Below are 112498 nucleotides of genomic sequence, written 5' to 3' on the forward strand. Positions count from 1 at the left end.
CAACGAGCGGGAGTTCTGGACGAAGAAGGCATACCATTAGTCTGGCATTGGATTTTTCTCTTCGATAGAGGACCGCGGCAAGAAGAACCATATTGATCCACACTCAAGTCAACTTTCCGAACGCTTAAGTGCCGAGCATTTCATGGACGAGTCTGCATGAATCGAAAATATGCATCCATACCAGTTCTAATAGCTCTCTTTCTCATGACCTTCAGCTCTGTACCGGTCGTTGCGAACCAGAGCAATGATCTCAGCACCTTGGCAGGGAAAGTAGCCGCGATCAACAACACTCCGGGCCTCTATCTGAGGGCCTCTGCTTTTGTAGAGCAAGAGGCAAACATGACAGACGCGCCCAACCCTGGCCCCTTCACGCCCATCACGCCGACGTACGTTCTTTCGAGTCCCTTGGATGGGTCAAGCATACTAGCCCCTGAGGTAACAGTCAACCAGGACACGGCCGCTGCCACACAGAATGAACCCACCGTTGCAGTCGACCCCAACGACCCAAACAGGATTGTGGTCGGCATGAACGACTACGTCACGCGAACCTGGACATGCACAGTCGACGATACGCCATGCAGTGCCCTCGGTGACGGCTATTCTGGCACCTACTACTCTAACAACGGCGGAGCAACCTGGTGCTGTGCCAGCACGGACCCAACTCACCTAGGCACACTCATTCCGGGCGTCGAGAGGCTCACGGGTGGCATCTACGATGCTGGTGGAGACCCCGCAGTGGCCTTCGATAGCCAAGGAAACGTCTTCTATGCAGGTCTTGGGTTTGACAGAACGGCCCCACCAAACACGGTCACCGCAAGCAAGGGCACCTTCGCCTCTGACGGAACATTGACCTGGGGTGCTCCGACGTTCATCAATCCTACAACATCTCCCGCCACGTTCAACGACAAGGAATGGATCGGTGCCGATTCTAATCCCTCAAGCCCATTCCGCGACAGGGTCTACGTGAGTTGGACCCGATTCATATTCAATCCGGCTCTGGGCACTTACGTTCAGAGTCCGATTGCATTAGTTTACTCCAAGGACAGCGGCGCCACGTTCAGCTCCCCACAGCTCATAGTTGGCAACGTCCTCTATGACCAGGGTTCGCGCGTCGTTGTCGGGTCAGACGGGACGGTCTACGTCTTCTGGGAAGGTTCCACCCGTCTTGCCACACTGAACAGCATCTGGATGGTGAAGTCCACTGACGGAGGAGTCACCTTCAGCGAACCGCTCCAAATTTCTCCTGTCGTCGACATCCTGACACCCCGCGACACAGTCTTCCGCGTCAACAGCTTCCCAGCCGCGGCAATCACTCCGACTGGTCAACTTTACATTGCCTGGTCTGCTGAGGTCCAGAACGGCGATCCTTCATACGACGCTGTCACCGGATGCGCGTACTTCATTGTCGGAGCAAGCACAGTGTACTCCGGTTGCCACGCAGCTGCAGTCTGGAGCACCTCGGCGGATGGAGGGGCGACGTGGAGCGCACCTCAGTACGTCTTCCCGGCAATGAACGCTGTCACGAGGACACCAATAGGCTATCCAGTCACCCAACCCTCAGAAACCACGCTAAACGCCCCCGCTGCCAGACCCATTGACAGCTTCTGGCCAGGCGTGGCCATCTCCTCCTCGGGCAGAGTCTACTTGTCGGCTTACTTGGCTGATGTCGAGTCGCCTTGGCAGAAATGCGCAACCCCTGCATCACCAACTGCGGTGGGCAGGATAAACTGCCTTACGCTCGGCAACTACATCAACAACGGCAGGCTAGACTACGCTGTCAACGACCTGACTACGGGCACAACAAACACGGTGACAACTCAGCCCATCAACTCGCGGTACCAGTTCGGCGGCGGATTCATCGGCGATTACACGAACATAGCTGTCGGGTCTGACAACGTCTTCCACGCCGTGTGGACAGACACGAACAACGTGCAGACTGTCGTCTGGTGGTACGGGTTCAAGTTTGTCCCCACACCGGTGCACCAACAGGACATAGCAACTGCTGCAGGGAGCTTCTAGAGTAAGCGAGGAGCTGTGCGTGCACAGCTCCGACTCCCCTTTTGTGTGTTGCCAGAGCCTGAGCAAGACTTGGCCGGAGCAGAAGCTTACTTTCAATCCCCATGGCAGCGGCGGCGGAACACCGCAGATGGTTGGTTGGAGACTGTCGCTCGATGCGGAAACCGGGTAGAACTGTTTAGACGCGGTTGAATTGTAGCTCTGATTATAAGGAGACGGTGCCGGGCTCCCAGGGGTCGAAGACGGGTCGGCGGTGTAGGGTGACGAGTGAGCGGGTGCGACCGTATTAGGCACTGATTGACTGACAGATGCCCAGCTGGGATGATATCGCATTGCGAAAGAGGGCACTGAAACGGCGAGGCCCACGCTGACTGCCACTAAGGTCCGCGACCAATACCGTTAAGACGCTCATTTTGGTCTTCATGATTTGCATACTCTAGTATAGAATGCCAAGCTTAAGGTTCACAGATTAGAACGCCTTCACTGGAGCGGCTCATTCTTCGACTTCTTGTGAAACATGTTCAAATTCTTTCATAAGAACCGTAAGGTCCTCCATTGCTGAGTTGCGTATGAAATTCCCGCTGGCGTAGATGAAGGAAAGGTCGGCCAGAGATGGCGGCTGAAATCCCGGCGACCGCAGGTTATTAGTTTCGAATCAGATGCTTTGAAAAGAATTCAGCGGCTGCTTTGTATGCCACAAACTCGTTCTTCCGCTTTGTAAACCTATGTCCTTCGTCTGGGAACACGATATACTCCACCTGCTGACCCCCAGCGCGGAGCCTTTCAACTAACTGGTCCGACTCGGCCTTTACGACTCTCGGATCGTGCGCTCCCTGTATGACCAGCAAGGGGCACTTGACGTTCTTGACAAACGTAATGGGTGAACGACCGAGGAGGAAGTCCCCCTCCTTGTCTGGATTTCCAATCCAGTCGTCCATGAAGCGTTTCCAGAACTCGGGGACCGATTTAATGAAGGTAATCAGGTTGCTGGGCCCGAAGGCCTCAACTGCGGCACTCCAGTACTCCGGCAACCTCGTAACCGCGGAAAGTGCAGCGAATCCACCGAAGCTTCCTCCGAAGACACCAATCTTGTCGGGGTCGACCCAGTCCAGATTCCTGAGATACCTCGCTGCATGCTCGATATCCTTCAGCTCACCTCCGCCCCAATCATGGTGGATAAGTCGCTGGTAGCTCCTCCCGTATCCTGTGCTTCCCCGAATGTTCGTAGCTAGAACCCCTATGCCCACGCTCACAAGGTACTGATAGAGCCCACCGCTGCGGTACATTGGACGTTCCTGAGCTTCCGGTCCGCCATGGATAGAAACCACGACAGGAGCACCCCGACCCTTCTTGACCATGGGTTTGTACAGAAAGGCAGGGATTTTTCTATCGAAGGAGGGGTACTTCACTAGTTTCGGTTGACACATTATCCTCTCTGGAACGTTTCCTATGAAACCGTTCGTGTATTTCTCAAATTTGGCTCCAGGAACATGGAGAACTTGAATTTCCATTGGTCTGATGGGCGTAGTCAGAAGGCAGACCAACCGCTTGCTGTCTGACGAAAACTTAATCAGCTTTCTGTTCTCAAACCACCCCTGCCAGAGAACTCCTCGAGTATCGACCGGCCGTCCGAGCCTCCTGCCCTCCCTGATATCTCTAAAGTGAATTTGCGAGAATCCGTCTAGGTTGCTTACCCACGCAAGAATCCTGCCATCAGGAGACAGAGAAACATCTTCGACATCGTAGTCTGGAGTCTCCAGCCATTTTATTTCACTTCCGTTCTTGAGAGTCAGATACCCCAAGCCAGAGAACTCGCGCCCCAAGTTGCTCAAGAGATAGAAACCCTTTCCGTCTGGACTCCACGGTCCTGGAAAATAGACGACTCTGTCTTTGTGCGGCGTCAGGTTTCTTTTCTGTCCTGTTTTCATGTCAAGCAGATGGACGTTGTAGTCGTCCGTGCTCAGGTCTTCGAGGATCGTCGCGAACCTTCCGTCTGGCGGCCACCGACCGAACTCGTACCCCTCGTCGGCGGCGACTACCAGAACTCGTTCCTGCGGAGCGACAATCTCAGAAGGGGTTCGGTGACAATAACGCCAAATACGGTGGCCATCTCCTATTCACGATGTGTTGAGATTTCTCAACCCCGCATGGCCACGGCTTATGACACAAACGTGAAGAGTCTGGTGGGATTCGCGTCGGATGGGAGGGTTGAACGACACGACCTCTCCGTCATCGCTAGGATCAGGACCGAGGGCGCGGAGAGAAGAGCGAGGTTCAACGCAACGCACTCGAACGACCGACGTGTTGTAGGTAGGGTATGTCGCAGAATAGGGAAGAGGGAGAGGGAACGTGTCAAGCGGATGCTCCATGAAGTGTCGAAGGCGGTGGTTCAAAGCGCGAAGAAGGAAGGGGGAGCCATCATTCTCGAGCGGCTGACCCACATACTCTCTCCCCGAAATGGGCGCGAAAGAGGCAGGACTACGAGAGTGATGCTTCACAGATGGAGTTTCGGAGAGCTGCACAGACAAATCAAGTACAAGGCAGCCTGGGATGGCGTGCCTGTGGAGTGCGTCAACCCTTGTAACACTTCGAAGAAGTGCTCTCAGTGTGGAAGGCTGAACCGAGCCCTTCGAAACGAGAGGACGTGGCGATGCCCAAGCTGTGGTGCCACCCATGACAGGGACGTGAATGCAGCGAAGAACGTACTCGCCCTGTCCAAACTAGGATGTCAGCTGTTGGTTCCAGCTGGAGCGCTTGGCAGGTGAAGAGTGGCTTTGAACAGACAAGCCGCCAGATGCCAGGAAGGTATCGTTACCAGAACCTTAGTTTGCACAATTGTACCCGCCCCAGCCGACAGATTAGACGCTAACCTGTCGTTGGGTTCATTGCGCCTCTGCCGGGAATCAGTTATCTTACCGGTATTCTCGAAGGAACTCGGCCCGCATCCGTACACCCTCCAATCCAAACAGGTCGCTGTCTGCCGTCACAATCAATCCTTCTCCTAGTGCTTCTCTCGTCTCGAAGAGATACCTGTCAGCCGCGGGGACTTTTGTAGACAAGTCTACTCCTATGTCTCTTCCACTTGGTAATACTACGCATTTCTTGGAGTTTTGGATAAACTGGAGTCTGAAGTACCTGGCTAGCCGACGGACCTTGACTCCCTCATCCTTCATCATGAGGGCAAGTATCTTATCAGCGAATGGACTCCCCCGCAGAATGGCAATCCTGTCGCATTTTCGAACCACGCGTCCGAGAAAATCCACCGCAACCCTTTGCGACTCTTCACCATTGTCGCCTCTCAAATCGTGGATGAGCCATTCATCAGGGATAATTACATCGCTCATCGATTGTCTTTTGGCGAAAGAAACGCGGTCACATCCTCAAGTTCTGCCTCAACGAAAGACCTCAACCCACCCTCCACCTGACCATCAGCCTCTATTTTCTGACGTTCTAATCTCGTCTCAACCTCATCCTTGCTCGTAAGATAGCATGAGATATCCTCTGGTCGAAGTCTATTTTGTGATACCATCCCTAGAATGGCAGTAAGTAGAACCTCGCTATGCGTGGTGATGATGAACCTCTTCGTGCCTTTCTTTGCGAGTTCGGCAATTCCTTGAGCGAGCTTCCTCACCGCCGAAGGATGAAGATGTATCTCTGGTTCTTCCAAACAGACTAGGTCAACGTCATCGCGTAGGGATTTTGCCAAGAGCCAAATCACCTGGTTCACCCCGAACCCGTCGTTTATGACGTCGACGGTGGTCCCTCCGGGTTTTTCGATGGTGAACATAGAAAACGACGCCGTTCCTGGAATTACGTGGACCCGGAATTCCCTGTCCAAGATTTTCTCCAAGAATGTGCTAACCTTTCCTTGCAAGAACATGTTATTCGCCAGATACGTTGCAACCTCGTCCTCGCCCAACAGTAACGGTGTCAATGGTACAGGGTTGTAATTCGGTTTTGAGAACCCGCGCTTAAGTGGGACGAATTCAGTTCTTCTAAGTTCTTCGATGGGCCTATTGAGCAATTCGTTAACAGTCGTCGCTGTTTGCACAGATTCCGGAGATTGGTCCTTTGGGGTGACGGTGGCAGTCACGCCGTTCCAAGAAACATTGAGTGTCTTTCCGTCATATTCGATGTCCTTTTGGTCTCGCCCGTTCAATGGATAAGGGAATGTGCAAGGCACTTCCAAAGCAAGCTTAAGCGCCCCATCGGCTGTTAGTCTGAATTTCCCTTCAGTGCCGCGAATTGACGCTTCATACCTGAGCTTCACCTCAGATTGTTCACTTTCGATTTCAAATGAGATGAAGTTACGCTGCTTATGGTCGTGAACTACTCGTTCGAAGTCCCCGAGGTTGGCAAACCCTACATTGAAGAATCCCAGCGGTTGTTGGTTGGGGTTAAGCGCGATATTTCGGAAGACGGCCATGGCATAGAGAAAGCTAGACTTGCCTGTCGAGTTGGGGCCATAGAATACAGTGATAGGAGCCACGCTGACAGTTTGACTCTTTACAGACCTGAAGTTTGATATCTTCACTGTACTAATCATCTTGACCCCACATTTAGGCAGGAGTTCTGTTGTCAGTTAAACCTTCGCCAAACAATCGTGTGATTCCCGAGAAAATCTGGGAAACTAGAACAACCAAGCAAAGTCAAAGTATTCACCACAACTTTTTCAAATGGTTCAGTCTTTTGGCATGGAATTGCACATGTTTCATCTCTAGCGACCGACTGCGCCTGACAACCGCGAACCTATGCCTTTGGTCAACACCTGAGCTCTGGTTCGATACAACTTGTAACTCGCTGTGCGTTCTTGATGTTTAGAGAGAGGCTGATCGTCGCCGTACATAGTTCAGGTTGCGCTTCAGGCAGCGTCAGGAGACTGGCTGCAAAACTGTTCAACAGCTCCTAGCCCGAGCCGGAATGCGAGAAACTTTCCAGCTTACTCCAAGAAAACGGTGGATAAACAGTTATCAAGCCAATCAAAGCGGTCCACGCGGTTACCCGTGAGCAGGCCGGTCGACCTCGGCAGCGTGAAGGAAGGAAGCTACATCATCATAGACGGCGAACCGTGCAGGGTCGTGAGCCGCGAGCACTTCAAGCCTGGGAAGCACGGGAGCGCGAAGGTGCGCCTGGTGGCCATTGCGATATTCACCGGGTCCAAGAAGAATTACATCTCTCCAGCAGAGTCGAGGGTGGACATCCCGATGATAGACAAGCGCTCTGGCCAAGTGACCTCGGTGATGGACAACTCGGTCCAGGTGATGGACCTGCAGACTTTCGAGGTCTTCGAGATGCCGAAGCCCACACCCGAGGAGATGGCAGAGCTGAGCGGCACTCTAGGCCCGGGCGCAGAAGTCGAGTACTGGTCAGTGATGGGCCGGAACAAGATAATGCGGATCAAAGGCGGCTCATAGCGCTCTATCTTTGGTTTGGCTCTTCATCGCGGCCCTCAGACGGCTCTTCCGAATCCCTTCATCTAGAGCGAGTAACAGCGGCTGTTTCGAAATATAGGCATGTCGGTTGGGATGCGGCGAATCGCTAGTGGATGTATGTCGCGCGCTGCGGTTTTGCGGTTCCGGCGGGCTTCTCAATCAGCTCACCAGAGCGCTTCAGCCTGAAGCAGACGGCATACGTCCTTTCAGCACGTAATTCTTTTCTGCAAGTGCCGCTTGGGGAGAAGACGAGGCGCAGCATGAAGCTCAGGAGCGGGGTCGCGAGGAACTACTGGGGGTTTCTGGTCATAGCCGTGGTGTTGAGTTCTCTGGTCACCTACTCCACGGTGTCCATAATGGCCGCGCCCGCTTCGACTGCCGGCACTCAGCAGCTTCAGAGCCTCGTCAACGCCCTCCAAGCACAGAACTCGCAACTGCAGAGCCAACTGGCTTCGTTCAGGCTGGAGAAGAACATCACGACGTTCGGCATAAATCCAATCGCAATCTACGCCCAAGACTCGGCTAGCGTCGTCACGGTCGAGGGCGTCCAGGTCGGGGTGTTCGGGAACTCGTCGATCCTTGGGTCTGGCTTCGTCACCGACTTCCGGGGGACCCACTACGTCGTGACCAACTTTCATGTTGTGCAGAACGTCTCTGACTTGACGGTCGCCTTCTCCAACGGTGACGCGTACCTTGCGAAGGTCATAGGCACAGACCCCTACAGCGACCTCGCCGTGCTAAGCGTGACCGCCCCCTCGTCCGAGTTCCGCCCTCTTCAGATTGTGAGGTCCTCGACCCTGAGCGTCGGCCAGGCCGTCGTCGCCATAGGCAACCCGTTCGGCCTCTCCGGTTCCATGACGTTCGGTATCATCAGCCAGCTCGGTCGGACGATCTCAGAGTCGCTTGCAGGCAACTTCCCGATCGCCAACGTCATCCAGTTCAGCGCGCCGATAAACCCCGGGAATTCTGGTGGCCCTCTGCTGAGCGCCAACGGCACTGTGGTCGGGATGACCACTGCTACGGTGCAGAGCTCTCAGGGACTGGGGTTCGCGATACCATCCGACACGATACTCAAGGAGCTTCCGTCCTTGGTTCTCACGGGCTCTTACCAGATGCACGCCTACCTGGGGGTTTCGACGGCAGACATGAGCTATCAACTCGCGCAGCTGCAAGGGACTAATGTGACGTATGGGGCCCTGGTGGAGAGCGTGGTGCCAGGGAGCCCAGCCGACAAGGCTGGCTTGAAGGCAGGTTCGAACACGGTTTCCGTCAATGGGAACCAGTACGTCATAGGAGGCGACATCATAATCGCTGTCAACGGGACCAAGATTGTCAACACCGACGCGCTGTCCTCATACCTCCAGGAGTTCGCGTTGCCAGGTCAGACAGGGGTCTTCCAGATCATACGGAGCGGACAGGTCATCACGCTGAATCTCGTCTATGGGGCCAGGCCGCCGGCTAGCGGCTGACCTTGGGAACCGCCCTCGCTTCCCCGATTTCGAGGAAACCTGAATCCCCTTTCCAGTGCTTGGTGCTGGAGACGATTTCGATTCTCTTGGAGAAGAGCGGGCAGTCGAGGACGAATGTCTCTCCCTCTCCTCCCTCAAGGCCCACGTGAAACCTGTACTTGGCCCCGAGCTCAACCAGCTCGTCGACCGCGTGAGAGTCGAGCACCCTGCCGAGCCACCTCTCATCCAGCCCGAGGGCCGAGACGCTTACCACTTCCACGAGGAAGCCTTCGCGGAGCAGCGTCCGGAGGTGTGTCTCCGGGTCGACGTGCCATAGAGGGGAGACGCACTTGAGGCCAAGTTCCCGACAGATCCTATCCACGCGACTCTTCTGGTAGACGCTGGCGAGTGCGCCTGTGTATATGCCATCCAATCCGAACTTCTCTTTGGCTGAGAGGATTACGGCCGTCAGGTCGGCGAGCTCCTTTTCCTTGACGCCCGCAGTCTCGCCGACGACCTGAGGGACGCCGGCAGCCTCTGCTTGGAGCTTCGTCCACTTCACGTTGGGGTAGTGGAACATGTACGACTCATCGGTACTTGGAAAGACAGTCACAAGGCAGGCTAGTTCCTCTCGCTTGGAGGCAAGGTAAGCTGCGTATGTCGAGTCCTTGCCGCCACTAAATAATACTCCGACCTTCGTCTGCTATCACCCGATTGCGGGAGCGCCGTCGAGCCTTCTATAATGGTTCGTCATGCCTCGGCCGAAGGTGTCCCTGTGGGTTACGGGGAGTTCGGACCGCTCCTAATCTTTTAAGCAACCGATTGAGGTCGGTCCTCTTCGGGTTCGCGCTATGCTAGATTCACTGAGGGAAGGCCTCCAGAATGCTGTAAAGAAACTGGTCGGAGTGAGCGTCGTGGATGAGAAGGCTGTCAAGGAGTTCGTCCGCGACCTCCAGAGGACTCTCATTCAGGGCGATGTCAACGTGAAGATTGCTCTGGAGGTGACCGACAGGGTCCAGAGGAGAGCCCTTGAAGAGAAACCCACTGGAGGGGTGACAAGGAAAGACCAGGTCGTCTCCATCCTGTACGAGGAGTTGGCGCGCCTGCTCGGGGGAGAGGGCGGGCTGCAGCTCGACAAGACGAAGACAAGCGTCCTAGTCATGCTGGGCGTCCAGGGCTCCGGCAAGACCACTACCACCGCGAAGCTGGGGAGGCTCTTCACGAAGCGCGGGTTCAAGGTTGGTGTGGTCGCTGCGGACACGTTCAGGCCCGGCGCGGTGACGCAGCTCCGGACGCTCTGCGAGGCCTCGGGGGTGGACGTCTTCAGCAATGACAAGGAGAAGGACTCGGTCAAGATTGCGAAGGAGGGGAGGAAGCACTTCGAGGGGTCGAAGAACCTAATCATCGTTGACACAGCGGGAAGGCACAAGGAGGAGTCTGGGCTCCTCAAGGAGATGAAAGAGATCGTTGACGGAGTGAAGCCAGACTACAGCGTCCTCGTTATCGATGGGACGATCGGGCAGCAGTGCTACAACCAGGCGCTGGCATTTCACCAAGCTTCGCCCGTCGGTGGAATAATCGTAACGAAGCTCGACGGCGCGGCCAAGGGAGGCGGCGCTCTCGCTGCGTCTGCAGCCACTGGCTCGAAGATATTCTACGTCGGCACTGGGGAAAGGATAGACGACCTCGAGGAGTTCGTGCCGACGCGGTTCGTGGGAAGGCTGCTCGGCATGGGCGACCTGAAGGCGCTCGTCGAGATGGTGAAGTCGGCCGAGATAGAAGTCGACGAGAAGAGGGTCCAGAGGATGATGTCAGGGAAGCTGACGATGGACGACCTGCTCTACCAGTTCGAGCAGGTGAAGAAGTTCGGCTCCTTCAAGAAGGTGATGGAACACATCCCAGGGTTGTCCGGCGCGGTGAACGTCGATGAGCTGGACAAGGCGGAGAGCAGGGTGAAGGTGTACAAGGCGATTATTCAGTCGATGACAGGCGACGAGCGGGCCGACCCAGAACGGATCAACGCGTCCAGGGTCAAGAGGATAGCGAGGGGATCAGGAAGGACGGAGAAAGACGTCAGGGAGCTGCTCTCCAGGTACAAGCAGATGAAGTCGCTGACGAAGAGTAGCAAGGGCCGCGAATTCAGACAGATGGTACGCCGAATGGGTGGTCAGTAGGTTGACCGAGGCGCTCGAGAGGTATCGCCTCTGCGAGGCTTGCTTCGAGCGTCAGGCTGGCAACGCCAAGGATTTCGAGGTTGTGCGCGGAAGCGACTGCTTCATTTGCGCCGGGCTGATGGACCGGGTCGAACCTGTGTCGGAGAGCGCGCGTCGCCAGGCTGCGCGCTACGAGTTCGGGACGTTCGGCGTGGGCGTGATGATGCCCGAGGGCGTCCAAGAGAGGGAGGACGAAATCAGGTCGACGCTCCGACTGAAAGGGAAGCAGACCGTCAAGACACAGCTGTCGGCGCTCGTGGCCGCAAGGCTCGCGCAGGAGCTAAGGAAAAAGCAGAACAAGACGAACCCAGACCTGACGATCCTCGTGGACTTTGGAGGCTCTCAGATCAAGCTGCAATCGAGGCCCCTCTTCTTCTACGGAAGGTACGCCAAGCCCCGAGGCGTCGCTCAGAGACGGGAGCTGTGCAGGGTCTGCATGGGCAAGGGATGCGAGTCTTGCGGGCAAACTGGCTTCGACACCTCGCCGAGTGTGGAGGAGAAGGTGGGGAGGAAGTTGGTAGCGGCCACTGGCGCAAGCGGAGCCAAGTTCACCTGGATTGGAAGCGAAGACATGGAGAGCGCCGTGGGGGGAACCGGCCGGCCCTTCGTCGTCGAGCTGAAGAACCCGAGGGCTCGGAAGGTGCCGAAGCGATTCGTTGCGGGAGGCCGGGGGGGACGCGTTGCAGTCTCCCGTGGACGTATTCTTCCCTCCAAGCCGACCAAGCTGCCCACCTTCAGATTCCACACCCGAATCACCGCGATAGCCATCGCCAAAATCAACGACGAGGAGCTTGGAGAGCTGGCGAAGGCTTTCCGAAACGCGACCGTGGTCTTCGACAGGCCAAACGAGAGGCCCGTTTCGAAGACTGTGTACAGCGTCAGGGCCAAAGCTCGCGGGAGGACCCTGATGATAGACGCCGAGCTCGACGGTGGCCTCCCAGTCAAGAGGTTCGTAAGCGGCGAGCTGGTTTCGCCTTCGGTTTCGGAAGTTCTAGGAATCCAAGTTAGATGCCTGCGATTTGACATTATGAAAGTGGTAGAGAAGGGGGGGCTTATGTTTGCGTAAGATAGTGTCACTACTGGAGATGTATGGCGTGAGAACCTTGCCTGTTTGGTCTAACGAGGAAACGACCGCGATGGGGTGGTTCATGATTACCGAAGGGACAGTCGGTGTTCATAGGATCACTACCTCTGGAGTCGAAGTACCGATAATCAGAATGTGCAGTTTGGATTGTGGCCTTGTTGATTATGCATCGGCTAGGTTCGGTACTAAACCCGATGTCGTGACCAGGCAATCCAGAGGAGGAGGATTCTGTCTCACTGTTTATTGTGCGAGAGCTACGGGCACCCGAGCAACAGTATCTCTATTGAGGATGGGGCCCAAGATGCCCGAAGGAGCAAGGAAGCGAAGGTTCAGAGATTTCGTACTGAAAGAAGCTGTTCCGAGAACTTCGAGGGCGATTTCGTTGCCATATGTGGCACCAAGGCTTCCGAGTCTGGTAGGTATGAGCGCAGAAGAAATCAGGCGTGGCCTCGATGCGTGGGTCGTTGCCGAAAGCCACAAGCCCACGGAACCATGGCGGCAGAAGGAACGCGAGGCGTGGTTGCGTTCAATACAGAGAAGTTAAGAACCTTTGAACGGTGGGGTTGCACTTAATGGCCAAATCTCACGGCTATAGGCGAGGAACAAGGGCGCTTCTCAGCACGAACGAGAAGAAGGGTCTGAGCAGCCTACTCAGAGAGTACTCTCCGAACGACAGGGTTGTCATAAAGATAGACCCCTCACAGGTGAAGGGCATGCCCCACAGGAGGTTCAACGGCCTTGTTGGCGTTGTGACCGAGACTGGAAGGCGTACGATTACGCTCGAAGTACCTGTTGGTGACAAGATGAAGAAGGTCATAGCCAGGAAGGAACATGTGGCGCCGCTGGGTGGAAGCTGATGTCAGAGAAACTGGTGAAGAAGGTGTTGACCATCCCGGAGGCCAACCAGATTCTCCAGAAACTGAACGTGGAAAAAGCAGACCAGATTCAGAAGAGGACCCTGGACTACACAACCAAGTTCGCGAAGGCGACCCCTGAGGCTGCCAAGAAGATGAAGAAGGAGCTGGAAACAGAGTGCGGCCTCACGGAAGAGGAGGCGGTCGAGGTAATCAACGTCATGCCAAAGTCCATGGAGGAGCTGAGGACGTTCACGTCCGGCTGGAGGAAGCTCCTGCCCACAGAGACGCTCGAGAAGACCCTGAAGATACTGCGCCCGAAGTCCTGAGCGGCTAAGAACGCGCGGCTGCTGAACCATTTATGAGGTCGGCGGTTAAATCGCGCTCGACTGGCGGTGCGACTCCCTCTCCTTCCTGAGTAGCCAGTGAATTACTTCGCAGAAGCTGACGACCCCCTTCTCGTTCCTCCTCAGCGTGTCCGATTCTGCATCTTTCACTTCTGGACCGAGGTGCACGCGTGGAGCTTAAAGAACTAACGCGAGTGACGAGGAGGTTGGCGGCCGGGATTGCGCGAGCCGAACCCAAGGGAGTGGGACTTGCAAGATGTGGAAAACTGGTACGAGGCTGAGGGGACCATCGGCAAGACAGAGGGAAGGGTATTGATCTCCCAGAAGGACAGGGAGGTGCTGAAGAAGCTCTGTCAGGCGCTGAGGAGGGGGCTGGGGATAGAGAGGTGCCCCATATACGCAGCCGGGCTTGATGGGTACGAACTCCAGCTACCGATAGACGAGGCGGCGAAGTTTGTCAGATACTTCAAGGATAGGGTCAAGACGAAGAAGGCGAGGTGGGATATGGAGGAACTTGAAAAGGCCATCCTGAGACCGGTCAGGCAGGTGAGGCAGGTTAGGAGAAGGGCGCGGGAGACTCTTCTCTTCGGCTGACGCTTTTTTATATACGAATAGCATTACGATGCCGCATAGGCAAGGCGAGACTTCGTGCACCAACCGACACTACCACATCCGAAGGAGCTGCGCTCCCGCTAGATTGGCTAGTTGAGGAAACGGTGCTGAAAGATGCTCCCTGCCGACAAGAAATACGAAGAGTTCGCATACGTGCTTGACTTCCTCCCTAGGGGCAAGTCCGCAGTAATCAAGGGCAGGGAGGGGGCCATCGTGCAGGCCATCGGGGAGGAGAGGTTGACGCTGCTGGAGTTGCTGGCCATGGACAACCAAGACTTCGAGGTCGGGGAGAAGGTCAAGATTGGGAAGGAAGGGAGGGAGAAGATCGCGAGCGTGCTCGGGAAGCTTACCTTTGGCGAGCTCTCGCCCGAGTCGGTGAGCGCCCTGCAGCAGGTTGTCGAGACACTCGTGAAGGCGAGCGAGGCGAAGTACGTCGCCTACTTCAACGAGCTGCAGCCGCTGACGCCGAGGCTCCACGGTCTGGAGCTTATTCCCGGAATAGGCAAGACGTTCATGAAGGAGATCGTCGCTATGCGAGAGAAGCAACCGTTCTCGAGCTTCGACGACCTGCAAAAGAGGGTCGGGCTCAGGGAACCGGCCAAGCTCATAGCCAAGCGCATAGTTCAAGAGCTGTCAGGCGACGAAAGGATCAACCTGTTCATAAGAAAATGAAAAGGCGGAGGCTGGGACAGCACTACCTCGTCGACGCCGCTGTGGTTGCGCGGCTCACTTCGCTCGCAAACATCCGGAGCGGCGAGAGGGTGCTGGAGATTGGAACGGGCAAGGGCGCTCTGACTAAGGAGCTCTGTCGTACGTCGTCGCAGCTCGACGGCTACGAGGTGGACGAAGAGAACTATCGTCAGACACTCGACGTCGTTGGCAACAGCAGTGCGCGGATTCACCTCGCAGACGCCTTCGAGGAAAAACCGGAGTTCGACGTCCTGGTCTCGAGCCTTCCTTACTCCCGCTCCGCTTCGTTCGTTGAATGGATCAGCCAGCTCCGCTACGACAGAGCCGTGGTCCTCCTTCAGGAGGATTTCGTGAAGAAGGTTGTCTCGCCTCCGGGCAGCAGAGACTACAGGGCCATTTCGGTGGTCGCCCAGGCTTCGTCGGAGATCTCGGCCCTCGACAGAGTCCCCAGGTCGGCGTTCTCCCCAGAGCCCAAGGTCAACTCGGTCATCGTCGGGATGAAACCTAAGATAGTTCTCTCTGCCATTCAGGTGGCCGGAATCAAACGCCTCTTCGCACTGAGGCGGAGGGAGGTTGCCGCGGTCGTTGCGAAGATTGGAGGCCGTCGGGTAGGAGGGTGGAGCCATCGGAGAGTGTATTCGCTGTCACCGAACGAAGTTCTAGCTCTCGTGGCGCAGCTGCAGAGCTGACACGAGGGATTTATGGTTCTGGCAACTTGTCGTCGGACAAGTTACCTTGGAGGCATCAGCTCTGAGGATTGGAGCCGTCGTCTGCTCGTTCCCCATCACAGCTTCACTCACCTCCCGCTCCTGAGCGAACCACACTCAGACATCCCATTGATTGACGCGAGATGGCACCCAGAGGGCATAGCCGCTCGCGTTCGATTGCCTTTCGACGGATAAGGCATAACCACCATAGCATGGCCAATGTTCGTATTTAGTCACCACTCGACGATAGGTTACCAGAACAGGATTTATCCAGCCGCATGCTGGCCTAGCCGTGATTCCAAAAGGCTTCTCCGTCGCGCTGGTGGAGCCCAGGTACCCTGTCAACTTGGGCCAAGTGGCGAGGGTCGTGAAGAACTTCGGAGTGGCGAGACTCTATCTTGTCAATCCGAAGGTGGACATGTCTGTGGCCACCGTGTATGCCGCGCACGCCGCGGATGTCCTCGAAGACGCGAAGGTCGTCACGTTTGGCAGGCTCAGGAGGAGCAACGAGCTGCTCGTGGCAACAACCGCGATCAGGGCTAGCAGGGGGTCGAACGTGATCAGGCGAATGGTCAGGCCCGAGTGGTTGTCGACGATCGTGCGCGCTGCGAGGACAGCGTGCCTTGTGTTTGGAAGGGACACGACCGGCCTCACAAACGAGGAGATAGCGTCGTGCGATGTCACGACAGTCATAAGCACGGGAACCGGCTACAGGACGCTGAACGTCGGCCATGCGGTGGCCATACTGCTCTACCTGACGCTGAGGGGCGGAAGTCGGAAGGTCGACCTTCAGAGCAAGAGAACCCGCGACGTGTTCGCCCAGAGCCTCCACGACCTGGCAGCCTCTGCGGGAATACCGGATTACAAAGTGAAGAACCTCCGCGAAGTAGGGAAACGGATTGCTGCCTCGTCGGAGCTCGCAGACCCCCAACTCAACCTCATGACAGGCGTGTTCAGGAAAGCGGTGCTGGCGCTGAAGGAAGGTCAGCGGCGCGACTCGAAGACGTAGACCGCCCTCCGTATCCACCTCGTGCTCTCGAAGGAGAGCCGGACAGGATATTGAAAGGAGACGAGGCCGGGCTGGAACTGCCTCAGTCCGAGCGGAGCGCCGTCGAGGCTGATTGACACTTCGCTGCCTTCGGCCGTGCGGACTACGGGCACCACGATGACAATCCTTCCGCCCGGCCTCAGCGCGTCCGCCATGGAAGCCAGGGCGTGCGCATAGGTTTCCCCGGCTGGCTCGACAAGCTCGGTTGCGGTTGCAGTTCCCAGCCTTGACTCGATGCGAGGCAATAGGACCGGCTCGGTGACCACCGCGTCGACCTTCTCGCTTCCCAAGGCCGACCCGAGGTTCGTGGCGTCTCCGAGCTTCAGTGCGAAGGTACCCCGTGCGCCCGAGTTCTTCGCCCACATGAGGTTCCTCTTCGCGTCGCGGAGGCGGCGCGGATTCGAATCCATCCCTATGCACGTGAACGACTTGAAGAGGCCTTCTGTGAGTATTGTCCCGGAACCGCAGAAGGGGTCGAGCAGCTTCTGCCCTGCTGAGAGACCGGAGAGGTTGAGCAACAACTGGGCCAGTCTCGGAGACAAAGAGATCTCTGGATGCGGCGATGGCTTGGCGAGATCCCTCTCCCTCATTTGCGCAGGGTCTGGAACCCACGCGGTCGGCCCCAGCCCGTAGCCGCCTTTGTACGGGAAAGCGATGATGTCGAGGGCGTCTCGTGAGACGACCTGCTCGGCCAGTAGCTCGCCGTCTCTCGGTCTGAGGAGCTTGACCTTCTTCGAGCCCGCGGCCCTGAAGGCGTCCAGCATGAACCTCGTGAGCGCCTCGTGGTCTCCCTCCGGCACCTCGTAGGCGCTGACAGCGAACCTCTCTACGTCGGTTTCCTTGAGAATCGTTCTGATCAGCTGGTCGATTACACCCTCGTCTCCTGTGAAGTGGGCCAGCAAGGGAGAGAGCTTGTGGACCCCCGCCAGCTTGGTCACCGAACGCTGGGACTGAGGGTCGAGTTCGGCCACGCAGACGCGCTCGCATGGCATCTCGACCTTCCTTATTCCATCGACCTTGGAGCACGCTTCTAGCACTGAAAGCGCTCCGAAGACGAGGACCAGTGCCAGCCTGTCGGCGCTACTGATTGCGCGGGGGAGGACATACGGCAATTAGATTCTCTTGTAGGCTCGACGTCAGGCCTTCTTTAGTTTGACCTCAACGACGACAGCCTTGTGGTCATGTCGAAGAGATTTGATGAACCACTAAGGCAACAGAACTTGGGGACGTAGAATGTAATAGCCTCGTCGACACCGAAGCCGCGTTGAGGTACCGCCCTTCTCGAACATGACGGACTGGTCGGTGATGTGCAGGACTGCCTCTTCCCCATCCACTCTGACCCTGCTAGCCGTCTTCCCTTCTTCTGACCCTCCCAACCTACCTTACGCTTCCCGAATCGTTGTGTGACTGTGCAACATATAACCACCCCGCCCCGCCTTGAGTCGAGCTTCCCATGCGATTCCTTGAGAGCTGCGAATTCAGCGGAGACCCAGGTCCGGTCTGGGGCAAGGTCTCCAACCTTGACGGAATCCCCGCCTATTGGCACGGGACCAAGGAATTCAGAGTGACTGGAAGAGGGGAGAAGACCACGGCCGATGTAGTCTTCGCGTTCGGAGGAAAGGGAAAGGCGGAGGTCATTGTTGACGAGAAGAGCAGGATGCTCACAATCAAATACGTAGACGGACCGTTCAGGGGCAAGCAGACGGTGGCCGTCAAGGACGACGCAGTCGAAGCCGAATGGGACGTGACGTTCAAAGGCGCATTCAAAATACTGGGGCCTTGGAATGCCTCTCACTTCAGGTCCGGGACCCGCAACGCGCTGAAGAGGCTCTGCGCAGGCTCAGCGGCTGCGTCTTCATGAACCTCCGCCACCGAAAACAGCTATGCGTCGGGCAGTCCCGCGCGCCAGCGGTGCCCAAGACGACGGGCCCGTCGAATGATGTTGCTACCTCCGAATCAATAGCCTTCTAATCGCCTCGCCGATGCTCCAAACCTCGATTATCCCCGAATCCCTGATTCTGTCGAAATCCCTGTCGTTGGTGATCAGGACAGCGCCCGACTGGAGGCATGTCGCCGCGTGTAAAATGTCTGCGGCTTCCCGTTCTGGGAGGTACGGCCTGCAGCGTGCCACAGCTTCCTCCCCGATTTCCATAACTCCGCGCATCTTCCCTGTGAGTTGCCCGAGAATCAATTCGCTTGTCTCGGAATTCAACTCCTCGGCTAGTCGCTTGTACTCGTCGAACAGCCAGAGGTTGCCGAATAGCTCCAGCTCGGTATCGGTGACCAATCTCATCAAGAGGGTCAGAGAACCGGTGTCAGTACGGGCTGTTCGGCTGAGCCTTGAGAAGGGCTTTATCGCTGAAACGAAGACGTTTGTATCAACCACGAAGCGTCTTGGGGCGCTCTCCCTTTCTGACTCGCTCATTCGACTCCTCTTCGACTCTTCTGGCTATCGCACCCACATCTTTCCCCTTAAGCTCCACTCTGAGTCGATCTGCGATTTCCTTCATGTCGAGTTTCTTCAGGATTAGGACTCCCCTGCCTGTCTCTGCCACGAGAAGCGCGCTATCCTCCCTCAGATTCATCCTCTCCCTGATCTCCTTGGGAATCACCACCCTCCCCGCCTTGTCTATCGTCGTTATGGATTCTGCCATTCTACCACTAATACCATAATGGCACTAGATAAGCGTACCTGTCGCGCGGGTCTTCCATGGCAAAGTGGGCGATTAAGTGCAGCAGGCAAATGGAAGTGAGCCTTGTGCGCGATCGTCTTCTACATGAAACTGATCAAGGGCAAGCTATACCCTAGGGCAGCTAGGACCGGCCCCTACGCCTTCGCCCAGGAGGTCAGCAGGGTGCACGGCAAGGTGGTCACGAGGTACATCGGCATCGCGAAGTTGCCAAAGAACGCGGCTGTAACAGAAAGCGGCAGCGAATTGGACGAGACGAATGCAATAGAAAAGGGCGAGGAGCACAACAACCACAGCCGCGAACCCGAACAGGTTTAGCAGGAACCGGTCCGAATTCAGGATCAGTCAAACAGAGGCAGAAGCCTCCTTCCTCGCCTCGCTCAACTGGTACGGCATAGCGGCGGAGCGCGACTGCAGGGTAGTCGATTGGTCTTCGTTAAGATGCGTGCGCTGCAAGGCGGAGTTCACTGTTGACGGCGGCGATGCCTTGATCATAGGTCCTCACGACCCGCTTCCCACTACCAAGTGTTTTGAGTGCGGCGGCGAGGCGGTTCCTAGGGCGTTCCTGCCGGACCTTGTCCTGAGCCGCAAGAGGAGGGTTGTAGTAGAAATCTCAGGCAAGAAAAGCTCCATCCACGACCGCGCCAAGGTCGATTTCTACAACAGGGCGGGTGTCTGCTGGGTCGAGGTCACCAACGAAACAGCAAGGTCGCCCGATGCTGTGAAGGCAATCTGCCAAGCTCTGGCGCTATCAGTCGGGTCGTCACATCCAGAGAGGGTTTGGGCGTGCGAGGGGTTTTCGTGAAGAGAAGAGACGATCACGACGAGTGGGGACATCGACCCTCCAAAGAGAACCGGGGGGAGCAGGTAACCCGGGTTCAAATCCCGGCGACCGCACACTAACTTTGGTCAGATACATTATAGGCTCAAAGCAAGAGAGGAAGGGTCAATCTCGACCTACTCCTTCAAGGAACTGTCTGGTCCTCAAAGGCTTCCAACCCAGTGTTTTCTCGATTTTTCTGGTTGATATGTAAGGCGCAGCACAAGCAATGTTGAAAACTTGGCCGTAGGCTTTCTGGTTCAAAGTAGCAAGCAAGAATGCTCGAACGACGTCGTCGACGTGAATATTCGCACCGTCATCGACCTGCTTTTGATCTACGAAAACGTACTCTATTCTGAAGACCGTGACCGGTAACCCGTACTGATGGTGATACATCAAGCAAAGCTTCTCAAGCGCCAGTTTCACAACTGCGTATGCAGGTCCAGGGTCTCCATCCCAAAGCTCGGGTCTGCACACCGCATCTTCGTCAGCGGCGTTCTCCGATAGAGGACGACCCCGGAGGGAAATCGTGCGTTGGGTATCCCCATAGACCGCAGAACTGCTCGAAAAGAGCAAGTGCTTCACTCTGTGGGACCGCGCTGCTTCGAGCAGATTGAGGGTGCCTCTGATGTTGGCCCCGAACAAGTCTGGAAGTGGGAGTCTGTGTCTCCAAGTAAAGCCGTCCCAGTTGATTGCAAGATGGTAAATGATATTCACCCCGCGTGTGGCTTCCTCAACGGTGCGCCTGTCCACCATTCCTCCATGCAACTCGTCTTTACCAATACCAAAGAATTCCATACCATCGTGTGACTTCAATTCACTGAGCTCTCCATACCTTGTGTCGAGAACCCTCACTTTCTGACCGTCGTCCAGCAATCTGCGCACAAGCCTAGATCCGAGGAGCCCAGATCCGCCTGTCACAAGAGAGACATTTCTTGTTCTGCTTGGCATGCCTTAGCTTGCGCCGCATCGAAATCCATTAACCTTTACCCCTCTTACAAGCCGTCGTTAGGGTATCGCCTCGAATGGATTTCCACCCATCTTGTTGGGTGGTATTCCCGGCGACCGTACCCATGCCTAGAGAGCAAATGATTCTCCGTTCGTTTCGTTAAATTCTTACAGGCTATTCCCCCACGTGGTCCGAATTCTCTGGTTCAAGGAGACGAGCCGCTGGGCGAGGAGGGGAATACCTCTCAGGGTGGTCTGGGTCAGCCCGAGGCAGCTGGTGATCCTTCTCTCGTCCTTCTTGGTCGGCATGGTCTTCTCTTCCCCACTTCCGACGGCCACGCTGAAGCTAATCCCTGCCAGCTCGTTCCTTCTCGCCGGCCTGGTGCTGGCCTTCTGGAGGGTGAAAATGCTGACGCCGGAGCAGCTCATTCTGGTTAGGCTCCGCGGGCTCACGACGATTGCGCCTCGGGCGAAGGTGAAGGGGAGCGGCAGAGAGGAGGCTCTTGGGATGAAGCCTGAGGCGGAGGAAGAAATGGCCTTCCAGATGGAGGCCGACAGCGCGGAGTCGTTCACCCCGCTGTCCATAAGCGGAAGGTGGAAGAGGACGAAGCTCCCTAGGAAGGTCTCCCTCTGCGTGGACGGAGTGCCCAGGCCTGGGGCCGAGGCCCTGGCCACGCCCATCAGCGAGACTGAGAGCGGCTACACGATAATCTTCCCGCTGACCATCGCGGACATCGGCGTACACGAGCTAGAGGTGAGGGTCGAGGGCGAGGAGAAGCCCGTCTACAGGAGGAAGGTGGACGTGAAGGTGAAGGGGACGAGGTCGCTGGAGATGAAGTGGGTCTCTTGATCATCCTGCCAAGTCACTTGCACTGACGGCTAGGTTTCTCTCAGAATTCCGGCGATGTCCCTCCTAAGCTGCAGGACGGAACGAAATTGAAATGACCGCTTAATCCCAACTCGCACGGCCCCGACGACATTGGCCTCATTGTCGTCGATAAACACTGCCTGGTTAGGTGGTGCACCCACCTGCTTGAGAACGTGTTGGTAAGCCCGTCTGCTAGGCTTTACTGCTCCTATCTCGCATGAAGCAAATAACCCATCAAACAGCGTGTCCCACCCAAGTCTCCTTCCCATCTCGACATGAGGAGGAGAAGTGTTCGAGAGTGCGTATACCCTGTATCCCCTGTGCCGCAGCAGTCTGATGATTTCCACTGTTCCTCTCCTCAGTCTGGCGAGCCTCTGGATCGGGAATGTTAGGAGCCAATCCGCGTCATCTCCCTTCTTCATCTTCTTTCCCACTCTTCTGAGACAGGTAGCGATGTAATCATGAGAGGAGAGTCCGCCGGATTCAAATTCCACAAGGCCTTCTTCCATCACCTGTTTCATTCTGCCAAACGGAACCTCGTACCTATCGGCAACGAACTTGACGAGTGGATCGTTGTTCTTCCACTTGGTGACTACGCCTCCCATGTCAAAGATGAAGAGAGGTTGCGTTGATTTAGACTCGGTGAGTGCACCCAATCTTTTCTCAAGCTCCACCGTTAAATCGATTCAATCCTCCTTTTTCAAGATGTCCTATATCTATGAGGTCGGTCCCATCAACTACTTCAACCTCAGCGAGACCGAAAGGAACGCCGTTCTCTCAGGGTTCCATACAGGGTGCACGAGGTCTTCCCATACAAGGGCAGGTCGATCGTAGCAGACTACTTTCTTCCCAGGATGAACCTCGTGGTGGAGTGCTGGATGAGCGAGAGCAGGCGGGGGTCGCGCTGGGCTGGATGGAGAGGAACGGCATCTACGTCGACTACATGTTCAGGAGGCTGAAAGAGGTGTACCCTGGGATCAAGTGCGGCGCCCTCGTGGAGGCCACTCAGATTGACCTTCCGTCGCTGAGGGAGTGGGTGGGTGCTGTTATGCCCCACGCGGATTGGATTGCGTTCACCATGGAGGAGTTCGCGTCGGTCATCGGAGGCGTTCTGGGTGCCGAGTGAAGGGACCAGGCCGCCTGTTCACAGCCCCGAGTTCAAGCCGTACTTCGAAGGCGTGATCAAATCGAGCAAAGGGCTGCTGGAAGCTGTGGAGAGGATGGGATACGGAGGTCCTTCGTCAGTACGGTATCATATGAAGAAGCTTGGTATCGAGGACCCTGACCATTGGTATGTTAGACCGCCTGCTTGGAGCCACAAGTTCGCGAGCTATTTCGAGGATATCGTGAAGACGAGCAAGAACGCCAGAGAGGCCGCGAACAGACTGGGCTACGCGGCACCGTGTATGATCTATCATCACGTGAAAAGGCTGGGAATCGAGACGCCGGAAGGATGGCTGTTGAAGCCGGGAGTGCGCAGGCAACGCCAGGGAATGGTGCCGGAGGTCATAATGCACGATGCAATCGATAGGGCATGGTCGGGTGGTCTGGTTCAGGGAGAATCGGGCATCGTCGCTCACTATTCCAAGAGAACAGATGTCACGTCCCTCGAGCTTAGGACAGGAATGACGGAAGAGGCTCCGATTTTCAAACTTTGCGACTGCTTCGGAGTCGCCCGGCCGCAAAAACCGAGGCCTAGACATGGCAAGCTGAAGCCCATTTGGGAATGTGTGGCTGGAGGGTTGAGAGCTTACCGTGTCTTACAAGAGCTACTTCCTTTTCTTCTTGGTGGCAAGCTGAAAGAAGCCGAAAGAGCTTTGGAGTTCTTCGCCCCGGATGGGTACCACAAGGGTCATTTTGGAGGATATGATGTCTGGCCCCGGGACCAATTTCCGTCAAGATCAAAGGGGCGTCCAGCTCTAACTCGCGAACAGCCTCGTCTACAGGAGGCGAAGCGGAATGAAGGTTAATTAGGAGTCCCCAGGGGCGGATTCTCGAAGGTGAGGGATAATCCACGGAAGGAACTATCGGGAGTGGAAAGGCCAGTTCTACAGCAAGAAGTTCGCGCCGGGAGCGCCAAACCCGAAGGTAGCACGCTTTACCACTGGGAAGTCTAGGCCCGACTACGACGTGATGCTGAAGCTCATCTCGGAAGGGAGGGTCCAGATAAGGCACAACTCCCTGGAAGCCGCGCGGGTGGCTGCCAGCAAGAAGGTCGCGCTTTTGGGGGAGGAGAACTTCTACCTGAAAGTGGTCACATTTCCACACCTCGTGCTTCGCGAAAACAAGATGATTGCGACCGCGGGCGCGGACAGGCTCCAGGAAGGCATGAGGAAGGCCTTCGGCAAGCCGATTGGTCTGGCGGCCAGGGTGGAAGCCGGGAGCGTGATCTTGGAGATGAGCGTGATGGCGGAGAACCTTGAGAAGGCGAAGGAGGGCATGAAAGCCGCGTCGACCAAGCTCCCGATGAAGACGCACACCGAAGTGGTCAAGCTAGAGAAGCCGGTCACGCAATGACCGTCAGGATAGACGAGGCCAAAGTCTTCAGGCTCATAGAGGAGAAGAGGCCCCGGACCATCCTCGTCAACGCTCCAGGCGGGCTGCTCAGGCAGACGAAGGAGCTGATGGGAAGGGTTCGCGAGAAGTACGGCGTCACGTGCATACTCGCAGGCGACACCTGTTTCGGGATCTGCGACACGGTTGACGACGACGTGCCGAAGTTGCAGGCCGACATGGCGCTGCACATAGGGCATAACGCGACGGTCCAGACCGTCGGAGACTTCACGTACCTGATCGACGCTGTAGACGACGTGAAGTTCGACGGTGTGGCGGAGAAGGCGGCAAAGATGCTCTGTGGTTACCACAGGCTCGGCCTTGTGACGTTCAGCCAGCACATGCAAGAGCTTGATAGGGTCAAGGCCATCTTTGAGGACGGTGGTTTCGAGGTGTCGCTGGGGAAGAAGAACAACCTCCTGATGGACAGCCAAGTTTTCGGCTGCGACTTCTCGACGATCTACCCACTCCGCGACTCGGTCGACGCCTTCTGCTTCCTGGGCGAGAGCGAGTTCCATGCGGTGGGAGTGGCGCTGGCTACCGGCAAGCCCACTTTCATGCTCGACCCGTACCTCGACGAGGTGGTGAGCATGGAAGAGGCTGCCGGAGAGAGGAGGAAACGCGCTGTTCTTGCCGTTTACAAGGCCCTGGACGCGAGGGTTTTCGGCGTGATAACGGGGATGAAGGAGGGTCAGAGGATGCTCGGGAGGAGCAGGTGGATCTCCCAGAGGCTAGAGATGCACGGACGAAAGGTCGTACAGCTGGCCCTGAGGGACATAACTCCGGAGCGGCTCGCACCCCACAGGGAGATTGAGGCGTTCGTCCAGACGGCGTGCCCGAGGATATCGGTCGACGGGTTCACGTTCGACAGGCCGGTGTTGTCGATTCCCCAGGCAGACGCGCTCGTCGCCCTCCTCGAAGGAAGGGAGATAGGCGAGTTCTTGCAGAGACCGAAATGGATAGAGCTGACCGTAGGCCTAGTAAAGAGAGTGAAGTAACATGGAGAAGAAACCCGTAGCTCTGCCTGGAGACAAGCTGGCCGTGTCCGAGGAATACCTCCCTGGGCCGCACGTCTACGACGATTCTGGTCTTCTGAGAGCCCTCGCCGTCGGCACTGTGCAGAAGGACCTTCGCAAGATGGAGATTTCGATAAAGCCGTCGGTGGACGCGGGAGTCCTGAAGACCGGCGACTACGTGACCGGCCAAGTGGAGAACGCCGCGACAAGCACTGCCGGAGTCAAGATCTATTACGTCAACGGCAAGCCCACGGACAAGGGGTTCACGGGCACGGTCATGCTCCGCTCAAGGGAGGCGGGCAGGGGAGTGCGGGGGCCACCGCCGGTCAAGCTGGGTGACATAGTCAGGTGCGGAATCCATAGCACGATGAACGGCATCATCCACCTCTCGGTCGATGACGACAGGATGGGGGTCGTTTACGCCCTGTGCGGCAACTGCGGCAGGCCGATGCAGAAGGGAGGCAACAGGGCCAAGTGCGACGAGTGCGGGAACGTGGAAGAAAGGAAGCTCGCCAACGACTTCGGGCAGACGCCTATTCGGCCGTGACATCCTCCCACAACTGAAGGTCGTGAGTTTCCAGCGACGAGCTTCTTGCTGGGTGGCATGATTCCCGTCGCGTATAGTTCCTGCTTCACCGGCCGGGTTTGCGCGTCCCGTTGCCGGGGCGGGTAGAGGCGCCGTCTCCACAGGCTTGAGTTCGGGCATGTCCTGCCCTACCTGAGCGAGTCCTCGCTTCAGCACAATCCAGGCCGCATTGAAGTCGCGGTCCACTGTCCTCTTGCAACCCCGGCAGTCAAAGACGCGGACCCTGAGAGGGGTCTGGTTCAGCGCCCCGCAGAAGCAGCACTCCTGCGTCGAGTAGGCCGGAGGCACCCTGACTACGAGCTTCGCGGAGCGGGCCGCCTTGTACTCTGAGAAACTTCGAAGCTGGCCCCACCCGGCATCGGCGATGGACTTCGCCAAGGCGTGGTTGCTGACCATGTTCCTGACCTTCAGGTCCTCGAAGGCGACCAAATCGTGCTTCCGCACCAGCTCAGCGCTCAGCTTGTGGTTGAAGTCCGCTCGCTGTCGGGCGACCTTGGACGACTGGATGGCTAGCCGCCTGCGCGCCTTCTTCCTGTTCTTCGAGCCTTTCCGCGTCCTGGAGAGTTTCCGCTGGAGGCTCTTCAGCCGCCTCTCGGCCTTCCTGAGGAACTGCGGGTGAGGGATCTTCACCCCGTCCGTCGTGGCCATGAGCGACTTCAGGCCCAAGTCTATACCGAGAGGCGAGGTGAATGCCTTCACAGGTTCCGGTATCTGCACGTCGTCTTCGTACATCAGCGAGGCGTACCATTCACCGTTCGGTTCCCTGACCATCGTGCAGGTCTTCAACCTCTCAGAGGGCGGCATCTCCCTGTGGAATACGACCTTGATATTCCCTACCTTCGAGAGGAAGAGCCTCTTCCGAGCCACGTCGGGTTTCACCGACCCGTTGTACGCCTGGGGATAGGTGAACGAGCCTGATGCGGAGAACTTCTTGAATCTCGGGTACCTGGCGCGGCCCTCGAAGAATGCCTTGAAGGCCTTGTCCAAGCGCTTGAGTATCTCCTGTCCTGCCTGCGAGTAGAGCCCTCCCAACAATGGGTCTGCGTGCCTCTCTGCAGTGAAGATCCAGCATTGCTGGCTGTATGAGGTGGAGAGCCGTTTCTCCTCCCAGCGCCGCTTTCGGTGAACCAATGCGTCGTTCCAGAGTCGCCGCGCGGCCACGACCATCCTCAGCAGCTTCCGCTCCTGCCTGCGGTTCGGATACAGACGGAACCGGAACGCTGACTTCATGCCACCCAGAAGATAGTACACGTCATTTCACTTAAGCCCCAATGCGATTCATCCCATGGCTGAAGGAGGTGGGCTTTCTCGACTAATTTGGTAAGACGAGAGAATCCTTATCAACTTGACAAGAAGGGGCGGTTATGCAAAATATGCAGATTCAGACTACCAGCGATGACGAAAAGGGCCTCACGGTTGAGATAACAGGGGAGGACTACTCTCTGGCGGAGATTGTCCATCACGAACTCCTGGAGGAGAAGAGCGTCACGTTCGCAGGAGTGCTCCCCCCACACCCGCTGATCAAGAAGCTTGTACTGAAGGTACGGTCCCAGCGAATAAAACCAGAGAAGGCGTTCGTCAACAGCGTCCAGCGCGGGGCGGAGACGACTCGGGAGCTCTACGAAAGCGCGCGGAAAGCCCTCGGCAGTGGTGGGTCGGGCTGAAGTTCTGTCCAAAGTGTGGAACAAGGCTCAAGCTGAAGCAGGTAAAGACAGGGAAGGAGGTCGCGATTACCAACATATGCGACAACTGCGGATACCAGAACAAGGCTGGCAAGACCGTCACGAAGGCCACGGAGGAGGACCTCGCGACTGCCGCTCCGATAAAGGTCGTCGGGGACAAGGAGAACAAGCTCAACACGCTTCCGACCACTAAGATCGAGTGCCCGAAATGCGGCCACAACGAAGCGATGTGGTGGTTCCTTCAGACCAGGAGTGGCGACGAACCGCCAACCCAGTTCTACAGGTGTGTGAAGTGCAACCACACCTGGAGAAGCTACTCTTAGGGCGCCTCGCGCGGCCTGACTTCGACGGCCTCTCCGCTCGCCACAAGCACGTCGGCGTTGGCTGCGGGAAGAGACGCCAGGTCTTCAGGCTCGAACGGCCCGTACCTGCGCATGTCCAGCCCGACGAGTTCGTTGACGTGTTTGACGAAGCGGACTGTCGTGCTCCTTTCAAGCTCGCTCTTGCGTGCGAGCTCGACTGCAGAGGGCTGGCCTGACGACACCGCGTCAACGAAGGCCCGCATCTTCAGGCCGTAGGTCTCACCGACCGAGGCGAGGTGCCTCTCCTCGGGGAGGAGTTGGGCGACCGCTTTGAGTGCCAGCGCCTTCTGCGCCCTGACTTCTAGCAACTTCCTGACCATTGACTCGAGGAACTCAGACTGCCTGAGTATCAGGCGGTTCGCGACCTCCGAGTTGGCTGAACCAGCGGTCCTCCTGAGGAGTTGGGCGTAGGAGGCGACGTTGGTGTAGAGGTCGGCAGGGATCTGGGTGAGCTTCTCCGACTGTTCTTCGGCGTCGAGGTGCCTCTTCAGGTACTCCAGCGTGGTCTCGGCCAACTAGGCGACCTCCCCGAAGCCACGCGTTAATATGGAAATTGCCGCCCAAGTCGGCAAAGAGACTGTCTCCGACTTGAACGGGCCGAACACCTGCCCGTGGATTGAGAACCTTGGGCAGAAGGACGTCCTGACGCTTGCTGGTTCGGCGCTCAGCACGACGGGATCAGTCTGGGGGTCGAAGCTCTCGAACGAGTTCATCCTCATCTTCGCCATCCCGGTGTTGCCGTGTAACGTCCCGGCCAGCCTGAAGACCCTGTGTATGTCTGTGGTCACGGAGGCGTCTATCAGTGCCCTCTGCGAGGACGTGGCCTCGGAGACGAGCTTCTGCAGCGTTCCGGTGTAGCCAGACTTCGCTTGGGTGTACGTGGTGATTCTCCTCATCCAGCCGTACGCCGCGGTCGCCTGTGCAGCCGACCTCCGCCTGAGCAGCGAAGCGATGCTCTGGCTCGCGGGCAGAGACAGCCCCAGCATGTAATCTGCGACCTCGGCCCGGCCCGTTTGGTCGAGCGGCTCGAACCTCTTGTCGTAGACTTGGATGTGATACCCCCTGTTCCCCGAGAAGTATACTCTGACGTCGTCCTTGGAGACAGCGAAGTCGTCCGTCAGGAAGTCGAGCACGCGGAGTGCGTGGTCCTTGGCTGCGCTCAGGCACGTCCCGCACGTCCCGTGGAACTCGAGGGTCGGCCCCTTGCACTTCGGGCAGGTTGCTGGCTTGGGGAGCTTCCCGGTCGCGTGGCAATTTTCGCAGTACCAGACGTCGTGGGTCTTCTTGCAGGGAGTCGGGATGTCCGTGGCATCTATGTCGAAGATCAGTTCGGCCCCCATCCAGCCCTTCTCCTCCATGGGGAGGGTCGGAGATGCGTACCTCGCGTTCGAGCAGTAGACCGACGACGGGGATTGCCTCAGGATCTCGGCTGCGGCTTCGCCAGCGCTCTTGAACGACATGTGACGGACCATGCCGCCGCCGAAGGGGATGTAGCCGAACTCCCGGGAGTGAATCTGGTCAGGAAACTCGATCGCATTGCTACGGTTGAAATAATATTCTCTGAATGTTTTCCGTAGGAAATTGATGGTGGCGTCGTTCAACGTGTCCTTTCACCGGGCCCATCAGATAAGTAATCCTATGTCTCTGGATTCATCCGGTGGTTGGGAGAATCCAGCCAAACCATTCATCCTCGTTTGATTATCGATTAAGAAGCGGCCTCTGATGAGCCAACCTGCGCGTTCCAAAGAGAACTGGCGTACTTGTCATTCTGATCAAAGTTGTGTAGAATCGAATTGGGTGTTGTTTTTGGTTCGTTCAGCTTACCTGACGCGCATCCTCTTGTGGAACACACACAAGCATCAATCATTCTTTCTCCCTCGATTGCTCTTCCCGCCTACTTCAAGTGAATTATGGCGGTCGTGGCATCAAGAACTCCAAGTAGACCGAGGTATCGCTTGAGCGAGATTGCTGAATTGCTGTCCATCGCCATTCCTGCGTTTGCTAATGTGCTTGCGTATCCCTAGCAAGTGTTCTCAGGCGAGTTTCTCAAGTAGTTCCTCCTGACACCTTCGCCGCAGCCCATGTCGACTAGTCTACAATCGATTGAGTAGTAGACAATCCGCTCACAGAGGTCCGAGAGAATAGTGGCCGATGAAATTCCGTGTCGGGGATGCATCGCTCTGGTGGAGGTGGTGCGTGCTGAGCCAGATGTTGTGGGGAGATACGTAGGGGCGGTTATGGAGCGTACGGACGTACTGACGTGCAGCATAGAGGGGTTGGCAAGCATGGCTTGGGCGTGGTGCGAGATTCCGGAAAAATGGGTGCGACGTGTATGACCGTTGAACAGATTCCATGTCAATGTTGCGGACAGTCGTACCTGCGGAAGAACAAGAGGCAAAGATACTGTCCGCGGTGTCAGGCAATTGAGAAACAGGAGTACAGGCGCCTGTACGCGGCCACCTACAGGCGAAAACACCCCATCAAAGCGAGGCAAGCCGTCAAGCGAGCATGGAAGAAGAACCACGATTATTACCTAAAAGCCAATAGAAAATATGGGTACAGATACAGGAAAGATGTGATTCAGAAAGTGATGGGGCATTACTCGCGGGGAACTTTCGCATGCGCATGTTGTGGCGAATCGGAACGTGATTTCCTTACAATCGATCATATCGAAGGAAAGGGCATTAAGCATCGAACGTCGCTGTTCGGAAGGCCGAATTCGGGAGGTCACATGTTCTACCGATGGTTGATTAAGAATGGTTTCCCGTCTGGTTACGCCGTGCTTTGCATGAACTGTAATTTCTCGAAGGGGAAACATAAGGTCTGCATTCATCAAACCCGTGCAACGCGTCGTCTGGCTGGAAACTCTACCTTGGAGCGGAGGGTCGGGTCAATCGATAATGTCGGTTCTGCGAATGCCCTGGTCCAAGACCACCGACGCTTTTCAACAGCACATGAACCGCCACTTGGTTTGGTGAGTCGATATTACTTCTCAGGTGGCTAGGAGATAAGGAATCGGCTATTTGGCTGGGTCACACGAGGGTTCGCTGTGCCTTCGCTTGGGAGCCCATTTCGCTTTGGGTGGGGCTGATTGACGCTCAAGATTATTAGTTGAGCTCTATCACTAGCCAGCTCTCTGTCGCCCTGAAAGTGCGGCGGCCCAGTGCCTGAAAGAACGCCATGATGTTGAGCCCGGGCCCAGGCATTTCGCTGACGGGACACCCCGATTGTACCTCGTACGTCGGGCCCATGCGTTGTCGAGGGTCGTGAGGGGTCGACCCCGAGTCCGCAACGGATGCTGGTGGTCTAAGCTTATACAACAACACAACGTGGCCGGTCTTATGGATGCTGTCAGCCTCTACAACTATTCCGCGAAAGTGAGGAGAAAGTTCGGGGACAAGCTGGCGGAGCTCCCGTGGGAAGGTGTACAGAAGAACAGAGAAGCCAGCTACTACAGCATGAAGAACATCTTGGTGCACATGATAGACAATGAGGACTGGATAGTCAGTTGGGTAATCAAGGGCAGACCGAGGGACTACAAGAGGGAGAGGAAGTCTGAGGAGTATACTGACATGAAGATGGTCTTGGACCACCTGAATCAGGTGGAGTCGGGGACGCGCTCCTACCTGTCCGGCGTCGGCAAAGCTGAGCTCTCGAGGCGCGTGGATTTCGTTCTCCAATCAGGAGAGAAGTTCGACATGACGGTGGAGGAATGCCTCTTTCAGACCTTCACCGAGCAGCTGTATCACGTTGGGGAGTTGATCGCGCTGCTCTGGCAGGAGAACATCGAACCGCCTAGAATGCAGTGGTTCTACAACAGGTGACCGAAGGGCGGACAGTGAGGCCTGCCAGGTTCTGCCAGCGCTATCTGGTTGTCAGCCGAATCGAATTGTCGTCCCGACGTTTATTCCATTCATTCTGGCGAACCCAGCCTTCGCTTCGATGACGTAGTTCGCAAGGGCGGTGGGGTAGTAGTTCGGGCACCCGACTGGGAGGTAGCAGCTCTGGGCCCCTGTCACTAGGTAGACGACGACCCCGGAGGTCCCGGTGGCGTTGATCCAGATTATGTCTAGGCTGGAGTTCGTGTCGTACATCCAGAACGGATAGTTACTAGGCTCTGGGAAGATGAAGAGCATCGTTGTCGTGTCTGTTATCTTCCTGTTCATCAGGCCGGCCTGCCTTTCGCTCTGGGTTGTGGCCAAGTATGTGATCTGGAATGTCTTGCCGTTCGCAGTGAAGCTTGACGGCAGCGGTGAGACGCGGGCGTTCCCGGGGGCGCTGAAGAGATAGTATCCGATGGCCAGCGACAGCGACACCACAATAGCGAGTGAGATGAGTGCCTTGGGGCTCATCCGAGATGGCAGGCGGAGGGTGTTATGAGAATCTGCTTGGAACCATCGTCCCTTGGTCATAACGGCTGGTCGCTCGTTCCCCCCGGCTCTTCTAAGGTTCCCTCCACCTGGCCTTGAATAGGGCGAGTGATAGGAAAGCAACGGTGAGCGCTGGCAGTGCGAGCCAGCTGAGGGTCAGCTGCGAAGCGTTGACCTGTATCCCAATCGCGTTCTGCAGCAGAATCGAAGCGTGGGTCGTGGGTACGAGTTCAGCCAACCACCTGAACTGGCTTGGGATGACCTGGATAGGATAGAACACAGGAGGAAGAACAGACACGAGAATAGAAAGGAAAGAGATCGTGATGAAAGCCGTGCGTGTATTGAGAACATAGGTTGATAGGAAGAAGCCGATGGAGCTGGTCGTGATCCATGTTAGGAGTATCACTCCCAGTATCTCCAACAACGAGACTGCGGTAATTCCAGCCACGGTGTACCCAATTATGATTAGGAGTATGATTAGCGGAGGTGAAGCGAAGGCGAGCTCGGAGAGAGCCACGGCGACCATGTACGTCATCGCTGAAACGGGAGAGGCGACGACCATGGCCTGGAACTTGTGTTCGATCTTGAAGCTGGTAAGGTCCGCTCCAAGGATCAATCCCTGTTGAGCCACGGTCATGGCCATGGCGCCCGCCAGTCCGTATATGATGGCGTCGCCCCTTCCGGTGACGAACAGGATGAAGAGTATTGTGAAAGGTGTAGCGAAGACGAACGGCAGGAGGGTGGGTATCCTGATTATCGGTAGTATGCCCGCGTAGTACGTCAGAGCCCCGATTGTCCTGAGCTTACGCCAGGCTCTCTGGAAAAACGGATCGCTCATTTCTGCATCACCCCGCCACCAGGCATCTCCTGGACTGTCTCCTCCTCGATGTCACTCCCTACCAGTTCCACGAATATGTCATCCAAGGTGATTGGTGAGATGGCTACAGCAGCCTTCCTTCGGAGCGCCTCCCTGCTGAGTTCTTCTGCCACTTTTTCCTCCACGAAAAGCCTCGAGAGGTAGCCTGCCTTCGTCACCTTGCCGTAGGCCTCCAGCTCGTCACTGGAGAACCCGTCGGAGACATCGACGCGAATCTTCGAGCTGAGGTGCTTGGAACGGATGTCCGCCATGCTCCCGTTTGTGAGTACTTTTCCTCGGTCGACAATCGCCAGCTCGTCAGAGATGGCCTCGGCCTCGTCCATGTAGTGGGTCGTGAGAACGATGGTCTTGCCCTCCTCTTTCGTCAGTCGTATCAACTCCTTCCAGACTCGGCGCCTTCCCAGCGGGTCGAGACCTATCGTCGGCTCGTCCAGGAACAGAAGGTCGGCGTCACAGGCGATGCACATCGCTATGAGAATCCGTTGACGCAATCCGCCGGAGAGGTCTTGCGAGGGCATCTTCGCGAACTCGCTGAGCTCCAGCGTGTTGAGGACCTTCTTCGCCTTCGTCATTGCCTCGGAATGGCTGTCCCCTCTCATCATCAGCGTCAGCATCACGTGATCGAGCGGGTTGAGCATCCAGAGAGGCCTGGCCTCCTGGGGAGTGATTGCTATTCGCCGCCTTACCTCGCGGGCCTCCTTGACCACGTCTTTGCCGAAGATGGTGACTCTCCCGGACGTCGGCAGCAGCTCCGTTGACGCTATTCTCAGGAAGGTGGTCTTGCCGGCGCCGTTCCGGCCGAGCAGGGTGAAGATCTGGCCTGGCTTAACTTTGAGCTGCAGGTTGTCGAGAGCTGGCTCCCGCTTGCCCTTGTAGTACTTGACTAGTCCGTCCGCTTGTAGAATAGGGTTCGCCAAGCAGGGTCGACCTCATCGAGCGCTGCATATCTGTTCACCAGTATATTAGCGGTCTCACAAGTGGCGGAAGGATTCCCGAGGGACTTCGCGGCGTATCGGGTTCATTGCGCATCTGAAGTGATGAATGCGAATGGGTTAGGAGTAGCCGATGGTACTGCACCTCCAGTCAAGAACCCCAATAGGCTCGTGGCTGACTCCCTGTACGCTTCTACTAGGGTTAGCAGGCGATTCGCGTAGACCACCAGCGTCTCGTCCGCGTCCCTTCCTGCCCTGTCAAGAACCGTCCTGCCGCTGTCGGCCGGGTAGTAGAAGGTCGAACCGCGCCTATCCTTCTCCAGCCTGAAGTCCCTCCACGTGATGCCCCCGTTTAGAATGACCGTCAGGAGCACCTCCCTGTCTGCGAACTTGAAGGGGTCGATCATGTCGAGTAGCAGGCCCATCCCACGCGAATTGTAGTGCTCCCGGTGGAGGAAGCCGTCGCACGTCCCTTCGAATCCCACTTCCGCGTTTACGCGCTCGGCCTGCCGGAGCCTTCTCTGGTGGAGGTAGTTTATCGCAGCGTCCACTGCCGAGTACCCTCTCGCTCTCCCCGCCGGGTCCCCGACGTACTCCCGCACGAACCTTGACCTCTTCCTGGGGCCGAACCACTGGAGGGTCTTCTTCACTGCTAGATCATAACAGCGCCAATACTGTTTCATGATCAAGGCCTCGTAAGTGAGGAGGCTTGTCGGAGCGGCGTCCTTGATGATCGTTAGGTACTTCTCCTGCAGGGCGACGGCCTGACCCGCTTCGTGTGCGTCCAACTTCGCGAACGTCGCAATCCTTCGTGTAGCGTTCAATGCGTTCTGTGCCATTGCGATTGAGAAGTGTCTGGCGATGTCCGTCGACAGGGCGAGCCTGTCTACTTTCTCCTGCAGGGCCTGATTGAACCGAGGCCATACGCGAGGTGGTTCTTCCGCCTGTTCTTCTGCTCCTACGGCCATCATGTCTAGGTCTTCGGCTTCCGTCCCCCTTTCGAGCATGCGGGGGAGCCTCCCAGCCATCTCCTGCTTCCAAGCTTCCAAATCCGCGTCGGCATCGCCCCCCGTCACCTCGCGGTACAGCCTGTCGTACTCATGGTTGTAGGCTGTCATGACCTTGACCCTGTCCCTGAACCTCACGTATCTCGTCCCGCAGTTCCTGCACGTTGTCGCGAACCCACCCTGAGCAAGCCCTTCGCCACAGATTCCGCACTTCTCGGGGACCGCCTTCCTTGTGTGATCTCTCTTCTTGTCGATAAAGCGCACGCACGCAGACGAGTGCGGTCCTATCCTCGAGGCATATCTCATCTTGTGAATCTCGAACAGCGTGACTGGAGATCCCGCCTGCTTCCACCTTTCGTCGAAGAACACCCGCTTCTTGTTGACCAGCCACCACAGCCTGCACCTCCCCCTCACAGGCACATAGAAGGCGCACTGGCCGCAGCGCTCCTCCAGGAAAGGTGCCTTGCCCGGTTGGAAGTAGGCAGCGGCGGGCCTGCCCACCTCCCTGAACCACGTGCGCGTTTCCAGCTTCCCCTCCGCAGCCAGGCCGTCCATCACCCTGCGGAGATGTCTCGTCGGCGGGTTGAGCAGCCCCAGCCACTGCCGGTCGCTGACGGAGTCCTGGCTCCTGTAGACCTTCTCGAGCCTCGGGTCACCGGCCTTGTTCAGCTCGCCAAGCCACTTCGCTGCCTCCTCCGCCTCGTCCGGGACGGTCTCCCACCCCCTCCTTGCGACGTCCTGTAGCACCCTCTCCGCGAGCATTCCGTCGGGAACCTCCAGCTCCCGTCTGAACCTCCTCTCCCGCCCGAACCGCTGCTCGATTTGCCCAGGCTTGCCGTCGACGTAGTCTCCTGGGATAGCTGGCACCATGCCCTGCACTAGCTCCTCGTCTAGCTCGTCGAGGCGGAGACGCGGGTGGTCCTTCGAGATGCGCCAGTGGTACCTGTACCGCTCCATCGTCTTGTCCAGTAGCTCTCTGGGGATTGAGACGAACGTGTGTGACGCCAGCCCCGTCAGCTCCGGCCGCGACAACCTCGTGCCGTAGAGAAGCGCCCTCAGGACCTCCATGGCCCTGGTCTCGTCAGGCGCCGAGAGTTCGCCGCGGGCTGGCTTCGCGACAACTACTACCCGGCGCACCTTCGCCATCAGCCTCACAAGCAGGCCGTCGATGTACCCTCCACGCTCCTTGTCTGAGACGGCGGAGAGCGGTTCGATGAGGATGATTGTGTGGAATGCCCTGAACCGCTGGGTGCGCATGTACCATCGGAACCACTCCTCGTAGCTGCCGACGAGGACACGTCGGTGAGGATAGCCGAACCTCTTCTGCGCAAGCACGCCCGACCAGTGGTAGTCCTTCTCCGGCTCGAGGTGCTCAGAGCCCAATCTCGGAAGTGCCTCCAGGACAGCCTCGTCGACCATTAGCGCCACCCTGCTCAGTTTTCTAATCTGCAAACTCTCGAAGACGGTCCTCGCCAACTCCTCGGCGGGGAAGCTCCCGTCGGCCTTGAAGCGGATGAGACGCACGGAAGCGCCCCGTTTAGGCTCAAATGGCAAGATTCTAGCTCTGTTTAGCTAGATGCGGAAGATAAAACCTTTGTGGTGCTTATTAAGAGCGTTTCTATTCTCTTTCATGTCTTCAAGCTGGATGTCGAAGATGCACGCGCTGGTGCCTCTAACCGAGCAAGAGGAGTCGGTCCAGGACTTCCTGAATCTGAAAGCCATCCCGTACGCCGCACACAGGGTCTTCCCCGTCGCGCAGCGTGTCTATGTGGTCGACTTCTACTTGCCGTTGCAGAAGCTCGCCGTTGAATGCTGGAGGAGCAACAGCCGGAGAGGGGTCGCTCTCACCTGGGTCGAGAAGAATGCCTGCTACGTCGACTGGAAATTCGAACGAATCAAGGGGACCGACCCCACCATCAGCTGCCTGGCCTTCGTGCAAGTCGTGAGCGCGGGAGCGGAGGTGGTCAGACAATACATTGGACCAGTGCTGGATCACGCCGACGCCGTCTGCTGCTCCATGGAGGAGTTCGCCGAGACGTTGAGGGCCTGGTGCGGGGTCGAGTGACGGAGCCGGGAGCGTTCGACGGTCTGCGCTGCGTGGATGATGGACGTGACGTGGGTGCGGCGCCCGTTGTGAACACCGCTACGCTGACCGAGCAGGAGGAGCAGGTTGATGACATCCTCCTCCAGTATGGGGTGACCCACCTGACACACGCGGTCTTCCCTGTCAAGAACAGGATGTACGTGGTCGACTTCTTCCTAAGCGGCAGCAGAACGATTCTGGAGTGTTGGAGAAGCATCAACAGGAGGGGCGTCGCCCTGACATGGGTCGAGAAAAACGCAGCCTATGTCGATTTGAAGTTCAAGAGGATCAAAGCCGCTTATCCAGACATTCGATCTATCGCGCTTGTGGAAGTGGCACAGGCGAAGGTCGACTTGGTGAGGGAGTACGTGGAGCCGGTGATGGAGCACGCGGATACTCTCTGTTGTTCGATGGACGAGCTAGCCGAAACCATCAGGCGTTTGTGTGGAGTCGAATAAGAATGCCAGGACCGCTGAAGTGTCTGAGAAGCTGTGTTACCTGTGGTCAACAGTTCCGACCTAACAACTGGAAACAACGGTACTGCGTGTCATGCGGCCGAATCCACGAGACAGAGCACGTAAGAGAATATGAAAGAACCTACCGCGAAGCACATGAAGAAACCATCAGGACGCAGGCAAGAGCGCGGTGGGCAGAACGAAAGGCAGGGCGACCACTGAAAATGAAAGGGCACCGCCGCAGTGTACCGAAGTTGCTCAAGACTTGCTTGCGCTGCGGCGTGGACTATTTGCCAGGCAACGGCAATCAGAAGTTCTGCGGACCCTGTCGACCACTAGCTTTCAAGGAGTTGCGCCGTGCAGACCATCAGGAATGGCTCAAGAGGAACCGGGAGAAGGCCAGGCAGTCGAATTTGAAATACTGCGCGAGGGAATCCGTTCGTGCCAAGATGAAGGCGTACCGCGTCGAGTACGAAGACAAGATTAGGCGGGCGGTGCTGGGTCACTACTCCAACGGAACGTTGGCTTGCGTGTGTTGTGGAGAGTCGGAGATTGATTTCCTGACCTTGGATCATGTGAACAACGACGGCGGAAAGGTGAGGAGGCAGCTTTTCGGGAGACCCAATACGGGCGGAGTTCCGTATTATCGCTGGGTTCTCAAGAATGGCTTCCCGAGTAACCTTCAGACACTGTGCTACAACTGCAATTGCAGCAAAGGAAAACACGGGGAGTGCGTCCATAAGCACAAGGGGCCTCTGGCGGATGAGGGAGCGATGACTCTTGATAGGTGGGCGGAACTCAGCCAGGAACCAGGACGCGCCCGGGAGCCGGCCCCGTCGATTTGAATCGAGTACGAGACACTTTCAGCCAGATGATCTCTCGGATGAAGACTGACGACGAATCCTTATTATCTGTTGCAAACGAGCCTGTTTGAAATCGGGTTAGAGTTTGTTCCTGGCCAAGTCCGCGTCTGCCTCTGAATGGAAAGCTGTCGCCGCAGCTATCAAAACCCTTGTGGAGGAAGCCACTTTCGAGGCGACCACTGAAGGAATCACATTTAGGGCAATGGACCCCTCCCATGTCGCCCTCATCGACCTCCTGATGCCTGGACCGAGCCTCGAGAAGTTCGAGGTCGATAAGCCGTTCAAGTTTTCTGTTCGGGTAGAAGACCTTGTCAAGCTGATTGGAAGGGCTGACGCCAAGGATAGCGTAGAGATTTCTGCTGGCGAGAATGATAGCATCATGATCCGCTTCGTCAACGGCTACAAGCGCGAGTTCACCATACATCTGATAGAGAGCAGCAGCGGCGCAGCCCCCCTGCCGAAGCTGGAATTTGATGTGAAGGCAACACTCACCAAATCGATATTCGAGCGCGTCCTCGGCGACATCTCTGCAGTATCCGACCAAGTGACCATAGAGGCGCAGAAGGACAAGCTTTCGTTTTCGGGCAAGTCTGACATAGGCAAGGCAGCCATCGCTCTAGAGAAGAACGACGCCGATCTCCTAGACCTGCAGGTGAAGGCAGACAGCAAGGCGACGTACTCGGTTGATTATCTCGCGAATGTGGTTAAGAGCGCAGGCAGCGCCTCTGACACGTTAGTCTTCAGCTTTAGCACGAAGAAACCGATTTTGGCCGAGTTTAAGCTCAACGACTTGGGGACAAGAATACACTTCTTTCTCGCCCCGCGCGTATCGGACTAGGCCGCGTACCTCTACAAGGAACCCGCGCAAAGGTATAAACACGCCCAAGAGGAATTGAAAGGTGGATAGTAGTGGATAAGCTCACCGAAAGGAAGAAGGCCGAGTTGCGGCTCATAGCGGAGTTGACGCTAGACGCCACGCTGGCAGCGGAGGGTAAGCTGTCGAAGCTAGCGGGAAGGACCGAGCCGGCGTCGCGTTCCTGATGCGTCGGGACAATGTTCGAGTCTGAACGCCTGAGGAAGAGCCGAGGCTGACAGCTTCGTAACCTAGCTTTCTGGATGGATGGCGGTCAAGATAGTCCCTGAATGAACCTCAGGACAGGGAAGAGGGTCCTGATTGAGCGATGGCGCACTCCCCTTTGTGTACAGAGTTGGTCGAGCTCCGAACCTTCGATTGCGAAGACCTCGTCGGCACTGGCGGCTGCGTGGAGATCCCCGGCGCCGTCTCCGACGAAGATCACGGCGTCGTTCATCTTCTTGCGGGAAACCACGACAGTCTCCTTGAAATCCGTGGCTGACAGAGGGCCTAGACTCGGGAACGCCAACTTGAATCCCTTCTTCCGTACAAAGGTGGTCTTGGGACACACGAGCTCAGGCAAGCGCGCGTTGTTTGCCCTGAATGCGGCTTCGATACAGAAGTCCAGACCGGCACTCACGATGGTAAGTGCCGTCTTGCCGCGTTCGCACCCTGAAACCAGTTCTTTGGCTCCTGGCCTGAAAGCCCAGAACTCGTTCACATAGTCTAGTATCTCCTTCCTACCACGGGCTGAAATCATCGCATATTGCTTTCGAACGCATTCTTCAGTCGTTATTTCGCCGGCCTTGAGCAGATCGTCATATTGCTGCCACCCTTTTGTGCCGAACCTCTTCAGCACTAATTCCGGAAGGTCCCATCTCGTCAAGGTCCCGTCGAAATCAGAGACAACGGCCAGATTTTCGTGTCCCACTGGCATTAGGCTTCGTAGAAGTGTGTTTCCTCCGTTCCTGAAAAAAGTTCTGGGGGCAGAGAGATGGTCGGCTGCCTCATGTAGGGGTCCATCGTGCTTCACCCGGAGAGTCGTCTGAGAGGGTTCCATGAGGATACTGCGAACTCGCATAGAGATGGAACAGACTGCTTTGTGCGTATACCTAAGTTTAAATCAATACGCTTCGTACCTCTGACCTAATGACCCTAGACGAAAAGATCCGATACGGCATGTTGGCCCTGACCGGAGCCAGCATTGTATTCGCCTCTCTCGGTCTGCACCTGGGTCCGCTCGATATAGCGGGCGGAATGGGACGTTAAGTCAGAAGGGGCGCTTCTTAGCCCCTACTCTCCTTTATTTTTAAAATCAGTTCGGCGAATCTGCTTTGCAAAGCAGGGGCGTCGAAGGTCCATCTCTGCGATTTCTGATTGTACCGTTTGTACGAAATCGTAAAAGCCAAAGCGCTCGTCTGGTCCGGCATATGCAATTCCGCTCTGTCCCTCACGGGTCCAAGAATCGATTCGAGGTGTTGCATTGCCTCTGTAAGAAAATCGACTGGGAACGCAAACTGAGCAAAGTAATCCCTCCCGCCGGCTTCGGCCCAAACAAAAGGCAGCCTGTTGACTTTTGACACCAGCTCCATCCTCTCTACTTCGCTCAGGTTTCTGACAAGCAAGTCTATCCAGAAATATCTGTGCTGCCTATGCAGCGCCCTCTCGACTTTGAAGTTGTACTTGGTTCCTGGCCAGCGTAAGGTGTAACCTTTGATCAACCCGGACTTGACATGTTTGTTATAGTGCCATGCTAGCTTCTTGTAGTTCTCACCGAGTTTCCTCGATATCTCTATCAGAGGCCTTGAGGCGTCTATGTAGAGCTCCTTCAGAATGAGCAGATCAAGGAGGTCGAATCTTCCTCTTTCGGATGGAGTGTAGGCCGTAGTGTCAAAGCCCCCGGCAGTCCGGGTGGACCAGTCAAAGTCCCATCTTCCAGCGCTGAAATCGTAGAACTGCGTCCGCATTGGAATCCTTCTGAACCAGTCGAACGTGTGAACATTTACATGGGAGAATAGTCCCTTCTGTCGGAGTCCCAATATGAAGTCCATGTACTCGTCGACGAATTCCTCCGGGACGTCCGCACCAACCATGTAATCACCCGTGGGGAAAATCTTCTCGAAACCGCTGACGTAGCAGAGTTCGCTCATTGCTATCAGTATCGTCTGGGCGTGTTCTCTGAATTCTTCCGAAAAACCAACAAACATCTCCAGGTGTCTCAGCCCCAACCTAGAGTAATCCACTATTGCTTGGATGGCGAATCCTTTGTTCAGAATTTTTTCCTTGTATCTGTACCGGACCGATTCCTTGAACTGGCCGAGTCGCCTCGCAATCTCCGGTATGTCTGGGCCTATCTCGGAAATGAGCTGAACCATCTGCGCCGTTTTGAGGTTGATGTCCTTTGATTCCCCAGCCTCAAAAGCGCGATTCAAGCCCTTCCCGACCATCCATTAGGAAAACTCTATAAAACTATGCGTATTCCAAATCTATGGCCTGATTTTCACGGGATTGGCAAATGTGTCGTGAGGGCGCCTACTCACCGAACAGAGCCGAGTCCCAGCCTGACGATTGTGTCCTGCCACGGCTCAACGCAAGAGTGTTCGAGCCAATCTCGATGGACAGGAAGGCAGTCGAGTCGAGGTGGATTGAGGTTGCCTGGGGCAGGCGCGTCTTGGGACTAGCTGAAGTACAATTCCAAAGTTGAGGTGTGTCCTTAAATATCGGAATATTACTGATATTACTGGTATGTCGAAACGAAGGGAGAAGCTTGTCAGGACCACCATATCCCTGCCTGCGTCGTTGAAGGAGAAGATGTCGCGTGCCGACAGCAACTGGAGCGAGATCATCAGAGAGATGATCAGTCAGAGGCTCGAAGAGGAGGGCCAGCCGAGCATGGCGGAAGCGATTGTGTTGAACGAGAGGGTCAGGCGGCCTGCGCCAGAGAACTGGAGCAGCTTGGAAGTGATCAAGCGGTGGAGAAGAAGAACGAGTGGGTAGTAGACTCGTCCATAGTGGCCAAGTGGTTCCTCAATGAGCCAGGGTCCGAACTGGCAATCTGGGTGAGGGACGAATTCGCCACGGGGAGGATGAAGTTGGCTGTGCCAACTCTTCTGTTCTACGAGGTAGTCAACGCCCTGAGGTTCAGCGGTCAGTTCGGTGAGACGGACCTCACCCTGGCGTCGAGGTCGCTGAGCAAGTACCAATTCGAAGTGTGGAGGCCGAGGGGAAGGCTGCTGGAGCTGTCGGCCCAGATAAGCTTGAGCAGGGATGTGACGGTTTACGACGCCTGCTATGTGGCGCTGACTCGGCGCTTGGGCTCCAAGCTGATAACAGAGGACAAGGAGCTACTCGGCAAGTTCCCCACGCTAACCATACCGGTAGGTCGTTTCAAAGTTCCAAGCTGAGGAGTCGTGGTTCCGCCACCGTGCGATTGGACTCTGGAACGAGTGCTATCTGGTTCCTTTCGCCTTTGAGTAGTGCTCGAATGCCAAAATCGTGTCTGGAGTGAAGCTGAATGGGTCTTCTGACACCCTCCTTTTGAATTCTGGGAACGGTAGAAACATCCCCTCCTTCGTTTCGTCACTGAGTGTGATGGGGTCTGATACCACACTCTCGAAGATGCAGAGATACTCCCACTCGACGATGCCCCTGTACTTCCATTTGGGAGAAAGAACTTTGCCCAGGCTCGTCAGTTCGCAGTCGAGGCCTAGCTCCTCCTTGACCTCTCTTCTGGCGGCTTTTGTGTATGTCTCCCCAGATGAGACGTGGCCGGTGCACGAGATGGTCCATGACCCAGGATACCAAAGCATCGAGTCGGCCCTCCGCTGCAGGTACACTTCGCCTTTGGAATCGAAGAGGAATGCCGCGATTGCCCTGTGGAGTAACCCCTCCTTCACGCACTCCCTTCCTGGCCTCCTGTCGATTACGTTGTCTTCCTCATCCACCACGTCGAAGTACTCGGGCAACCGGGTCTCGGTCAAAGGCGCGACGCATATTAAGTAAAGTAGCGCAGGTGGTCTTGTCTCCCGTCGTCGCTTCGGTTCGTCCGACCGCCGAGGAATTCTATTAAGTGTCTTGGAGCGACGAGACGCGCGGTTGATTCAAGGGAAACGTGTCTTCCTCAGGGGACTGGAGCGCGGCGACCTGAAGCTGCTCCACAAGATGATGAACGATGAAGAGGTGATGGAATGGGCGCGGTTCCGCCCCGACCACACAATAAGCATGGAGGCGCTGGAGAAGATGTACGAAGAAGAGTTGAAGGGAGAGAGCGCCACGCGAAGGACCTTCGCCATAGTCGACAAGAAGTCAGGACATGTGATAGGCTGGTCGTCGATCAGGTGGTACAGGCCCTTCCACACGTCCGCAGACATCGGGCTTGCGATAGGGGACAAGAAGCACCGCGGCAAGGGCGTGGGGACGGAAGTGACGGCGCTCCTGACTGCCCTAGCGTTTGAGCAGTACAACATGCACAAGGTGGAGCTGTTCACCAAGGGAGACAACTTGGCGATGATCCGCTCCGCGGAGAAGAACGGGTTCAAGGTCGAAGGAAGGATTCGGGAGACGCTCTACTTCAACGGGAAGTTCCACGACGGGGTGCAGATGGGCGTCCTCAGGGAGGAGTTCGAAGCGGCGAGGAGCGCCTGACGCCACTTTAGCGCTCGGGTCCTTGGTTCCCAAATCTGGTAATCGTCCATCTTCCCTTTATCCCCAATAGCTTGGCTTCGGGCCGAGTCGCAGATGGAGAAGAGGAGGCCTTTGGCGTTGGTGCTGGGAGAGGCGGCAAGAGCGTACCCACTCCCATTCGTGGCGCTCGTCGGCCTCCTTGGCGGCGGAGTGCTGGAGGTTGCGCCGGGTTTGACGGGCTACGCCAATTGGATATGGTATGGGGCGCTGCTAGTAGGAGGTGCCCCGGTCGTCTACGCCACGTTGCGAGGGATGCTGCGCGGAAAGTTCGCGGCCGACATCGTTGCCATGCTTGCAATCGTCACAGCCGTCCTGACGGATGAGGCGTTCGCCGGCGTCATTATTGTCTTGATGCAGACGGGCGGGGAGGCGCTGGACGATTACGGTTTCAGGCGGGCTTCGTCCTCTCTAGACGCGCTGATTGCGCGCGCCCCCAAGGTGGCGCACAGGAAGAAGGCCGACGGCTCAATCGAGGAGATGAGCGCGGGCGACGTCAAAGTCGGCGATGCCTTGGTGGTCCGCCCCGGCGACCTCGTCCCGGTCGATGGTAACGTGTTGCGCGGGCCTGCAGAAATCGACGAGTCGGCCCTGACAGGGGAACCACTCCCGAGGACCAAAGGTGAGGAGGAGGGGCTGCTCAGCGGAAGCGTCAACGTGGGCCATGCGTTCGAAATGACAGCGACCAAGGTGGGGGGCGAGAGCCAGTACGCGAAGATCGTCGAGCTAGTGAAGCGCGCGCAGCTCGAGAAGCCTCCCATCCAGCGGCTCGCCGACAGGTACGCCGTCGTCTTCACGCCGCTCACCCTCGCTGTCGCCGCGTTCGGGTGGTTCCTGACGTACAACGTCGCGACCGTGCTCGCCGTCCTCGTCGTCGCGACACCATGTCCCCTGATACTCGCGACACCACTGGCGGTGATAAGTGGGATAAACAGGGCTGCCAAGGAGAGCATCATAGTCAAGAGCGGCGCGGCGATAGAGCAAATCGGGAAGGGGCGCGTCGTTGTCTTCGACAAGACGGGCACGGTGACATACGGCAACCCGGTCGTCGAGGAGGTGGTCGCCCTCGACGGAGACAGGGACGAGATCCTGCGAAAGACGGCGAGCGTCGAGCAGCTATCGTCCCACCCTGTCGCGAAGTCGCTCGCAAGCGAAGGGCGGGAGGCTTTCGGCGCGCTGGCGTCGCCGTCGAACTTCAGGGAGACTCCTGGGCAGGGTGTCGAGGCAGACTTCGAGGGGGAGCACGTAGTAATCGGCTCCCAGGGGTTCTGCGAGACCAAGATCGGGAGGCAATTCGACGGAAGCGCGGCCGACCTGCTGCGCAGGGCACAGTCGCAGAGCAAGCTCGTCTCGTTCGTCGCGATCGACGGTCACCCAGCCGGGGCAGTCGTCTTCAGCGACCAGCTGCGGCCCGGGGTGCCTGCGATGATGCTCCGCCTCCGCGAACTCGGCGTGGAGCAGACTGTGATGCTGACGGGAGACAACAAGGCGAACGCGGTGACGATTGCTCTTGAGGCGGGAATCGGCAGGGTCGAAGCCAACCTCCTGCCCGCCCAGAAGGTCGCTGAAGTGAAGAAGCTGATCACGGAGTACGGGGTAGCGTTGATGGTCGGCGACGGAATCAACGACGCCCCGGCGCTTGCAAGCGCCACTGTGGGGATTGCGATGGGCGCCCACGGGACGGGGATATCTTCCGAGGCAGCCGACGTGGTCCTGCTAGTCGACGACGTGACGAAGGTGGCGGACGGGATTGCGATTGGTCAGAGGATGCTCCGGGTAGCGAAGCAGAGCATATTCTTCGGCATTGGTGCGAGCGTCGTCCTTATGATTATCGCTAGTTTTGGATATGTCCAACCAGCGATGGGTGCGGTAATGCAAGAGATACTGGACGTTATTGTGATTCTCAACGCGCTGCGGGCGAGATAGCAGGTCAGTCTGTTTGCCAACAAGCGACGCTTGAAAGCAGGACGATGGGCGGGGCGGAAAGCTTCGGTCGAGGCTGCCATGAGATTGTCAGGGTGCCCTAATGGACAGGGTCGAACCCCCGTACTCGATTCCCTTGAGCCCGAGCAACAGCCTGTCGAAAGTGAGCAACTCCTTGACTCCGCCAGTCAGGAAGCCTGCCAAGATCAGCGCGTCCCTTCCTCCGAGTTTGTGCGTCGCTGCCAAGTTCAACCCTACCTTCGTGGTTCTAAGTGTCTGGTTGAAGAAGGTGGTGCGGGGGTCTGAGCACGCCTCCAAGAGAGCGGCGCCCGCATCCTGCTCCCTCCACTTCATCTTGAAGACGAGAGTGTGATAAGCTTCATGTATGATCGTGGGGTTCAGCGCGACCCCCCTGTTAGCCAACCATGCGACCTTCCTGTGGGAGGGATGGCCTCCGTCTAAGCCACCAAAACGTTGGTGTCTATTCCCAGATGCCCTTGATTTCTTCTGGGGTTGGCCATTCTGGCTTCGCTGTCCTGGTCGGCTTGAGGCCGTTCAGCTCCTTCCAAGGGCGGCGTCCCTGTCCGGCTCTGGCGATCAGAATCTCATCCCTCTCCCTCTTGAGATTCACGACCACGCCCTCGTCCAGCCCCAGCTCACGCCTGAGCTCGAGGGGTATCAGCACCCTTCCCCTTTCGTCCACTGTGGTCTCCATTTCCCACATGTACGATGGGAATCATGGTTTTAAGTGTTGTCCGCGCCCGCGCTCATTTCTTCAGACGATTCGCCCCGAGCGGCCTCCCACCAACTGTCGAGATGGCGCTTCAGCTCGGTCAGTGCGTCGGGGGAGAGCTGGAACTTCGCACCCACGGGTGCACCGCTTTCCCCTTCCCCAGTCCTAGTCGTCGAATAGACGTTGGCCGCGAACCGCATGACCGCTCCGGGGTCGGTCCTCCATTTTCGTTCGATTAGCCGCACGTCTGTTCTCCTGTGAAAGATTGGAGGGCAATCCAGAATCACGCTCAAGACAGATCTCGCCCTGACGTCGTCGTTGCTCAGTATTCCGACAGTGAAACTCGGTTGGCCCTCTCTTTCCTCGCTGGTCAGCTCCAAGTCAGGCACGATGTGCATGTAAACGAGGACTTCGGATTGCTGGTCAAGCTTGCGTATGGTTGCGTAGAAGAGAGTTCTGTCGTCCTGCCCCTTAATCTTGGGAAGGTACCAAAGGCGAAATCTGTCTCTCGATGCGTCCCACTCGCCTCTGGCAAGTAGACCCAGGTCTATGTCGAGCGGGGAGAAAGGGGCGGAGGCGACCAAGGAATAGACCTTGGTTCCTGCACCTTCGAGATAGTCGGCCAAGGGGATTCGCAAACATCATCATACTCCCGAGCGTCTGGACTCCATCCCTTTCAAAGGGAGGAGGCAATTAACCACCCCTATCGGGCGACGACTGTCGATTCCTCAGGCGTGACCAATGCAATTGGAACTTTCTTGTGGACACACTCTCCATGTTTTCCCTTTGACACATTGCAATTGGAACAGAGGACTTGGAAGCCAGGAGGTAATCCGTTATGCGAAAGCCATTGGTAGAAGTTTCCTCCAGCCCTTCTAGGGTCTCCGAAAATCTCCCGCCTGTGTTTCGAACCTTTGCCATTGATATGATCGATTGTAAGGAAATCGACCTCTCCTTCGCCGCAACAAGCACACTTGAAAGTGTCGTTTGAATAGTGACTGAGTATCCTCGATCTGATTCTTTCTCGCCTCTTTGACTGATTTTTCCTACTTTGCTCGCGGTAGTAATCCATTCGCTTAGCCCGTGTTCTCTTGACAGACTCTGCCACTTTCTTGGGGTTTCTGCGATAGTACTCCATGTTCTGCTTTCTCGCGTATTCCCGATATGCGATTGGCTTGCATTTGAGGCAGTATTTCTGGCGCGGACCCCTACGTTCAAACGACGACCCGCACCTTTCACAAACTGCCCACTGATCTTCTTTAGACACGCCCCGCGTCATGATATATCATCTCCCACGCTCCAAGCCCCTGTCTCCCAATCACTTCGAATTAGCCAAGGCGACTGATTGTACAAAAACTCAACCTCAATTCCTTACGATTGGAATGGGGGGTGGATTGAATGTGTTAATCCTGAACTCTGCGGTGGTTGAAGAACTTCGAGGCAGGGCTGATTGAAAGCTAATTGCAAGAGCTGAGCCAAGCTTAAAAAGCGTGTGTAAGGGCGGGGCATATCGCTTTCGGGTAGAGGAAGAAATGAAGTTTCCAAAGGAAATGAATACGTTTTGCCCACATTGCAAGCGTCACACCCTGCATACGGTTTCGCTTTACAAGCGTGGCAAGGAACGCGCTGGGTCGTGGGGGGCGCGAAGGCAAGCTGGCAGGAAGAGAGGGTATGGCGGGCAAAAGTTCCCAGAATTGATACGAACAGCCAAGACCACGAAAAAAGCGACTCTAAGATTGAAATGCAAGGACTGCAACAAGGAGCTGATGAGGAAGGGGATTAGGCTGAGAAAGGCGGAGATCACAGAATGAAGCGTGGCAGAGAGCCGATTCCGAGGCAGAAGAGCACGTTCCTCCTGGTCAAGTGCCCAGACTGCGGCGAGGAGAGGATTCTGTTCTCTGCATCAACCAAGGACGTTGGCTGCAGGGGCTGCGGCAGGAAGCTCGCCGAGAGCAAGGGCGGGAAGGCCGTCGTCCTAGCCACGCTCGTGAAGAAGCTCGGCTGAACCGCGCTCGAAACCTCCAGAAACGCGTTTTCAGTTAGATGAAGGGGCTATGGCGAGAGAGCTCAGGCTCGAAGTTGTCTTGAGACTATCCGTGAAACATAGCTCTGTGAAACTCCATAGACTTCGGCTAGATTGCGCTGTGATAAGCCAGATTCCTTGTAATCCTTCGTAATTCTCTCAGCAACGTCTGGCGTAATTAGTGCGTGTTTTTTCCTAGTCAACGCTGCCCGCTCCCTCCCAAGTAGCGCTCCTTCAGACTTGAAGAAGCGAAGGTCTTCAGGGAGTAGTCTTTTCCCCACCCTCTCTCCTATCTTCACTTGCTCGTTTATCCTCTTAGCGAACTCTGCACCGTCCATCTTGTCGTCAGATAATCGACAGCAGCCCGCGCTTCCTCGTGCTTCTTGTCCAGGTAAGGCAACATCGAGTTCAAGATATTTACTGTGTCTTCTCTCCTTCTCACCCTCAGACGCCAAAACTTCTTTCCCTTCGTTCTTTGCAGGGAGAGGGTGGAGAAGAAACCTCTTTCTTGCAAGAATGAGGCCATGTGCTCGAGCAGCGGCTCGTAGTTATCGGCGAAGGCTAGTCCTATTGCGAAACCAAATCGCGTGACTGAGATGCTTATCGAACCATCCCCGTCAAAGTATCCAGCGACTTGCTCCCAGGTAGAATAGGCATTATGGCGCCCATTTGGGGCAGACTTACAGGAGTAGGAATCCTTGTGTTCGTTCTCTTTCCTGATTAGGACGTGCACGTCACGCTTCGCTGGCTAAATCGAAAAACTCACTTAAACACCGCGCACTCGAATCCTGCCAAGCTGGGTCTCGGCTTCGGTCCAGTTCAAGCAGCCGAAAATCCAATCGCCAAGCTGATTGACGTCAAGAGGCAGTTGCCCACCTCGGTTTGCACTTGAACGAGCTTGCCCCATCACTAAACTATATACACCCACCTTGGTTTCGCAATGTTTGCATGGAACGTTCGTTACCCGAGCCTGGAGAAATAGTAATCTGCACTGTGAGGGAGCTCACTTCGCACGGCATCTACGTCAACCTCGACCAGTACGGCGGGATGAACGGGTTCCTCCATGTCTCAGAGATATCGACGGGCTGGGTGAGGAACATCGAACGGGTCGCCAAGCCCCAGCAGAGGCTGGTGCTGAAGGTGATACGCGCGAACAGGCAGAGGCAGGAGATCGACCTCTCTCTCAGGCAGGTAACCAACGAGGAGAGGAGGGCCAAGGTCATTCAGTGGAAGAGGGAGGAGAGGGCGTTGGCGATAATGAACGTCGTGAAGAAGAAGCTCGCCCTGGACGACGCGACCCTGGCGTCTTACACGAGCAAGCTCGAGGAGGGGTTCGGGACGCTCTATGCGGCTCTCGAGGAGGCATCGAAGAAGGGCGAGAAGGCGCTGGCCTCGCTGGACCTGCCTCCGACGGTCGTGAAGGCAACCTCAGAGGCGGCCGGGGAGAAGATCATTCCGCCGAGGTACGAGGTGGGAGCTCTGGTCGAGGTGTCGTCGCGGAGTCCTGAAGGGATAGAGCACATCAAGAAGACCCTCGAGGGCGCGATGGGTTCTGCGTCCGCCGAGGTCAAGATCACATACGCCGGTGCTCCGAAGTACAGGGTGAGGATAACTGCGGACGACTACAAGCAGGCCGAGAAGGCGATGGACGCGGTGCTCGAGAAGATCAAGGACGGAGTGGGGAAGCACGAGGTGTTCAACTTCAAGCGCGAGATATCGCGGAAGTACGGCGGTCCGTCTTGAGGTCGATGATGCTGAAGTGCGCCGAGTGCGGCAGGTACACGCTGAGCGAGAAGTGCCCCCATTGCGGAGGCCCGACTGTCACAGTGCACCCGGCTCGCTATTCTCCTGATGACAGGTACGCGAGGTACAGGAGCCCGCTCGCCTACGAGGAGGCTAGTGGGTCACCTGGTAAACAAGAATCGCGTTGAAGCAGTTTATTCCCGAGTTGCCTGGGCACGCCGAAGGCGTCGACATGCTCGGCGAAGCGTAGGCAAGCCTGAAGGGCCCTGTGCTGTTGGTCCCGAAGAGGTACTGGGCAGGGTATGAGAACGCCTCCACGGTCCCGCCGGCGTAGGACGGGGAGAGCACTATCTGGGTCTGGCCCGTCGAGCTGGAGCTCTGGCTCTGCAGATAGCCCGAGAACCTGAACGGCAGGAGATTGGAGAAGAGCGAGTTCTGCAGGGCGAACGGGGTCAGGTTGTAATCATCGATGCCGGTGCACGTCGCCGAGAGCGACGGGCACTCCAAGTACTGCGACTCGTTAAGCCCCCCGATTCTTATGAACCACTGCTTCTTGCTCTCGTCGCCTCCGCCCGCCGTGAAGCCGCCCCCGGCCGGCACCTGGAGTATGTAATACTGACTGCCCGCGCTTGTCGGGAGAATGCTTCCAGTGATGAAGAGAAGGACGTAGACCGGCCTGTCGCCTGCAATCTTCCTCGCCGTGGCTGCGGCAGCCGTGGCGTTGGACATGAACATGCGACCGATCTGGGCTATGCGGGTGCCGTTGATCGTCGAGTTGTCTGCGGCGCTCGTCCTGTTGCCCATCACAGTGATCCAGTATCCGTAGTCCCACCACGAGATGACGACCGCGTTCGTCGGCGTGTCCTGCCTTATCCAGTTGAGCGTCTGGATCCAGTCGTTGAACGGCGACCTGGAGTAGGCGGTGGCGCCGTTGGCCAGGCTGACGCCCGAGTCGGCGGGGCTCTGGTCGCAGAAGTAGGAGTTGGTGCTGCTGCACTGAATCGGGTTTGGAATCCAGTAGGTGCCCGCAGGGATGGCGATCAGCGCTATCATGGCGACGGAGAAGACGACCTTCATCTCGTTCCTGGTCGTGTAGACCGGCTTCTTCTTCACCAGGGGAGTCGTGCTCGGCTTGACGAGGGCGAACGCAAGCTCGGCGAACCCGATTCCCCCGAGCAGGCCGAGGGCGACGGAGGAGTAGACGAGGAGGCGGGAGAAGGCGGCCGAGAAGTAGAGGCCGGTCAGGCCTATGATCAAGGCGTAGACCATCGGTATGCTCCTCCTCCTGAAGGCGACGAGCGCCCCGGCGACACCGAAGGAAAGCAGCATCAGGTAGGATGTGAAGTAGTCCTGGCCGGTGGGGTAGCTCTGCTCTGCCACTGACTGAACCAGCGCGTTGCCGCTGCGGGCCCACGGCGCGATGACCGACAGGTACCTGACAGATATGCCGCCGACGAACCCGAAGCTGATGACGGCGAGGCCCGCGAGTACGAAGGCAAGGACGAACTTGACGAGCGTCCGCCTGTACTCCGCTGGCTTCACCCAAGTCTTCGACCATTGCGCCAGCAGGACGAAGACGGTGCCGCCTATGAGGGCCAACCCGACAGGGTTGGTCACTATGCCAACCCCCGGCCTCGGGAAGATCGCGCTAGCGAAGAGGTCGGCAGCGGTGAATGAGATAATCGCAGGCGACAGGCTGGAGAGGTCCAAGTTCATGAATGGTAGGAGCAGGAACATCAGGCCGAAAGCCGCGCTGAAGTAGTCGCCTCCACCCCAGGCAGTGCTGGCGTAGCCGGCCAGGAAGCCCGCGGAGAGGCCCCGGAGGACGCGGCTGCGCAAGCTGCGCTCCTTGTCGAAGACTGTGAGCACCACGTAACTCGCAGCCACGAAGAGCAGTATCGCGAGTGGCTCGGACTTGAACCAGCCGAGGTTGCCCCTCTGTATCAGGGGAGGGGAGACGGCCACCATCATGGCGGAGAAGAGCCCGGCTGCGTCCCCCGCTATCCTCCTGACCAGGAAGAAGAACAGCACGGAGGTGATGGCGCCGAAGAGGACCGGCAGCAGTATGAGAAAGTCATAGAGCGAGATTTGGGCGCCGAAGATGTTGTGCGCCAAGAGGTAGAGGAGAGCCCCGCCGACTTGGAGGCCGTCCTGCGAACTAGCCGCCACGTTGCGGCCGTACGGGAACCACGTGGTGACGTCGTGCCAGTTGAAGTACCCCTGCAGCGAGTGGCACGAAGTCAGTACGGCCGTGCCGCAGTCTTGCGGGTTGTTGAAGAGGGCGTAGAAGAGACCGTGCTGCTGCGCGAGCGTCACTATGTGGTTTGCAGCGTAGTAGTCGTAGTATGGGTCAAACTCGTTGAGGTAGAAGCCGTACTTCGCTGCGTAAGCCCTGATCGTCACTGCCACGGAGAACACTATCGCCAGCACCAGAGCGGTCATCGTCGCCCTCCTGGACACTGCCGGCCTTCGCAAGTTCAGGTGGAGCGGCCCCAACCCCAAGTCCAATTACGAATCGCGAACTTCCAGAAGGGCTATTTTAACGGTGCTGTTCGTCTTTGATGAGAGTGCCCAAGAATGAATGGTATCCCTGGGCGTCGAGGAGGTTCCTGAGCTCTCTTGCCGCGTCGGCGGGCTTGACCTCGACGAGCCACCCCTCGGAGTACGGAGACTTGTTCACGAGTTCGGGCTGGGTGTTCAGTTTCTCGTTGACCCTGGTGACTGTCCCCGTGATTGGGGAGTAGAGCTCGGACACTGCTTTGATTGATTCGACAGTGCCAAGTGTCTTGAACTGCGTCACTTTGTCGCCGACCTTGGGGAGCGTCACGTAGACGACGTCGTTGAGCGTCTTGGCCGCATAGTCTGTGATGCCAATTAGCACGGAGGCGTCGGATGCCTTCGCCCATTCGTGCTCTTTCGTGTATTTTAGGTCGTCCGGCACGTCGTATTCGCCGAGTCTCATCGGGGTCGTGTGTCTCCTTCTTGACCTATTTACTCTTGCTTCCCCTCTTCCAGCCGTAGAGGCTTTCGTCATAGAATGGCGGTTTCACGTAGCGGCCAGGGAAGCTCGTCTCCCTTATCCTCACCCGTGCGCCAGAAGATTCGGGGATGTCCCTCCTAATCATCGCCAGCGCGATTCCTTTGCGGAGGACTGGGGAGAAAGTCCCGCTCGTCACCTGGCCTGCGACGCCTCCTTGGGCGTCGAGCACCTCGAAGCCGTGGCGCGGGATGCCCTCGTCAAGCACTATGCCCCTCCTAACCCGGGCTGGGGGAGACGCCCTCAGCCTTGAGACTGCGTCATAGCCGACGTATCCCGTCTTGTCTGCCGAGACGACCCACGAGAGGCCTGCCTCGAACGGGTTGGTCTTGTCATCGATGTCCGACCCGTGAAGAGGAAAACCAGCCTCCAGCCTCAACGAATCCCTGGCCCCAAGCCCGCATGGCTTCGCGGGTTTCGCCAGCGCGTCCCAAACAGCTGCCGCCGCAGCTGGGTCGTCGACCGTGGTGTCGTAGACAATGACTTCGAAACCGTCTTCGCCTGTGTAGCCAGTCCTCGAAATTGTGCACCTCCTGCCAAGCGCTTCGCCATCGATGCTCCTGAACCTCTTCAACGCCATCAGGTCGACGGCGGTGAGGCGCTGCAGCGCTGCAGCAGCCTCTGGACCCTGCACAGCGATCATGGCCGTCCTCCCTGTCACGTCGTCTATCTGGACGTCGTATCCCCCAGAGCGCCTCCTGATGTGGTCGAGGTCGCGGGAAGCGTTGGCTGCGTTGACCACGACTAGGAAGTCCGTCCCCGTCTTCCTCATGATGATGAGGTCGTCGATTATGCCTGCAGCCTCGTTCAAGAGCAGCGTGTAGAACGACTTGGCGTCCGGCTGTGACTGGACGCTGGTTGGAACCAGACCCTCAAGGAACCTGCCAGAATCCTTTCCCTGGACGGAGAAGCGGCCCATGTGAGACACGTCGAAGATACCACACTTGTTTCTGACAGCCATGTGCTCTTCGGTGATTGTCGTGTACCAGAGCGGCATCTCGTAGCCCGCGAACTCTGTCAGCTTGGCGTGCTTCGAGTGGTATTCGAAGAGCTGTGTCTTCTTCAACGTGCGCGAACCGGCAACAGATTCTATTGTGAACTACCACTGGTTAAAACCATTGGCTTCTTGCTTCACAGGAGAGAACTTGCTTATCCTCGTTCGTTGGACAAGTAGAGGCCGCTCCTCCGCAGGGGCCCGTTCCAGGCCCCGCTTGAGTATGTTCCGTGCCGCGTTCTCGTCCCTGTCAACGACGAGACCGCAGTTCGGGCACGCATGAACCCGCACGGACAGGTCCTTGGGAACCGTCTCCGCGCACCCGGAGCATATCTGCGATGTCCCACTTGGGTCGACGAGTATTACTCGTCCACCACGCCTTTCTGCCTTGTAGGCAGTTAGTTGGCGCGGTTGGCCCCAAGAGGCATCCATTATTGCCGATGCCAGATTGTGGTTCCTCACCATGTTCGGAATCTTCAAGTCTTCGAAGACGATGGTTGAATAGTTGTAGGCCAGGTGACGAGAGACATTGTGGGCGTAGTCCCTTCGCTGGTTCCTGATGTGGCGGTGCGCCTTTGCTAGAAGCATCCTGGCCTTTTCCCTGCTGTGAGAACCTTTGTGCTTCCTTGAGAGGCTTCGCTGAAGCTTCTTGACACTGCTCTCTGCTGTCTTCAGGCAGCGAGGGTTATCGAATCGCGTGCCGTCGCTCAATGTTGCAACTCTGAGCACTCCAAGGTCCACGCCTATTGCAGGCTTGGGGCTTGGAGGTTGTCCGAGTTCGGGTTGCTCAACCATCACGCAGACGTACCACCGGTCAATGTCCCTGATGATAGCGCACCTCCTTGGAGTGCCTATGATCTCCCTGTGAAGTTTGATCTTCACAGAACCTATCCTTGAGAGTTTGAGGCGGTCGCCGATGATCTTGAACCCTCCTGGCTGCGTATATGTGAATGAGTTGTACCTCCCGCTGCGCTTGAACCTTGGATGCCTCGCAAGGCCAGCAAAGAACGCCTGGAAGGCCTTGTCGAGCCTGATATTCACGTCCTGGAGGACCTGGGAGTGGACAGCCCTCAGATACTTGCTGGCGCCCTTCCTTTCAACGAGGGAATGTTGCAGGTCGTAGAATCCTGTGCCGTCTTCATTCCTTTCGGCGAGGAGGTCGTTGTAGAGCCGCCTGCAGGTCTCCAAGGTCTGCTCCATCAAATGGGCTTGTGTCTTGTTTGGATACAGCCTGAACCTGTATGTGACGATCATCCTTCAAGGGACGAAAGACGCTTTCATGATATAAGAACCAAGCTCGCTCTCATCCACCGGATTCATCTGGTGGAGTTCCCGCTCGAATTGTTTTAAGCCAGCGAGGGAACTGGCGCGTCCGTTGCTCACGCTCGCTCCGGTGCACGCCAAGCGCGTCTCAGAGAGGTTCGACGTGGTCGGGTTGATTGAGGGGCGGTTGCGGAAGAAGCTGCGGCGGGGCGACGTGCTGGTCATCTCGAGCAAGTTCCTGGCCATCTCAGAGGGAAGGGTCGTCAGGCTCCGCGACGTCGCCCCGGGTGCCAAGGCGAGGAACCTCGCGGCCGCGTACCGCATGGACCCGAGGCTCTGCGAGCTCGTGATTAGGGAGTCTGATACTGTGGTGGGGGGCGTCCCTGGCTTCCTGCTCACAATCAAGGACGGTCTGCTGACGCCGAACGCCGGGATAGACAAGTCGAACATCGGGCACGGGAAGGTCGTCCTCTACCCGAGGAAACCAGAGGTGCTTGCTCTCCGGATAAGGCAAGGCGTCAAGTTCTCCATGGGTGTAGACGTGGCTGTGGTTGTGTGCGACAGCAGGCTCATGCCGATGAGGCGAGGCACGACGGGAGTGGCCATCGCGAGCTCCGGTCTGGAAGCCATACTGGACCTGAGAGGGAAGAGCGACCTGTTCGGTAACATCCTGAGGGTGACGTCCCAGGCGATAGCCGACGACCTCAGCTCCGCGGCTCAAGTCTTGATGGGCGAATCAGACGAAGCCACACCGATGGTTCTTGTCAGGGGTGTTAACAAGAGGCTCCTGAAAGACGCAGAGTACCCTTCCGCGAAGTTCGCGATTCCTGCTGACGAGTGCGTGTACCTCAGGAGTCTCGGGTACGCGGCCTAGACTCTCGGCCGTGAATACGCTTTTCTAACGCGGTCTGCGCCCTCGGGCCAATGACCTACGAGATAGCATGCTTGTCCTGCGGGAGCACATTGTATTCGGGCTTCGACCTCAGGTCCCCGAACGACGTGCTCAAGGTGTACGGATACAAGTGCAAGAAATGCGGCGCCAAACTGAGCCTGGAGAAGTTCAAGGTAGAAGTGAAGATGATAGACGGGTCTTTCTCGTAGGTCCCCTTCGCGGGTCGTGGCGGACGACGTGAGCAGCGGCTACACGCTTGTGGTCTGCGAGAAGCCGGACGCGGCCAGGAGGGTCGCGGATGCACTCTCCGACGGCGCGCCGTCGAGCGCCATGATCGAAGGAGTTCAGACCTTCAGGTTTCGCAGGGGCGCGGAGGAGCTCGTTGTATGTGCGGCGCAAGGCCACGTCTACGCCGTCTCCGACCCGTTCGCCGAACGGTCGGTCTACCCAGTCTTCGATGTCGAGTGGTACGACTACGGCCTGGTGGAGAAGGAAGCCATGGGTGCGGCGCGCAGGATTGCTTCAATCAAGAAGCTCGCCGGCGGTGCCACGAAGTTCGTGAACGCGTGCGACTACGACGTCGAAGGCGAAACAATCGGATTCAACATCCTCCGATACGCGTGCGGGGGGAAGGAGTCAGAGGCCAGAAGAGCCAAGTTCTCCACCCTGACAAAGGACGAGCTGTTGGAGGCATTCCGCGCGGCCGAGGTCCCGCCGTCGCATGGGATGGCCGACGCTGGCAGGACGAGGCACCTTGTCGACTTCGTGTGGGGCGTGAACCTCTCGCGGGCGCTCTCGCAGTCGGCTGTTGGTTCCGGCCACAGGTACAGGACGGTCAGCGTCGGGCGGGTGCAGGGGCCAACACTCGGCTTCGTCGTCGAGCGTGAGGGCGAGATTCGCTCTTTCGTGCCTCGGCCATACTGGACAGTCAGAGGCATCTTTGAGAAAGACGGAGAGCGCCTCTTGGCCGCTTACTCGAAGGACAGGCTTGGCAGGAAGACAGACGCGGAGAAGGTGAAGGCCGAGTGTTCCGGACGAGAGGGCACAGTCAGCAGTGTTGTGAAGAGCGTCTCGGAGGTCATGCCGCCGGCGCCATTCAACATAGGCGACCTCCAGAAAGAGGCGTATCGTGCCTTCGGCTACTCGCCGAGCCGCACCATGCAGATTGCGGAACGTCTCTACCTCGACGTCCTGATTTCCTATCCTAGAACGAGCAGCCAGAGGCTGCCGCCTTCCATCGACTGCAGGAAGATCATGCGCGGCTTGGCCTCGTCGAAGGAGTACTCGATGCATGCGGAGAGGCTTTTGGCAGGAAGCCTCAGGCCAGCCCAAGGAGTGAAGGACGACCCAGCGCATCCCGCAATCCACCCCACAGGAGAAAAGCCAAGAAGACCTCTCGGAGCTCAAGAGGCGCGCCTCTACGACCTCGTGGTGAAGAGATTCCTCTCCACCTTTGCGCCCCCAGCCAAGAGGGAGAACGTGTCGGTCGACGTCTCTCTGAACGGACACTTGTTCAAGCTAGGAGGAAGGAGGACCGTCTATCAGGGCTGGCTGGAGTACTACGCGCCGTACAGCAAGAGCGCTGACGTGGACATACCGCGGATCAGCGAGGGGGACAGGCTCAGGGTGCTCGCTGTCGACGTAGAGGAGAAGTTCGAGTCGAAGCCGCCGAGGTACAACCAGAGCAGCCTGCTCGAGAAGATGGAGCTGGAAGGCATCGGGACCAAGGCGACGCGGGCAGACATGATTGCGACGCTCGTCGACAGGGGATACATGGCGGGCGAGAGCCTGACCGCCAGCGAGCTCGGGTTCTCCGTGGTCGAGACGATGAAACTCTACGCCCCAGAGATAATCTCTACGGGACTGACGAGGTCTGTGGAGGAGAGGCTGGAGAAGATCGAGGAGGGAACCGAGAGCCAGAAGGAACTCGTCAGGGAGACGGTGAGGTCCATCTCCAACCAGCTGATTATGCTGAACCAGAACGAAGAGCAGGTAGGCCGAGAAATCGACTTCGCTGTGTCTGCCTCCGTCGCCGACAGGTACGTCATCGGCGCCTGCCCTGTCTGCAAGACGGGGAAGCTGAGAATAATTCGTTCGAAGAAGACGGGGAAGCGGTTCGTCGGGTGTACCAACTACCCATCCGGCTGCAGGGCGTCGGCGCCCCTTCCCCAGAGGGGCACGGTCAAGGTCACGCAGAAATCGTGCCAGCACTGTTCCTGGCCAGTCGTCTATGTCATAGCCGGCAGGGCGCCTTGGAGGCTCTGCGTCAACCCCAACTGTCCGTCGAAGGCAGGTAAGAAACGTGGCGTGTAGACTGTGCGAGAGGCAGGCGGCGGACGATTTCTGCCGGTATCATGGCGATGCCAAGGCGAGGGTGGAGTCGGCTTACAGTAGCTGGAGCGAAGCGTATGGGTCCATGAGCTGGGCGGATTACTTGGAAGCGGTCGTCAAGAATGTGGAGACGGGAGAGTGGGCGGCCGAGGTCGCGGGGATGATGCTCTCGGAAGCCAGGGCGCAGAATCGACCATAGTCGGCTGGAACCCGGCGCTCGGCTTCAAATCTTAAACGTAACCTCAGAACGGGGCAGTGGGCACAGGAAACAGCGGGTACAAGTGAGCATCTAGTGATAAGGGAGGTTCTCGAGAAGGGGTACAGCAGAACGGTAGGCGCGGCAAGGAACGTCCTCGCGAGGAGCTTCGGGACGATTACCAACCGTGGCGGGCTTGCCCGGCTCCTTTACGTCGTGGTCATAGTCGCCCTGATGGCAGGCTTCATTGACGCTGCCTTCTTCCCCGTTCCGAACCAAGCCCAGATAATCCTGCGCGGACCCGGAGCCCAGACCATCCCAGAAGCCCTCATCGACTCGTTCGTCATACTGCTCGGCGGTGCCGGAATCTACATCGCGTACATCAGCGGCAGGCAGACGACGAAGTCTAGGATGGTCAACCTCTATCTTGGGTTCGCGCTCCTCCTCATTGCGACCTCGATCTTCATGGGAATCTACCTATCCATTCTCAAGGGGTAGGGAACAGTAGCAACAATTGATACCATGTATGCCTAGACGTAGTCGCGAAGTCGGTCGGTTGGGCCCGCGAGGCGGAATCTGACTATACGGCGGCTCACCGATGGTTCCTCGCCTGAATTTCACCTTACCAATGCCCGGCAAGCGGATGCCGACAGGGACGATTCTCGTCTATCCTCAGCCGCTACCTGACTCCCACCGGCGTGCTTGATTCTGCACGTCCATGTCTCGAATCACAAGGACCCGCAGTTGGTACGGCTGACTGATTGAGTGTGACGATGATAATGGTGGCGCTTTAATCCCGCACGCCTCTCTCTGCTCAGGAAAGGCGTGGTTGCAGGTCAATCGAGGTTATAGGACCGAGCTCAAACCGAACAAGAACCAAGTCATTGGGTTCAAGAAGGCACGCGGCGCAGCGAGGACGGCCTACAACTGGGGGCTCGAGAGGAATAACAACGTCCGGCTCTTCAACCAGCTGCCGCACCTGCCCATCAGGTACGAATCACCCATCGATCAGCATAGGCTCTTGAATGAAAGAAAACGGAGGGACTGGGCCTGGATGTACGAGGTGTCGAAGTGCGCGCCCCAAGAGGCTCTCCGCGACTTGGGCAACGCGTTCCACAACTTCCTGAAGAGGCCAGACCACTTCGGGTGGCCCAGGTTCAAGAGCAAACACGACGATGTCCAGTCGTTCACACTGACGGGTGCGATTCACATCAAGAAAGATTCTATCCAGTTGCCGACGTTCGGCGAAGTCCGATTGAAGGAGTGCGGATACCTTCCTGTTGGCCACCGCGTCCAATCTGCCACCGTCTCCAGCAGAGCAGGGCGCTGGTTCATATCAATCGGTGTGAGGAAGAGGATCAAGGTTCCTGAGAACTGCGGCCCCGTAGTCGGCGTGGACTTCGGCATCAAGCACCTGACCGCACTCTCCGACGGCACGATTATCGAGAATGGCCATCCACTCGGACGGACAGAGCGCAGGCTGGAGCGTCTCCAGAGGAGCCTAAGCAGGAAGCAGAAGGGGAGCGCGAACCGCTGGAAGGCCAAGTTAAGGCTCCAGAGGCTCCACATGAGGATATCAGACGCCCGCAAAGACGGACTGCACAAGCTGACCACGATGCTGACGAGAACCAAGTCTGTCGTCGTGGTCGAGGACCTGGCTGTCCAGAACATGACCAAGAGACACAGCCTCGCGAAGGCCATCCTAGACGGAGCGCCAGGGGAGATGCGGAGGCAGCTGGAGTACAAGGCTCGATGGTACGGGAGCAGGCTGGTGGTAGCACCAAGGAACTTCCCGTCCACCAAGATGTGCTCCAGATGCCACAGAGTCAAGGAGGAGATGCCTCTGTCTGAGCGCATCTACGAGTGCGAGAGGTGCGGCCTTGTCATCGACCGCGACCTGAATGCAGCGAAGAACCTGGAGTGGTGGTACGACCACCCCACCGTCGCCGGTAGTTCGCCGGAGACGCTAAACGCCTGTCTGAGGCAGGAAGTTGCAGGTCCGCAAGGACCGGTGCCTGTCGTTGATGCAGGAAGCGTTTGGAGGATGTCATAGATGGATGTCCATCAAACCGAGAACGGTAGGAAGAAGTCCCTATCGCGCCAGGCGTTACCCCGCTCGCACCGCATAGCAAGGCCGTCGGCTTTGCGGGAGACCGAGATTACAATGTCGAACATCTCGTAAAGCGACCTGGCCGTCTTCTTGCGCGTCGCCGTCCGGCGCTCATACGTGCTGGACAGGACCATCCTCGCGTTCGCCCGAGCCCAGCTCGACATCGCGGCCGCGAGGAATGCGAACTTCCTGCTGGACGGTCTTGGGTTCTGTGACGCTAGTAACTGGTAGAGGGTGTTGGTGCTGTCTATGATCAAAGGCCTGCTGGAAGCGTCGAGGAATATGTCCGCCAGCGTCCGCTCGATGTTCGAACCCGCTTCCGGGACTCGGAGCTCGATGCGCCCCAAGCGGCCGGAGGAAACGCGCGCCCCCACGACGTCGATGTTGGAAGAGTAGAGGGCGTCGAGGTCGAGGATGCTGCACCCCTCCTTGCCCTCGGCTAGAGAAGGAAGAATGGCGCTGGCGAGATTCAAGTTGGAACCCCTGTCCTCCAGCAGGAAGACGGCCGTCTTGCCCACGAGTGGGTCGAGGAGGAGCGCTGCCTTTTGGCTGCTAAAGCTCATTAGTGGCTGTTGGGTCTCGTGACGAGCCGTAAGATAAATGAGCCGAATCTGCGTGATGACTGCCGACGGTAGGGCATACTACGCCATAGTTTCGAAGCTGAGAGGCGCGGGTCTGCCGTTCCTGAGCCTCGTGCCCGGGGACAGGAGCGACGAATGCGAGCTGGTGCTCACGACGAGGGCCGAGGCGGGGCTGTTCCGAACACCCACGATGGCCTTGGAAGACCTTGACGAGAACCTCGACGTCACCAGGGGCCAGATACTCGCCCGGCTCTCGGAGGGAGACAAGACTTTGCTGGTCGGGCTCGACCCGGGTTCGAGGATTGGGATGGCCGCCTTCCTCGGCGACGCGCGTATCGCCTCTCAGACATTCAACTCCAAGGTCTATGCCTGCAATGGAGTGATCAAGTTGGTGGAAGGAGTCTCCGCCAGAAGATCCTTCGTACGGATCGGCGACGGCGACCCGGGTATGGCGGCATGGCTCGCGGAGAACCTTTCGACTAGGCTCCCGAAGACCGTCGTGGAGTTGGTGGACGAATCGGGGACGTCGAGGAAGTTGCGAGTGAAGGGTCTGCAGAAGGACCAGGGCTCGGCTGCGAAGATAGCGTTTCGCAAGGGCTCGCCGTTCAGGTACGACGACCGGACCTCCAGAAGTCCCTGACGATTGCTTGGACCTCCTGGGGCGCGAAGTCGCCGCTCCTGACGTCGCTGCGCAGCCATGAAGGCATCAGCTCTCTGACAACCTTCGCGTCGAAGCGGTCGTCGAGAAGGACGACGAGGCCGCGTTTGCCAGGGTCCCTGATGTGGCGGCCTGCGGCCTGGAAGGCCTTTCTCAGGGCAGGCAACCTGGAGAGCATCAGGAATGAGTCGGGTTCCCCTGCCTCCCTCAGGCAGGCGTATTCGGCGTAGAGCATCGGGGAGGGAGGAGGGAGCGAGAGCCCGACGACGAAGACCGCGTCTATCAGGTCTCCCCTGAAGTCCTCGCCCTCCGAGAAGCGCCCGCCCTGGACTGCGAATAGGACCGAGCCCTTCTGCGAAGCCAGCGAGTCTACCGCGTCGGCTGCGTCCTGGTTCGACATTCCCCTGAACTCCTTGACCGTGTGCCTCTCCGGCAACCTCTTCGACGCCAACTCGGCTATCGGGTCCAGGAGCGCGTAGGAAGGTACGAACACGCAGGCCCCGTTCTCCACCACCTCGATGACGGAGGTGATTTTGGCGGCTATCTTGGAGAACATCTGGGGGCCGCGGAGCCTGTATCGCGTGGTGACTCCTGTGTCGATTAGAGTCAGCACTGTCACGAACGACTCCGCCTGCGTCTCGTAGACCTCGGGACTACTCGAGTCAAGGCCCAGAGAGCGGAGGAACACGGAGGAGGGGTTGACAGTCGCTGACACGAGCACAGAGCTCCTGAACCCTCCTAGGAAGTCTGGGAGCAGCTTCACCGGGTTCGGCTCAATCAGCCCGAGCGTGCTGTCCCACTTGGCGAGTACGCCGCTCTCTGACGAAGTGAGCGTCAGGAGGAAGTCGCCCACCTTCAGGACCGCGGAAGGCAGTCTCGCCTCGTAGGTAATGGACCTCCATGCCGCCGTTGAGCAAGAGTTCAGAGCGAATGTCAGGTTCTGCAGCCAGACTCCGCCCCGCTCCTCGGCTATCCTTCTGAGGAGGGAACCCCTGTCGATGTACCATCCAGCAGCCCTTCCCATCGTAGCCTCGACCTCCTGCTTGAGAATCCGCAGCGAAGAGGCGGCCTCGTCCATCAGCAGGGCCTCGGCTTCGTTGATGGCAGCCTCCATCTCGGCCAGCGTGATCTTGGCCGAGTGTATCCCCCTCATGAAGTCCCTGATGTTGTGCGCCTCGTCGACTACGAGTATCGAGTCAGAGGGCTCGATAGCGTTCTTGTCGAACAAGACGGGTTTGGAGCGGGGGTCCAGGACGTACTGGTATGGCACCACCACGACCTCCGCCTCCGCGGCGGCCAGCCTCACCAGCTCATAGGGACAGACGTGGATAGACTCGGACCTGCGCAGCAGCTCGGGGTGTGGCGGGATGCTGTTCGCCACGCTCTCCACGGCCCGGTCGAGCTCGGCACCGAGCAGAGCGACGTTGAGGAAGTAGGAGCAGAGGTTGTTGCTCACGTTGAAACCGCAGTACCATCCGAACGCCTCCTGGGGAACCGAGCGCGATGCCCTCTTCTTCAGGAGGCAGTAGTCGAACTTGGAGGACAGCGAAGCCGCTCGGAGGGGGCGCTTCTTCTGGAGGCGGGACAGCTCCTCCACCACCCTGTGGATCTGGCGCTTGGTCCTGCACGCGTAGACGACCCTGCAGCCTGTCTCCTCAGCCGCCGCCACGGTGCCGCAGAGCACGGCCGCGGTCTTGCCGAAGCCGCTCATCGCCTCGGCGAGGGTGACGCCGCCGTCCAGGCACCGCTTGTAGACCCACAACGCAAGCTCCCTTTGACCGGGGCGGAACGAGTCGTAGGCGAAGAACGCGTCTACGTCCAAGCGGAGAGATGCGGCTTTGGTATTTTAGCCCCATTCGCTCAGACGGAGATCTTCGTCATGTAGCCTTCGTCCGAGAAGAGCTGCCGGGTGGCCTTCTCGACGGCTGACCTGTCCTCCTGCTTCGTGTAGATCCTCAGTATGTCCATGAAGCCGGCTATTGCGCCGACGAGCTGAAGCTCGCTCAACCTGACCGTGCGGTGCTGCGCTTTCTTCCCCTGGCCAGAGATCAGCTTGATCGATGAGAGCGCCTCCCTGGACGACGAGTAGGGGACCGAAGGCGTCGTCGACACGTCGAAGTAGATGTGCATCTTGTCGACTCCCGCTCTCTCCGCCAGGTCCAAGACGACCTGATCTCTCATCCTGCTCTTCCCGAACAGCTCCTCCACCACCCTGTCCTTCCTCTGCACGAGGCGCTCGAAGACGCACTTGACCAGGCGCCTGTTCCTGAAGTCGTTCGCGAGGCGCTTCGCTTCCTTCAGCTCCGAGTCTGTCGCGTCGAGCGTGGCCAAATCGTGCAACACGACCTCGTCCGTCATCTCGAGGTACCTATCGATGTCGGTGAGGTTCGTCAACTGGAGGGCGTCGTCGGCGAGCTTCATCGATTGTACTAGCATCAGCTCTGCCGCCCTGACCGTCCTGTGGAAGTAGACCGCCTTGAACATCTCATATCTGGCCAAGATGAGCGCCTCGAAAGCGTAGAGGGCGGCGTCGTCAAGCGCGAGGTGCTTGTCGGCGACTCGGAGCGAGTCAATCACCCTCTGTACGTCCACCTTGCCGTACTCGACGCCGGTGAAGTAGGAGTCGCGCAGGACGTAATCCATGATGTCTGCGCTGAGGCCTCCGGCCACTATCTCGTTCATGAAGGGAGGCTTGGAAGCGTGCTTACCCACGGCGTAGGCAGACATCTTCCTGGGCGAGAAACCGTGCTTGTTCAGGATGTCCTTGATCGAGGTCTCCCTCACCACCCTCTGCGAGATGTCCTCGTGCGTGATCGTCGCCTTGTCTGCCAGCACCTCCTCGTACATGTGGGAGAACGGGCCGTGGCCTACGTCGTGGAGCAGGGCGGCGAGCCTCGCTTCTTGAACCTGCTCCGCACTGATGTCTGTGTGCCGAGACAGCGATTCGGCTATCCCTCCTGCGACGTGCATCGCGCCGACTACGTGCTCGAAGCGGGTGTGGACGGCGCCGGGATAGACGAGGTATGCGCCGGCGAGCTGGTGGATTCTCCTCAGCCGCTGAAGGAAGGGGGAGTCGATCATCTCCCGCTCGACGTCTGTTATCTTGATGTAGCCGTGGACAGGATCCCTGATCTCTGCCACTGGTTTGAGCGTCATTGCGCCGCCTTACCCTTGACCTTGGCCGCGTCGCCTGATTGAATGAGTCCGATCACTGCGGCTGTCACCGAACGGTGGGTGTCTTGGATGCTGCCAGAAGCGTCTATCAATTTCCAGCCGAACCTGAGCGCGAGTTCCTTATACGCTTCCCTCGCCCTCTCCTGAATCTTCGCATCCCTCTCATACCTGTCCTTGGTGGAAGCCCTCCTGTTGTACAAAACCGAGGGGAGCGCATCTAGGACGAGGACTGCATCTGTCTTCGGGAGTCCGACCTCGAGGTTGGAGAGCCAGTCGAGGTTGAGGCCGTTGGCAATCCCGTAGGCCAGGTTGGACTCGGTGTAGCGGTTGACTATGGAGACGTCGGAACTGGTCAGCAGTGCCTCGACCTTTGCCTTGTCCTCCCAGCGGTTGGCAGCGAAGAGCATGTGTCTCACCTCGGCCGGGTACGTCTTCTTCCCGTGCAGGAAATCGTGTATCTCATTGCCGATGGTAGTGGAGTAGTCTGGAAACGAAATCGTGGCCACCGTCAACCCCTTGGCGCGCAGCCACTCGGTGAGCAGAGAGGTCTGCGTCCGCTTGCCTGCAGCGTCTATGCCCTCTATGCCGACGAGGACGCCTTTCTTCTGAATCATCTTCACCCAGACTCGTCAGTCCAATCTGACTCTAAATCCCTTTCTCATGCCACGAGGCTTGCGGCAAAGAGGACGAGAGTAGACAGGCCAGCGAATACTGTGTATGTCTTGGCGAGCCTCGAGCTCTTCTGCGTCATCTCCGCGAACTCATTCAGCGCCTTCGAGCCGAAGACGTCGAGTTCGCTCGTGAGGTTGCCCGAGCCGTACCTGCAGCTTGAGAGCTTGGAATCTGCCATGGTCGCGAGCTTGACTGCGGTGCTGACGATCGAGTCGGGCGGAGTCGCCTCTCCCAGCGCGTGATATCCTCGGTTCACTGTGAGGCCGCGGGCCGCGAGGTCGTGGCTGTCTGAAGTGCAGAACTCTAGCAGCCTGAAGCCTGCGACCCCGAGCGCCTTCGCTGCGGCTTCGCGAAGGCTGGGTACCGCGTTGTTCGCGTCTGCCAGTATCAGCGCCCACTTGATGCCGCCTACCTCGAACAGCATGAGGGCCAGGCCGTTCGCAGTGAGGTCTCCCGAGGCTGCAAGGCCGACCTCGCTGGAATGGGCGTATCCAATCCTGAACGGCCGAGCAGGCGCGTCTCCCACGCCTTTCATCAGGGCCGTCCATCCCTCATCTTGGAGGTCTGGAGCCTCTCTCCCAGAATCTATCGAGTTGTGAGCGTCGACCACCGCGGCATTGTATCCCAGTCGCGATGCCATGCCAACCAGCCTCTCCTCCGCCTCGGTCTCCAAGTCGTCCGAGCCGTAAGGGGCGAACGAAATCGTCAGGAGTAGATCCTTCCCGAATGCGCTGGCCGCCGCCGTGGCCTTGCCAACCTTGGAGGCGGCCGGGCCGCGCATCTTTGCCGCTTCTGGGGCCGGTCTGACAGTCGCGGCAAAAGTCTTGATGGCCTCGCTGTACTTCCTGGCGTCTGCGTTCGTCGCCATGTTGTTCTCGTGGCCGCCAGGCCTGTGAAGCGTCATTACCCGACCCACGCCTTCGAACGAGCTGGAGAGAAGCCCGGGCAGGTTGTAGCTCCCCACCGGATAGAAGGGGCCGGGGTGGACGCCGGGCAGGACGATGAACGTGTCTCCGCTATCCTGCTGGAACCTGAACACCTTGGAAGACACCGTGGCTTTCGACGAATGCGCCGCTATTATCGCCTCCAACTGTGAAGCGTTGTCGTCGGCCCATGTCTTCATGAAAGCCTGAAAGAGCCTGACTGCATTGTAGCCGCGGCTCGTCTTCCTTCTCTTGAGTACCAAGGTGAACGACGCGATGATTGCGAACGCAATGACGCCGAGGGCGACGGCGGGTCCACCGTAGACTGCCGCCCCGATGAGCGACAACGCGGCCGCGGTAGCGAACGGGTGAACGGCACTCAGGAGCACGGAGGTCGATGAACGTTCGATGAATACTCCGTTTATGACCAAGAACTCGAACCCGGCGCAGAGGAAGCCTCCGAAGACGAAGGCGTTGCCAGCCGAACGGCCTGCCGGTTGGAAGAGAGAGTAGATTATGCCGAATGCAGCGAAGACGAACCAGAGTAGCTCACCAGCCAGGACTGCCGCGGCGCTCCTCCTGAACGAAGTGACGCTCGTCTTGTCGGCGAGCTTCGCTGCCTTTGCGATGGCGAACGACGTGAGGGAGGCAATAACGAAAGACGCCACTAAGGCGGTCGGCGCCCGCGACGTCCCCACAGCGGCAACGCTCAGTGCGAGAGAAGATGCCCCTAAGTAGACAAGCAGGATGCGGGCAGACGGCAGTACGAAGAGGTGCCTGTACCTGGCTGCGAGGGCCTCAGTCGACGATTGTCCATCTGCGTGGCGCGTCTCATCTGAAGAATATGTTGATGACAATTGACGCGGCGATCAGAGCTATCGATCCCACCAGAACGATTTCGGGCTTGATCTTCACCCCTTCCGTTGCCTCGTTGAAGAACGTGAGAAGACCTGCGCTGGAAGCAGGCATTGGCGCGTTCTTCTTCTTGCTGCTCATCGATGCCGAGGGACGCCAGACCGTTCTTAAGGGTACCGCTGCGTCTTTTGCCTCATGAAACGTATATTACACAAGTCGGCTGTTTCTGGGGTATGCCTCGCTACCTGCCCGACTTCAACTCCGTCCTGAAGGACGTCAAGGCGCACGAGAGATGGTTCTCTGTCAGCCTTCCGATGATCGCAAGCGAGAACGTGGCGTCGAAGTGGGTCAGGGAGGCGCTCTCATCAGACCTGGGGCACAGGTACGCCGAGGGCTGGCCCGGCGAGAGGGTCTACGCCGGATGCACGTACATCGACAAGATTGAGCTGAAGGCCATCGAGCTCGGCAAGAAGCTCTTCAAGGCTGAGTTCGTCGACGTCCGACCGACGTCAGGGGTTGTCGCGAACCTCGCGGTCTACTCCGCCCTCAGCTCCGCCGGAGACACGATGATGGCGCTACCCATCCCTAACGGGGGGCACATCTCCACAGGGAAGAAAGAGTTCTCTGGCAGCGCAGGGCTGGTCCACGGCCTGCAGGTCGAATACTTCGCCTTCGACAAGGATGAGATGAACATAGACGTCGACAAGACGAAAGCGCGGATCAAGGAGCTCGGGAGGCCCATTAGGATAGCCATGTTCGGGGGGAGCCTCTTTCTGTTTCCCCACCCAGTCAGGGAGCTCGCGGGGGCGGTGCAGGAGGCGGGCGCGACGGTCTGCTACGACGCTGCGCACGTTGCAGGCCTGATAGCCGGCGGCACCTTCCAGGACCCGCTGCGCGAGGGGGCGGAGGTGATGAGCTTCAGCACCCACAAGACGCTCTTCGGTCCCCAGGGAGGCGCGATAGCTGCTTCGTCGAAGTTCGCCGACTCCTTGAAGAAGGCGGTCTTTCCCGGCACGACTAGCAACCATCACCTCCACAGCGTCGCGGGCAAGGCGCTGATGTTCGCAGAGTTCCTCGAGTTCGGCAAGGCGTACGCTAGGGACGTGATCAAGAACGCCCAGACTCTGGCGGGGACTCTCGCAGGGCTCGGAGAGAAGGTGCTGGGCGAGAAGAACGGATACACAAAGTCGCACCAAGTGGCCATCGACGTCACGAAGTACTCCGACGGCGGCGTCATGGAGAAGCTGCTGGAGAGCCAGAACATCATAGTCAACAGGCAGCTGATACCGGGTGACCTGCAGGCGGGCAGGCACTACACCAACCCGGGTGGGATCAGGGTGGGGGTGGCAGAGCTGACCAGGCTTGGCATGAAGAAAGGGGATATGGTAGAGGTCGCCCAGGTCATGCACCGTGCGATGTCTGGAGACGACAAGCGTCAGGTCGTCAAGGACGTGAAGGAGATGAGGAAGGGCTTTCAGACAGTGAAGTACACGTTCGGCAAGTCACCTGCTTACCTATTCCGATAGCGTCGGCTTGAGGAAGTCAGTCAGTTCGAGCTGGTCTGCCTTCCTCTTGCCCTGGAACAATTGGTCGAGCTCCCTCTGGACCACGTCCAGCCGGCTCCGCAGGTAGGGGTCGACGTCGTACTCGCGCGCCAGCCTCTGGGCGATTGAAAGATACTTCTCCACCGAGGCACGGGTCAGCGTCTCCCTGATCTCGCCGCCGCAATAGGGGCACACCCACGAGACCGGAGGGCGCCGGATCGTGCGGGTGCACTTCTTGCACTTGAACGCCTGGGTGGCGTACTTCTTGGTGTTCCCCATGATGTCCCTGATGAGATGCGTCCTGATTATCGACTCGACCACCTCCTTCGTCGACACAGCCTCCACCTTGGAGGCGACCTCGATCTGCTTCGAGATCTTCTCGTTGAGGGAGCGGAGGGTGGAATACGCGCCCCTGGACCGCCTGACGGTCAGCGAAGAGGTTGCGCTCGTGAACCCGTAGCCGTAGAACTGCGTCTCGTTCTCGAGCCTCGACCCTATCCTCTCAATCAGCCCCTCGACCGCAGCCGCGGGAGGAGACCCCTGCGTCTTCTCGTAGAACTCCCTGGGATACCTTGACGTCACGTCGAAGTTGTGCGCCTGCTCGTCGACCTCCGACGGGATGATCACCGGCTGGACGAGAAGGGGCGTGTCCATCAGACCCCCGATCTGGTTCGGGAGGAACTCGATTGAGAAGTTCAGGAGGGCGTCGAGCGGTAGGAGCAGCGAGTCTCCGTCTCCGTCGCAGTCGCGCCTCTTCGCCGCGTGCCAGCAGGGGTTGGCGAAACAGACCTGGGTCAGAGAGAACCCGACAATCCGTCCGAGAACACCCACCGAAGTGTGAGGCGCCAGTCCGATGACCGTCTTCCCTATCATGTCTTCGGGCTTGCGCACATTGTAGTATGTCGGAAGGCCGTACAGGCTCTCCAGCTCGTCGTCCACGAACTGCGCCATCCTCAGCACGTCTTCCGAGACGTCGAGCGGGATGATTATGTCCTGGGGCTTCAGTTCCAGAATCTGCGAATCGTCGGTGAGGGGTTTGCCTTCCCTGTCTGTCTCATATCCGAGGGCAATCAGTTTCTCGATGCCGGTCTGAACGTCCGATGGCCGGAAGTGCGTCAGTGGCGCGTTTGTGACGTCTATGCGAAGCGTCCCGTCCTTGTACACGAAGACGTCGTGCTTGCTCCTGACGATGCCCTTCTCGAGCGACTCCGGCGTCTTGGACTGGCTCGTCAGTCCCCTGACGCCCTTGACCGGCTTGAAGTGGTCGTATGGGAGGTTGGTAGCGATCTTGTCCAGCTTCGCTTTGAGGTCGAAGTGGAAGTCCGAGTGCGTGTCGGTCTTGATCTTGCAGTTCGGGCACGTCGGCTCGTTGGTGGAGAGCCCGCAGCGGGGACAGGTCAGGTACCTCCTCGTGGGTTCGCCACAGACTTCGCACCTGGCCGAGAGCCTGCGCTCGTTGCAGGCCGGGCACATCATGTTCACGACGTCGACGTCCACCGTCCTCTCTTTCGCTGCCTCGCGGATGCTCCTCCATGGGCCGCCGGCGGGCCCCACCGGGAAGAGTGCGTGGACAGGTGGCTTGAGTCGCCTCGTCATCGCCTTCTCAGGCCTCCCCACCCTCACTCCCACAGTCGACGTGCTCTGACGTCCGAGGCGTATCCCTGAAAGCTGGCGCACCACCTCCGCCGGGTCCACCGGCTCTGGGGCCTGTGTCGAGTCGAGGTTGAGCAGGGCCGAGACTGCGGCCGCTGTGTCTCCGACCATCACGGCCGTCGCGCCGTCTATCCTGTGCTCGAGGAGGGCGTTCTGGAGGACCCACTGGATGTGGGGGGTCGTGACGTTCACAATCAGGTCAGACCCGACCCTCTTGCAGTTCGTCCTCAGCTCGAGCAGGTCGGCCCCCGTCAGCCTGTCGAACCTTGGCGTGTAAGCTGGATGCAGGGGTATGCTGAGGATTTTGGAGATGATCAAAGCCTCGGCCAAAGTTGGCACGGTTACCCCGCCCGAGGAAATGAAGCGCAACAGTGAGTCCTCCAGCATCCCTGCCTCGCCCAACCTGGCGCGCGCTTCCGGGACCGAGTTCAGTGCCTGCTCGAGGTCCTGCGCCCACCACTCCGCGACATAGGGCGACGGCGGGAGGCTCTTGTTGTTCTCCAGAAAGTCGCCGTAGCTGATCAAGACGTCGCCCAGGTCAATGATCCTGACCAGCCTTTCACGGAGCTCCTCCCCCTCCTTAGCCGATGAGACGCGCTTCACCGTCCCGTCAGTGAGCAGGACCGTCGGGCCCTCGATTGAATCTACGAAAGCGATTGTCGCAGCCTTCCCAGGTGTGTCGACCTTGACCTGCGTCCCCGTGACCACAGGGTAGTCCAGGAGCGCCGGGACCGCCGGGTGGATGCCGATGGTGGAGAGACCCGTGTTCATCGACCTCCCGTACCTGAGCCTGAACCCGCCCTTCCTCCGCGGCATGGAGAGCACAGCCCTCCCAGAGATCACCTCTTCGAAGTGGGCCCCAGCCTGCTCCGTCTCGTTCGTCGACTGCATCGTGCCGCCCTTGATCTGGGCGAGCCACTCCCAGCCTGTTATGTTGAGGCTGGCCAGCTTCTTTGCCAGCTTGTTCGCCCTCCCTATGATCCCGTCGTTCAGGACCCTCAGTGCCCCGCCTCTCAGCCTGTCCGTGCTCACACGCTTGAGGTTCCTGTGGACGACAACCTCGATCGGGTCGGTCTCGACCCCGTCGATTTCGACTGGAAGGTTAGAAATTGCGAGCCTGATGTCCTCGTCCATCACCTTGAACTGGAAGTTGCCGACCTCCCTCTCGTAGATTCTCAGCTCCTCCGCGAACCTGTCTATCTCCTCGCTCCTGGCATTGTAGTTCGAGAGGCCGAGCTTCTTGGCGGTGATGTCTGCTATGACGAGAGAGAACGCGGCCTCCGTGCCCCCTGCAGACCGCATGGGGCCGGCGTATGAGACCGAAGCGTAGTCGCTGTTGTCGTCGTTCCGCTTTATCGAGATGTTGTAGATGCCTTCGATCGGGGCGACGGTGACGCCGTCGGTCATCACCGCGAGGCCCGCCCGTATGCCATAGTTCAGAGCCTGGTGCTTCTCTAAGGGACCGAACTTGCCGAGGGCGATCTCCTGCGAGATTGTGAGCGCAGCCTTCTCCTTGCTCGTCGACCTGAGCAGCTCCCTCAACCTAGTCGCGAGGCCCTCGAACTGGCTGAGGCCAAGCATCTGGTTGACGCGGTCTGCGAGGTCGAAGACAGTCTTCGACTCGACCTGCTCCGTGGGGTCGAAACCCCTTGATCTTGCTTCGCGCGCGAGGTTGTAAGCGGACTCGTACTGCGAGAGTATGTCGTTGTAGTAGCCTGCGAGGCGGTCAGGGAAGGGAGCGAGGGTCTTGACCCGGGTCCAGGTTTCGCTCGCAGAGAAGGACATCTGGGTGATTTGGTTCTCGCTATGTCTTAAGCTCTATCGTTGTTTGGTTACCGCCGTAACTTCCAGTGGCTCGGGAGAAAGAAAGGGTTGGAGCGATTGAGCGTCCTATTCCAGCAGCTTGCGTGCGTCGTCTCGAGACAGTGCCACCATCGTCTGAGTGGATACGAAGTCTAGGGCTGAGAGGCCCATTCGCATTGCGGCCTTCTCGTCAGGAGCCTCTCCGATGACGACGGCGTCGTACTGACCGAGGGTCCAGAAGACTTGACGTCTCTTGACACCTCACTTCTCTGCCTCGGCCCAGCGCTTGTCTTGTGCCTCGAGGTCCGCTTTGGTTGGCTTGCGTCGGAATTTGGCCAGTGTTACGAACCACACGTCGGGACTTGGTTCGGGCCTTGAATATTTGAGCTCCTTTGGGCTTGGCATCCTAAAGCGTAGTGTAGAGCAGATAGATGTTCAAAGAGATAATGGTAACAACGGAGAGCACGCCCAGAATCAACATAATCTTGCCGTTTACGAATTCGCCCATCATACTTCTCCTGCTCGTGTAGATTATCAGAGGAATCATCGGCAGTGGTATCATCAGGCTGAGGATTACCTGGCTGTAGACCAGTAATGACAAAGGATCGAGTCCGATCAAGATGGCCATCGTAGTAGGAAAGACGTTCACTAACCTAGTCACGATCCTTCGGAGGTTCTTGTTAACGTGCGTGCCCAGCAGCCCATCCATGATCGCCATGCCTGCAAGCGTGCCCGTAGTCGAAGAGGCAAGGCCTGAAGCGAGCAGCGTTATCGCAAATACGACACCTGCAAGGTAGCCGTACAGGGGCACCATTATCCGGTAGGCATCGTCGATTGTGGATACGCCGCTGTAATTGACATGAAAAGCGGCTGCAGCCGAGACGAGGATCGCGACGTTGACGAGGCTCGCAATGGTGAGTGTGAGGATGACCTCCCTGAGGTGCAGCCTCCTCAGCCTCCTCTTTTCCTCGATGCTTCCGGTGGTCAGCTTGTTCTTTGTTAGCGTAGAGTGGACGAAGAGCGCGTGTGGCATCACGGTTGCACCGACTATCCCGACCACCAGCAGGATGGTCTGGTTGGTGATGGAGACGGCCACCGAGTGGTACGCTATCTCGGTCAGGCTCGGCCCTATGAGGAGTACTTGGTAGAGAAAACCTATAGCTATTATGGAAACGAAGAGCATGAAGAAATACTCCACGATTCGAAAACGTTCTGACGTTAGCGCCAGGAGGATAATCACGTCGGCCGCGCCGAATGCGGACGCGTACAGGAGAGGGACGCCGAAGAGCAGGTGGAGTGCGATGACGGTACCCAAGTACTCGGCCAAGTCCGTCGCAGCCGCAGCCGCCTCCGCAGCCAGCCAGTATGGGACGATGAGCTTCCTGGACTTCAGGGATGAGCGAACGAGTTCGGAGAGGTCCTTCCCGGTCGCAATCCCCAACTTCCCTGATAGATACTGCAATATCATGGCCATGATGTTGGCGAGCCAGACCGTCCACAGGAGGTCGTAGGCGAACGACGCGCCGCTCTGGATGTCTGTCCCATAGTTCCCCGGGTCCATGTAGGCCATGCTAACGATGAGAGCGGGGCCGAGATAGAGGAATAGACTGTGCAGAGAAATCCGATTGCGCGTCCGCTCTTGTTTCTCTCTCTCGACCTGCTCTGGAGGTTTCAGAGTTCTATTCCAGGGCGCGCGCATGGCTCATTCCATTAGCGAAAGTTACCCATACTTAAATTTAGATGATTCTAACATGATTAGGGGCTCCACCTTTGTTTATGCGCGTCTAATCATTTGAGAACGCTTTTTAATGGGCGGTGGCCTGCTTCTTCGCCGTCGGGGCTGAATTGGCAAAAGCCACCCAGATAGAGCAGCAAGAAGAGATGTCGAGGCTAGAGGATTATCTTGAGGTGATCTATCATCTGATCCACGAGAAGGGTTATGCGAGTACGGTCGCCATCGCAGAGAATCTTCGAGTCAAACCCCCCACCGTATCGAGTATGCTGCAGAGACTTGCTGCGAAAGACTACCTTGTGCACGAGCCCTACAGGGGCATCAGGTTGACCGACAAGGGCGTGAAGACCGCGAAATCTGTAATCGCGAGACACAGCATAGTATCAGAATTACTTCTGATGCTCGGCGTGGAGGATGACGTAGCCTACCAAGACACGGAGGGGATAGAGCATCACATCCAACCCGTGACCATCAGCAAGATAGAGGGGTTGGTCGATTTTCTCCGGAAGAACCCGAAGCTGCTGCGTGCGATACGAGATCACATAGAGAAGTAGGATCCCAACCAAGACGACGCTCTCGGGTCCCGTTAGGGGATGGCTTCGGAGTGCTCCTTGGAAAGCTGTATATCCAGATTGGGCTGCAAGTTTCCTGACGACGCACGGTGACTCCCATGAAAGGCTACGCCCTGGTGAACGGCCTTGAGATGTATTACGAAATCCATGGCACCGGACGCCCGCTCGTACTGCTACACGGAGGAGCGGGAGCCATTGAGATGTTCGGCGAAGTCCTCCAGCTGCTCTCCAAAGGACGGCAGACCATCGCCGTCGAACTGCAGGCCCACGGGCACACGGCGGACATAGACAGGCCGCTGAGATACGAGCTGATGGCAGACGACGTCGCCGTCCTGATCAGGCACTTGCGGCTTGGGAAGGCCGACGTCATGGGCTACTCGCTCGGCGGAGGCGTCGCGCTGCGGACCGCCATCCAATATCAGGAGCTCGTGAGGAAGCTGGTGCTCGTCTCGACCCCCTGCAGGCGCGATGGATGGTACCCCGAGGTCCTGACTGTGATGGGGCAGAGCGGTCCCGAGTCCGCGGAGGCGCTGAAGGAGACCCCGATGTATCAGGTCTACGAGAGGACTGCGCCGAGGCTCGAAGACTGGCCTGTGTTGATGACCAAGCTCGGCGAGATGCTGCGAAGGGACTACGACTGGTCGGAGGAAGTGGCCAAAATCAAGGCACCCACCATGATAGTGGTCGGGGACGCCGACAGCGTCCGCACCGCCCATGCCGTCGAGTTCTTCGAGCTGCTCGGCGGCGGAAAGAAGGACGGCGGCTGGGATGGGTCGGGGATGTCTGATGCGCGCCTCTCCATCCTGCCCGGGGTCACGCACTACAACATCTTCTCCTCCACGGCGCTGGCGTCCGCCGTCATACCGTTCCTCGACGCGCTGATGTCGGCGGTCAAGTGATTCGCAAACAAGTCCGGTTAGGTGGCAGCGTCGTCCAGAAGGAGGCATAATGAACCCTATGCAGACGAAAGCACTTCAATTCGAGAGTAACAATTCTCTGACTTTGGGAACGAGTCTAGTCAAAAGACCGCGTCTCTGCCTCCACTTTTCTTCCATTCAACTACGAGGAGAGACGCTAGGGAAGTGAGAACTGCGCCCAACAAGACAGGCACGGGCTCGGAGAATATGCTCTGGAGGTTTGAGATTATCGGATTACGATAAAGCCAGAGCCACGCTCCCAAGGCAATAAGCCCGAATGCGAAGAGAGGGTACTTGACAATGATGAGTTTCGTAATTCTGAGTGGCTTGTCTCTTCGATCCAGTTGTCCCGCGCCATACAGTAAAACTATCCACCCGAACCCAATTGCCCAAATACCCCAATTCGTTTGAAAAAAGCTCTGAATCGGAGAGAAGCGGGACGTAATGACAGTGTTCGCGAACCAGATTAGCAGTATCACAATTGAACCAAAGAGAAAACTACGATCCAAGATATTGCTGTTCTGGGCAGGTCCATACACCCTGCGCCAAGGAACAGGTCCCTCTTCGCGCAGGTCGAGATCAGCGTAATCCACCAATCCTATAGGATCTTCTTGAAAGAAGTAAACATGCTCCTTCGGGTTAAGGGGCTGAGGTTGCCCATCTGCATTGTATAACCCGCGCTTTATCTTCCTCGTCAAGGGAAAGAACCATTCTACACCGCGATCCTTCGCAGTTGTGAATGAGTCTTGCAAGACGTGCAGAAATACGCCAAGCGAAAGGAATGGGCTTACGAAGTAAGTCAAGACCATTACGAACACGTTATGCAAAGCAGCCCGATGGAGCTGCTCATCTCTGTAGGCTCTTCGAGGAATGAACCAGTACTCTCTGTCCAAGTCGGGCAGGAGGGTACCCAATCCAATAAGGAGCACAAACTCTGGCCTTCCGAAAAACACGAATCCGACAGCTAGTCCGAAGGCGAAATGGGTATACAAGTCCAAGAGTTAATGTCTAGTAGTTCGTGGTTAGGACAATAGATAAGCTAATCTTCCCGCCGACGCTAGGAAGCCCAAGACCTACGTTTTCTCTTGATCTACAATTGGAGTGAATCCCTTGGCGGAGGCGCAGTGAACCCTATGTGGAATGTTATCTGATATGTCAGATCTTCTCTCGATATCGGCTCCCAAATTGACCAGCCAAAGCCCTGACCAAGGCTCACTCCGACCCTCGTTGACTGGCTCAAGCTTAAATCAGGCATCTCCTTAATCTCGGGTACAATAACCATGGATTACCACAGAGAGAACCGACGCTGATGAGCGCGAGCATTCCCTCCTTCTTCAACAAATCAGACTTCTACGGTACGCTTCTCCCGGGTTACCTGATTCTGATAGTCTACTTCTTCCTCTATCAGCCTGACGTCCTCTTCGGCGCAACTGCCAATTCTCTCAATCTGCTGTGGACCGTAGTTTTTCTCGTGGCCGGTCCGGCCGTGGGTCTAACGGTCACCCAGATTCACCGGATCGTCTATTGGCAGGTATGGAGGTCGTGGAGGTCTGGCAAGACTGGCAAGAGTATCAAGAATAATTCCAAAGATGGTCAGAAGCCTGCTGCGTGGAAGGCAGATTACGATTACTTTTGGGTCAGGATTAAAACAAAGCATGACGAGCCCGACTTGAACGAGATTGATTTAACAGAAGCCAAGTACAACTTCGACGTCTCAGCAGGAATGGGGTTGATAGTTCTGGGAGCAGCCAAGCTCCTTACGTCGTCCTCTTTCAACACGTGGGCTGCAATCCTGGTCCTGGCTGGCGCGATACTTTTGGTTGGTGGGTACTACGAACTGATTGCATACGAAGCAGTGATGGAAGCCATTCGGAAAAAACTGGGTATCAAGAGTCCAGGGCCCGTGGGGCCGCCTCCGACGGTACGCATTCAGTAAGCCAGATTCTGTTACAATGGAGGTTGGTTCTGCATGAATCCCGATGAATGGTATTTTGTGGCATCGGTGCGATGGATTATCAGCAATGAGCCCTAAGCACAGCTTCAAGTGGATTCTCCAGTAATACTTCAGGATAGTCGTCCTTGCTTATCGCTTGGACGTGCTGACCACGCAGAACGGGTTGCCATCCGGGTCCGCAAGTACGACGAAGTCCTCGCCCTGTTGAGAGGGTCTCCGGAGGGTCGCACCCAGGCGGATTAGCCGCTTCACCTCGCCTTCTTGGTCTTCGGTGTAAAGGTCCAGGTGAAGTCGATACTGCTCCAAGTGTCCTTCGGAAGACCGGTTGATTGAGAGGTTGGGATCTCGCCCATCAGGATCTTTCAGGATGACCCATCCATCCTTGGGAGGATACTTTGGGACGTAGTGAAGGGCTTCTTGCCAGAAGTTCATCATTCGGTCGAAGTCGTCGCAGTCAATGGCGATGGAACCGATTTTCATATCCTATGACTTCGCGACAGAAACGGTAACTAGCGATTTAAGCGATTTGCGGTCTAGGGAGGGTGCTTGGCGGTTCCTTGCGAGCATGCGCGTCATGACAGTCTAGGTGGTTTCAGCCAGTTCCTTCCAGCCGAGGACCTTCTGTTCCGAAGCCGCCGAGGTCAGCTTCCTGTCGTCTGTCGCCAGCGGCAACCCGAGGGACTTCGCAGCCACAAGGTAACACGCGTCGTAGTACGCGACGCCCCTGGTGATTGCGACGTCCATCGCTTCGGCGTGGTCGACCTCGTCCCATCGCACCAGCGAAATCCGGGAGGCCAGGCGCAGCAGCGCGCTGTGAGCTTTCCGCGCGTCGTCCCTGGTGAGCAGATTCAGGAGGCGGACCTGCTTCCATATGCCGTTGCTGGCTTCGTAGACCGCCACGTCAAGGGTGCTCAGGTCGCTGGCGATGTCGGCCAGCTTCCTTCCGTCCATGTGCTTGAGGAGCAGGAGCAAGGTGCTGGCGTCCACGAGGGCCTTCATCGGGTGTCCCTGGTTTCTCTTACAGCCCGGATTATCCTCTCGTCAGAGACCTTGGACAGAGATCCGCGGGCCTTGGCCAACGCGGAGACGAGCGCGGCCTTCTCCTGCCTCTCGACCTCCTGTTTGAGCGCCGACCTCACGACCTCGCTGAAGTTCACGTTGAACCTCTTCAATTTCCTCTTCAGCTTCTCATCCACCCTCACCACGACCGTTCCAGTCATACAGAGATGTATATACAAGAGCGTATATAACCACAGCGATTCGTGCAAGCCTGAGAATGGTTACCGCGCTTTACAAGGCGCCTCAACCGATCCGCTCCTTCATCTTTGATGAAGTCGTGAGTCTTCGGGAAGACAAGCGTGGCACCCTGTACTTCCGGTGCGCCTTTGGATTTCAGAAGCGCTACCATTTCCGGAGGCATGTACATGGTAAAGCAGGTCTCGTCTTCCTCATACCTTCTGTCGGTCAACGGGCCACCTCCCACTTCGCTTCCATGGCAACGGATATTTTCGAGTTCTTTTCTTCGAACTAGACGTCGGGGAAGAATCTTCTCATGAGCGACGTTATTTGTTCACTGTCGCGGGGATTCAGCGACACCTGCAGGCTGTAACTTGTGGGCTTCGGGATGATCCAGCCTTGTCTGATTAGTTCCCTTGCCATCCTATCAATTCGTTTCGCTTCGTGTTTTCCCAAATCCGTGTCTTTGAACCCTTTCTGAAGGTTGTCGAACGCGGTGTGACTTGCACCCCAGTTTCCCCTCCTGTGTAGCTTGAACAGAATCGAGGCCCTGATTTCATCGTCCGAAAGCATGAGTTCACTTATGATACTTCGAAAGTTCATATTCAAATACTTGCCAAGTTAGATAGATAGAAAGACAGGGACAAAGTCAGACAGACATAGAAATAGTCGTGAGTCGAATGAGCTACAAACCAAATGAGACGCTACTGCTGAAGTACCTGGGCCCGAGTCCGACTCTGAGGATCATGGACTTCTTCCTAGACAACCCGCTGTCAGACTACTCGAAGAACGAGATTGCAAGAAATCTGGCAATGAGCAGGGTGACATTCTTCAAGTACTGGAAGGAACTGGAAAAGTCAGGGGCAGTGAAGCAGACGAGGCAAATCGGAAGGGCTACGATGTACAGGCTGGACCGAGAGAACGAGGTCGTGAAGCAGCTCATCAAGTTCGACATGGCTCTGGCAAGGAAGACCATGGAGAAGGCTGTGGAAGAGTACCAGAAGCCTGTCGCCGTAAAGCCGAGATCCCGCTAAAAAGAACCCCAGAACCGGAAAGTCGCTCGTGTGAGATGCGCCTGAGCTGTTTTGACTTGATGCGGATTGATGCTGTCCGATTGAGCTAGTGATAAAAGGTGGAAAATGTCGTGAATGTTGCTCGCGTTAGAGCTGCAGAGGGGCACCCACGCTTAACAGTGAAGACGAACCCCTGAAGACTTGACAGAACCTTCTGAACATGAAAACCACCAACACTAGACTCTCAATTTGCCAGCCTCGCGTATCCGCCCCTAGACGCGTTCGAAGCGAAGGTCGTCGGAATTCAACGGATTGGAAAGCGCGGCCGGAATCCTCTACCAGTCATCAGTGACTGAATGATTCCAGGCCAGAAGTCGCCCAGCCCCGCCGTCTGTGTCCAGCATGTTGATTTGAAACCGCACATGCGGCCTCGATATGTAGAATGAGCGGAACCTGAAGCAAATCTTATTTCATTCAGATTCCCACCACCCGTAGTTGGGTTCCACAGTACTGCTGTCTGGTGAATGCACGCTCTGGAAAAACAACGCTTTCGCTGGGAAGTCGGTATCGACTCTTTCCTACGATCAAGATCTTGGTTTCTTCAAGGCAGTCTCAGGAGGAAACATTTGGATGTCATTCAAGACTTTGCAAGTTGTTGAAACCCAAGCTAGCGAAACCGGATCCTTGCTCAAGAAGCATCGTGTTAACATCCACGTGAAGTTTCAAAATGGAGACGAGTACTTCTTGATGTTTCTTGTACAAGATGAAACAAGGTCTTTGGAAGTGAAGGCATGGATTGACAATCTTGTCAAGATTGGCCGAACGAACGATGAAGTATACCGACTCCTCAGGACAAGGGAAAAAGTCGCCCTCTCTGAAGTGTGCTCCATCCTTTCCAAGAATGGTCTGTCGAGCACCCCTTCAGACGGGCAAAGGATGGTTGAAGGACTGATCTCCTCTGGAGCTATTGAAGGCGTTTTTGACGGCGCTTCGTTCGTGAGCAAGATGGGGATGCAACGCGAATCGGTGCAATACCAAGTCGTCACATCGTTCGAGATGGGAAGAGATGGCGTAGTCAGTCTCAAGTGCCCCAGCTGTGGTTCGCCAATTCAGATGCTCGACAAGGCTTCGGTAAGGAAATGTGGTTATTGCGGCACCGAGTTCATGGTTCCGAAACGGATACTGGACACTTTGTAGCGGAATCAGAACGCAATTTGAAAGAAGCTATTTGGGCTGTTTGAAGAATGCCACTACGTGCGACCGAGTGAAATACCATAGAATGATGATGCCCCAGATGATTCCGATTATGCTGAGGATGTCTAGAACGGCACCAATTAGAATCAAGATTCTCGCCCAATTCCTGCCAGATAGCAGGGCTAGCGCAAAGAACAGTGTGAGCAAGCCGAAGATGTCGACTATGAACCCGAAAGGCCCTAACACGAATCCGGACCCTAGGGTGATGAGTGAACCCACAATCTGTAGTGCGGCGAGAATGGTCACGCCAGTTGGCCTTCGTAATGTGATAGTGGCGGGTGGAGCGACCGATACGCCGGTTGTGGGCATTATGATGAGAGACGAAAAAGGCTTGCCACAATTCGGACAGAATGCTGCCCCCTGATCATACTCCCTCCCACAATTGGGACAGGCTGGCAATTCCGTCAAGAAGCTACTCAACTGATGTTAATTAAGTTGATTGAAGCTTGAAGGAACGACGTCGGGTTCATTGCGCCTCTACCTAGGATTTCATCCATCCCTGTAACGTAACCATTACGCGCAGCTACGGTGATGGGGAAGAAGCGTCGGCTTGGAGACGGATGACACCACGTGTAGTGCCGCGCAACACCTCCTCTCCGTGCTGGTTCCGGCAGACCACCTCCATAGCTACGTTGAGGCGTCCTTCGGCCCGCTCCACCTTGGTGACCAAGGCCTTGCACCTCACCGTGTCTCCGACGAAGACCGGCCTGACGAACTGAAATTCCATCTCGCGTGCTATGTAGTTCAAGTCCCCGCCGAGCTTTGTGGGAAGCGTGGCTGTCAGCAGCCCCTGCACCATCGTCCTTCCCTTGCTGTCAGGCCGCATGTGGTGAATCCCCTTGTCTCCGGAGAGCTCTGCGAACGATCTGACGTCTTCGGCTGTGAAGGTCCGCTCGTAGACGGCCTGCTGACCTACCTCAAGCTTCATCTGGGTACTCACTCTCAGGGGAAGCTTACTCCTCTACAGCTCCCCCTCGCTCCCGTAGATGCCTACGGAAGGTATAGGATGGGTCTGAACTGCGCTTTGCCAGGTACCCATCGAAGTCCAATTGTTCAGAAAGCTTCCTTCCAGCCTGGATTGTCTCTGCCTGCTTCCGCTCGACCTTCCATATGGACTTCGCAGCCTCCAAGACCTCTTCGACCTTGCCTCCTGGGACGAAAAGTACGCCGTCGACATCTGCAAAAACCACGTCATCGCCATCGACAGTGAAGCCGCCCCATTGAGCTGAAGAAAGGTCCTGGGGACCCCTCTGATCGAGGCGAAGAGGTCCGGCTGGATACGACCCATAGCTGAACACCGGAAAACCCAGCCGTACCAACTCGTCGGTGTCCCGATGGTAGCCGCGCACCACCAACCCCGCTACGCCCCACGCCCTGGCTTCTATGACAGTAAGGTCGCCCACGCAACTCTCGTCGCTTCGACCATCGTTGTCCACAACCAGCACGTCTCCGGGCAAGGCTTTCTTCATTGCTTCAAGGAAAACGTCTACGCTTCCTCGGTGACGAGCGGGCAACACCCGACCAGCAACGCGCATGTCTGACACCAGTGGATGTATGCCAGACGGGGCGACGCGCAGGGGGACGTGCAGACGCACGCATGCATCGGCGATGAGAGGGGTTGAAAGATTGGAGAAAGCGCTTTCCAACGACCCGTTGTCCATTACCCTCCCTCCTTCCACGCTTTGTTATAAAACAGGAATGGCAAGCTTGCGAACGAAGCCCGAAGAGTCCCAGCCTCCACTCGCGGAGTGATAACGCGCCTAAGCAGGGTTCTGTAGTCGTCCTGATTAAGAAGGTGAAGAATCAGGTTCTTCGTGCTCATTTTGTGATGAGGTCGGTTGCGCGCGTAGGACTTATTGCGCCTCCGCCGGGAATAGTCCTCAGTCAACGTGTTGTTCCCAAACATTATGTGACCGCCCGGTCCTCTGAGGAATGGAATCTAGTCACAAGCGCGACTCGGCCTTCAACCATCATGAACAGATGGCACGCCGACCATAGTTCTAGATTCGTAGTTCTCACAGAGGCGTGGAGAGTAATTGGGTTATCGTCTCCTAAACTGGCCGAGCAAAGCATACCGCCTTGCCAGCAGATAGGATGCGAGCAGGAGGAGGGTGAAGAGAGTCGTGGCCGCGACCTGGAATGGGAATTCGGGAATCCCCTCGCCCCCACCTTGAGTAGGGCTTGATGTGGTTGTGCTGGACGAAGTGCTGAAGGACGATGTGGAGATTTGAGCGGTGTTGGACGTGGCCGAGACGGTCGTAGTTGAGCTGGTCGTCGAAGTTATAGAGGAACCCAATGTGGAAGTGACGCTGCTCGCGGTGGACGTCGTGTTAGACATCGTCGTTGTGGATGAAGTAGTGGTCATGGATGACCCGTACAGCCCGAAGAGGTCCTGGTTTGGCCAATTGGCGACGTTCGCAACTACATTCTGCAGCCCGCTGTCCATTGCGGTCTCGAAGTTTGTTTCGTTTGCGACTGACCCGTTGAAGAACACCGCGAAGTCCACCCCAATTCCTTTGTTGTCCCTGACAACCTCGGTGTTTGTGCCTGGCAACAGGCCCAAGTGCCACCAGTTCGCATCGGGGCCAGCCGGACGGACGTTCCACGCCCCGGCATCCCAGTAAGCCGAACCCGCCCAGTACGGAATGGTTGGGCGGGATAACATCGTCTGCATTGTGGTCGCGTTCAGGAGCGTGGTCGAACCTTGACCGTCAAGGCCGACGACGAAGCGCATCAGGTCGATGGGGGAGGCGATCCACCCGCCGTGGGCGTCCATCGCTTCGATGCAGAAGCCGCCGTATGGCCACGGGACACTGCCGGCGCCAGGGAACACGGACGTAGCGTTGCCATCGACGGGGTCGTAGTACTTCACCTCTCTTGGGGCCCGCTGGCTGAGCTGGGTGTGTCCAATCTTCATGTCGGTGATTCCGAATGGAGCCAGAACGTTCTGTTGTACGAACTGCTCATACGACACGCCGCTAATCTTCTCTATAATCCTGCCGAGGACGCAGTAGCCGAAGTTCGAATAGTCATAGTATGTTCCGGGTGTGAATTGAAGCGGCTCCCCCAGCATGTAGCGGATGACTGTACTACAGCTCGCCGGCCTCGGGGTCCCCGTGGCGTCGGCCGCGTTCCACGTGGTGGGCTGGAACATTGGGTCGAAGGTCGTGTCCCTGTTCCATCCGCCTGCGTGCCACAGGAGGTCTTGGACGGTTATGTTCTGGATGCGTGGGTCTTCCGTGGAGCCAGCCGGCGGCTGAAGGTCGTTCAGAATAGAGAAGGCCTTGTCGCTGAGGCTCAGTTTCCCCTGCTGGACCAAGAGGTAGATAGCCGCGGCGGTGATGGGCTTGGATACGCTCGCGATTCTGAAGGGCGAATCTGGCTGCACCAGCTGGTTGGCCTCGACGTCTGCCATGCCATAACCGTGGGCGAGGACAAGCCTGTCATCCTTGACCACGGCGAGCGCGCCCCCGGGGACGCCCCATTGTGCCATCAGGTTGGTCATGAACGTATCGAAGGCCCCGAGCCCTGGAGCTGGAGGGCCTGTGACTGGAATCGAGCTTGCTTGAGCCGGCAGGGCGAGGTTCAACGGAAGTTGAGCCGCGGTCAGCGTCAGAACCAGTGCGATGACTCCCAGCGCACGGCGCAATGGAATGGCGATGACGGCCCTCGATATTTATTACTTGACGCAGGCGTCGGTCGGCTGTCGCGTCTCATTTCGCGAATGTTTCCGTGTTCCGTGCTGAGCCAGCGCAATACTTGCACAATGGCCATTTTGGGGAGGTTCTATGGGTTGAACGTCTAACGGGTTCGTTGCATCTCCGTCGGGAACCTCGTCTAGGCCTGAAACGTAGCCATTGCATGTAAGTCATGCGTACGGCCTGCTCCTGAAGTAGCGTATCAGTGACACCCCGTTCTTGTCCAGCCCCAGGTTGACCTGCCACCTTTCCACCCCCGCCCTCTCCGCCCTTCGCGCTGCCGCGAGGATTCTCCGATTGGTTCTGTTCGACGCTGGAGGCACGAACGGCTTCGCGTCGTACAGGTAGCACTGCGCTATGACCGCCTTGTTGCCCCTCGCCAGGGCCCTTCTCAGCTCCCCCATGTGCCTGATGAGCCTGTCGAAGGAGTCGAATCTGCTCGTCCTGACCCTCTGGAGGCTCTCGCCCGCCGGGAGGACTATCAGGGGCGTCTTCACCTCGATGTAGGTTCGGCCCACGAGGAAGTCTATCCTTGATCTGCCCAGCCTAACCTCCCTCCGCACCTCCCCCCTCGCCATGCGCGAGAGCGCCCCGTTCCTCAGGAAGAACTCGAAGTACCTGTTGGCAGCGGTCTGGTTGATGCCGACCCAGGACCCGGCTTCGGCTGTGGTGGCTATCGCCTCGACCGTGTGGGCCATCTTTCTGCCGGCGCTCTGCGAGGAGGAGTAGAGGCAGGGGAGCCCGGCCAGGCTCAGGTCGCCCAGCCTTCCGGTCGTGGGGCAGTGGCACCGGAGGGTCTCGCCCTCGGCGTCGACCATCATGATGAATCGGTTCGGCCGCGAAAAGACGACGCCCTCCCTCAGGGGAAATGGGAATCTGTAGACCGGAGTCAATTGGAGGTGGTTCCAGGTGTCGCGCTCTTAAGACAAAAGGCTGCGGTTAATACACAAGGTCTACTGCTTATGGCTGGATTGTCGTTAAATATCCTAAAGTGGTATTCGGTCGGACTGAATATAGTTGAAGCCTGGCGTTGATGGGTGACATACGACATACATTGTTACAAGCCGATTTCAGACAGCCCCAGCGTCGAAGAAGCGCGTCGGGTCCTTGAAGCGGGCTATGAGTTCCCAGAGCTAGACAGAGCACCGGACCCCGAAGATAAGTGGAAGATTGCGGCTGCGTTGATGAGGTTTGATTCGAAATTGGAGCCGTTCAAACTTGACCCGGTGAAGTTGGCTAACATGACCATCGACCAACAGGAAAGGATGAGGACTGATTCCATCGAGCTCAACACTCCGAGAGACGGGCGGTCGATTCAAATATCGATATTCGAGGACAGCGTCGGCGTCCTAGTTCCCTATTGGTATGAGGGGGCTGAGATTGATGAGGTGTTCGCATGAGTTTCCGACTACTTGCGCGTCATCGGAAAGGCTGCGGGATACTTCGTCTTTGACCCCTAGCAGGTCGAAGGAGCCTTGCTTGGAGGTGGACGAAAGAAGGATGATCTGTTCGTACTCGTCGAGAACGGCGAAGGTACCCAGGACCTGGGACACGTCACCCTTGGCTTGATTTCCGCCAATCTGGAATGCCTTTGATTGTCTGGTCTGCCAGCGCTGATAGTACAGTCTGGCGAGGTAGAAGCCGACGACAGCAAGGACCGCGAACACAGTCACGAGCGTTCCGAGGACGGATTCCAGAGAGGTCATCTTCGCCTGGTATTCTGCGGCGCCCATATCAGCGTCAATTAATCAAAACTAGCCGCATTCAGTGTAACTAGATGATGATTCCCCGGCGGAGGCGCGATAAATCATTCGTATAACATGAACCGCGCCAGCGTCTGCAATCCTTTCCACTTTGTCCGCAGAGGCTATCCCTCCACTCATGATTAAGGTACCGTCGTAGAACCTCCTGGCCAATTCGATTATCTGTGTTTGTGTTAGGATAACTCGCTGTCAGGGCCCATTTGCCCGCTCAGCAAGGCTCGGTAGAGAGAGATTGAAATCCGGGATTCCGATGCGCGACGTCCGTTCCCCGAACCGTTGTAATAGCGCTTCCACGAATGGGCTATCAAGTCTTGTAATCCTATGCCATGGCTTACTTTCCTTCGTCAATTTTTTCAAGGAAACTCTTTCGAGGTCTTTGAGATCTATACACACGTCTAACAGTTCTCCTCCGCAATCGACGTGTCGCAGTATGAAGGTTCCCTCCGGCAGGTTCTTTCCTGTCACCTTGTAGTGTTCGATACGATCGTCGATGCTTCGCTGGACTTGGGTCCTCCTTTCGTCGCTCGGCGCTTCCCGTTCCTTTATGGTCAGATTCCTGAGACTTGAGTCTCTTTGGAAGAGGACGCTGTTGCGTTTCCTGTACACGTCCTCAGTGAGTCTGAAACCCAACGCCAAAGTGACAAATTCCGGCTTGTCCCAAGCAAGATCACAGGCGGGAGTGAGCACTATTCCAATGTCTCTGCCGTCGTCTTTCCGCGTCTGGAAGATGTCCCCGGTCCAAACTCTGTCTCCCTCGGGCTTGTAGTACATCAGAAATGAGAGCAGCGAACCCCCGGCGTTGGTAAGGTCGGGTGGGGCCCTGGCCAGGATGGGTTCCAAAACTTCCTTCAAGGCCTTGTATGCTTCTCCGGAATGAGCGTGTCTCGAAAGAATCCGAATAACAGTATCGACCAGCTCCCTTCTGAGTCCTTCTCGGTCGTTTTGTTTCTCTAGTATCTTGATCAAAGCCGCCACGACTTCGACGTTTCTACCCAGCGTAGCTTGGAAGGCGCCGTCTTTGGCTGAATCGACTACGGATTCTAGTAGGAGCGCAAGTCGCACCTCGGGATGGTCACGTATGGCACTTTCAATTTGCGACGTGAGCTCCTTCGGGTCGTCCAGATTGCCCTTCTCTATCTTGACCGGAGAGATTACTCCAGGATACTCTCCCTTCTCATTAGTGTACGCGGTCTTGAACTCGTTTGGTTCGTCAGCGGTATTGCTCAGGATGATGACAATCGAGGCTGCGCGAAGCCGATAGAGCGCGTTGATGGCTCTCCTGAACCTTTCAGGTGCGGGCCTTAGTGCGTCTTCGTCTCGGAGTATGAGATCAAGAAGCACGATTCTATTATTGACCAATTTCTTCTTGGGGTCTTTGCCATTCCAGTATCCAATTGGCACTCCATTCTGTAGTAACTGTTCCACTGCAAGCTCTATCGACTCGTCGAACTTGTTATCCACAATCAACACTTTGCCAGGGTAGGGCCAGTTCAAGTTACTTTGGAGCGTCTCCTTGGATTGTCTTCGGGAACGTCATTCCGACGCTGGCGCCTTTCAACAGACCTGACATGTCACTCCGTGAAAAGTCTCTAAGTCTCCCGCCATGAGCGAGAGCAATTTCGCTCGCTATGTAAAGCCCAAGTCCCATCCCATCAGGTTTGTTCGTGATGAATGGCTGAGCGAGGAACTCGATGTCGTCTTGGAGGCCGGGTCCGCTGTCGCTTACAACCAGAGCAGTATGCCCATCTCGAGTACTCCCGACGATGAGGTTGATTTCGCGTTTTCCTGTTTCGACCGGTCCCAACCAATATAACGAATTATCCAATAGGTTCATGATGAAGGTCGTCAGAAGCCTTTCGGATCCCTTGACGGTTAGTTGCTTGAGCAGGAGAGTACACTTGATGCCTGCGTCTTCCATTCTTCCTTTGATTAGGTCGAGGGCTTGCCTTGCCACCAAATCAAGGCGGACTTCTTTGAATCTTCCCCTCTTGAAGACTTTGGCCAAGTTTGTTACAAGTTCGTCTGTCCTTGCGGCCAACCGCCAAGCGATTTGAAGCTCGCTCTTGGCCTTGCCATCAGGCATGTTGGGGACCACTCTCTGGAGAGTGCTCTTGATTCTTTGGAGGTCTCTGAGTGCTTCGTGACTTGGGACCATGTAGGAGAGCCCGACTGCCGCCGCCACGAGTAATGGCTCTTCGATCTGTTCAACGACCTCCGTGACCTCCGTTCTAATGTCTGCAATTAGCTGGAGGACGGTATCAGTCGTTTCGACGTTTAGTTCTCCCTTTGCACTCTTCAGCTTCTCTTCGATGTCAATGAGACCCTTCTGAATCCTTGCGAGTCTGTCAGCCCTGGTTCTACCGTATGCCTTCTCAACCAGATTGTGATCGTACGACCTCTGGCTTTCGAATACGCCGATTGCTTTGAGCACGAGGTGAACGAAATCCTTGAAGGGTTCGTTATCAATGAGACCACCTCGGTCAGACTTGTCCCTCAGCCCTGAGTTATCTTTGGATGTGATTTCAATTGTCCCAAAGACCTGGTTTCGTGAAATCTGACTTTCGAATGTCTTACCCACCCTCCGGGCATCCAAACTGAGCCAGTCATCATCTGGATTTCCGTAGGGCAGTATCCTGAACCCATCACGGAACACTCTAATCCCGCAGTTTGGCCTGACGATGTTGTTGTAAATCTTGATGTCTCCGAAGACCGCTTTCTTGTCGGCGGGCCGAAGGTCCCATGCGAACAGTTTGAAATTGAATGGACCACAGGTGGGTTCTCTTCGTCCTCCTACTAATGGTCTTCTGGGGTACTTGGTCGGATCAAGGAGGTTCTCTTTAGGCTCCTTGGATCGTTTGAGTTCTGGCAGGTCTGGTCTAAAGAAGGAGTATTTTCCAGACAGATTGCCGTTCTTGTCAACAATCGCGTCAAACTTGTATGGCGCCGAAGAGAGTACGGAGTCGATTGTCTCGGCCTTAGACGGCCGGGTGAGAGAACCTACGACTTCGAGGTCCACAGCGAAGTTCTTCAGTCCTGCAAGTGGAGAAGCAACACCTGATAAGTTGCGACCCAGCGTGTTGACCATTTCCTGCGTCCAGGTTGTCTGAAGGCTCGATATCGCAATTTTAGTTCCTGTCCGCGGTGAACTACCTCCGACAAAGAGTCTTGGTTCGTGCTCGTTCCACGTCACGGGAATCTTGTCTAGGAATTCTGACCCGCCCTGTTCAAACTGATTCCAGTCTACAACTAGGTCGACCTCGACGCTCGAACCGGCGGCGCGAGTGGTCAGATCCGTTCGCTTTCCGAGTTTGTGGACCGCGAACCTGCCGATTCCCTTCTCGCCAAGGTACACCCTTCCTCCTGGGCTTTTGCGGGTGGCTGACGACGACTTGGAGATGGTACCTATCTCTAGCCATGACTCCAGGAGTTTCTTTCGAGTCATTCCTATGCCGTCGTCTGTGACGATAATCTTTCCGCGTGATTGTGACTCCACTGTATCAAGTGTAACTGAAACCTTCGTCGCGTCAGCATCGTAGGAATTCTTGACGAGTTCGAAGACTGCGGATACTTCATCTCTAATCAGTTGTTCCCCGAGTATCAGCATGATTCTCGCACGAACCTTGAACGGTTGGACGCCTTTCTCGAAGACGGCCGCCCCCTCCTGGCTTTGTTTCTCGGGCAATCTGCTCTTGGACTCGCATTCGTGTAACCCGAGTCGATTTAAGACTGTTTGGCTGAGGTGAACTTCGTCCTGGGAAGACAAACCCTGATTTGTATCAAAAGTTATAGAGTGAAGCATCAGAACTTCTTTTGTCCTCCTCCTTAGACTCGGGTTTCGCTTACTTGAGCCTGGGTAGCAGTCTTGGTACGCGCGTTCTCAGACGTAGTAGTATTGGGCGATGCTATCAACGTCCTTGGATCGATTCAGGATGCCACCGCTGACCTATTCTATCTCGATCCGCCTTTTCTTTCCCAGCGGAGCTTCCTGTTCGAGTCGAGACACCGGGTGAGAATGGCGTTCGATGATAGGTGGGATGGGGGGATAAAGCAATACCGTGAGTGGGTAGGGCCGCTGCTAACCCAAGTTCATCGCGTTCTCAGTTCCACAGGCTCGCTGTACATTCACGTAGATTCGAGAGTGTCCCATTATGTCAAAGTGATGTTAGACGAAATCTTTGGGCAGAAGAATTTCAGGAACGAGATAATCTGGAAGCGCCTCGGCTCACATAATGATAGCTATCAGGGTGCCCGTTTCTACGGCAGGATTCACGACGTCATCCTATTCTACACGAAGTGTCCGTCTTACAAATGGAATAGGCCGTTCGTCCCTTACAGTGAGGACTATGTACGAAGGACTTACAGGTATGTCGAGAAGGACACCGATAGGAAGTACGCCCTAGGAGACCTCACCGCCCCTGGGGGCCCCAACAAGGGAAACGCGAAGTACGAGTTTCTCGGAGTGACTCGTTACTGGAGGTACTCCGCTGATAGAATGCTGGACTTGCTGAAGAACGGAAGGATTGTTCAGAATAAGCCCGGGGCCGTTCCCTTGCTGAAGCGCTACCTTGACGAGATGTTGGGGAAGCCGATTCAAGACGTCTGGGACGATATCCAATTGGTTCGAGGGAAAGAGAGTAGTGGCTTCCCGACGCAGAAGCCGCAACACTTGCTCGAGCGAATAATTTACGCCTCGACCGACCCGGGTGACTTGGTGGTCGATCCTCTCTGCGGCTCAGGAACCACTCTACTTGCCGCACAAAGACTCGGACGCAGGTGGCTTGGAATTGATATGTCAAAGCAAGCCTGTCTCATGGCACTAAGCAGGTTGAGGGAACAAGGAACCGAAGCCGCTATCGTGAATTACAGACAGAGTACGAGTCCGATTCTGAAGGAGTAGACTACCACGATTGTTTGTTTGAAATTCACTTTTTGGCGGGTTTCAAGAAACCGTCTATGAGCGCCTGTACGTATTCTATATACTGAGCCGCAATCTTGCCGGCGATTTCAAGTTCCGCAGTGTCTATCGGCAGCTCGTCGTGCTCCATAAGACCAATCAACATTTCCCTGTCCCTGCTCGTAAGCTCTGATAGCTTGATTACGCCTGCCATTAGTAGGATGTTCACGGCTTTCGAGTAGTCCCATTCGATTTCTTCCTTGAGGAGCTCTCCTCTGATGTCCTGGATGGCCCCGTTTGGTTCTTTCTCTATTACCACTGTCTTTCTGTAGCGTGCTTGCTTCGTCATATGGTATGACGGGCATACCATCATCTAGTTAAATTAATCGGTCGGGATAGCCCGTATCGTTGGCTTGCATCCCAGTCCTTGCCTCTTGCCAGGGGTCTCGGTGGCTGGTGTGAGTTCCCGACTCGGCCTCAATCGACGGTCTGTTCCTGGTGTCACGAACTCAACCAGGCCGGGAATGTTATCGGAGATTAATAGACTGCTCTTGCACCCGTCCCATGTGAGCGAGAAGCAGACAGCCAAGGAAGCCATTAGGATTCTATGCTGTGCCAACATTGGGTTCAAGGAACTGAGCGCTTCCGAGAAAACCAAGCTGTCTACAGTCTTCGCACGTAGGAACCAGGTCCTTTACGGTAAAGCCTTCGACCTTGTAAACTGTAAGACGGAAGTGGATTTCTTGAGCGAAGATATCATCAATAGCAATCTAGAGTCGATCAAGGTGTACGAAATCAAGTCGACAAACAGGAAAAACGTTCCTGTGGACTTCGCCGGTTACTTTTTCGATCTAACCACCGCGGAGCTCTTGGTGGCACAAAGTCTGGGGAACCAATACAAGTTTGCTTTCGTCAACACGGTAAGAGGGAATTACTTGGAAATGACGCTCCAAGAGTTGTTCGCTAGAGCGCGAAAAATCTATCCGAAATGGGCAGTTCTTCTCTAGATTTCGGCGTGATGGTTCGAGAAACGTGTGGAATCAGGTGGTAGTTTCCGCTTTGGAACGGGATGGTATTGGAGCCGCAGACGTTAAGCCGACCCGTGGCACGTCGTCATACATAGGGTTCAATACGCCTCCGCTAGGTCTTTCTGCATGAGAACTGAAATGTGGTCTTAATGTCGTTGTCTTCGTTCGATGGCAGCCACAATCTGACGTAGAGCCTTTTCATACCCATTAGTCTGCAGAAGGTTGCCGATTACCAAGATGTCTGTGCCGGCCTTCGCAATTCTTTCCGCTCTGTCCGCAGAAGTGATTCCCCCGCCTACGATTAAAATCCCGTCGTAGAACCTCCTGACCAGCTCGATTGTCTGCGTCGGGATGGTGTCGCTGGCGCCGCTGCCTGCCTCGAGGTACAGGGTCCTCATCCCGAGGTATCTTGCAGCTAGGGCGTAAATCACAGCGAGAGCTGGCTTGGGCAGAGGAAGGGGGTTGACTTGGCCGATGAAACTGGTAGCGCTGGAGCCCCCGAAGACGAGGTACCCCATCGGGATGCTCTCGAGCCCGCTCTTGAAGACCTCCATGGCGCCGAGCGCCTGCGCCCCCACGATGAAGTACGGGTTAGTCGAGTTCAGGAGGCTGCTGAAGAGGATAGCATCGGCGTAGCGGGAAACTCCTGTGACGTTGTTTGGAAACAGCATCACAGGCAAAGTCACACGTCTTTTGATGGCCCTGACGACCTGATTCAGGCGCACTTGATCAGAGACTGTAGACCCTCCCACGAGGATGATAGAAACCCCGGCCTTGGCCGCGGCTTGTGCCGTATCAGCGGCTTTGGCTGGGCTGAAGTCCTCTGGGTCAATCAATGCGGCACATATGGTGCCGTGTCTCTTAATCTGCTTCTTGAGGAAGGCCTCGACCTTGGGCTTGGGGCTCAAGTCAGGCCCCAGCACGGGCGAAGTCGTCGACGAACGTGTTGTAGACGTCTATGTCGGCCCGCTTCGTTTGATAGCGGAGCTCCCTTCTGACAGCGCACGCGAGGTTGCCGCAAGCCACGAGGTAGACTTGGTCTTGTGATGTTTCGTCTTGATGTGACGTGATGCGAATCGTAATCATGCCGCAACGTGGACACGCGAAGACCTTGGGCAGCGTTCGATGCACTACTCGAAGGACTTTCTTTCTTCTCCTACCCAACCTTGCTCACGCGTCTGTCTGGTGCGCGTACTAGATAAAATCGAGCGTGGGACGAGAGGGGCTCTGAATTGAATTAATCGTTCGTCCGCGCTTTCCAGAATACTAGATTTAGAGTATTTGATGAGTAGATGTGAACTTCATTCAGGTAAGGTCTTGGCGAGGCTTTATACATAAATGGATAATTGTCTATGACATGAGCGTAGCCAGACGGATATCGAAGGACTCTTCACTCACCGAAACGCAACTCGAGTCGCTCCTGCTGTATCAAAGGGTGCGATCTGGCGAAATCTCTCTCAGAGAGGCCGCTGGCTCCAGGAGTAGGGGGCCGGTATCTGTCGGCGCATACTATCGGGTCGTCAAGCAAGCAAAGGAGAACGTCCGATCGTCGATTTTGACGCTCGTGACAGCGCTCTGGCTCGGGTATGTGAGGGTCGAGGACGTGAGACGGCTGTTTGAACTTGTGGGAAGAGGGGAAGTAGAGCTCTCCGACGAGGAAGCGGACCAGTTTGTGGGCGTTTTGAACGCACTTGTGGATAGAATGGTCGTGTGACAGTGGTGTTTATCTATGTTGCATCACGTAGCGCAACGCGATGGCTGACCCAGTCGAGGTTGCTGCAGTTGCCTTTGCCGGGTTCTTTGTGGTGCTGGCCGTGGTCCTGCTGGCAAAGTACAAGCAGGCTTCCGAGCAAATTCAAGCGTCATCTGACCTCGGGCGCGACCTCTGGAAGGCCCTCGAAGACAAGCAGAGGAAACAGGATGAAAGAATTCTCGATTTGATGGGGAGGGTTGAGGTAATGCAGTCTCGCCTCTCCTCTTCGGTGACGTCGGCGCAGGTGATGCAACAGCGTCAGGAGCCCGTGCAACATGCCATCCAGGAGCGGCCACAGTCGGAGCCTTCGAGGGAACGGCGTCCCCGGAAGCCGGCCAGCGACGCCAGCGAGAAGGTGATACTGGGCCTGCTGAGGGACGGACCGAAATCGACGATAGAAATCAAGCAGGCGATGGGCCTGTCGAGGGAGCACACGGCGAGGCTGATGAAGTCGTTGTACGACGCGGGCTTGGTCGAGAGGGATGAGTCGGCGAAGCCGTTCGTGTATCGGCTCACGGACAAGGGCCGGGGCCGCCTCGAATGAGTTGAGGGAGGTCGGTGCGGCCAAGGCGTCGTGCGGGGCTCCTGGCGGCTACAGCCACCGGACGTCGATTTCCTTGATTCTTGACAGGTGCGGGTCGTCGCTTACGCAGGTCAACCTGTAGGCTTTCGCGCTGGCCGCGACCATGCTGTCGGCCATGGGCATCGGGTATCTGCTCCGCAGGTCGGCGGAGGCCTTTGCAACTTCGGCGTCCACTGGTATGACTTCGAAGTCCTTTTCGACCAGCGAAACCCGCAGCTCCGCTACGTCTCTTCCTTCCTTCTCCATGGTCAGCTTGTACAGCTCGTGGATGGTCACCGCGGAGACGTACTTCGTCCCTCTGGCCTTCAGGTGAGACCTCGTCGCAGAGAGCGTGGCTTCGTTGTCTGAATAGTAGTGCTCGAAGAAGAACCTGCTGTCGTACAGATTCAGCGGTCTTCGCCCCGAAGTTCGTCGAGCAAGCGTTTCATCTCGCTCGGCGTGGCCTTGGAGGAGCCGCTGCCTGCCAGGTCGGTCGTGGTTCGGGACCGTCTCAGGAGTATGCCCTCGCCCGTGTCCAAGACGGCTAGCTTAGTCCCTTCCTCGATCCCATACTTGGCTCTGAGCGGCGCTGGGATGGTCGTCTGGCCCTTTCTGGTCACCTTGACTTCGGTCAACACGTAGTACTCGATATGATGTAATACATAAGCGTTGTTACTACTGTGGGGCCACGCCGTACGGTGATGCAGGAACGACCGCAATCGAACTTGGCTGGGAGAAGCCCACGACCGAAACTGAACGCGCTGCGAGGTTCCATGGGAGCGCACCGCCAAGCTGATGAAGGCGCTCTACGAGAGGAGCTTCGTCGCCAGGGATCAGTCGGCGAAACCCTTTGTTTACAGGCTGACTGAAGCGGGGAAGCGCTCCGTGTCGCGGGGCTTGGCCGCGTCGTGGGCCTTAAATATGCGTATCTGTATATTGATACGCAAATGGGCTCCAAGAACCTGGCAGTGAAGGAAGACGTGTACCGGCGGCTCCTCGAGGCGAAGAAGGGAAACGAGAGCTTCAGCGACGCCATCGGACGGCTGCTCGAAGGGAAGAGCGACCTGCTCTCCTTCGCGGGCGCCCTTTCTAAGGACGAGGAGTTCGAGCGGGTGAGGAAAGACATCGAGGACGTCAGGAAGATGACGGTGCTGAGGACTTGATTGCAATCGACACCTCGGTCGCCGTCGACTTCTTGCGCGGAAAGGAGCGTTCCGTTTCGGTCGTCAGGTCGGCGCTGGGAGCCACCGATTCTGTGGGGATATCGACTGTGTCCCTCTTCGAACTGCTGCATCCCATCTACCACAGAAAGCTCGACAGGCAGGAGAGGGTGGTGAAATCGTTCTTCCATCAGCTGAAGCTCCTGCCCCTCGACTCTGAGGCGGCCGAGCAGTCGGCCAAGATCATGGGCGGCCTCATGAGAGTCGGCCAATCCGTCAACGCCCTTGACGTGCTGATTGCGGGGACCGCCGTGGCCAACGGAGCAGAGAAACTTCTTTCAGCAGACAGGGACTACGAGCGGATATCGAGGGTCTCTGATCTCAAGCTGGAAATCGTCGGTTGATTCTGCGTTCTGCAGACACGACGGTCAGGTTCGTAGGTAGGTTGTGAGGACCTTGGCGGAACTCTTCAACGGTGCCTAATCGGTTGAACGCCAGTTTCTCCGCAGCTGGTCGAGCTCCTCTATGATCTGGTCATATTCTTTCTCGCCGACTGCTCTGCCACCAGTCAAGCGTGGAAACGGCTTCGGCATCGCGAAACCTCCTCTTATCTCCCGGCGACCTGAGAGGCCTTGAGATAGACCCGCCTGTAGACCCAGGAGTTGCCGAACCTTTCACGTTTGAGGCACTCCTTGTCTGCGAGCCTGGACAGGTAGGTAGATATCATGCTGAGCTTGACGGGCTGGTTGTACCTCTCCTCGAACTCCCGCGCTACGTCTGAAGAGGAGAAGTCGCCTGAAGCGAAGACCGTTTCAATGAGAGCCGTGACCTTGCCGAAGAAGGTTCCCTCGTCCGGCGCCTTCTTCTCGCCGCGGTCCAGCGGGACGTCCATGATCTCAAGCATGTCGACTGCCTTCAGCAGCTTCTCGCGGGAGACCTTGCCCTCAAGCGCGAGCGTGAATTTTGTCCCCTCGTCATCCTCCAGCTCTATCTTTACCCGCTTCTTCAACGTACAAGCAAGTTCACAGGCCAGAGGGCATTAAACCGTCGCTGGTGTGAACTTGTGAACAGGCGGCTAACAATCCTTGACTGCGCGTTGATACGACGTGGCACGTTCACAGGAGTTCACACCATGATATTGGTTAAAAACCGAATACAGGCTCCAGTGGAAGCAAAGGGGTCAAAATCGGCCTCCGTTTGGCCGGACGGGTTGGATAGGTTCCAGTGGAAACACTGGGGTCTAAATCAGCCTTAGTGGGAGGGCCGTTCACCGGGATTCACTGGAGGACCCCCACCCCACCTCTTCCAGTCCAGGCCAGATCAAGCATGCCGCGAGCCCTTTGTTCTCCTTAATTCAACCGTCAGCCCTCATCATTAGACCTCAGTCCTTATCCTGTTCAAACCGCCAAGCAAGAGCTGGCTAGCAAGCAGCTAGCTCATTGTATCTGTGCCAGGAGGGGCTAGCAAGGGAAGCAGCGGAACAGGAGGGGCGGAGGGCTCACAGGAGGGCTTATCTAACCAGTGTTTCCACTGATGCCCAATGTCGGGTTCTGGGGGAATAAACGAGATTTTCCGGAGGGCCAAGGAAGGTAAGGCGTTGTTCGTCGACAGGAGCGTCCTGGGCCCGGACTATGTCCCCGACAAGCTCCCGTTCCGTGACGCCCAAATCAAAGCGGTCGCGGAGGTCCTGGCACCAATCCTCCACAGCTCAAAGCCCTCTAACCTTCTTCTCTATGGCAAGACGGGAACGGGAAAGACGGCAGTGGCACGCTACGTCCTCTCCAAGCTGCAGGCAGAGGCGAAGACGTCGAACCTGGTCGTCGCATACGTCAACACGCGGCTGGCCAACACCGAGTACAGGACGCTGGCCGACTTTGCGAAGTTCCTCGAGCTTCCAGCCGACAAACAAATCCCGTTCACCGGGCTCTCCATCGGCGAGGTCGTGGGCAGGACCTTCGAGAGCATTCGGTCGGCCAAGAAGAACGTCATCCTCGTCCTGGACGAGATAGACTACCTCGTGAAAGCTTTCGGCGACAGCATCCTCTACGAGTTCACCCGCTCTAACGAGAGGCTCTCGCCCGGGTTCTTGGCCTTGGTTGGAATATCGAACGACCTCAAGTTCAAGGATAATCTCGACCCGCGCGTACTCAGCAGCCTCAGCGAAGAGGAGCTCGTCTTCCCCCCTTACACTGTGGACGAGCTGAGGGAGATACTCAGGGAGAGGGCGGCGATGGCGTTCAGGAAGTCTGCGGCGTCGGACGCTGCAATCAACCTGTGTGCGGCTATGGCAGGATCGGAGCACGGGGACGCGAGGCGAGCCGTGGACCTCCTGCGAATAGCAGGCGAGGTAGCAGAGAGAGAAGGTCGGAGCCAGATAGACGATTCATGCGTCAAGAAGGCATCGGACAAGATGGAGCACGATCGCGTAGAGGACGGGATTAGGTCGCTTCCAGTGCAGAACAAGGCCATCCTCCTCGCTACATCAAAGTTCGATTCAGGGACGAACACTGGGGAGCTGTACCTGGTCTACGGCAACCTCTGCAAGAAGCTCGGCCTCGAGGCCCTCACGCAGAGGCGCGTCAGCGGCATACTCGCGGAGCTGGACCTCCTCGGGCTGGTGGAAGCGTCGGTGGTGAGCAAGGGGCGGCGCGGCAGGACGAAGAGGATTAAGCTCTTGATAGGGAGAGAAGGCCTCGCGAAGACCCTCTCAGAAGACCCAGCGTTCGCTGGCCTGGTCTAAGAGCCTATTTTCAAATGGTTCTGTTAAGTTGGTGGGTGCTCGTTCTCCCTGTTAAGTGTCGGGTGCTGGCGATATCCCCTCACCACTACCACGATGCCAAGCAATATCAAGACAACACCTATGAAATTAAGCGCGTAGCCCGTTGAACTTGAAACGCCAACAGGAAGTGTGATTGGGAAAGGAGTGAACGACGACAGATGAGCAGGGACACAATTCGCGGTAAGACCCAGCGGCGGTGGCGGCGGCAACAACGAATTCAACAGATTCCATGTCGGATACAAATAGCAAGTCGCAGCGACCGTCCAACCCGTCGTTCCCCTATAAGACATGACATTGACTCCTCCGAAGAGAGCCATGACAACTCCTATCAAGAGAATCACCGTTCCAATAACGAGTAGAGACTTCATTCGCTTCATTCATTTCCACCTGTCACGTTCTGTCGTCGCGGCGCTGCTGACAATCTTCCACTCCTAAGGTTCGCAAATGCAATCGCGACAAACGCGGGAAATAGGATGTCCAAGCCAGACCTGACGAGTAAAACTGAGAAAGACGTGACGGTGGTCACCACGGAAAGGATGTCTGGGAACGCGGCCCCCCAAGAACCGCCGAGTAACACGGGCATCAGGAAAAATGACACAGAGCCGCCCAACAATCCGCCGATGAATATGTAGATGGCGACGGAGGCGTAGTTCTCCGTCAAGTCAATCTTCCTGCCAAGGCGATAGAATACGACGAACAGGAACACGGGGTTGACGAGGAATGAAGTGTAGGAGAAAATTGAGACGAAAAGAAGCTGATAACGTTCAAAGCCAAAACTAGTTGATGCCAACGGGACCAGAAACTTCGAGAGAACGGTTGGTATGCCTTCCCACAGGGCCGACATGAGAAGTGCAACGAGCAGGAGGCCGACGAACCTGGGTCTCTGCCCGCTCTCCACGGTTTGACTGCTAACGAGCAGAGACTTCATTTCATCACCCGACGCTTAACACCCGTATTTATCCCCCACCAACTTAACAGAACCCGATGGACAATTCTAGGATAGGCTCTAAGCAGCGGGAAAGGCCGCGGCGCCGAAGTTCCTTCTGATGACGCTCACGTTGGACAGGTCGACTACGGGAATTATGCTGGGCGTCGGCTCCAAGCCCATGTTGACTTGGAAGCTCGTCTGGGCCTGCCACGTACCAGAGTTCACTACCAAGGTGCCCCTGTAGTTCAGCTCGCCGTAGGTGTGCACGTGTCCGCTGTGGAAGACATCGGGTACGGGGTCGACGACCATGAAGTCGCGGAGCTCCGGCGAGAGGGCGGTCCGCTTCCCGTAGGTCGGGGCCAAGTGCCTTGATCGAAGAAGCAGCTTCATCGCATCGGTGGGCTTGTTGTAGGAGAGGTCTGGGGTGGTCGCGATGATGTCGTCCAGGCTCTTGCCGTGGTAGACGAGGAACGTCACTCCGTGCAACTTGACGTATGCAGGGTCGCCCACCAGCCTGACGTTCTCCATCCTGTACAGCGACTCGGCGATGTCGGCCGAGACAGCCGGCTGGGGCAGCGCCTGCCTGACCGCGTCGTGGTTCCCCGGGGACACGATTATCTGGACGTGGCTCGGCAGCTCCTCGAGGAGCTTGGCCGCCGTTTCATACTGCTTCTTCGGGTCCCTCTCGGCCAGCTGGAACTCCTGCCCGGGATAGACGCCGACGCCGTCGATCAGGTCGCCTGCTACGACGACGTACTTGATTCTGTTGACCACGTCGAGGTCTCCGAGCTTTCCGTTGATCCACAGGACAAAGCGCTGGAAGTCGTCGGCGAGGAACATCTTGCTTCCGACGTGCAGGTCCGACAGAAGCACGGCGTAGACTCTGTGCGAGCCGCTGGACACCCTTCTGTCCGGCACGTCAGGGAGCATCAGGGAGTCGGCGTAGAGCTGGCCTGACTTGCTCCTGGACACCTCCATCACCACCATGCTGTCGAGCGGCGCCTCCAGAGCCGACTTCACGACGCCTTCGTCCCGGCAAGTCACGCGCAGCGTCCCGCTCGGGTCGTCTATCGTCACCTCCACGCCGCTCTTCCTATGAACTTTGTTGGAAATGAGGCCTGCGACCTTCATCTTCTGGCCTTGGGCCATGTTCCTGCCCGTAGCCGTAGTCCCCACGCCCTTCGTGTCTGGTCTCTTCCTGACGACGGAGAGAAGGCGATCATACCTGTCCCTGAAGAGCCGGCTGTATCCCTCAAGCGCTTCAATAGGCGCGATTGACTGGGTTGGGTCAGACATCATCTCCATCTCTGGTTCCTGTCCCAAAACAGGCGGCAACTCCATGCCGACGCTGGACGGCTCCGCCGGAAGGGCCCGCCTCACGTCGTCCTCCGTGATGCGCTTCACCTCGGCCTTCGCCCCTCCTTTCTGCTCCAGCAGCTTCTCCATCAGGCCGTCGACGTCAGATTCCTGCGGCAGCCCGACTATGAGGTCGTACGCCTTGACGTCGAGGACGAACCCCAAGGCCATGATCCTGGAGATGGCCTTCACCTGTGACATTAGAAAGACGGAAACTTCGCTCGCGCTATAAAGAGGATTCTATGCACTGCGTCCCCAACTGCACCAAAGTCTCCAGAAGCTGAGGGTCCTTCGACTCACAGTATAGCCGCGTCTTCGGCTCCGTGCCCGAGGGCCTGAACATCACCCACGACCCGTCGTTGAAGACGAGCTTGTAGCCGTCGAGCGTCCGTTCCTCTGAAATCTTGAACCTCCTGAAGGTCTCCTTGGCGTTCCTGACGAGCGACGGTATCTTGGCCAGCACGTTGAGGTTGACCTGCCTGTAGCGCCACTCCGTCTGCTCGATCGTAGCGGCGAGCAGGCCCGGCTCCCTCGACAGCACGCCCGCTATTATGGCGGCCGCGTTGATGCCGTCCTCCCAGAATCCCCACGAAGGGTCGACGACCTTGCTCGGCTCAGTGGCGAACACGCCTCCCTCTTCTTCCAGCACGGCGAACGTCTTTCCGACTCTGCTCCTGACGACCCTATACCCCTGTTTCTCGGCTTCCTCCTCGACCATCATCGAGCTGTTTTCTGATATCACGACCGTGCCTCCACTCGCCTCAAGCTCGCGGAGCGCCAGGACCGTCATGATTGAATCAGGCACGACATTCCCAGCCCCGTCGATCATCACCAACCTGTCGGCGTCTCCGTCGTGTGCGAACCCGAAGTCGGCACCGAGGTCTGGGACCATCCTAGCGAAGTCGGCGAGGTTGGTCGGCGTGGGTTCAGGGGGGCGGGCGGGGAACCTCCAAGAGATCTGCGCGTTGACGGGGACGACGCGGTGCCCCAGATGCTCGAGGACCCTGGGCGTAACTAGGCCGCCAGGCCCGCTGGCACAGTCGACCGCTATCCTGAGCGCATTGGGTGCCTGCTTGTGCCTCGACTCGAGCGCTTCGATGTAGTCGTCCAGCGCCTCTTCGTCAGTGTTAATCGCTCCAAACCTCCCGGATGACTTCATCACGTCCACCCCCATGGCGCGCTCAATCCTCTCCTCGTCCGACTTTGGAAGCTCCATCCCCTTCCCATTGTAGACCTTCACCCCGGAGAACTCCGGAGGGTTGTGAGACGCGGTCACAGAGAACCCAGCGAGGCACGACCTTTCCCTGGTGCTGAACGCGATGACCGGGGTGGGCACCATCCCGAAGGCGAAGACGTCGCTTCCCACTGCGTTGATGGCAGACATCACCGTCCTCGCCAGCAGCGCGGAGACCTTCCTGCCGTCCCATCCGACTCCGTACGCGCCCCTGCCGAAGACGAACGCGATAGTCTCGGCCAGCTTGTACACCTGCTCCGGCGTCTGCGTCTTGTTGAACACGCCCCTGACACCGGCAGTCCCGAAGGCCTTGGTCAACACTATCTCTCTATGATCTTGTTCCAGAGTTCTGGCGTCACTTCTTTCGCCAGTTTCAGCAGGCTTCCGGCGAGCTCCCGAATCTCCCACTGGGCCTGCAGTGCCGTCCGCTGCCAGACGATGTGCATCAAGCTTCTCGCGCTGACCGTCATCACGAGCTTCGTCTTCGTCGCGTTGGGTAGGACGTAGCGCGCGTCCTCCTTCGGCACGCCCGCAGCCACCAACTTCTCATAGGCCGCATAGACCGCTTTCAACCCCTCGTCGAACGCCTGTAACGCCTTTTCGTTGGACTGGATGCTCGGCGGGACGACGGCCCCTTCCTTCGTCGCGGCAGAAAACCGCTGCGACTCTTGATCATAGGAGGCGACCCTGTGTCTCACGAGCTGGTGGGTGGTGACCCGGCTGCACTCTTCTATCTCGAACATGTACACTACATGATCAAGCAACTTCTCTGGCTCGAAGGTGGTTCCCCTCTCCCGAAGCGCCAGCTTGAGCGCCTCCAGGTCGGTGTGATACAGCAGCTTAACCCGCACTTACCTTCTCCCCGAAGGCCAAGGATTTCAGCAGGGGGCAGACCCGTTTTGCGTCCAACTCCGCCACAATCACGCTGGCAAAAGGCCTCGACGCCAGGTTCCTCCACATCTCTATCAGCGTACGCGCGTTCATCGAAAGCAACCACGAATCCCCAGCAATCTGCAGGAACCGCAGGAAAGGGAACTCCATGGACAGCCTGCCTGCCTCGGTCTCGCTCACGTCGTCTATGATCAGGGTCATCGTGAAGTGCTCGATCACGTCCAGCGACTTGTCCTGCAGCGCCTTGGTCAGGAGGAACTTCCAATACTCTTCGCCCTTCTGGTCCAGCTCCGCCTGAATCTCCTCAATCGGCCTCGTGCTGTAGCACCGTCTCATCGCGACGGCTATGGTCTTCTCGGGGCTGGGTGAACTCCATACTAGAGAGGCTTTCATGAAGGCTTCGCCAACCTCCTCGCGGATTCAATTTAAACGTCTGGTCGGCTGAACCACCCGTCGTTGCCCAAAGCCCCCTCGCGGTCGGAACAAATTCCGATGTACCGCATCGAGCCGGACGGAGCCACCGCCTGTATCGTCGTTCTTCACGAGGTGTGGGGTCTCGTACCGCACATCAGGGACGTCTGTAAACGCCTAGGCAAACTCGGATTTTCAGCAATCGCACCAGATCTATACTGGGAGAGGAAGACCCTCCTCAGCCCCGAGAGCATACAGAAGGCGATGGAAGGTGTGTGGGACCTCTCGCTGGAGGAGAGGCGCGACAAGGCAAAGGTCCACAAAGCCATGATCAGGAAGGGTTTCGGTCACGACACGCTGGCAGTGACATCAACGCTCTACAGCAAGAGGTTCAGGGATCTCTTGGTCTCAGACGCTTCGTCCTCCGTGAAGCTGGTGCACTCGAAGTACGGGCGCGTCTCCGTCCTCGGATTCTGTCTTGGCGGTGGCCTCGCCCTCAAAGTGGCGGCAAGACTCGGCGACCTGAGCTCTATCGTCTCCTTCTACGGGGAGCCGCCTTCGAGCAACGAAGTGAGACGGATCTCCACCCCAGTGCTCGCAATCCACGCGACCAACGACGAGATCATAAACACGAAGGTACCCGCCTTCGTCGAGACAGCCCTGGCCGCCGGGAAAGACTTAACGCTCAAGATCTACCCGAGGACGAGACACGGATTCTTCAATGACACGAACTCGTCCGTCTACAACGAGCGCGCGGCGGCCGAAGCGTGGGAGCTCGCGACGTGGTTCCTCCGCAGGACCCTCCGATAGCTCGGAGCTCGTGAATTGCTTCATCACGTGGAGCTACGTGATTGACGGGCGAGAGGCTCGGAACCGCCCTCCCTCAAAGAAATTATAGAGGCCAAAGCTAGGCACCAGTTCAGCCGGGGTGGCAGAGTGGTTAATGCGCGGGCAACCTGCTTAGAAATGAGGCGGGTCCGCAACTCGAGATCACACAACCAGTCAGCCCGTGACCTTCGGGTCTCGTGGGTTCGAATCCTACCCCCGGCGCCTTCCGAGAGGGCGCGGCCTACGCTGTCTTGAAAGACTCGCCGCAGCCGCAGGTGGAAACCGCGTTCGGGTTGCTCACGACGAACCCGCCGCCCATCAGCTTCTCAGACTTGTAGTCTATGACAGAGCCCGTTATGAAAGGTGCGCTCGACCTGTCCACAGCGACCTTCGCGCCGTTCACCTCTATCGTGTAATCATCATCAGAAATCTTGTCGTCCACGACCATGCCGTACGAGAGACCCGAGCAACCCCCTGCAGTCACGAAGACTCTGAGCGCGGCACCAGGCTTGCCCTGCTTCTCGAGGTAAGCTTTCAGCTCCGAGGCAGCCTTCTCCGTCAACTGCACTATCGGCTTTATCTCAGCTTCCTGAGTCAACCTTGGGCAAAGAGCGCGGGGCCCGTATAAGAATACTGCGCCGCGCTACTTGGTTAGTCTTGCCACCGCTTTCATCACTTCATCATACGGAGGCTCGTTACCCGGGTTGTCGGTCACCCACTTGTACCTCAGCGCGCCCTTCTGATCTACGACGAAGACCGACCTCTTCGCCACCCCTCTGTAACCCATTCCGACCCACTTATCTTGGAGGACGCCGTACAGCTTTGTTACCTTCTTTCCAAAATCACTGAGCAACGGGAACTGCAGGTTGTACGTCTGGGCGAAAGCCTTGAGAGTGAAGGCGCTGTCGACGCTCACCCCGACCACCTGCGCCCCTCCCACCAAGGGCCCTGCGAAGCCGTCCCTGAACGCACACATCTCCTTGTCACAGGCTCCGGAGAACGCGAACGGGAAGAAGGCGAGCACGACCGCGCCCTTCTCTGTGAACTCCCCGAGGCTGCGCGTCGCCCCCTCCGTGTCGGGGAGGCTGAACTCGGAGACCTTCTGGCCTATCCTCAGAACCACGAACCGCAAAAGCGACCGTTCAGATTTAAGGGCTATGTCACTTTTGGGAGACTTTCTGCAGCAAATCGAAGTATCTGGCCATCAGCGACACCAGCTGCTCCTGCTTGGCCATGTCCCTCTCCTTTTCCAGGAGAAGGCTTGCTTCATTCAGTTTTGAGATGAGCAGCTCTCTCATGTTTGCGACCACAGAGTCGTATGAAGCCCGTTCCTCCCTTAGAAGCGGGCTGATATCATCGTGGCTCGTGCAGTAGACCTTTCCATGGAACCTTACCTGAACCCCTCCGCACCGCTGACAAGGTTCAGCCAGCATAGTCGCGCCCCTTCGTATCAACGCGGCAGCTGCCTTCATCTTGTCGTTGCCGGGCCGACTCAACGACCGTCGACTGCCCTCCGTCTTCTATAAAGACGCTCTAGCGACGAAAAGCACATATCCTCACCCAACCAAGCAGGGTGGTCAAACCGACGAGAGGGATTTCTGATGAGCGCCAAACTCAAGAAACAGCAAGAGAACGATGCGAAGCTCGCGAAGGCGAGCGTCAGCCTTCAGCAGATAGCAGACTCGAACATCACGCCGAGAAACATACGCAAAATCGTGAAGGACTCGATAGCCATGCTTCAGGACCAGAAGCAGAGCATCTCAGTCAGGGCGGCCAACGCCATCAGCCTTCTCGACGAGGTCGGGCAGGACCCGAACATGCCTTCTTTCGCAAGAGTTACGCTCTGGTCTGCCGTTTCGGAACTGGAATCAATCAGGGAGCGCTAAAGGCTTAAGACAATCGGCGGCCTCTCGGGACGCCATTGCCAGACTGTCCGAAGTGCGGTAACAAGGAAGTCTCGCCATACAAGTCGTTCTCCATCATAGTCGAGCCATCGAAGGGGGAGCACGGCATGGTCGAAAGAAAGGTGGGGATGTTCAGCTGCTCCAAGTGCGGCATGAAATTCCCCACGGTCATCAGCAGGCAGAGGTATCTGGTAGTCGCCGCAGAGCAGCTCCATCAGCTTCAGGAGGAACTTGGCAACGTGAAGAAGGGGAACGAAGAACTGGAGGGCAAGCTCCAGATCATGGCCCGTGAGCACCGCGAGCTGCAAGCGCGGCTGGAGAGGATGGCAAAAGACAGCGAAGTCAGCAAGCTGGAGACCAAGCTTGCCGAGCTAGAGAGCTGCGTGGACCATCTCAGAAAAGAAAAGGGCGAGCTCGAGCAGAGGGTCACGAAGTTCCGTTAGCGACTAGACTCCGGTCACGCCCGGTGGGATTTCATACCCCGCCTGGCTTTCGTATGTCGCAGCTTTCTCCTCCAACGCAGCCTTCTCTGTCCGGAGCGCTTCGACCTCGCTTTGGAGGGCGTTCGCCGACCTATCCAATTCGAGCCCTGCGAGCTTCTCCTTGATTGAGGCTATGTCGGAGAGGAGAGACGCCTTCTCCGCTTCCAGGGATCTAACTCTCTCTTCGAGTTCTGCTCTTCTGTCTGCGTATTGGTTTACCGCTTCCATGGATATCAAAGACAACAACCCCGCGCTCGTTTATTGTCTGGTCGAGCGAAATACTGTTGATGCTTTTGTTCACTTAACTAAATAATGACAAAAACAGCGGAGCCGACTCGCTCGCAGCGTTTATGAATCGAAGCTCTGCCGCCACGCCGTCCATGAAAGTCGGTCTCTGGGTCTGGCCTGCAGAACAGAAGGAGCAGCGACGGATTCTGAAGCGTGTCGCCGAATCAGAGCACCTCATGGCTGCTATGCAGGCGATTGCAAAGAGCAAGGAGGGTCTGAGCAACTCGGAGCTCGACGACGTCCTTGCCGACAACTCGAATTGGATGACCAGATGGGTGGTCGAGCAGCTTACTTCGTTGGGTTTCGTGGATTACAAGGTGCAGCTCTTCGGCGGGCCAGGGAAGTACGACTTGACCGAGTTGGGCATGAATGCGCTGTCAGCGATCACAGGACAGCCAGTAAAGCCCAGACAGCCGCCGGCGCAGCCCCAGCCGACGCCAGTTCAGGCGAAGCCAAGCACTCCCGCGCCGCAACCGGAACAGACGGCCGCCCAACACTGATAGAGTCAATATCATCATGATCGTGGTGGATCTACAGACGACGGGGTGGAATGACCGACAGGACCGAATTGTCAGCATTGGCGCCGTGGACTTCGAAAACCCCGCCAGACTCTTCCATCAAGAATGCAGAACTCCGACGAAAGCGAGAATCTCCCCAGAGGCATGGCGGGCATTCCGATTCGATAGGCGATCCCTGTTCACCAAGAACAAACCCACCATCAGGTCGACCGTTCAAGGCTTCATAAGTTGGAGCGAGTCTTCGGACGTGAGAACTCTCGCCGGGCAGAACCCCTGGTTCGACGCTGCCTTTCTGAGAACGGCGGCGAAACGATACCATCTGGATTGGCCCTTCGGCTACAGGCACGTCGACCTTCATTCCATCTTCTATGCCCGCTTTCTCGAATTGGGTCTGCGAATACCGACAGAGAACGGCTTGGACGCACTAGGTCTTTCAACAATCCTTCGATACACCGGGTTGGAGCGTCGCAGACGCAGACATAATGCGTTGACGAACGCGAAGCTCGAGGCGGAGGCGCTCTCGAGGCTGATTTGTGGGAAGGTTCTCTTCGAGGAATACAGGAAGTACAAGATACCACCACCACTGGCGTCAAGTCCAGATTAGCAAGGCCTAACCTTCTACTTACACGGCGCCGGGGGTAGGATTCGAACCCACGAACCCCCTAATGGGTTCGGCCCTATGCTTTAATATTCCGCGTCAGAGTTCCACATTCACAAGTTGGCGCAAGCGGTCGACGAGAGCGAGAGACTTTCCAAGACGCTGCACCGAATCTTCCTGCTTCTGTACCTACAATTCGCATTCTACTGGGCGACGATTGCCGCGGGAATGCTAGTCAACTACTATTACGCCGTCCCTGCCGACCTGCAAGCGGACTTTGGTAGCATCTTCCTACAGTTCTTCGCCGCCCCTTCACTCTTCGCTCACGTCGCTTTCGCGGTCCTCAGTACGAGCATGAGCATCCCGACGATCATCCTGGCGAGGAGGGCCCGACTTTCGCAGGTCGTCTACCTGCACGCTGGAGCGATCACAGCGAGGACGGTAGGCTTCGTGACTGGTCCGTTATTCATGTACTACGCGACTTCGGCGATAGCGGACCCCTATTCAGCGAACATCTCGACTTTCATCATGGCCTCGGTATTCCTGACAGCCGTCATCCTGACCTTCATGAGCAGGATATTCATCGTCAGGGAGGACGTCCGAATCAAGTACGTGATGGGCGCTCAATCTCTGACGGGTGTGAGACAGCAGTGAAGGCCATGGGGGTTGCGGGGCTCCAGGGCGAGGAGGTTGGCAACCTCGGCCTCCAAGGTCTGAGGCTCACCTTGAGGCTCTGCTACATCAACTTCGCGGTCTATCTCGCAATCTACGTTACAGGGATGTACATCAACATATTCATCACTTCGGGAGTGAACACGATAAGCATAGGCGACCCCTCCAACATCGTGCACATGGTGGGGGCGACCCTGAACTTCGCCTTCACCTTCATCGTGATGGTGGTGGGGTTCATCTACGGAATGAGGAAGGTTGCCCTGTTCAGCCTCGGAGCGGTTGCTTCACTAATCGTCGCCACGGTGGGAGGGCTGCTGTTCTTGGCGACCGGGGGCGGCAGACAGTCGGGGGACCTTACGCTTGCGGGAGGATGGATAATGTCGCTCCTGTTCATGCTTGCGCTCTTCCTTTCGTACTACTCCACCCTGAAGGTCATGAGGGCTGTCAGGATACTTGAGGCGACCGGCCGGGCGCAGTGAGCAGGGGACGCGCTGAGAATGCAAGGCTCTTTGGAATCGATGGCGGAGGTTGGCGCCCGACAGGCAAGACGACTCGTGTACTTGATCTACATCCAAGCCGCTTTCCTCGCCGTTACCTACGTCGAGGGCATGTGGGCGGCACTCACCGTGCATAACTTCTCCATCACCCTGCCCGACGTCATCGAGCATGGAATGGCGTCGTCCGGTTTCGCGCTCATGACGGGCGTCGTGGGATTCGTTGCAGCGCTGCGGGGTCAGAGGCGTGTCGCAATCCTCAATCTCACGCTCTTCGCGGTCGCTGTGCTGGCTGGGTCAACGGGCTTCGCCTTCCTGGCCAACCCGGCCGACCCCACCGAAGTTGCGGTGACAAATCTTTCGATGATAACGACAATTGCTCTAGGAATGCCGATTTCAGGATTCTCGCTGGCCAAGGCGTCCCGCGCGTCAAGAAGCAACCCGGGCGACCTCTCCCCTACCATGGTCATGATCTATCTTGCGCTCGGCGCGCTTTCAACGACGACGATAGCTGGCGCTGCCATGCTGTCGACCACGCCTTCATGGTACGCCTTTGCCGTCTCGGCGCACGTCGGGTTGGCCGCCTTGACCGTCGCCCTTGTTCTGGGAGTCCTCATGACATCGGTAATTGGAGCGTCTGAAGGGAGGGCATCAACATGGGAACCGCAGATTGTGGCCTATTCCCTCGTCGCCCTTGCAGCCGCGGCTGTCGCTGGGGCCGACGGCGTGGTCTACATGACGACTGGTGACCTCTCATACGTCGTGGTAATGGCCGAGGTGGGCGTCCTAGTGTACGCCTTCCTGTTGATAGCAACCGGCGCGCCATATCATCGGAGTGCCGGAGGAGTCGGCAGAGGGAAAGGGGCGCGAACTCCGCCTCGGGCTGTGGTTGGAAAGTGACTTCCGACAGGACGTCGACCCACCATCATGACGAGAAAGCACGACTGTCTCGCCGAGGCTTCCTGCACCAGGGCTTGCTCGCGACCCCGAAGCTCAAGTCCAGAGTCTCACAAACGATCTTCGCTTCGTTGGCCGTCCTTCTGTCTCTGGCCTCCATTCCGCAGGCGGCCTGGGCCTTCTCCGCAGCCGGGAACACGACGCAGGCGCCAGTGGGGCCAGTTTCAGTGAGCCTGGACCTTACAACAGCCGCCGTCGTGTCCTTCATACTCCTCTTGCTCGGTCTTGCCGCCGGAATCCTGCTCATGGGGAGGTTCCTGAACCCCAGGACGCAATCATGAGGCGCGAATGATGGACTCAAAGAGCGCGGACGACAGAACCTCCGAGAAGAGAGAAAGCAAAAGGAACTTCCTGAAACTCATCCTCACCCTCGGGGGGCTGGCTACCGTGGGCTCGTTCGCGAGCGTCTTTAGGGTACTTGCGTTCGTCCCGGCTCCGGGAGCGGGTGCGGGCACCACCATCGCGTTGGCCTGGCCCGAAATCAAACTCGCGAACATCTCGGCGCTCGACCCCTCCAAGCCCCTGCGCTTCAACTACCCGCTCGTAGACACGCCGTCCGTTCTCGTCAAGTGCGGCCAGAAGGCGGACAACGGGGTCGGGCCCGATTCGGACATCGTCGCGTTCAGCGACATTTGCCAGCACCTCGGATGTTTCTATTCTGTCCTCACGCCAGGTTCGTCACCTCCTTGTGATTCATCGTTTAGCGCAGCCGCGCCTCAGGGATACTGTTGCTGTCATGGAGGACAGTACGACTTCGTACACGGCGCCAAGGTGATAGGCGGACCTCCGCCGCGGCCCGTTCCGCAGGTAACGCTGCGATACGACGCCGGCACAGGCGACGTCTACGCCATAGGAATGGGGACCCCGGCAATTTTCGGACACGGGCCGCCAGGATTGACCGACCCGTCGCTGGTGCTACAGCACGATCTCACCGGTGGAACCATCGTGACCGACGCAACCGTGTTCTCCGAAACAGGGTGAAATGAGATGAGCGCGAACCCAGGAAGAAGGTTTGTGGAATGGGTGAAGTCGCGCTTCGGGCTCCGGACGAACGTACTGCGTCCAGTTCCTGAATACAGTCTGAGTCCGCTATACTGGCTCGGCGCGTTGACGGTAATCGCCTTCGCTCTCCAAGTCTTCACTGGCCTGCTGATGATGATCTACTACGTCCCTACCGTCGACCAAGCTTACTCATCCACGCAATTCATAATCCGGAGCGTCCCCCTTGGATGGCTCCTAGAGACCGTGCATCTCTACGGGGCGTACGCGATGATACTCTTGGCCATGCTCCACCTCCTGCGCGGTTACTTCCTTAGCGTTCAGAAGAAGCCCAGGGAGATGATGTGGGTGATTGGGGTAGTGATGGGTCTGGCGGTGATGGGGTTCGGCCTCACCGGTTACCTGCTCCCGTGGACGGT

Annotated in this window: 128 protein-coding genes, 1 tRNA gene and 1 pseudogene (1 of these 130 cut by a window edge); 67 read left to right on the forward strand and 63 right to left on the reverse strand. The window is 57.2% G+C overall.

Annotated features, from left to right (window positions below; translation table 11 throughout):
* Positions 1–156 precede the first annotated feature (156 nt).
* Positions 157–2019: a glycoside hydrolase gene (locus LYZ69_07140; GenBank protein MDV3278224.1), complete on the forward strand. Its 1863-nt coding sequence runs from the start codon at positions 157–159 to the stop codon at positions 2017–2019.
* A gap of 641 nt (positions 2020–2660) precedes the next feature.
* On the opposite strand, the gene LYZ69_07145 is transcribed toward LYZ69_07140, so the two are convergent.
* Entirely contained in the window at positions 2661–3848 is a 1188-nt protein-coding gene (locus tag LYZ69_07145; GenBank protein ID MDV3278225.1) for an alpha/beta fold hydrolase, read from the reverse strand.
* Between the two features lie 105 nt (positions 3849–3953).
* Here LYZ69_07145 and LYZ69_07150 point away from each other — a divergent pair, with 105 nt between their 5' ends.
* Positions 3954–4781 (forward strand): RNA-guided endonuclease TnpB family protein, encoded by an 828-nt coding sequence (locus LYZ69_07150; GenBank protein MDV3278226.1) that lies wholly within the window; start codon positions 3954–3956, stop codon positions 4779–4781.
* 147 nt (positions 4782–4928) lie between these two features.
* On the opposite strand, the gene LYZ69_07155 is transcribed toward LYZ69_07150, so the two are convergent.
* Both LYZ69_07155 and LYZ69_07160 read right to left on the reverse strand, forming a co-directional pair.
* Positions 4929–5360: a hypothetical protein gene (locus tag LYZ69_07155; GenBank protein ID MDV3278227.1), complete on the reverse strand. Its 432-nt coding sequence runs from the start codon at positions 5358–5360 to the stop codon at positions 4929–4931.
* A complete protein-coding gene (locus LYZ69_07160) occupies positions 5357–6550 on the reverse strand; it encodes an AAA family ATPase (GenBank protein MDV3278228.1) in 1194 nt (397 codons plus the stop codon). Before LYZ69_07160 ends, LYZ69_07155 begins: the two co-directional genes overlap by 4 nt.
* A 469-nt stretch (positions 6551–7019) precedes the next feature.
* On the opposite strand from LYZ69_07160, the gene LYZ69_07165 reads away from it, so the two are divergent.
* Positions 7020–7430 carry a translation initiation factor IF-5A gene (locus tag LYZ69_07165; protein ID MDV3278229.1) on the forward strand — a complete coding sequence of 137 codons (411 nt, stop codon included), beginning with the start codon at positions 7020–7022 and terminating at the stop codon, positions 7428–7430.
* 131 nt (positions 7431–7561) lie between these two features.
* Positions 7562–8917: a trypsin-like peptidase domain-containing protein gene (locus LYZ69_07170; GenBank protein ID MDV3278230.1), complete on the forward strand. Its 1356-nt coding sequence runs from the start codon at positions 7562–7564 to the stop codon at positions 8915–8917.
* Here the strand turns inward: LYZ69_07170 and LYZ69_07175 are convergent.
* A pseudogene (locus LYZ69_07175) lies at positions 8907–9533 on the reverse strand (diphthine--ammonia ligase). The gene LYZ69_07170 and the pseudogene LYZ69_07175 sit on opposite strands and share 11 nt — an antisense overlap.
* A 214-nt stretch (positions 9534–9747) precedes the next feature.
* Between LYZ69_07175 and LYZ69_07180 the strand changes: the two are divergent.
* From LYZ69_07180 to LYZ69_07215, 8 genes are all read left to right on the forward strand, one after another.
* A complete protein-coding gene (locus LYZ69_07180) occupies positions 9748–11070 on the forward strand; it encodes a signal recognition particle receptor subunit alpha (GenBank protein ID MDV3278231.1) in 1323 nt (440 codons plus the stop codon).
* Position 11071: 1 nt separating this feature from the next.
* Positions 11072–12175 carry a hypothetical protein gene (locus LYZ69_07185; GenBank protein MDV3278232.1) on the forward strand — a complete coding sequence of 368 codons (1104 nt, stop codon included), beginning with the start codon at positions 11072–11074 and terminating at the stop codon, positions 12173–12175.
* A 590-nt stretch (positions 12176–12765) separates the two neighbouring features.
* Positions 12766–13050: a hypothetical protein gene (locus LYZ69_07190; protein MDV3278233.1), complete on the forward strand. Its 285-nt coding sequence runs from the start codon at positions 12766–12768 to the stop codon at positions 13048–13050.
* Positions 13050–13376 carry an RNA polymerase Rpb4 gene (locus tag LYZ69_07195; protein ID MDV3278234.1) on the forward strand — a complete coding sequence of 109 codons (327 nt, stop codon included), beginning with the start codon at positions 13050–13052 and terminating at the stop codon, positions 13374–13376. Before LYZ69_07190 ends, LYZ69_07195 begins: the two co-directional genes overlap by 1 nt.
* 267 nt (positions 13377–13643) lie before the next feature.
* Positions 13644–13988 carry a hypothetical protein gene (locus LYZ69_07200; GenBank protein ID MDV3278235.1) on the forward strand — a complete coding sequence of 115 codons (345 nt, stop codon included), beginning with the start codon at positions 13644–13646 and terminating at the stop codon, positions 13986–13988.
* A gap of 132 nt (positions 13989–14120) precedes the next feature.
* Positions 14121–14678, forward strand: a complete 558-nt coding sequence (locus tag LYZ69_07205; GenBank protein MDV3278236.1) for a DUF655 domain-containing protein — start codon at positions 14121–14123, stop codon at positions 14676–14678.
* Positions 14675–15385 (forward strand): hypothetical protein, encoded by a 711-nt coding sequence (locus tag LYZ69_07210; protein ID MDV3278237.1) that lies wholly within the window; start codon positions 14675–14677, stop codon positions 15383–15385. Before LYZ69_07205 ends, LYZ69_07210 begins: the two co-directional genes overlap by 4 nt.
* Before the next feature lie 310 nt (positions 15386–15695).
* The gene (locus LYZ69_07215) at positions 15696–16412 is read left to right on the forward strand and encodes a hypothetical protein (protein MDV3278238.1); all 717 of its coding nucleotides are present in this window, start codon (positions 15696–15698) and stop codon (positions 16410–16412) included.
* Here LYZ69_07215 and LYZ69_07220 read toward each other — a convergent pair.
* Positions 16388–17563 (reverse strand): hypothetical protein, encoded by a 1176-nt coding sequence (locus LYZ69_07220; GenBank protein ID MDV3278239.1) that lies wholly within the window; start codon positions 17561–17563, stop codon positions 16388–16390. The genes LYZ69_07215 and LYZ69_07220 overlap by 25 nt on opposite strands.
* A gap of 341 nt (positions 17564–17904) precedes the next feature.
* Here LYZ69_07220 and LYZ69_07225 point away from each other — a divergent pair, with 341 nt between their 5' ends.
* On the forward strand, positions 17905–18312 hold the full coding sequence (locus LYZ69_07225; GenBank protein ID MDV3278240.1) for a hypothetical protein: 408 nt from the start codon (positions 17905–17907) through the stop codon (positions 18310–18312).
* A gap of 84 nt (positions 18313–18396) precedes the next feature.
* Here LYZ69_07225 and LYZ69_07230 read toward each other — a convergent pair whose 3' ends face one another.
* Both LYZ69_07230 and LYZ69_07235 read right to left on the reverse strand, forming a co-directional pair.
* Positions 18397–18876, reverse strand: a complete 480-nt coding sequence (locus tag LYZ69_07230) for a PIN domain-containing protein (GenBank protein ID MDV3278241.1) — start codon at positions 18874–18876, stop codon at positions 18397–18399.
* The gene (locus tag LYZ69_07235; protein MDV3278242.1) at positions 18830–19105 is read right to left on the reverse strand and encodes an AbrB/MazE/SpoVT family DNA-binding domain-containing protein; all 276 of its coding nucleotides are present in this window, start codon (positions 19103–19105) and stop codon (positions 18830–18832) included. The genes LYZ69_07230 and LYZ69_07235 overlap by 47 nt, the downstream gene beginning before the upstream one ends.
* Before the next feature lie 102 nt (positions 19106–19207).
* On the opposite strand from LYZ69_07235, the gene LYZ69_07240 reads away from it, so the two are divergent.
* Both LYZ69_07240 and LYZ69_07245 read left to right on the forward strand, forming a co-directional pair.
* The gene (locus tag LYZ69_07240) at positions 19208–19459 is read left to right on the forward strand and encodes a hypothetical protein (protein ID MDV3278243.1); all 252 of its coding nucleotides are present in this window, start codon (positions 19208–19210) and stop codon (positions 19457–19459) included.
* 127 nt (positions 19460–19586) lie between these two features.
* Complete coding sequence (locus LYZ69_07245; GenBank protein MDV3278244.1) at positions 19587–19946, forward strand: hypothetical protein; 360 nt, start codon at positions 19587–19589, stop codon at positions 19944–19946.
* A 141-nt stretch (positions 19947–20087) separates the two neighbouring features.
* Here the strand turns inward: LYZ69_07245 and LYZ69_07250 are convergent, their stop codons facing one another.
* Positions 20088–20912, reverse strand: a complete 825-nt coding sequence (locus LYZ69_07250; protein ID MDV3278245.1) for an NAD(P)-dependent oxidoreductase — start codon at positions 20910–20912, stop codon at positions 20088–20090.
* A 184-nt stretch (positions 20913–21096) separates the two neighbouring features.
* On the opposite strand from LYZ69_07250, the gene LYZ69_07255 reads away from it, so the two are divergent.
* Positions 21097–21759 carry a hypothetical protein gene (locus LYZ69_07255; GenBank protein MDV3278246.1) on the forward strand — a complete coding sequence of 221 codons (663 nt, stop codon included), beginning with the start codon at positions 21097–21099 and terminating at the stop codon, positions 21757–21759.
* Positions 21760–21788: 29 nt separating this feature from the next.
* Here the strand turns inward: LYZ69_07255 and LYZ69_07260 are convergent, their stop codons facing one another.
* Positions 21789–22451 carry an HAD family phosphatase gene (locus LYZ69_07260; GenBank protein ID MDV3278247.1) on the reverse strand — a complete coding sequence of 221 codons (663 nt, stop codon included), beginning with the start codon at positions 22449–22451 and terminating at the stop codon, positions 21789–21791.
* Positions 22452–22648: 197 nt separating this feature from the next.
* Here LYZ69_07260 and LYZ69_07265 point away from each other — a divergent pair, with 197 nt between their 5' ends.
* From LYZ69_07265 to LYZ69_07280, 4 genes are read left to right on the forward strand one after another with little or no spacing between them, the layout of a single operon-like run.
* Positions 22649–22903 (forward strand): hypothetical protein, encoded by a 255-nt coding sequence (locus tag LYZ69_07265; protein MDV3278248.1) that lies wholly within the window; start codon positions 22649–22651, stop codon positions 22901–22903.
* On the forward strand, positions 22893–23747 hold the full coding sequence (locus LYZ69_07270; protein ID MDV3278249.1) for a hypothetical protein: 855 nt from the start codon (positions 22893–22895) through the stop codon (positions 23745–23747). The genes LYZ69_07265 and LYZ69_07270 overlap by 11 nt, the downstream gene beginning before the upstream one ends.
* A gap of 40 nt (positions 23748–23787) precedes the next feature.
* A complete protein-coding gene (locus LYZ69_07275; GenBank protein MDV3278250.1) occupies positions 23788–24294 on the forward strand; it encodes a 50S ribosomal protein L16 in 507 nt (168 codons plus the stop codon).
* On the forward strand, positions 24291–25328 hold the full coding sequence (locus LYZ69_07280; protein ID MDV3278251.1) for a diphthamide synthesis protein: 1038 nt from the start codon (positions 24291–24293) through the stop codon (positions 25326–25328). The genes LYZ69_07275 and LYZ69_07280 overlap by 4 nt, the downstream gene beginning before the upstream one ends.
* Positions 25329–25632: 304 nt before the next feature.
* Here LYZ69_07280 and LYZ69_07285 read toward each other — a convergent pair whose 3' ends face one another.
* Complete coding sequence (locus LYZ69_07285) at positions 25633–27162, reverse strand: transposase (GenBank protein ID MDV3278252.1); 1530 nt, start codon at positions 27160–27162, stop codon at positions 25633–25635.
* A gap of 143 nt (positions 27163–27305) precedes the next feature.
* Here LYZ69_07285 and LYZ69_07290 point away from each other — a divergent pair, with 143 nt between their 5' ends.
* Positions 27306–27596 carry a hypothetical protein gene (locus tag LYZ69_07290; GenBank protein ID MDV3278253.1) on the forward strand — a complete coding sequence of 97 codons (291 nt, stop codon included), beginning with the start codon at positions 27306–27308 and terminating at the stop codon, positions 27594–27596.
* Between the two features lie 337 nt (positions 27597–27933).
* On the opposite strand, the gene LYZ69_07295 is transcribed toward LYZ69_07290, so the two are convergent.
* Together LYZ69_07295 and LYZ69_07300 are read right to left on the reverse strand one after the other, a co-directional pair.
* On the reverse strand, positions 27934–28491 hold the full coding sequence (locus LYZ69_07295; protein MDV3278254.1) for a hypothetical protein: 558 nt from the start codon (positions 28489–28491) through the stop codon (positions 27934–27936).
* Positions 28492–29577, reverse strand: a complete 1086-nt coding sequence (locus LYZ69_07300; GenBank protein ID MDV3278255.1) for a hypothetical protein — start codon at positions 29575–29577, stop codon at positions 28492–28494.
* A gap of 1740 nt (positions 29578–31317) precedes the next feature.
* Here LYZ69_07300 and LYZ69_07305 point away from each other — a divergent pair.
* A complete protein-coding gene (locus tag LYZ69_07305) occupies positions 31318–31800 on the forward strand; it encodes a hypothetical protein (protein MDV3278256.1) in 483 nt (160 codons plus the stop codon).
* Between the two features lie 51 nt (positions 31801–31851).
* Here LYZ69_07305 and LYZ69_07310 read toward each other — a convergent pair whose 3' ends face one another.
* From LYZ69_07310 to LYZ69_07325, 4 genes are all read right to left on the reverse strand, one after another.
* On the reverse strand, positions 31852–32328 hold the full coding sequence (locus LYZ69_07310; GenBank protein ID MDV3278257.1) for a DUF192 domain-containing protein: 477 nt from the start codon (positions 32326–32328) through the stop codon (positions 31852–31854).
* Between the two features lie 91 nt (positions 32329–32419).
* The gene (locus LYZ69_07315; protein MDV3278258.1) at positions 32420–33184 is read right to left on the reverse strand and encodes an ABC transporter permease; all 765 of its coding nucleotides are present in this window, start codon (positions 33182–33184) and stop codon (positions 32420–32422) included.
* A complete protein-coding gene (locus LYZ69_07320; protein ID MDV3278259.1) occupies positions 33181–34140 on the reverse strand; it encodes an ABC transporter ATP-binding protein in 960 nt (319 codons plus the stop codon). The genes LYZ69_07315 and LYZ69_07320 overlap by 4 nt, the downstream gene beginning before the upstream one ends.
* A 101-nt stretch (positions 34141–34241) precedes the next feature.
* Complete coding sequence (locus tag LYZ69_07325) at positions 34242–36716, reverse strand: CRISPR-associated endonuclease Cas1 (protein MDV3278260.1); 2475 nt, start codon at positions 36714–36716, stop codon at positions 34242–34244.
* A 76-nt stretch (positions 36717–36792) separates the two neighbouring features.
* Between LYZ69_07325 and LYZ69_07330 the strand changes: the two genes are divergently transcribed.
* The 4 genes from LYZ69_07330 to pcn all read left to right on the forward strand — a co-directional run bounded on the left by LYZ69_07330 (position 36793) and on the right by pcn (position 39401).
* Complete coding sequence (locus LYZ69_07330; GenBank protein ID MDV3278261.1) at positions 36793–37227, forward strand: hypothetical protein; 435 nt, start codon at positions 36793–36795, stop codon at positions 37225–37227.
* Between the two features lie 32 nt (positions 37228–37259).
* The gene (locus LYZ69_07335; GenBank protein ID MDV3278262.1) at positions 37260–37703 is read left to right on the forward strand and encodes a hypothetical protein; all 444 of its coding nucleotides are present in this window, start codon (positions 37260–37262) and stop codon (positions 37701–37703) included.
* A 446-nt stretch (positions 37704–38149) separates the two neighbouring features.
* The gene (locus LYZ69_07340; GenBank protein MDV3278263.1) at positions 38150–38545 is read left to right on the forward strand and encodes a hypothetical protein; all 396 of its coding nucleotides are present in this window, start codon (positions 38150–38152) and stop codon (positions 38543–38545) included.
* 103 nt (positions 38546–38648) lie between these two features.
* Positions 38649–39401, forward strand: coding sequence for a proliferating cell nuclear antigen (pcna) (gene pcn / locus LYZ69_07345; GenBank protein ID MDV3278264.1), 753 nt, complete (start codon positions 38649–38651; stop codon positions 39399–39401).
* A gap of 289 nt (positions 39402–39690) precedes the next feature.
* Here the strand turns inward: pcn and LYZ69_07350 are convergent, their stop codons facing one another.
* Together LYZ69_07350 and LYZ69_07355 are read right to left on the reverse strand one after the other, a co-directional pair.
* Entirely contained in the window at positions 39691–40353 is a 663-nt protein-coding gene (locus LYZ69_07350; GenBank protein MDV3278265.1) for an HAD-IB family phosphatase, read from the reverse strand.
* 349 nt (positions 40354–40702) lie between these two features.
* Entirely contained in the window at positions 40703–41863 is a 1161-nt protein-coding gene (locus tag LYZ69_07355) for a hypothetical protein (protein MDV3278266.1), read from the reverse strand.
* Positions 41864–42161: 298 nt separating this feature from the next.
* Between LYZ69_07355 and LYZ69_07360 the strand changes: the two genes are divergently transcribed.
* Together LYZ69_07360 and LYZ69_07365 are read left to right on the forward strand one after the other, a co-directional pair.
* Entirely contained in the window at positions 42162–42413 is a 252-nt protein-coding gene (locus tag LYZ69_07360) for a hypothetical protein (protein MDV3278267.1), read from the forward strand.
* Positions 42389–42820 (forward strand): type II toxin-antitoxin system VapC family toxin, encoded by a 432-nt coding sequence (locus LYZ69_07365; protein MDV3278268.1) that lies wholly within the window; start codon positions 42389–42391, stop codon positions 42818–42820. The genes LYZ69_07360 and LYZ69_07365 overlap by 25 nt, the downstream gene beginning before the upstream one ends.
* 45 nt (positions 42821–42865) lie before the next feature.
* Here LYZ69_07365 and LYZ69_07370 read toward each other — a convergent pair whose 3' ends face one another.
* On the reverse strand, positions 42866–43381 hold the full coding sequence (locus LYZ69_07370; GenBank protein MDV3278269.1) for an NUDIX domain-containing protein: 516 nt from the start codon (positions 43379–43381) through the stop codon (positions 42866–42868).
* Positions 43382–43511: 130 nt separating this feature from the next.
* Between LYZ69_07370 and LYZ69_07375 the strand changes: the two genes are divergently transcribed.
* Both LYZ69_07375 and LYZ69_07380 read left to right on the forward strand, forming a co-directional pair.
* Positions 43512–44060 (forward strand): GNAT family N-acetyltransferase, encoded by a 549-nt coding sequence (locus LYZ69_07375; protein ID MDV3278270.1) that lies wholly within the window; start codon positions 43512–43514, stop codon positions 44058–44060.
* A 93-nt stretch (positions 44061–44153) separates the two neighbouring features.
* Positions 44154–46022, forward strand: a complete 1869-nt coding sequence (locus LYZ69_07380; GenBank protein MDV3278271.1) for a heavy metal translocating P-type ATPase — start codon at positions 44154–44156, stop codon at positions 46020–46022.
* Positions 46023–46109: 87 nt separating this feature from the next.
* Here the strand turns inward: LYZ69_07380 and LYZ69_07385 are convergent, their stop codons facing one another.
* The 3 genes from LYZ69_07385 to LYZ69_07395 are packed head-to-tail and all read right to left on the reverse strand — an operon-like array spanning position 46110 to position 47390.
* Positions 46110–46442, reverse strand: a complete 333-nt coding sequence (locus tag LYZ69_07385; protein ID MDV3278272.1) for a hypothetical protein — start codon at positions 46440–46442, stop codon at positions 46110–46112.
* A gap of 58 nt (positions 46443–46500) precedes the next feature.
* The gene (locus LYZ69_07390; protein ID MDV3278273.1) at positions 46501–46734 is read right to left on the reverse strand and encodes an AbrB/MazE/SpoVT family DNA-binding domain-containing protein; all 234 of its coding nucleotides are present in this window, start codon (positions 46732–46734) and stop codon (positions 46501–46503) included.
* Positions 46735–46763: 29 nt separating this feature from the next.
* On the reverse strand, positions 46764–47390 hold the full coding sequence (locus tag LYZ69_07395; GenBank protein MDV3278274.1) for a hypothetical protein: 627 nt from the start codon (positions 47388–47390) through the stop codon (positions 46764–46766).
* A 912-nt stretch (positions 47391–48302) separates the two neighbouring features.
* Between LYZ69_07395 and LYZ69_07400 the strand changes: the two genes are divergently transcribed.
* Positions 48303–48563 (forward strand): 50S ribosomal protein L44e, encoded by a 261-nt coding sequence (locus tag LYZ69_07400; GenBank protein ID MDV3278275.1) that lies wholly within the window; start codon positions 48303–48305, stop codon positions 48561–48563.
* Positions 48560–48757: a hypothetical protein gene (locus LYZ69_07405; GenBank protein MDV3278276.1), complete on the forward strand. Its 198-nt coding sequence runs from the start codon at positions 48560–48562 to the stop codon at positions 48755–48757. The genes LYZ69_07400 and LYZ69_07405 overlap by 4 nt, the downstream gene beginning before the upstream one ends.
* 62 nt (positions 48758–48819) lie before the next feature.
* Here LYZ69_07405 and LYZ69_07410 read toward each other — a convergent pair whose 3' ends face one another.
* Positions 48820–49230 (reverse strand): helix-turn-helix domain-containing protein, encoded by a 411-nt coding sequence (locus tag LYZ69_07410; GenBank protein ID MDV3278277.1) that lies wholly within the window; start codon positions 49228–49230, stop codon positions 48820–48822.
* A gap of 493 nt (positions 49231–49723) precedes the next feature.
* On the opposite strand from LYZ69_07410, the gene LYZ69_07415 reads away from it, so the two are divergent.
* Positions 49724–50518, forward strand: coding sequence for a translation initiation factor IF-2 subunit alpha (locus tag LYZ69_07415; GenBank protein MDV3278278.1), 795 nt, complete (start codon positions 49724–49726; stop codon positions 50516–50518).
* An 8-nt stretch (positions 50519–50526) separates the two neighbouring features.
* The gene (locus LYZ69_07420; GenBank protein MDV3278279.1) at positions 50527–50706 is read left to right on the forward strand and encodes an RNA-protein complex protein Nop10; all 180 of its coding nucleotides are present in this window, start codon (positions 50527–50529) and stop codon (positions 50704–50706) included.
* Here the strand turns inward: LYZ69_07420 and LYZ69_07425 are convergent.
* From LYZ69_07425 to LYZ69_07440, 4 genes are read right to left on the reverse strand one after another with little or no spacing between them, the layout of a single operon-like run.
* Complete coding sequence (locus LYZ69_07425; GenBank protein ID MDV3278280.1) at positions 50672–53026, reverse strand: glycosyltransferase family 39 protein; 2355 nt, start codon at positions 53024–53026, stop codon at positions 50672–50674. The genes LYZ69_07420 and LYZ69_07425 overlap by 35 nt on opposite strands.
* Positions 53027–53057: 31 nt before the next feature.
* On the reverse strand, positions 53058–53480 hold the full coding sequence (gcvH, locus tag LYZ69_07430; GenBank protein ID MDV3278281.1) for a glycine cleavage system protein GcvH: 423 nt from the start codon (positions 53478–53480) through the stop codon (positions 53058–53060).
* A 25-nt stretch (positions 53481–53505) separates the two neighbouring features.
* Complete coding sequence (gene gcvT / locus LYZ69_07435) at positions 53506–54621, reverse strand: glycine cleavage system aminomethyltransferase GcvT (GenBank protein MDV3278282.1); 1116 nt, start codon at positions 54619–54621, stop codon at positions 53506–53508.
* 33 nt (positions 54622–54654) lie between these two features.
* A complete protein-coding gene (locus tag LYZ69_07440) occupies positions 54655–55803 on the reverse strand; it encodes a transposase (protein MDV3278283.1) in 1149 nt (382 codons plus the stop codon).
* A gap of 121 nt (positions 55804–55924) precedes the next feature.
* Here LYZ69_07440 and cofE point away from each other — a divergent pair, with 121 nt between their 5' ends.
* The 6 genes from cofE to LYZ69_07470 all read left to right on the forward strand — a co-directional run bounded on the left by cofE (position 55925) and on the right by LYZ69_07470 (position 61284).
* Entirely contained in the window at positions 55925–56686 is a 762-nt protein-coding gene (cofE, locus tag LYZ69_07445; protein MDV3278284.1) for a coenzyme F420-0:L-glutamate ligase, read from the forward strand.
* 50 nt (positions 56687–56736) lie between these two features.
* On the forward strand, positions 56737–56913 hold the full coding sequence (locus tag LYZ69_07450; protein MDV3278285.1) for a hypothetical protein: 177 nt from the start codon (positions 56737–56739) through the stop codon (positions 56911–56913).
* A 16-nt stretch (positions 56914–56929) separates the two neighbouring features.
* Positions 56930–59017: a DNA topoisomerase I gene (topA, locus tag LYZ69_07455; GenBank protein ID MDV3278286.1), complete on the forward strand. Its 2088-nt coding sequence runs from the start codon at positions 56930–56932 to the stop codon at positions 59015–59017.
* A complete protein-coding gene (locus LYZ69_07460) occupies positions 59007–59234 on the forward strand; it encodes a hypothetical protein (protein MDV3278287.1) in 228 nt (75 codons plus the stop codon). Before topA ends, LYZ69_07460 begins: the two co-directional genes overlap by 11 nt.
* Before the next feature lie 93 nt (positions 59235–59327).
* Positions 59328–59729: a hypothetical protein gene (locus tag LYZ69_07465; protein ID MDV3278288.1), complete on the forward strand. Its 402-nt coding sequence runs from the start codon at positions 59328–59330 to the stop codon at positions 59727–59729.
* Positions 59730–60060: 331 nt separating this feature from the next.
* On the forward strand, positions 60061–61284 hold the full coding sequence (locus tag LYZ69_07470; protein ID MDV3278289.1) for a transposase: 1224 nt from the start codon (positions 60061–60063) through the stop codon (positions 61282–61284).
* Positions 61285–61295: 11 nt separating this feature from the next.
* On the opposite strand, the gene LYZ69_07475 is transcribed toward LYZ69_07470, so the two are convergent.
* On the reverse strand, positions 61296–61904 hold the full coding sequence (locus tag LYZ69_07475) for a hypothetical protein (GenBank protein MDV3278290.1): 609 nt from the start codon (positions 61902–61904) through the stop codon (positions 61296–61298).
* 37 nt (positions 61905–61941) lie between these two features.
* Between LYZ69_07475 and LYZ69_07480 the strand changes: the two genes are divergently transcribed.
* On the forward strand, positions 61942–62562 hold the full coding sequence (locus LYZ69_07480) for a hypothetical protein (GenBank protein MDV3278291.1): 621 nt from the start codon (positions 61942–61944) through the stop codon (positions 62560–62562).
* Here the strand turns inward: LYZ69_07480 and LYZ69_07485 are convergent.
* From LYZ69_07485 to LYZ69_07505, 5 genes are read right to left on the reverse strand one after another with little or no spacing between them, the layout of a single operon-like run.
* Entirely contained in the window at positions 62528–64402 is a 1875-nt protein-coding gene (locus LYZ69_07485; GenBank protein MDV3278292.1) for an ATP-dependent DNA helicase, read from the reverse strand. The genes LYZ69_07480 and LYZ69_07485 overlap by 35 nt on opposite strands.
* Before the next feature lie 38 nt (positions 64403–64440).
* Entirely contained in the window at positions 64441–65736 is a 1296-nt protein-coding gene (locus LYZ69_07490; protein ID MDV3278293.1) for an HD domain-containing protein, read from the reverse strand.
* Positions 65733–66368 (reverse strand): dTMP kinase, encoded by a 636-nt coding sequence (gene tmk, locus LYZ69_07495; protein ID MDV3278294.1) that lies wholly within the window; start codon positions 66366–66368, stop codon positions 65733–65735. Before tmk ends, LYZ69_07490 begins: the two co-directional genes overlap by 4 nt.
* Positions 66369–66412: 44 nt before the next feature.
* Positions 66413–68206, reverse strand: a complete 1794-nt coding sequence (locus tag LYZ69_07500; GenBank protein MDV3278295.1) for a DUF2070 family protein — start codon at positions 68204–68206, stop codon at positions 66413–66415.
* Positions 68181–68345 (reverse strand): preprotein translocase subunit Sec61beta, encoded by a 165-nt coding sequence (locus tag LYZ69_07505; protein MDV3278296.1) that lies wholly within the window; start codon positions 68343–68345, stop codon positions 68181–68183. The genes LYZ69_07500 and LYZ69_07505 overlap by 26 nt, the downstream gene beginning before the upstream one ends.
* Before the next feature lie 92 nt (positions 68346–68437).
* On the opposite strand from LYZ69_07505, the gene LYZ69_07510 reads away from it, so the two are divergent.
* Complete coding sequence (locus LYZ69_07510; GenBank protein ID MDV3278297.1) at positions 68438–69730, forward strand: serine hydroxymethyltransferase; 1293 nt, start codon at positions 68438–68440, stop codon at positions 69728–69730.
* On the opposite strand, the gene LYZ69_07515 is transcribed toward LYZ69_07510, so the two are convergent.
* Both LYZ69_07515 and LYZ69_07520 read right to left on the reverse strand, forming a co-directional pair.
* Positions 69719–73186, reverse strand: a complete 3468-nt coding sequence (locus LYZ69_07515; GenBank protein MDV3278298.1) for a DNA polymerase II large subunit — start codon at positions 73184–73186, stop codon at positions 69719–69721. The genes LYZ69_07510 and LYZ69_07515 overlap by 12 nt on opposite strands.
* Positions 73187–73610: 424 nt before the next feature.
* Positions 73611–74903, reverse strand: coding sequence for an Nramp family divalent metal transporter (locus tag LYZ69_07520; protein MDV3278299.1), 1293 nt, complete (start codon positions 74901–74903; stop codon positions 73611–73613).
* A 146-nt stretch (positions 74904–75049) separates the two neighbouring features.
* Here LYZ69_07520 and mntR point away from each other — a divergent pair, with 146 nt between their 5' ends.
* Positions 75050–75490: a transcriptional regulator MntR gene (gene mntR, locus LYZ69_07525; GenBank protein ID MDV3278300.1), complete on the forward strand. Its 441-nt coding sequence runs from the start codon at positions 75050–75052 to the stop codon at positions 75488–75490.
* A gap of 116 nt (positions 75491–75606) precedes the next feature.
* Complete coding sequence (locus LYZ69_07530; GenBank protein ID MDV3278301.1) at positions 75607–76407, forward strand: alpha/beta hydrolase; 801 nt, start codon at positions 75607–75609, stop codon at positions 76405–76407.
* A gap of 119 nt (positions 76408–76526) precedes the next feature.
* On the opposite strand, the gene LYZ69_07535 is transcribed toward LYZ69_07530, so the two are convergent.
* Complete coding sequence (locus LYZ69_07535; GenBank protein ID MDV3278302.1) at positions 76527–77378, reverse strand: metal-dependent hydrolase; 852 nt, start codon at positions 77376–77378, stop codon at positions 76527–76529.
* Between the two features lie 356 nt (positions 77379–77734).
* Between LYZ69_07535 and LYZ69_07540 the strand changes: the two genes are divergently transcribed.
* The gene (locus tag LYZ69_07540) at positions 77735–78361 is read left to right on the forward strand and encodes a hypothetical protein (protein ID MDV3278303.1); all 627 of its coding nucleotides are present in this window, start codon (positions 77735–77737) and stop codon (positions 78359–78361) included.
* Between the two features lie 147 nt (positions 78362–78508).
* Here LYZ69_07540 and LYZ69_07545 read toward each other — a convergent pair whose 3' ends face one another.
* From LYZ69_07545 to LYZ69_07560, 4 genes are all read right to left on the reverse strand, one after another.
* On the reverse strand, positions 78509–78859 hold the full coding sequence (locus LYZ69_07545) for a hypothetical protein (protein MDV3278304.1): 351 nt from the start codon (positions 78857–78859) through the stop codon (positions 78509–78511).
* A gap of 102 nt (positions 78860–78961) precedes the next feature.
* Positions 78962–79378 carry a type II toxin-antitoxin system VapC family toxin gene (locus LYZ69_07550; GenBank protein ID MDV3278305.1) on the reverse strand — a complete coding sequence of 139 codons (417 nt, stop codon included), beginning with the start codon at positions 79376–79378 and terminating at the stop codon, positions 78962–78964.
* Positions 79375–79599 carry a type II toxin-antitoxin system CcdA family antitoxin gene (locus tag LYZ69_07555; GenBank protein ID MDV3278306.1) on the reverse strand — a complete coding sequence of 75 codons (225 nt, stop codon included), beginning with the start codon at positions 79597–79599 and terminating at the stop codon, positions 79375–79377. The genes LYZ69_07550 and LYZ69_07555 overlap by 4 nt, the downstream gene beginning before the upstream one ends.
* A gap of 307 nt (positions 79600–79906) precedes the next feature.
* A complete protein-coding gene (locus LYZ69_07560; protein ID MDV3278307.1) occupies positions 79907–80188 on the reverse strand; it encodes a hypothetical protein in 282 nt (93 codons plus the stop codon).
* A 107-nt stretch (positions 80189–80295) separates the two neighbouring features.
* Here LYZ69_07560 and LYZ69_07565 point away from each other — a divergent pair, with 107 nt between their 5' ends.
* Both LYZ69_07565 and LYZ69_07570 read left to right on the forward strand, forming a co-directional pair.
* A complete protein-coding gene (locus tag LYZ69_07565; protein ID MDV3278308.1) occupies positions 80296–80649 on the forward strand; it encodes a hypothetical protein in 354 nt (117 codons plus the stop codon).
* Between the two features lie 474 nt (positions 80650–81123).
* Positions 81124–81825: a zinc ribbon domain-containing protein gene (locus LYZ69_07570; GenBank protein ID MDV3278309.1), complete on the forward strand. Its 702-nt coding sequence runs from the start codon at positions 81124–81126 to the stop codon at positions 81823–81825.
* Positions 81826–81852: 27 nt separating this feature from the next.
* Here the strand turns inward: LYZ69_07570 and LYZ69_07575 are convergent, their stop codons facing one another.
* The 5 genes from LYZ69_07575 to LYZ69_07595 all read right to left on the reverse strand — a co-directional run bounded on the left by LYZ69_07575 (position 81853) and on the right by LYZ69_07595 (position 86473).
* Positions 81853–82128: a hypothetical protein gene (locus LYZ69_07575; GenBank protein ID MDV3278310.1), complete on the reverse strand. Its 276-nt coding sequence runs from the start codon at positions 82126–82128 to the stop codon at positions 81853–81855.
* A gap of 277 nt (positions 82129–82405) precedes the next feature.
* Positions 82406–82810: a MaoC family dehydratase gene (locus LYZ69_07580; protein ID MDV3278311.1), complete on the reverse strand. Its 405-nt coding sequence runs from the start codon at positions 82808–82810 to the stop codon at positions 82406–82408.
* Positions 82811–82835: 25 nt separating this feature from the next.
* Positions 82836–83543: a hypothetical protein gene (locus LYZ69_07585; GenBank protein MDV3278312.1), complete on the reverse strand. Its 708-nt coding sequence runs from the start codon at positions 83541–83543 to the stop codon at positions 82836–82838.
* 380 nt (positions 83544–83923) lie between these two features.
* Positions 83924–85531 (reverse strand): beta-lactamase family protein, encoded by a 1608-nt coding sequence (locus LYZ69_07590; protein MDV3278313.1) that lies wholly within the window; start codon positions 85529–85531, stop codon positions 83924–83926.
* Positions 85532–85750: 219 nt separating this feature from the next.
* Positions 85751–86473 carry a DNA/RNA nuclease SfsA gene (locus tag LYZ69_07595; protein ID MDV3278314.1) on the reverse strand — a complete coding sequence of 241 codons (723 nt, stop codon included), beginning with the start codon at positions 86471–86473 and terminating at the stop codon, positions 85751–85753.
* A gap of 144 nt (positions 86474–86617) precedes the next feature.
* On the opposite strand from LYZ69_07595, the gene LYZ69_07600 reads away from it, so the two are divergent.
* Positions 86618–86980: a hypothetical protein gene (locus LYZ69_07600; protein ID MDV3278315.1), complete on the forward strand. Its 363-nt coding sequence runs from the start codon at positions 86618–86620 to the stop codon at positions 86978–86980.
* Here LYZ69_07600 and LYZ69_07605 read toward each other — a convergent pair.
* The 3 genes from LYZ69_07605 to LYZ69_07615 form a co-directional block, all read right to left on the reverse strand.
* Entirely contained in the window at positions 86930–87286 is a 357-nt protein-coding gene (locus tag LYZ69_07605; GenBank protein MDV3278316.1) for a hypothetical protein, read from the reverse strand. The two genes, LYZ69_07600 and LYZ69_07605, sit on opposite strands and share 51 nt — an antisense overlap.
* Positions 87287–87532: 246 nt before the next feature.
* Positions 87533–88837 carry a hypothetical protein gene (locus LYZ69_07610; protein MDV3278317.1) on the reverse strand — a complete coding sequence of 435 codons (1305 nt, stop codon included), beginning with the start codon at positions 88835–88837 and terminating at the stop codon, positions 87533–87535.
* 1 nt (position 88838) lies between these two features.
* Positions 88839–91025 carry an ATP-binding protein gene (locus LYZ69_07615; GenBank protein ID MDV3278318.1) on the reverse strand — a complete coding sequence of 729 codons (2187 nt, stop codon included), beginning with the start codon at positions 91023–91025 and terminating at the stop codon, positions 88839–88841.
* Positions 91026–91235: 210 nt separating this feature from the next.
* On the opposite strand from LYZ69_07615, the gene LYZ69_07620 reads away from it, so the two are divergent.
* Positions 91236–92240 (forward strand): site-specific DNA-methyltransferase, encoded by a 1005-nt coding sequence (locus LYZ69_07620; GenBank protein MDV3278319.1) that lies wholly within the window; start codon positions 91236–91238, stop codon positions 92238–92240.
* A gap of 25 nt (positions 92241–92265) precedes the next feature.
* Here the strand turns inward: LYZ69_07620 and LYZ69_07625 are convergent, their stop codons facing one another.
* Positions 92266–92586, reverse strand: a complete 321-nt coding sequence (locus LYZ69_07625; protein MDV3278320.1) for a hypothetical protein — start codon at positions 92584–92586, stop codon at positions 92266–92268.
* Positions 92587–92803: 217 nt separating this feature from the next.
* On the opposite strand from LYZ69_07625, the gene LYZ69_07630 reads away from it, so the two are divergent.
* The gene (locus tag LYZ69_07630; GenBank protein ID MDV3278321.1) at positions 92804–93244 is read left to right on the forward strand and encodes a hypothetical protein; all 441 of its coding nucleotides are present in this window, start codon (positions 92804–92806) and stop codon (positions 93242–93244) included.
* 167 nt (positions 93245–93411) lie between these two features.
* Here LYZ69_07630 and LYZ69_07635 read toward each other — a convergent pair whose 3' ends face one another.
* Both LYZ69_07635 and LYZ69_07640 read right to left on the reverse strand, forming a co-directional pair.
* Positions 93412–94173 carry a geranylgeranylglyceryl/heptaprenylglyceryl phosphate synthase gene (locus LYZ69_07635; GenBank protein ID MDV3278322.1) on the reverse strand — a complete coding sequence of 254 codons (762 nt, stop codon included), beginning with the start codon at positions 94171–94173 and terminating at the stop codon, positions 93412–93414.
* A 1-nt stretch (position 94174) separates the two neighbouring features.
* Complete coding sequence (locus LYZ69_07640; GenBank protein ID MDV3278323.1) at positions 94175–94429, reverse strand: hypothetical protein; 255 nt, start codon at positions 94427–94429, stop codon at positions 94175–94177.
* Positions 94430–94622: 193 nt separating this feature from the next.
* On the opposite strand from LYZ69_07640, the gene LYZ69_07645 reads away from it, so the two are divergent.
* Complete coding sequence (locus LYZ69_07645; protein MDV3278324.1) at positions 94623–94979, forward strand: hypothetical protein; 357 nt, start codon at positions 94623–94625, stop codon at positions 94977–94979.
* A gap of 40 nt (positions 94980–95019) precedes the next feature.
* Positions 95020–95562, forward strand: coding sequence for a winged helix DNA-binding protein (locus tag LYZ69_07650; protein ID MDV3278325.1), 543 nt, complete (start codon positions 95020–95022; stop codon positions 95560–95562).
* A gap of 48 nt (positions 95563–95610) precedes the next feature.
* Here the strand turns inward: LYZ69_07650 and LYZ69_07655 are convergent, their stop codons facing one another.
* Both LYZ69_07655 and LYZ69_07660 read right to left on the reverse strand, forming a co-directional pair.
* Positions 95611–95985, reverse strand: a complete 375-nt coding sequence (locus LYZ69_07655; GenBank protein MDV3278326.1) for a PIN domain-containing protein — start codon at positions 95983–95985, stop codon at positions 95611–95613.
* A 2-nt stretch (positions 95986–95987) separates the two neighbouring features.
* Positions 95988–96215, reverse strand: a complete 228-nt coding sequence (locus LYZ69_07660) for an AbrB/MazE/SpoVT family DNA-binding domain-containing protein (GenBank protein MDV3278327.1) — start codon at positions 96213–96215, stop codon at positions 95988–95990.
* 312 nt (positions 96216–96527) lie between these two features.
* On the opposite strand from LYZ69_07660, the gene LYZ69_07665 reads away from it, so the two are divergent.
* Together LYZ69_07665 and LYZ69_07670 are read left to right on the forward strand one after the other, a co-directional pair.
* A complete protein-coding gene (locus LYZ69_07665) occupies positions 96528–96743 on the forward strand; it encodes an antitoxin VapB family protein (protein MDV3278328.1) in 216 nt (71 codons plus the stop codon).
* Entirely contained in the window at positions 96740–97144 is a 405-nt protein-coding gene (locus LYZ69_07670; GenBank protein ID MDV3278329.1) for a type II toxin-antitoxin system VapC family toxin, read from the forward strand. Before LYZ69_07665 ends, LYZ69_07670 begins: the two co-directional genes overlap by 4 nt.
* Positions 97145–97347: 203 nt before the next feature.
* Here LYZ69_07670 and LYZ69_07675 read toward each other — a convergent pair whose 3' ends face one another.
* On the reverse strand, positions 97348–97749 hold the full coding sequence (locus LYZ69_07675) for a BlaI/MecI/CopY family transcriptional regulator (protein MDV3278330.1): 402 nt from the start codon (positions 97747–97749) through the stop codon (positions 97348–97350).
* A gap of 531 nt (positions 97750–98280) precedes the next feature.
* Here LYZ69_07675 and LYZ69_07680 point away from each other — a divergent pair.
* Positions 98281–99480: an orc1/cdc6 family replication initiation protein gene (locus LYZ69_07680; protein MDV3278331.1), complete on the forward strand. Its 1200-nt coding sequence runs from the start codon at positions 98281–98283 to the stop codon at positions 99478–99480.
* A 412-nt stretch (positions 99481–99892) separates the two neighbouring features.
* Here the strand turns inward: LYZ69_07680 and LYZ69_07685 are convergent, their stop codons facing one another.
* The 5 genes from LYZ69_07685 to LYZ69_07705 all read right to left on the reverse strand — a co-directional run bounded on the left by LYZ69_07685 (position 99893) and on the right by LYZ69_07705 (position 104321).
* Positions 99893–100447 carry a hypothetical protein gene (locus tag LYZ69_07685; GenBank protein MDV3278332.1) on the reverse strand — a complete coding sequence of 185 codons (555 nt, stop codon included), beginning with the start codon at positions 100445–100447 and terminating at the stop codon, positions 99893–99895.
* A gap of 78 nt (positions 100448–100525) precedes the next feature.
* Complete coding sequence (locus LYZ69_07690) at positions 100526–102004, reverse strand: DNA-directed DNA polymerase II small subunit (protein ID MDV3278333.1); 1479 nt, start codon at positions 102002–102004, stop codon at positions 100526–100528.
* A gap of 25 nt (positions 102005–102029) precedes the next feature.
* Complete coding sequence (locus tag LYZ69_07695) at positions 102030–103355, reverse strand: hypothetical protein (protein MDV3278334.1); 1326 nt, start codon at positions 103353–103355, stop codon at positions 102030–102032.
* A gap of 2 nt (positions 103356–103357) precedes the next feature.
* Positions 103358–103888, reverse strand: coding sequence for an FAD-dependent thymidylate synthase (gene thyX / locus LYZ69_07700; GenBank protein ID MDV3278335.1), 531 nt, complete (start codon positions 103886–103888; stop codon positions 103358–103360).
* A complete protein-coding gene (locus tag LYZ69_07705; GenBank protein MDV3278336.1) occupies positions 103878–104321 on the reverse strand; it encodes a hypothetical protein in 444 nt (147 codons plus the stop codon). The genes thyX and LYZ69_07705 overlap by 11 nt, the downstream gene beginning before the upstream one ends.
* Positions 104322–104384: 63 nt before the next feature.
* Here LYZ69_07705 and LYZ69_07710 point away from each other — a divergent pair, with 63 nt between their 5' ends.
* Both LYZ69_07710 and LYZ69_07715 read left to right on the forward strand, forming a co-directional pair.
* The gene (locus LYZ69_07710; protein ID MDV3278337.1) at positions 104385–105149 is read left to right on the forward strand and encodes a dienelactone hydrolase family protein; all 765 of its coding nucleotides are present in this window, start codon (positions 104385–104387) and stop codon (positions 105147–105149) included.
* Positions 105150–105261: 112 nt separating this feature from the next.
* Positions 105262–105389, forward strand: a tRNA-Ser gene (locus LYZ69_07715).
* Between the two features lie 19 nt (positions 105390–105408).
* On the opposite strand, the gene LYZ69_07720 is transcribed toward LYZ69_07715, so the two are convergent.
* The 3 genes from LYZ69_07720 to LYZ69_07730 are packed head-to-tail and all read right to left on the reverse strand — an operon-like array spanning position 105409 to position 106663.
* A complete protein-coding gene (locus LYZ69_07720) occupies positions 105409–105765 on the reverse strand; it encodes an iron-sulfur cluster assembly accessory protein (protein MDV3278338.1) in 357 nt (118 codons plus the stop codon).
* Positions 105766–105810: 45 nt separating this feature from the next.
* Positions 105811–106290 (reverse strand): redoxin domain-containing protein, encoded by a 480-nt coding sequence (locus tag LYZ69_07725; GenBank protein MDV3278339.1) that lies wholly within the window; start codon positions 106288–106290, stop codon positions 105811–105813.
* Positions 106291–106327: 37 nt separating this feature from the next.
* The gene (locus LYZ69_07730; protein ID MDV3278340.1) at positions 106328–106663 is read right to left on the reverse strand and encodes a hypothetical protein; all 336 of its coding nucleotides are present in this window, start codon (positions 106661–106663) and stop codon (positions 106328–106330) included.
* A gap of 105 nt (positions 106664–106768) precedes the next feature.
* Here LYZ69_07730 and LYZ69_07735 point away from each other — a divergent pair, with 105 nt between their 5' ends.
* On the forward strand, positions 106769–107053 hold the full coding sequence (locus LYZ69_07735) for a UPF0147 family protein (protein MDV3278341.1): 285 nt from the start codon (positions 106769–106771) through the stop codon (positions 107051–107053).
* A gap of 35 nt (positions 107054–107088) precedes the next feature.
* Positions 107089–107514, forward strand: a complete 426-nt coding sequence (locus LYZ69_07740; GenBank protein ID MDV3278342.1) for a hypothetical protein — start codon at positions 107089–107091, stop codon at positions 107512–107514.
* 3 nt (positions 107515–107517) lie between these two features.
* On the opposite strand, the gene LYZ69_07745 is transcribed toward LYZ69_07740, so the two are convergent.
* Entirely contained in the window at positions 107518–107781 is a 264-nt protein-coding gene (locus LYZ69_07745) for a hypothetical protein (GenBank protein MDV3278343.1), read from the reverse strand.
* 152 nt (positions 107782–107933) lie between these two features.
* On the opposite strand from LYZ69_07745, the gene LYZ69_07750 reads away from it, so the two are divergent.
* The 8 genes from LYZ69_07750 to LYZ69_07785 form a co-directional block, all read left to right on the forward strand.
* Entirely contained in the window at positions 107934–108341 is a 408-nt protein-coding gene (locus LYZ69_07750; protein ID MDV3278344.1) for a hypothetical protein, read from the forward strand.
* A gap of 16 nt (positions 108342–108357) precedes the next feature.
* Positions 108358–108963, forward strand: coding sequence for a 3'-5' exonuclease (locus LYZ69_07755; protein MDV3278345.1), 606 nt, complete (start codon positions 108358–108360; stop codon positions 108961–108963).
* A gap of 114 nt (positions 108964–109077) precedes the next feature.
* Complete coding sequence (locus LYZ69_07760; GenBank protein ID MDV3278346.1) at positions 109078–109611, forward strand: hypothetical protein; 534 nt, start codon at positions 109078–109080, stop codon at positions 109609–109611.
* On the forward strand, positions 109608–110108 hold the full coding sequence (locus LYZ69_07765) for a hypothetical protein (GenBank protein MDV3278347.1): 501 nt from the start codon (positions 109608–109610) through the stop codon (positions 110106–110108). Before LYZ69_07760 ends, LYZ69_07765 begins: the two co-directional genes overlap by 4 nt.
* Positions 110109–110126: 18 nt before the next feature.
* Positions 110127–111023, forward strand: a complete 897-nt coding sequence (locus LYZ69_07770; GenBank protein ID MDV3278348.1) for a hypothetical protein — start codon at positions 110127–110129, stop codon at positions 111021–111023.
* Positions 111024–111151: 128 nt separating this feature from the next.
* Positions 111152–111361: a hypothetical protein gene (locus LYZ69_07775; protein MDV3278349.1), complete on the forward strand. Its 210-nt coding sequence runs from the start codon at positions 111152–111154 to the stop codon at positions 111359–111361.
* A gap of 10 nt (positions 111362–111371) precedes the next feature.
* The gene (locus LYZ69_07780; protein MDV3278350.1) at positions 111372–112061 is read left to right on the forward strand and encodes a Rieske 2Fe-2S domain-containing protein; all 690 of its coding nucleotides are present in this window, start codon (positions 111372–111374) and stop codon (positions 112059–112061) included.
* 6 nt (positions 112062–112067) lie between these two features.
* A protein-coding gene (locus LYZ69_07785) for a cytochrome bc complex cytochrome b subunit (GenBank protein MDV3278351.1) crosses the window boundary here: on the forward strand, positions 112068–112498 show its start. The gene runs 982 nt beyond the window's last position; 431 of the gene's 1413 nt are visible here — the first part of the coding sequence; it begins with the start codon at positions 112068–112070; its stop codon lies off the right edge, out of view.

This window comes from Nitrososphaerales archaeon, assembly GCA_032906765.1.
Taxonomy (GTDB): domain Archaea; phylum Thermoproteota; class Nitrososphaeria; order Nitrososphaerales; family Gagatemarchaeaceae; genus DASPPF01.

Coding starts and splice junctions, on each gene's coding strand:
- LYZ69_07310 (MDV3278257.1), bottom strand. CDS start 32,328: ATGAGCCCCAAGGCACTCATCTCACTCGCTATTGTGGTGTCGCTGTCG.
- LYZ69_07510 (MDV3278297.1), top strand. CDS start 68,438: ATGCCTCGCTACCTGCCCGACTTCAACTCCGTCCTGAAGGACGTCAAG.
- LYZ69_07155 (MDV3278227.1), bottom strand. CDS start 5,360: ATGAGCGATGTAATTATCCCTGATGAATGGCTCATCCACGATTTGAGA.
- LYZ69_07580 (MDV3278311.1), bottom strand. CDS start 82,810: ATGAAGCTTGAGGTAGGTCAGCAGGCCGTCTACGAGCGGACCTTCACA.
- LYZ69_07665 (MDV3278328.1), top strand. CDS start 96,528: ATGGGCTCCAAGAACCTGGCAGTGAAGGAAGACGTGTACCGGCGGCTC.
- LYZ69_07280 (MDV3278251.1), top strand. CDS start 24,291: ATGACCGTCAGGATAGACGAGGCCAAAGTCTTCAGGCTCATAGAGGAG.
- LYZ69_07195 (MDV3278234.1), top strand. CDS start 13,050: ATGTCAGAGAAACTGGTGAAGAAGGTGTTGACCATCCCGGAGGCCAAC.
- LYZ69_07355 (MDV3278266.1), bottom strand. CDS start 41,863: ATGGTCGGGAAGGGCTTGAATCGCGCTTTTGAGGCTGGGGAATCAAAG.
- LYZ69_07405 (MDV3278276.1), top strand. CDS start 48,560: ATGAAGCGTGGCAGAGAGCCGATTCCGAGGCAGAAGAGCACGTTCCTC.
- LYZ69_07540 (MDV3278303.1), top strand. CDS start 77,735: ATGAGCGCGAGCATTCCCTCCTTCTTCAACAAATCAGACTTCTACGGT.
- LYZ69_07645 (MDV3278324.1), top strand. CDS start 94,623: ATGAGCGTAGCCAGACGGATATCGAAGGACTCTTCACTCACCGAAACG.
- LYZ69_07475 (MDV3278290.1), bottom strand. CDS start 61,904: ATGAGCTTTAGCAGCCAAAAGGCAGCGCTCCTCCTCGACCCACTCGTG.
- LYZ69_07285 (MDV3278252.1), bottom strand. CDS start 27,162: ATGAAGTCAGCGTTCCGGTTCCGTCTGTATCCGAACCGCAGGCAGGAG.
- LYZ69_07205 (MDV3278236.1), top strand. CDS start 14,121: ATGCTCCCTGCCGACAAGAAATACGAAGAGTTCGCATACGTGCTTGAC.
- LYZ69_07440 (MDV3278283.1), bottom strand. CDS start 55,803: ATGATCGTCACATACAGGTTCAGGCTGTATCCAAACAAGACACAAGCC.
- LYZ69_07180 (MDV3278231.1), top strand. CDS start 9,748: ATGCTAGATTCACTGAGGGAAGGCCTCCAGAATGCTGTAAAGAAACTG.
- LYZ69_07360 (MDV3278267.1), top strand. CDS start 42,162: ATGTCGAAACGAAGGGAGAAGCTTGTCAGGACCACCATATCCCTGCCT.
- LYZ69_07190 (MDV3278233.1), top strand. CDS start 12,766: ATGGCCAAATCTCACGGCTATAGGCGAGGAACAAGGGCGCTTCTCAGC.
- LYZ69_07625 (MDV3278320.1), bottom strand. CDS start 92,586: ATGACGAAGCAAGCACGCTACAGAAAGACAGTGGTAATAGAGAAAGAA.
- LYZ69_07770 (MDV3278348.1), top strand. CDS start 110,127: ATGCAAGGCTCTTTGGAATCGATGGCGGAGGTTGGCGCCCGACAGGCA.
- LYZ69_07330 (MDV3278261.1), top strand. CDS start 36,793: ATGTCTTCAAGCTGGATGTCGAAGATGCACGCGCTGGTGCCTCTAACC.
- LYZ69_07290 (MDV3278253.1), top strand. CDS start 27,306: ATGCAGATTCAGACTACCAGCGATGACGAAAAGGGCCTCACGGTTGAG.
- LYZ69_07415 (MDV3278278.1), top strand. CDS start 49,724: ATGGAACGTTCGTTACCCGAGCCTGGAGAAATAGTAATCTGCACTGTG.
- LYZ69_07450 (MDV3278285.1), top strand. CDS start 56,737: ATGACCTACGAGATAGCATGCTTGTCCTGCGGGAGCACATTGTATTCG.
- LYZ69_07400 (MDV3278275.1), top strand. CDS start 48,303: ATGAATACGTTTTGCCCACATTGCAAGCGTCACACCCTGCATACGGTT.
- LYZ69_07210 (MDV3278237.1), top strand. CDS start 14,675: ATGAAAAGGCGGAGGCTGGGACAGCACTACCTCGTCGACGCCGCTGTG.
- LYZ69_07150 (MDV3278226.1), top strand. CDS start 3,954: ATGGACGTTGTAGTCGTCCGTGCTCAGGTCTTCGAGGATCGTCGCGAA.
- LYZ69_07490 (MDV3278293.1), bottom strand. CDS start 65,736: ATGACGCTCAAACCAGTGGCAGAGATCAGGGATCCTGTCCACGGCTAC.
- LYZ69_07755 (MDV3278345.1), top strand. CDS start 108,358: ATGATCGTGGTGGATCTACAGACGACGGGGTGGAATGACCGACAGGAC.
- LYZ69_07230 (MDV3278241.1), bottom strand. CDS start 18,876: ATGAGCGAGTCAGAAAGGGAGAGCGCCCCAAGACGCTTCGTGGTTGAT.
- LYZ69_07545 (MDV3278304.1), bottom strand. CDS start 78,859: ATGAAAATCGGTTCCATCGCCATTGACTGCGACGACTTCGACCGAATG.
- LYZ69_07170 (MDV3278230.1), top strand. CDS start 7,562: ATGTATGTCGCGCGCTGCGGTTTTGCGGTTCCGGCGGGCTTCTCAATC.
- LYZ69_07420 (MDV3278279.1), top strand. CDS start 50,527: ATGCTGAAGTGCGCCGAGTGCGGCAGGTACACGCTGAGCGAGAAGTGC.
- LYZ69_07585 (MDV3278312.1), bottom strand. CDS start 83,543: ATGGACAACGGGTCGTTGGAAAGCGCTTTCTCCAATCTTTCAACCCCT.
- LYZ69_07380 (MDV3278271.1), top strand. CDS start 44,154: ATGGAGAAGAGGAGGCCTTTGGCGTTGGTGCTGGGAGAGGCGGCAAGA.
- LYZ69_07705 (MDV3278336.1), bottom strand. CDS start 104,321: ATGAAAGCCTCTCTAGTATGGAGTTCACCCAGCCCCGAGAAGACCATA.
- LYZ69_07685 (MDV3278332.1), bottom strand. CDS start 100,447: ATGAAGTCTCTGCTCGTTAGCAGTCAAACCGTGGAGAGCGGGCAGAGA.
- LYZ69_07515 (MDV3278298.1), bottom strand. CDS start 73,186: ATGTCCTTCTCTGCGAGCGAAACCTGGACCCGGGTCAAGACCCTCGCT.
- LYZ69_07780 (MDV3278350.1), top strand. CDS start 111,372: ATGGACTCAAAGAGCGCGGACGACAGAACCTCCGAGAAGAGAGAAAGC.
- LYZ69_07690 (MDV3278333.1), bottom strand. CDS start 102,004: ATGTCACAGGTGAAGGCCATCTCCAGGATCATGGCCTTGGGGTTCGTC.
- LYZ69_07480 (MDV3278291.1), top strand. CDS start 61,942: ATGAGCCGAATCTGCGTGATGACTGCCGACGGTAGGGCATACTACGCC.
- LYZ69_07235 (MDV3278242.1), bottom strand. CDS start 19,105: ATGGCAGAATCCATAACGACGATAGACAAGGCGGGGAGGGTGGTGATT.
- LYZ69_07225 (MDV3278240.1), top strand. CDS start 17,905: ATGCGATTCCTTGAGAGCTGCGAATTCAGCGGAGACCCAGGTCCGGTC.
- LYZ69_07680 (MDV3278331.1), top strand. CDS start 98,281: ATGTCGGGTTCTGGGGGAATAAACGAGATTTTCCGGAGGGCCAAGGAA.
- LYZ69_07140 (MDV3278224.1), top strand. CDS start 157: ATGAATCGAAAATATGCATCCATACCAGTTCTAATAGCTCTCTTTCTC.
- LYZ69_07305 (MDV3278256.1), top strand. CDS start 31,318: ATGGATGCTGTCAGCCTCTACAACTATTCCGCGAAAGTGAGGAGAAAG.
- LYZ69_07650 (MDV3278325.1), top strand. CDS start 95,020: ATGGCTGACCCAGTCGAGGTTGCTGCAGTTGCCTTTGCCGGGTTCTTT.
- LYZ69_07735 (MDV3278341.1), top strand. CDS start 106,769: ATGAGCGCCAAACTCAAGAAACAGCAAGAGAACGATGCGAAGCTCGCG.
- LYZ69_07250 (MDV3278245.1), bottom strand. CDS start 20,912: ATGCCAAGCAGAACAAGAAATGTCTCTCTTGTGACAGGCGGATCTGGG.
- LYZ69_07315 (MDV3278258.1), bottom strand. CDS start 33,184: ATGAGCGATCCGTTTTTCCAGAGAGCCTGGCGTAAGCTCAGGACAATC.
- LYZ69_07745 (MDV3278343.1), bottom strand. CDS start 107,781: ATGGAAGCGGTAAACCAATACGCAGACAGAAGAGCAGAACTCGAAGAG.
- LYZ69_07560 (MDV3278307.1), bottom strand. CDS start 80,188: ATGCTTTCGGACGATGAAATCAGGGCCTCGATTCTGTTCAAGCTACAC.
- LYZ69_07750 (MDV3278344.1), top strand. CDS start 107,934: ATGAAAGTCGGTCTCTGGGTCTGGCCTGCAGAACAGAAGGAGCAGCGA.
- LYZ69_07605 (MDV3278316.1), bottom strand. CDS start 87,286: ATGACCTCTCTGGAATCCGTCCTCGGAACGCTCGTGACTGTGTTCGCG.
- LYZ69_07350 (MDV3278265.1), bottom strand. CDS start 40,353: ATGCCAGTGGGACACGAAAATCTGGCCGTTGTCTCTGATTTCGACGGG.
- LYZ69_07565 (MDV3278308.1), top strand. CDS start 80,296: ATGAGCTACAAACCAAATGAGACGCTACTGCTGAAGTACCTGGGCCCG.
- LYZ69_07550 (MDV3278305.1), bottom strand. CDS start 79,378: ATGAAGGCCCTCGTGGACGCCAGCACCTTGCTCCTGCTCCTCAAGCAC.
- LYZ69_07555 (MDV3278306.1), bottom strand. CDS start 79,599: ATGACTGGAACGGTCGTGGTGAGGGTGGATGAGAAGCTGAAGAGGAAA.
- tmk (MDV3278294.1), bottom strand. CDS start 66,368: ATGATTCAGAAGAAAGGCGTCCTCGTCGGCATAGAGGGCATAGACGCT.
- LYZ69_07340 (MDV3278263.1), top strand. CDS start 38,150: ATGAAGGCGTACCGCGTCGAGTACGAAGACAAGATTAGGCGGGCGGTG.
- LYZ69_07520 (MDV3278299.1), bottom strand. CDS start 74,903: ATGCGCGCGCCCTGGAATAGAACTCTGAAACCTCCAGAGCAGGTCGAG.
- LYZ69_07505 (MDV3278296.1), bottom strand. CDS start 68,345: ATGAGCAGCAAGAAGAAGAACGCGCCAATGCCTGCTTCCAGCGCAGGT.
- gcvH (MDV3278281.1), bottom strand. CDS start 53,480: ATGAGACTCGGCGAATACGACGTGCCGGACGACCTAAAATACACGAAA.
- LYZ69_07390 (MDV3278273.1), bottom strand. CDS start 46,734: ATGGAGACCACAGTGGACGAAAGGGGAAGGGTGCTGATACCCCTCGAG.
- LYZ69_07530 (MDV3278301.1), top strand. CDS start 75,607: ATGAAAGGCTACGCCCTGGTGAACGGCCTTGAGATGTATTACGAAATC.